Consider the following 90,362-nt stretch of genomic DNA (forward strand, 5'->3'; position numbering starts at 1 on the left):
ATCATCAAGGGCAATACGTACCCCCATGCTCTCCAGTTCACGCAGCGTCGCCAGGGTCTGTGGACCATCCTGCATCAACAGGCTTTCGGTAATTTCCAGCACCAAACTGCTGGCCGGCAGGCCGGTCTCGGCCAGGATCAGAGCCACCCGTTCGGCGAACCCTTGCTCGAGCAATTGGCGGCTGGACAGGTTGACCGAGCAGCGCAGCCCAGGGTATCCGTGGGTCTGCCAGGTTTGCACCTGGGTGCAGGCCTGACGCAGCACCCACTCGCCAACCTTGACGATGTCACCGGTCTCTTCCAGCACAGGAATGAACTCATCCGGCGCCACCAGCACCTCGCCCTGCCACCAGCGCAGCAAGGCTTCTACCCCGATCACCCGCGAACGTCCAGCGGTAACCTTGACGATGGGCTGATAGAACAGTTCGAACTGGCCCCGTCCCAGCGCCTCGCTCAGCGCGGTTTCCAGATTCAAGCGTTGATGCACTTCCTGTTGCAGCGTCTCGTTGAACAGCGCCAGTTGCGACTTGCCGAACGCCTTGGCTCGATACAATGCCAGGTCAGCCTCGCGCAGGGCATCCTGCTGCTGATCCTGGCCTTTGAGCGGAGCCACCCCGATACTGGCGCTGATATTCAGCCGCCGACCACCAGCGATCAGCGGATAATGCAGGCTGCTCATGATCCGCTTGGCCACGTGCTCGGCATCCGCCGCCCGGGCCATGTCATCCAGCAGCACCACAAACTCGTCTCCGCCAAAGCGGCACAGGTGATCACCTGGGCGGATACAGCGCTCGATCCGGTTCGCCACCTGTACCAGCACCTGATCGCCTATCTGGTGCCCCAGGCTGTCATTGATCAGCTTGAAACGGTCCAGGTCAATGAACAGTACGGCGGCATAACGGGCACCGGGCTTGGCCTGGCGCTGCAAAGCCTGCAACAGCAGTTCATTCATGCGCTGCCGATTGGGCAAGCCAGTCAAAGGGTCATGCAAAGTGGCATGGGCCAGTTCCTGCTCAGTGCTCTTACGCAGGGTTATATCCGACTGCGAGCCGGCCAGCAGGCGTTCGCCATGCTGATCCACCGACAGCAACCCGCGGATCAGGACCCAGACTAGGCGGTCCCAGCGATCACGGACCTGACATTCAATATGCAGGAACGGTTGGCGCCCTTCCAGATGCTCGGTCACTGCCGCGGCAAAAGCCTGTCGATGGTTTTCCGGCATGCGCTCGGACCAGGCATGCAGGGTAGCCGGTGCGGTAACGGCATCCAGCCCCAGCATCTGCAGCCAGCGCTCGGATAATTGCAGGCGATCATCATCTACATGCCATTCCCAAAGCCCGTCGTTGGCCCCTCGCACAGCTCGCGCATAACGCGCTTCACTGTCTTCCAGCGCCAGTCGGCTGGCGGCTGCATAGGTATCGACCGCCAGGGTCATGTCGAAGAACACCGCCTTCATCAGCCCACGATACAGTCGCGCAGCCAGCTCAGGCTGATCCGGCCATTGGCCAAACAATGCCCGATGCATAAAGTTCAGATAAAAATGATAGGCGCCCAGATACCACTTGGATTCGACCTGTTCACGCTCATGGGTCAGCCCCACCAGAATGCGCAAACGGGCATACTGCAAGTCATAAGGGCCACGCAACAACTGTCCGGAATAACGCAGTTGATGCTCTTTCAGGCGCACCAGTAGTCCGGGCCTGGCAAACTGCGCAGCTGGCGAATCAAAGCCCTGAAGGTGCTCATGCAGGGCCTCAACACAACGCTGATGCATGGTATCGAGCTCGGCCAGATAAGGGGTCAGTTCGGCCTGATCACCCTCCTCCAGCATCAGCAAACGCATGCGTCGCTGCAGCTCAGCCGCGTTCAACCCGAGGCTGCGCTGCATTTCCTCCAGGCGTTTTTTCAGGTCAGGCACTACCCAGGCTCCCCCCGCCAAGAGCATGCCCCCATGCTCCACTTAACGCTGTCGACTGACGTATTGCAGTCTCGACTTTGGCAAAGGGCTATCACACCCCATTCATATCGACTCCGTCAATCCCCCGTTCTAGGGTCTGGTCGACGAACGCGCTTCTCCAATTCCAGCACCAGCAACACCACAACCCCGGCCAGAGGTGCCAGGACCAATGGCCACAGGCCCAGGCTTTCGGTTGCGAACAGCGCCTGCATCGGCGGGCTATAGGTGAAGGCCAGTTGCAACGCTGTGACCGACAGCACCACAATCCATACCGTCGGCGTGCCGAGCACTCCACGCAGCGTCAGTGCCGGGCTGTCCAGATAACGCACGGCAAACAGATAGAACACCTCCATCGCCACCAGAGTGTTGACCGCCAGCGTGCGCGCCGCATCCTCACCCAAGCCGGCATGCATCGCCCACTGGAAGGTAGCGAAGATCCCGCAAAGAAACAGCAGCGAGACCAGCACGATACGCCAGACCAGGAAACTGTCGAGGAATGCGGCCCTGGCCGAACGCGGCGGCTTGCGCATCACATCCGGTTCGGCGGGCTCAAAGGCCAGGCCCATGGCCAGAACTACCGAACTGACCAGGTTGACCCAGAGAATCTGCAAGGCGGTGATCGGCAACGTCAGGCCAATCAACAGTGCGACCACCAGACTGGCGGCCTCGCCGCCATTGATAGGCAGCAGGAAACTGATGGCCTTTTTCAGGTTGGCGTAGACCGTCCTCCCTTCTCGCACCGCCGCGGCAATGCTGGCGAAATTATCGTCGAGCAGCACGATATCGGATGCCTCTCGGGCCGCTTCCGACCCCTTGACGCCCATAGCGATACCAACATCGGCACGCTTGAGTGCCGGCGCATCGTTGACCCCATCCCCAGTCATAGCCACCACCCCGTGGGCGGACTGCAGGGCCTGAACCAGTCGCAGCTTGTGCTCCGGACTGGTCCGGGCGAACACGTCGACCTCCTGAGCCAAAGCCAGCAACTGCTGATCGTCCAGCGCATCCAGCTCCTGCCCGGTGGCAACCCGCTCGGTATTGCGCAACCCCAGACGCGCGGCAATAGCCCGAGCGGTCAAGGCATGATCGCCAGTGATCATCTTGACCCGAACCCCGGCCTGATGACACTCGGCTATGGCTTCCATGGCTTCCTGGCGCGGCGGATCCATCAACCCAACAATCCCGATCAACTGTACGCCACTGGCCAAATCGTCACTGCTAAGCACTGCCTGACTAGCCGCTACCGGCTTGCGCGCCAATGCCAGCACCCGCAGGCCCTGCTCCGCCAATACCTCAACCTGCTTCAGCCATTGCTCAGGCTGCAGCGGCTGAACGCCGCCCTGTTCATCCAACTGGCTATCACACAACGCCAGCAACCGCTCCGGAGCGCCCTTGAGCAGAATCACGCCATGCCCATGATGGTCATGATGCAAGGTCGCCATATAGCGCAGATCGGCATCAAAAGGTATTTCATCGACCCGGGGCCACTGCCCGGAATAGGCCTTGCCATCCAGACCAGCCTTGGCCGCCAGCACCAGCAAGGCCCCTTCCATCGGATCCCCGAGCACTTGAATCTGGTCGCCCTTATGCTCCAACTGCGCGTCATTGCACAGCAGCGCCGCCTGAGCCAACGGCTCCAGCAATGGCGCCGGCGGTTCAGCGGCAACGTCGCCAATCCGGCCATCAACGATGTAACCGTCACCGCTGACCGGATATTCACGCCCAGCCAGCACCACCGCCGCGACCATCATCTCATTGCGGGTCAATGTGCCGGTCTTGTCCGAGCAGATCACCGAAACCGCGCCCAGGGTTTCAATCACCGGCATGCGCCGCACTACCGCCTGGCGGGTGGCCATGCGTCGTACCCCAATCGCCAGGGTAATGGTCAGGATCGCCGGCAACCCCTCGGGAATGGCTGCCACGGTCAGCGCCACCACCGCCATGAACAGCTCGACCGGCGGCCGGCTACCGAACAACCAGCCAGCGATAAACACCATGGCACCAGCCAGCACAATGACCAGCGACAGGTACTTGGCAAACCGGTTCATCTGCTCAAGCAGTGGGGTCTGCAGCACCGTGAGCGTATCCAGCAACCCGGAAATGCGGCCGATTTCGGTCGTTTCACCGGTGGCCACGACAATCCCCCTGGCCGTACCGGCCCGCACCAAAGTGCCGGAATAGGCCATACCCAGCCGATCCCCCAAGGGCGCATCTTCGGCCTGGGCTTCAACCGTCTTGTCCACCGCTACCGACTCCCCTGTCAGCAGCGCCTCATCGACCTTGAGCCCATGTACCTGATCCAGACGCACATCGGCCGCTACCCGGTCACCGGCCTCAAGCAGCAGTAGATCACCCGGTACCAGCTCGGCAGCATCAATCCGTCGACGCTCCCCTTCACGCCAGACCGTGGCCTTGGGCGCCAGCATGTGGCGAATGGCAGCCAAGGCCTGCTCGGCCCGCCCTTCCTGGATAAACCCGACTACCGCCTGCAACACCACTACAGCCAGAATCACGCTGGTATCCAGCCAGTGCCCGAGCACCGCAGTGACTGTCGCCGCCACCAGCAGAATGTAAATCAGCACATGTTGGAACTGGGCCAGCAAGCGCCGCCATAGTGGCCGTGGCTTGACCCCAGGCAGGCGATTCTCACCATACCGCGCGAGCCGTTCAGCCACCTCTGGCGGACTGAGACCCGACGATGTGCAGTTCAGCGTGTCATAGACCTGCTCAACCGGCTGGGCATGCCAGGGCCGGGGGCTTTGCGGTTGATCCATCATCAGTCTCCATAAGTGCAAGCTAGCCTCAATTGCACCTCGACAGCCTTGTCGACGCATTGGCCCAAGTCAAGATTCCACCCGATTATCCGATCATCAGTTGCGCCAGCTTTTCAGCGATCATCAAGGTTGGCGAGCAGGTATTGCCCGAGGTAATACTCGGCATGATCGACGCATCCGCCACCCGCAGCCCGCTCAAGCCATGTACCCGAAGCTGATGATCGACCACCGCATCGGGACCACTGCCCATGGCACAGGTGCCGACCGGATGAAAAATCGTCGTACCGATCAGCGCGGCCGCCGCCGCCAGCTCCTCATCAGTCTGATAGGCCGGCCCCGGCTTGTACTCCTGTGGCTGGTATGGCTGCAGCGCCGGAGCTGCCACAATACGTCGGGCCAGGCGAATTGCCGCCACCGCAGTACGCAGATCCTCCGGATGACTCAGATAGTTGGGCTGGATCAGCGGTGCCTGGGCCGGGTCGTGACTGGCGATCCGCACATGCCCACGGCTGTGTGGATGCAGATCACACACCGAGGCAGTGAACGCCGGGAACCGGTGCAACGGCTCACCAAAACGCTCCAGCGATAACGGCTGCACATGAAACTCCAGATTGGCCGCCGGCTGCTGCGGATCAGAACGGGCAAAGGCACCTAACTGACTCGGCGCCATGGCCAACGGGCCGCTACGCTTGAAGGCATAACGCAGTGCCATACTCAGCTTGCCATGCCAACTGGCGGCCAATTGATTGAGGGTCAGGGCATTGCTGACCTGATAGATCAGGCGCAATTGCAGGTGATCCTGCAGGTTTTCACCAACGCCCGGCAGGACATGATGCACCGGCACCCCGAGCGACTCAAGCAGCCCCCGAGGGCCAACCCCGGAGCGCTGCAACAGCGCTGGCGAACCTATGGCGCCGGCACAGAGAATGACTTCACCCCGACACTCCAGATCAAGCACCTGATCATGCCAGCGCACACTCAGGCCCTTGACCCGCCGCCCGCTGAAGTTCAGGTAAAGCGCCTCGGCTGCGGTCAGCACGGTCAGGTTGGCGCGTTTGCGGACCGGTTGCAGAAAGGCCTTGGCAGCATTCCAGCGCACGCCACTGCGCTGATTGACCTGAAAATAGCCGCAACCCTCGTTATCGCCGCGGTTGAAGTCGTCTACCGGCGGGATGCCACACTGGGCGGCGGCCCGTTGAAAGTCATCGAGCAAGGTCCAGTGCAGCCGCTGATTTTCCACCCGCCATTCGCCGTCACCGCCATGCACCTCACTGGCCCCAGCAAAATGACTTTCACTGCGTTTGAATAGCGGTAGCACCTCCTGCCAGCTCCAGCCGGGGTTCCCGGCCGCTGCCCAGCTGTCATAGTCACGCGCCTGACCACGCATGTAGATCATGCCATTGATCGACGAGCAGCCACCCAACACCCGACCGCGCGGATAGCCCAGACTACGACCGCCCAACCCCGGCTCAGGCTCGGTCTGATAGCACCAATCGGTGCGAGGGTTGCCGATGCAGTACAGGTAACCAACAGGGATATGAATCCAGGGATAGTCATCGCGGCCGCCAGCTTCCAGCAGCAGCACCCGCTTGTCTGCCTGGGCAGACAGACGGTTGGCCAGCAGGCAACCCGCCGGACCGGCCCCCACAATGATGTAATCGTAACTGCTCGCGCCAGGATTCATGGTTCACCACGCGTATTGTTTTACTTTAAGCGTGGCACACATCCCCGGGGACGCAAATGACTTGGCGGGGTTGGACCGGGGGACCGCTGAAAAACGTAAGCGAGGCAGGCAAGACAAGGCAAAAACGGCCGAAAAAGCGCAATTTACGTGGTGTAAATGAGCATTTTGAGGCCGTTTTTAACGCCGTATTGCCAACGCAGCTAGTTTTTCGGCGGTTCCCTAAAGTGGCTGCAGAAACCTGACTACCAACTGCAAACTCTGACGCCCACGGTACTCGTTGATATCCAGGCTATAGGCCAGACGTACTCGCTGAATGCACGGATTGGGCCAGACTTGAGGGTCGATGTTGAAGGCAATCGCATCCAGCACTTCAGTGCTGCCTGGCGGTTGCAGCACCATTTTCAGGTGGCGCTCGCCAACCAGCCGCTGCTGGATCAATTGAAATTCGCCATGAAAGCCCGGCTCGGGAAAGTGCTGCCCCCAAGGGCCGGCTTCGCGCAGTTGCGCGGCCAGTTCGAGCCGGAATTCGCTGGCCGTCAGTTCGCCGTCAGACAACAGCCGGCCGCTCAGGTCCTCGGCGCTGAGCTGACGCCGGACCTCGACATCGAAGGCTGCCCGAAACGTCTCGAAGTGGGCCCTGGGCAAGGACAGCCCGGCCGCCATGGCATGGCCGCCGAACTTGCTGATCAGGCCGGGGTTGTGCGCCGCTACGGCATCCAGCGCATCACGAATATGCAGCCCGGCCACCGAACGGGCCGAGCCCTTGATTTCATCATTACCGGCATCGGCAAAGGCAATCACCGGACGGTGATAGCGGTCCTTGAGCCGTGAGGCAAGAATGCCGATCACGCCCTGATGCCAGTCTGGATCGAACAGGCACAGCCCAAATGGCAGTTGCTCGGCATCCAGACTCATCGCCTCCAGAGTAGCCAGCGCCTGCTGCTGCATCTCACGCTCGATGCTTTTGCGTTCGCGGTTGAGGCTATCCAGCTCACGGGCCATTTCCTGGGCCTGGTCCTCGGACTCGGTCAACAGGCACTCAATGCCCAGGCTCATGTCGTCCAGACGTCCGGCGGCATTGAGCCGTGGCCCGAGAATGAAACCAAGATCGCTGGAGCTCAGCCGCCCCATCGGTCGCCCGGCCACCTCCAGCAGCGCGCGGATACCCGGCCGACAGCGACCAGCGCGGATCCGCGCCAGCCCCTGATGTACCAGAATCCGGTTATTGGCATCCAGCGGCACCACATCGGCTACTGTGCCCAGTGCCACCAGATCAAGCAACTCGCCCAGATTCGGCTCGGGCCGCTCAGTGAACCAGCCCGATTCGCGCAATGCCGCGCGCAATGCCAGCATCACATAGAAGATCACCCCGACCCCGGCAATTCCCTTGCTGGGGAATTCACAACCTGGCTGATTGGGATTGACGATGGCGTCGGCTGCCGGCAGTTGTTCGGCCGGCAAGTGATGATCAGTGACCAGCACCCGCATTCCGGCGGCCCGTGCCGCCGCTACCCCGTCGATACTGGAGATGCCGTTGTCCACGGTCACCAGCACGTCGGGCTGATATTGCCGGGCCACGGCGACGATTTCCGGGGTCAGGCCATAGCCATACTCGAACCGGTTGGGCACCAGGTAATCGACCCGCGCCGCCCCCAACGCCCGTAGCGCCAGCACCGCTACGCTGCTGGCGGTGGCGCCATCGGCATCGAAATCGCCGACAATCAGCAGCGACTGACGCTGCTCCAGCGCCTGCTGCAACAGCGCCACCGCCGCATCAATGCCCTTGAGCAGGGAATATGGCAACAAGGCTTGCAGACGCCGATCGAGTTCGGCCGCGGAGCAGACACCACGGGCGGCATACAGGCGGGTCAACAACGGCGGCAGCTCACCCAGGTCAGGCAGTTGCTCGGGCAGCGGGCGGGACTCGATACGCATAGAACCTCAGCGCTCGCCCTGCAACCATTCCAGACTCAGTTCATGCTGGGCCTGGGCATCGCTGACATAAATAACGCCGTCACTGATCATCACTCCCCAGTCAATACTGCGTGGCAAGTCAGTAGCCAGCGCCTCCAGCGGCTCCTGCTCAACCACCGCGATACTCAGATTCTTGAGCATGGCCGCCGCCGAACCCACTTTTCCGGCCCACACCCGGGTGTTGCCATAGGCTAGCAATGACACCCTTTCGGCCCGCCGCGAACACCAGGTCAGACGGTCTGCATCCGGCAAACCTACTTCGATCCAGTGCATGACCCGACCATCCAGACTTTTTTCCCACAGGGCCGGCTCATCGGTATCCGACAACCCGCGACCAAAACTCAGCGCTTCGTTGTACCAGAGGGCGTAGGCCAGAATCCGCACCGTCAGCCGCTGCTCGGTCTCGGAAGGATGACGCGCCACGGTCATGCGCAGATTTTCGTAGACCCCGCGATCGGTGTCACTGAGGTTGAGATTAATCTTATAAGGCGTGGCTTGCAGAGCCATGAGATGCATATCCGGAGCTGGGTGGGCGGCCAGTGTAGCGCAAAACCACCCCCGCAGTGAGGGTGGTTGCACGAAGGAAACACTGATTCAATCAGCGTCAGTGCTGGCCCAGGGCTCGCAACTGTTCGGCAATGCTGACCAACTGCGCCACTACCCGGTTGCCGACATCCTCGTCGCTGCCGCCCATGGCCTTGTTGCGCATGAAGTCGGCCTTGATCCTGGCCCAGCGCTCAGCCTGCTCCGAAGTCAGATTACCCCGCAGTTCAGCCAGTTTGAGCAGGTTCTCCTCCGCCCCAGTGGTCAGCAACTGAGCCTCACCCTGATAATGATCGGCAATCAGTTGCAGCAGTTCCTGCTCATTCATCACCGGCGAAATTTTCTCCGCCAGCTTGTTCATGTTGCGGTAACTGCCCTGCAAACGAAACGCCGGCTCGGTACGATAGCGATCATCCTGGGCGGCACTGGCGATGTACTGCTGATTGACCCGGAACACCACATCGCGCACCTGCATCATCCGCTCCAGAGTAGCCACGATCTCATTGATCTCGGCGGTGCTGTAGCTGTGACTCAGCTCATTGCTGGAGAACGGCTTGCCTTCTGCCTTGGCAACAAACCGATAGACATCCTGCATGTCGCGAGTTGCCAGCGGTGCCAGCACCGGGCTGGAGGTCAGGCTGTTCTCGATATAACTGAGCGCGAACACCTCCTGCATGCCGCCCAGGGTGTCGCCAAGGTTGTAGATGTCAGCGCGGTTGGCCAGCATGTCGGGAATCTTGAATACCTCACCGGATTCGGTATAGGGGTTACCGGCCATTACCACACAGAACTTGCGCCCACGCATGTCATAGGTGCGCGTGCGTCCTTTCCATACCCCCTCGATACGCCGAGTACCATCACACAGGGAAATGAATTTCTGCAGAAACTCCGGATGGGTATGCTGGATGTCGTCGACATAGAGCATGACGTTGTTGCCCATTTCCAGCGCCAGGTTGAGTTTGACCAGTTCCTGCGCCGAGGTCGCATCCGGGGCCTGGGCCGGGTCCAGCGAACGCACTTCATGCCCCAGCGACGGTCCATTGATTTTCATGAATACCAGGCCCAGGCGATGGGCCACGTACTCCATCAAGGTGGTCTTGCCATAACCGGGCGGCGAAATCAGCATCAACAAGCCGGTCAAATCCGAGCGCCGGTTCTCTCCGGCGGTACCCATCTGCTTGGCCAGGTTGTCGCCGATTACCCCAAGATAGACATCGTTGATCAGCTTGTTGCGTACAAAGGAGCTGAGCGGTCTGGGCTTGAATTCGGACAGCCGCAAGTCATCGCGCTGCTGCTGGATCACCGCCTGACGCAGGCTCTGGTAGCGGCGCAAACCAGGCAGGAAACGCTCGCGGTGATAGCGCAGCCGAGCAAAGAAGTCGTCCACCGCCAGGTCCATGCAGCCCTGGCTGATACGCGGGTGCTCGCCCAGCAGTTGCTCAACCCGAAACTGCAGGTCAACCTCGGTTATCCGTGCAGTCAGCCCGTCAGCGAGCAGTGCCAGGGCAATGGCCTCCGGAATGTAGGCTGCCAGCCCCGCATACTCGGATGCCTGACAGAGCCCGCGCAACCAGTTGTCCACCAGCCACCAGCGCGCCCCCGGCCGGCCATCCAGACGCGCCAGCGCCTGCTGATAGTCATCCCAGATGGCGGCTTGCTCAAGTCGTTGGCGCAAGCCTTCGAGCAGATGTTCGGCATACTTGCTGAACAGCCATTCGTGCGACTCGCCAGCCAGCACCAACACCAGATACTCGGCCGCCTCGCCGAGCCCTTGCTCGGCTGTCTCCAGCCCCTGCTCCTCGCACCACTGACGCAAGCTCTGGAGCACTTCCTGCTGCAGTTGCCGCAAACCGTCATCAGGGCCGAACAACTGACGGATATGCAATGCGCTGCGAGCACGCTGCGGCCAGTGTGCTGAGGCCTCATCCTGGCTGCACTGGCTCCAGAAGAACACCGCCTGGCCCCGCGCCTGCGGCGAGAAGCGCAGCAAACCAGCGCTATCTCGCAGCGGCAACAACTGCGCCAGAATCAGCGCGGCATCATGATCGTGGATACCTTTCTCATAACCTTCGCGGTAGCGCGGGGTGGCGAAATCGCGCAAGGTCCGGACCAGTTGCTCGGGGTCCAGCAATTGCCCATGCAACAGCTCCAGGCTCAGACCGTGCTCACCCGCTTCGGCAGCCGCCAGCAGCTCACCGGCCAGGTATTCGGCGCGATACAGTTGTGCCGATTCAGACTCCAGCGCTACCTGCCAGAACTCACGCAACTGCTCGAGTTCGGGGTGGACCAACGGCTCCAGAAAGTCAGTGCCGGTCAGATGCAAATGCAGGTGATCGCCGCGCGGCATCAGCGTCAGATCGAGTTCCTGGGTATTGACGCTGAAGCGATGACGCGGCCCCAGGCGAATGATATTGCCGCCGTTCTCGAACAGCTCGCTCTTGTCGCGCAGCCCCCGCACGGCCTGATCCCTGGCTTGCTTGAGCCGGGCTTCGACATCATCAGCCTTAACGTTATCCTGCAGCTCGCGCAAGCGCTCGGTCAGCTCACGCAACTTGAGAATCAGTGGATCGGAGGCAAAGAATGCGTTCAGCTCATCGGCCTGGGTAAAACGCGCGGTACGCCGGCCAAGGCTGTCGATAATCCGCAACGCCGCATCCAGCAAGCCCTGAGCCCGACGCTGGCGTTCATCGACCAGAGCCTGGCGATGGGTCTCGAAGGTTTCCAGCAACTCTTCACGCTTGGCCAGGATATCGCCGAGAAACTCCTCGTGATCACCAAATCGGCTTTCCAGTTCCTCTAGCTGCACCAGCAAGCGCGACAGTTGCTCATCACAGCGCTCCGGGTCACGGGCCTGCCCCAGCGCACTGGTAATGCCCTGACTGAACAGCCGGAACTGGGCCCCGAACTGTGCCACCTGCTCGGCTGAGCCCAGACTGCGACGCTGTTGATCCGCCCGCGCCCGGGCCTGATTGAGCCGGGCATAGACTTCGGAGATCGAGTCGACGATCGCGGTACGCTGGGTGGCATCATCGATCTGCAGAGAGGCCATCAGCCCCGACAGCATGTCGAGATCGGTCGCCATCGTCTCGAATGCCTCGAGATGCTCGCGCAATTGCGCCACGCTGACAGCCTCACGGGCCTGCTGGTCGTGCTCCTGCAACGCCTCGGCATAGGGCTGCAGGGCGGCATCACTGGCAAGAAACGCAGCGGTGGCGGCGGCAACCCGCTCCTGGGATTCGAGCAGTTGCTGTTCCATCTCATCGATGCGGGCGACATCGATATAGCGGTAGTCACGAATCGTCAGCAACTGACCACGCAAGGCATTGATGCCATTGAGCGCAGCGACGTAATCCTGCACCTGCTTCCAGTCATCGCTGCGCAGACTCTCATTGAGGGTCCGGAAACGCGTCTCGGCCTCAGCCATTGCCCGGGCCGACTGCTGACGAATGCTTTCAACCTTCTCAAACTCATCGAGTACCAGTTCACCGGTGGCGGCAATCTCGTGCAGTACCGATGCAAGACCCTGACAGTGTGGGTCATCCAGCCAGTGATAGGCATCGAACAGCCGCCGGGTATTGATACACAGTTGCGTATAGCGCTGAATCGACACCTCAGAACTGTCGATCTCGCGGCTCAGGTTGAGCAGTTCGGAAATTCCGCGAACCAGCTCGGGGTTGCCGATACGGCCGAAGAAACCACTGCGTTGCGGCTGGCGAGCGGCGAACTCGTCGGAGCAGAACGGCGTTTGCCAGATCTGCATCGGATGGATACGGGTCGGCTCATCGCCCTCGGCAGCGAAGATGACCATGCGGCCATCCTCGAGCCGGGCATAGCCATGGCCAAAAATCGGGTTCTGCAGCTCACGACTGATCATGTTGTAGGTGAACAGCGCCGAGCGCCCTTGCTCGGGATGGTAGAAGATGTACTGCACATCCTCACCATTGGGTGAACGCACCGCCCGCTTGAAGCGCATGCCCTGCATCGATTGGTCGAAGGCCTTGTGTTCACCGTTCTGCAGATAGTAGCCGCCGGGAAAGATAATCCCGTGGTCTTCCGGCAGTTGCACACAGGCCAGACCAATGGCGTCGATGCGCTCGACCTGTCGGGTCAGGGTATTGAAGACCAGATAGCGCCACTGCTCTTCGCGGTAGGGCAACACCTTGAGCAGAATCAGGCTGCCGAGCCTGGCGTATTCGATCTCCGCGTCATCCAGCGACTGGGTCTTGTCGAGCACCGCTTCGCGGTAGATGCCCAGACCATCTTCGGTATTATTCTCAACCTTGATGGTCAGGTTGCCGCCGAGAGTTTCGATGAACACGCTATCGAGAATATTGACGTGCGGATGGCGGCCACTGACCACCATCTCACGGTCGGTCTTCTGCCACTCGAAATCGTAGCGTCCGGGCAGAGAAATATCCCGCTCACCACGGTTGTCGATATAGCGTACCTGCTTGCCATCAACCGATATCGACCAGCGGAACACTCGCACGTCGCTGACCCGGTCACCGATCTGGAAGCACGCCAGCAACTTGCCGTCACGCACCAGCAATTGCAGCAGATGAGTGTTCTTGTAATAGGTATAAAGTTCGTTGAAATCGTTGACGAACCCCGGCTCGGCCAGGAAGCTGCCAGCCAGAGCAACCTGCTCGGCCTCATAACCTTCATCCTGCGCACTCAGCCGATAGAGCGAGAAAACGTCCTCGACGCGGGTTTCCTTTTTCAGGCCGAGAAAGACGTTGTAACCGAACAGCAGGCAATCGCCGACCTGTACGATATCGCGGGCAGTGCAGTTGTTTTCGGTACGGATCCTGACCCGCCCGATCACCTCCATGCGGCTGCTGCCGAACTCCTCCTGGCGCTGCTGGTTGAGACTGTCGGCAATCTGCCGTAGCTGGCGCCCCTGCTCCTGCAGGCGTCGCTGCAGTACCTCGTAGGCCCCGCCTTCGGCCACCGCCCTGTCCAATACGTCCTGTGTCTGGCTGATCGCCTGCGCGTCCGACATCCTGTTTTTCCTGGCTCAGAAGTGTATGGGTGACAAGGCCCCGGCGTATGCCGGGGCCAGGAGCGACACGTCCGGGATCAGATATCGCCGGAGTTGCTGGCAGCGGCGTGGCTGCCGTTGGCCACGGGAGTGCCGTTGGCCTGAGTTGTGGCCTTGCCGGCCAGCAATCGCTGCAGTACGTCCTGTACCACCGGACTCTTGCCAACCACACCTTCGATCGCCTTGCCAACCGACAGAGACTTGGCAAACGAGTTGAAGAAGTCGCCTTCGCCGCCAACGATCTCGATTTTCGCCTGACCCAGTGCGGTAGCCAGTACCTCGGCCTGATCCTTGGCAATATCCTTGTTCGCGGCAATGGCGGCCATCGATTCCTCGAAGCCCTTCTCCAGTTGCATGCGGAACTCTTCGTGCTGACGGGCAGTGTCGCTGAGCGCGTCCAGGGCACCGAATTTCTTGCCCAGACCCTCGGCTTCGGCATTGAAGCGCTCAAGCAGCACTTCGGCTTCGGCCAGCCCCTGATCCTTGGTGGCGCGCGCCTTGGCTACACCAAGCTGCTCTTCGCCACGAGCCTGCGCAGTGAGCTTCTCTTCCAACACCTTGGCTTCGGTCAGGCCTTCCTTCTCGCGAGCCTGCGCCTGAGCTTCGGTCACCCGTGCCGCTGCCAGGCCTTTTTCTTCCTCGCCACGAGCCTCGGCGGCCATCTGTTCGGCCAGCACCTTGGCCTCGGCCAGACCTTCCTTCTCCATAGCCGCTGCGGTGATTTCCCGCACCTTGGCAGCAGCCAGGCCAGTGGCAGCCTGCTCGGCCTGAATACCTTCGGCCAGTTTCTTCTTGGCTTCGGCCTGCTTGGCCGCCGCTTCCAGCTCGGCCTGGGCCATGTTGTTGATTTCCACTGCCTTGTGCCGCGAACGAGTCTCGTCGGCTTCGGCCTGCTTGACCTGACGCACCAGCTCCTGCTCGGCTTCGGCCTGGGCGTTGAGCACCACCACCTGCTTGAGGCGCTCGGCCTCGGAGACTTCGCGCACTTCCTTGATCCGCTCTTCTTCCTGGGCTACGGTCTTCTCGACCGCTACCCGCTCGCGGATCACTGCGGCAATCGCCTTGCGCTCTTCCTCCAGGGCCTTTTCCTTCTCGATGCGCTGCAGTTCGACTTCACGCTCACGTGCCACTACTTCCAGAGACCGGGCACGCTCAACCTTTTCAACCTCGATCACGACTGCACGCTGGCGATTCTGCTGAGCAACCTCGACTTCGCGCTGGTGGTTTTCGTTGCGAATATCCAGCTCCTGCTGAGTCTGGATGCGTGCCTGCTCGGCCTTGAGGCGCTCCTCCTCGCGGACCTTGAAGGTCTCTGCCTCTTCGCGGGCGCGAATGGTTTCAATCTCACGCTTCTGCCGCGCCTCGGCATCAGCCTGCTGACGCTCAAGCGACAGTGCCGCTTCGCGGGTCTCAACGTTCTTTTTCTGGATCGCCAGTTCCTCGTTGCGCTCCAGTTCATTAGTGATCACATTCTGGGCTGCCGTCAGTTCGGTAATCTTGCGAATACCCTCGGCGTCGAGAATGTTGTGCGGATCGAGCGAAGCCTTGGGGGTCTGCTCAAGATAGTCGATCGCCACGTCTTCGAGCACATAACCGTTAAGGTCGTTACCGATCACCTCGATAATCCGATCACGGAAGTTCTGCCGCTCCTCGAACAGGCTGACGAAGTCGAACTTCTTGCCCACAGTTTTCAGCGCTTCGGAAAATTTGGCATTGAACAGCTCGTTCACTGCGGCGCGATCAGAGGCACGTTCGACACCAATAGCCTTGGCCACCTTGAGCACATCTTGCTGGGTTTCGTTAACTCGCAGATAGAAGGCCACGGTAATGTCGGCGCGCAGGTTGTCCATACAGATCAGGCCGTCCTTGCCGCGCCGATCGACCTCGAGCGTCAGCAGCGAGATCTTCATGAACTCCTTTTTGTAGATCACCGGATAGACCAAAGCACCGGTGAAATGCACCTTGGGCGTCGACGACATATCGTTGACGATCAGCGCGGTTCCCTGCGGCACCTTGATATAGAAGGCCTGGAACAGTACGAAAAAGCCCACGATCAGCAGGAAGAAAATACCTACGCCAATCAGAAAAGGCATGAACATTGCCAGATTCATTGCAATCAATCTCCTTTGATAAAAGGCCCTGGGCGCACCCTTGCGCCGGGTGCTCAGTGACCGTTGAACTCGTCCTCGGTAATGACTCGATAGGCGTGCTCAGGCTCCAGGTACTCCAGCAGTACCAGACGGTCGCCGCGCTTGTAGCCCAGCGACTCATCAGCCCGAATCCGCAAAATCAGCCCCGCCCCACCATCTTCCAGCAGCGCTTCGCCCTGCATCGCGGTGACCCGCGGGCTGCGCACGACCACGGTCCGCCCCAACAGCGACGACGTGGTATTGGCCAGCAGACGCTGAAACAAGGGACGCAGGGGGTAAATCACGACACGCACCACCGGTGCGGCCAGCATCAGGGCGGCAATCAGAACCACCAGCCCAAGGGGGTAACGCAGGATGCCCAAAGGCAGGAAACGCAGAACCAGCAGTTCGGCGAAGTAGCAGAACAGCCAGGCGAAAAACACCAACAGGGTAATCAGCAATGTGACCGGCACGCCACCCAGCCCAAGCTTGAGCAGCAGCCCGCCAAACCCTTCGGCCTGCAGCCCCCCGTCACTGGCGCTGTCGAGCAGATCGATATCCAGCAGCCCCAGAGCTACAACCAGCCAGTAAAGAATGGCCAGACACAGCACAAAGCTGAGCAATACCACCGGAAAGGTCATTGAGGTCTGAAAAAACAGCTCCATGAGCAACTACATCCCTGTCAGTGTCGGCCAGGCTGGCCAGTTTCTATCCGGTCAGTTACCGGCCTTGCCCTTCAGACGCGCCAATACGCTGTCGGCACTGCCGCTCTCGGCAACGATACCGGCCTCACGCAGTTTCTGGTCCAGCGCCTGATCAACATCGGCCTCGGCAGCCAGTTCGGCTGCGGCTTCCATGCGAGCACCACGTTCGGCCTGCTTGCGCTTGATCCGCTCGAGTGACTCCAGCGCGGTATGCATCTTGGCCTGCGAGCCACCATAGCGCTGCGAGACCGCCAACTGCGCCTTGTGTACGCTTTCAGTCGCCTTGATGGTATCGGCCTGCTGCTTCAGTCGCTTGATATTGCTTTCGGCCTGGCTGACCGCCTTGCGCAACTGCGCCACACTGGCAGCAAAGGCGTCCGCCTGCTCACGCTCGCTATTGAGAGAAACTTCCAGGTTGGCGATCTTTTCTGCCACTTCACGGGCCAGCGCCTCGTTGCCGGCATCCAGGGCCTTGAGCGCATACTGTTCATATTCGGCCACCTTGGCCTGCAGCTTGGCCACCTGCTCGGCAGCCAGCTTCTGCTTGGCCATGATCCCGGCCAAGGCTTCACGCGAGCGATGCAACTCCTGATCAGCATCGCGAATTTCCTGATCGAGGATCCGCAGTGCCTGACTATCGACTACCGCCTCACCGGCCTCATGCACGCCGCCACGTACCGCTGTCAGCAATTTGCTCCAGACATTCATTCGCTTGTCTCCTCAGACACCGGCCTTGAGAAAGCCTTCATAGGCTTCCGTGGCCTTGATCACGTTATCGGCCAGCAACTCAATTTCGAACACCACATCCGAGAGCGTCGAAGCCGAGCTCAGAGCACCGAACATGGTGTAGCACAGGCTGCCGTCAGCCAGAGTTTCCAGACCGATACTCGAAAGCGGGAACAGTTTATGGGTGCGCAGCACCTCTTCGTTGAAGGCCACTGCATTCTCGACATCCGACGCCGGCCAAAGCAGCCCTTCCACCACGATCTGCTCACCGAACACTGCCAGAAACAACGGCAAATCGCCGTATTCATGCATGGTCAGGTGCAAGCTGGGATCACTGCCATCGATCAGCTCAATGCTGGCCTGGCCGCCCGAGAACAGCTCGGTGGCGGACAAGGCTTCGAACAACCCCTGGGCAGTCCATATCTGCTGCATGCTCATTCCTTCCTCCTTCTCCTGCGGAACCAGCTTCGAATCGGGCTGGCGCAATTTCCTTTCAAATGCCAAAAGCTGTGCCGTGTGCTCCGGCAGAATCCAGACTTCCTTCTTGACCAACCCCTGCTCACGCAGGCGCTGGCGGTACAAACGTTGGTAATGGGCGGACGATTTCTTTTCCATGAAGTCACCCTAATTTATTACATGTAACAAATCAACGCATCACATGTAATAAATCAAAAAATAAACGGGCACGAGCCAACGCTCCTACAAGCAGAGGGCTGAGCATCGACATGAACAGGGTGAGAATCACTCGGAGGGAGAAGAATTCCATTTCCTGCTGACGGGCGCATCCAGTGCCGCCCAACTATTAAACAACAGCGCAACCACAAGGCAAAGCCCCAAATCCGCCAACCCGGTCGCACTCTGGCCCAGTGCTATCACCCAGACCAGAATGCATTGCGGTTGCGCGAAGCATCACAGCTCAGTAGTGTCTGACCGTCATCATGCTCACATCACCAGGAGAGCGCATGCCCAGCAAGCCCCTTTCAGGCCTCAAGGTCGTCGAACTCGGCACCCTGATCGCCGGCCCCTTCGCCGCCCGAATCTGCGCCGAGTTCGGCGCCGAGGTGATCAAGGTCGAATCGCCCGATGGCGGCGACCCGCTGCGCAAATGGCGCAAGCTGTACGAGGGCACCTCGCTGTGGTGGTTCGTCCAGGCCCGCAACAAGCGCTCACTGACCCTCAACCTCAAACAGGCCGAAGGCATCGAGATTCTCAAGCGACTGCTGGCCGACGCCGACATCCTGATCGAGAACTTTCGCCCCGGCACCCTGGAAAAGCTCGGGCTGAGCTGGGACGTTCTGCATGCACTGAATCCAGGACTGGTGATGGTCCGGCTGTCCGGCTTCGGCCAGAGCGGCCCGCTGAAAGATCAGCCGGGCTTTGGTGCGGTGGGTGAATCGATGGGCGGACTGCGCTACATCACCGGATTCGAGGATCGCCCGCCGGTACGCACCGGCATCTCCATCGGCGACTCGATTGCCGCCTTGTGGGGCGTGATTGGCGCGCTGATGGCGCTGCGTCACCGTGAAGTCAACGGTGGCCAGGGTCAGGTTGTGGATGTAGCCCTGTATGAGGCGGTGTTCGCGATGATGGAGAGCCTGGTCCCGGAGTTCGACGTACTGGGTTTTATCCGCGAGCGCAGTGGCAATATCATGCCCGGCATCACCCCATCCTCGATCCATACCTGCGCCGACGGCAAGGCGATTCAGATTGGCGCCAACGGCGATGCGATCTTCCAGCGTTTCATGCGCGCCATCGGCCGCAACGACCTGGCCGACGACCCGAGCCTGGCCGACAATGCCGGGCGTGATGCCCGGCGTGACGAGCTCTATGCACTGATTGACACCTGGGCCGCGAGCCTGCCGCAGGATCAGGCGCTCAATCTCTTGAACGCAGCCGAAGTACCGGCCAGCCAGATTTACTCGGTAGCCGACATGTTCAAGGACCCGCAGTTTCTCGCCCGTGACATGTTCATTGATGCCCAACTGCCGGATGGCAAGCCGTTCAAGATGCCCGGTATCGTACCCAAACTGTCGGAGACCCCGGGCTCAAGCGAATGGCGCGGACCAGAGCTGGGCGAGCATACCGAAGAACTGCTCAAGACCCTGGGCTACGACGCCGCAGCCCTGGCCCGACTGCGCGCTGCCGGCGTGGTCTAGAGAGACACTGATTACACCAATGTCGGTGTTAGCCCAATTGTCACTGACCCGTTCTGGACACGCCGTAAACCCGTCCCTGGGGGCTTGACGATGCCCGTCCAGGGCATCGACAGTCCAGAACAGGTCAGTGACAACCGGGCTACTGAGCTTGCGTGCAATTAATCAGTGTTTCCCTAGCACTCCCGGCAAGACTCACTGGCCGAACACGAACTGCTCGCCTTCAACCCCGACCTTGATCAGCGCACCCGGCTCGAAATCACCGGCCAGAATGCGCTGCGCCAGCGGGTTCTCGATCCAGCGCTGAATCGCCCGCTTGAGCGGCCGGGCACCATAGACCGGGTCGTAGCCGACGGCAATCAGCTTGTCCAGCGCCTCACCTGAAAGCTCCAGATTCAGCTCGCGCTCGGCCAGACGCTGACGCAGGCGCTGCAACTGGATCTCGGCAATGCCACCGATCTGCTCCTTGCCGAGCGGATCGAACACCACCACCTCATCAATCCGGTTGATGAATTCAGGACGGAAGTGGCTGCTGACCGCATCCATCACCGCCGCCTTTTGCGCCTCGGGATCACCGGCCAGATCCTGAATCTGGGCCGAGCCCAGGTTAGAGGTCATGACCACCACACTGTTTTTGAAGTCGACAGTACGCCCCTGACTATCGGTCAGGCGACCATCCTCCAGCACCTGCAGCAGCACGTTGAACACATCCGGATGGGCCTTCTCGACCTCATCCATGAGAATCACCGAGTAGGGCTTACGCCGCACCGCCTCGGTCAGATAGCCACCCTCTTCATAGCCGACGTAACCCGGAGGCGCACCGATCAGACGAGCCACCGAGTGCTTCTCCATGAACTCGGACATGTCGATACGCACCATCGCCTCTTCGGTATCGAACAAGAACTCGGCAAGCGCCTTACACAGCTCGGTCTTGCCCACCCCGGTCGGACCAAGGAACAGGAATGAGCCGCTCGGGCGATTCGGGTCGCTCAGGCCTGCACGCGAGCGGCGCACCGCATTGGCCACCGCCACCACTGCCTCGTGCTGACCGACTACCCGTTTGTGCAGAGCGTCTTCCATACGCAGCAGTTTGTCGCGCTCACCTTCGAGCATCTTGCTGACCGGAATACCGGTCCACTTGGACACCACTTCGGCGATTTCCTCGTCGGTGACCTTGCTGCGCAGCAACTGGTTTTCGCTCTTGCCATGGGCATCGACCATCTGCAGGCTGCGCTCCAGGTCCGGGATCACCCCGTACTGCAACTCAGCCATGCGGTTGAGATCTCCCTTGCGCCGGGCCAGCTCCAGCTCGGTCCGGGCCTGTTCAATCTTTTGTTGGATCTGCGCCGAACCCTGCACCTCGGCTTTCTCGGATTTCCAGATATCCTCCAGATCGGCGTACTCGCGCTCGAGCTTGGCGATGTCTTCTTCCAGCTTGGCCAGACGCTTTTTGGTCGCCTCGTCATCTTCCTTCTTCAGCGCTTCGCGCTCGATCTTGAGCTGAATCAGACGCCGATCCAGACGGTCCAGCTCCTCCGGCTTGGAGTCGATTTCCATGCGGATGCGACTGGCCGCTTCGTCGATCAGGTCAATGGCCTTGTCCGGCAGTTGGCGATCGGTGATATAGCGGTGACTGAGCTTGGCTGCGGCAATGATCGCGCCATCAGTGATAGTCACGCCGTGATGCACTTCGTAGCGCTCTTTGAGGCCACGCAGGATGGCGATGGTATCTTCCTCGCTCGGCTCATCGACCAGCACCTTCTGGAACCGGCGCTCCAGCGCGGCATCCTTCTCGATGTACTGGCGGTATTCATCGAGGGTGGTGGCACCCACGCAGTGCAACTCACCCCGGGCCAGCGCTGGTTTAAGCATGTTGCCGGCATCCATGGCACCCTCGGCCTTGCCGGCCCCGACCATGGTGTGCAGCTCGTCAATGAACAGGATGATCCGACCTTCCTGCTTGGACAGCTCGTTGAGCACCGCCTTGAGACGTTCCTCGAACTCGCCACGGAACTTGGCTCCGGCGATCAGCGCGCCCATGTCCAGCGCCAGCAGGCGCTTGTCCTTGAGACCATCGGGCACTTCGCCATTGATGATGCGTTGGGCCAGCCCCTCGACAATCGCGGTCTTGCCCACGCCGGGCTCACCGATCAGCACCGGGTTGTTCTTGGTCCGGCGCTGCAGGACCTGAATGGTGCGGCGGATTTCGTCATCACGACCGATCACCGGATCGAGCTTGCCGTCCTCGGCCCGCTTGGTCATGTCGACGCAGTACTTGTCCAGCGCCTGGCGCGACTCCTCGGCATTCGGGTCGTTGACCGCTTCGCCACCGCGCAGGTTGTTGATGGCGTTTTCCAGGGCCTTTTTCGATACCCCCTGGCCCAGCAGCAGCTTGCCCAGGGCGGTGCTGTCATCCATCGCCGCCAGCAGTACCAGCTCACTGGAAATGAACTGGTCGCCACGTTTTTGCGCCAGGCTATCGGCCTTGTTCAGCAGCCGCGCCAGCTCCTGCGACAGGGTCACATCACCAGTCGGATTGCTCACCGTGGCCAGCTTGTCGAGCGCCTTGCCCAACTCCTGCTTGAGATGATTGATGTCGAAGCCGGTCTGCATCAGCAACGGACGGATCGAGCCGCCCTGCTGGTCGATCAACGCCAGCATCAGATGCAACGGGTCAATTTGATTATGGTCGCGACCGACCGCCAACGACTGGGCGTCGGACAGGGCGACCTGGAGTTTGCTGGTCAAACGGTCAATACGCATGGACTTGTCCTATCTGCATGGCCCCGAGTCGGGCCCGATCAATGTCAATGATCACTAGATAGGGACGATTATTGCTCTTTCAAGCCACACAATGTTGACTGGAGTCAAATGTTTGTCGGCTCGAGCCAAATCAGCGAAGCCATCCGCCCGGTCTGACCATCACGTCGATAGGAATAGAATCGTTGCGCATCGCTGACCGTGCACAGGCCGCCGCCATACAGATGCTGCACCCCCAGGCGCTTGAGCCGCAGGCGGGCAAGCTGATAGATATCCGCCAGGTAGTGGTCTTCGCGCTCGGTCGGCTCGAACGCCTGTACAGCAGACTCATCCGTTGCCGTAAAGGCTTCAAAAACCTCTTCCCCCACCTCGAACACCTGTGGTCCGATTGCCGGCCCCAACCAGGCCATCAGCGATTCTGGTGCACAGCCCATGGCCTGCACCGTAGCTTCCAGCACCCCATCGGCCAGCCCACGCCAACCGGCATGCGCCGCCGCAACCCGGTTGCCGGACTGATCACACAATAGTACCGGCAGGCAGTCGGCGGTCAGCACCGCACAGGCAATGCCCGGCTGGTCGGTCCAGCTGGCATCGGCATCAGCAACAACCGCAGGATCGGCCCTGACCACCCGGGTACTGTGGGTCTGCTCCAGCCACGCCGGCTGACAGCCCAATGCAGCCTGCAAGCGCTGGCGATTGGCGGCCACATGCGCAGGGTCATCCTCCACATGGGTAGCCAGATTAAAGCTGTCCCACGGGGCCAGGCTGTCACCCCCCAGTCGGGTGGTGATACAGGTACGCACCTGCCTTGGTGCCGGCCATTTGGCAGTCAAAATATCCTTGATCATTCGTCGAGTTCACCGTCTTCACGCAGCAGCGTCAGCAATTCAATCATGTCCTGGGGCAATGGAACCTCCCAGCTCATCAATCGACCATCGAGAGGGTGCTCCAGTTCCAGACGCCGGGCATGCAATGCCTGACGCGGAAACTCACGCAGCAGTTTGACCAGCTCAGGACTGGCGCCCGGCGGAATCCGCAGCCGCCCGGCATAGGTCTGATCACCGACCAGCGGAAAATGGATATGACTCATGTGCACACGAATCTGGTGGGTACGACCGGTCTCCAGCTTGACCCGGACATGAGTATGCGCACGAAACCGCCGGATCACCCGATAATGACTGACCGCTGGCTTGCCATCGGCGACCACCGCCATTTTCTGCCGGTTGACGCCATGCCGGGCAATAGGCGCATCGACCTTGCCGCCGGCAGTCATCACCCCGACCACCACACATTCGTATTCTCGGGTTACGGTCCGGGCCTGGAGCTGGGCCACCAGATCGGTCTGTGCCTCGAGCGTCTTGGCCACCACCATCAGGCCGGTGGTGTCCTTGTCCAACCGGTGGACAATCCCGGCCCGGGGTACCGTGGCCAGCTGTGGCGCGTGATGCAGCAGGGCATTGAGCAGCGTGCCATCCTGGTGCCCGGCAGCCGGATGCACCACCAGCCCGGCAGGCTTGTTGATCACCAACAGGCTGTCATCCTCATAGACCACGGCCAACTCGATAGCCTCGGGCTGCCAGTCGCCCTGCACCTCACGCTCGGCATCCAGTTCCAGTTGCTCACCGCCATACAGAGTGTCGCGCGGGCGCAGCGAGCGGCCATCGACGGTCAGGCTGCCATCCTTGATCCAGCCTTGCAGGCGAGAACGCGAGTGATCGGGGAACAACTGGGCGGCAATCTGGTCAAGGCGTTGACCACCTTGTTCGGGTGCCACCTGGGCGGATAGACGAATGCGTTCGGACATGCGGGACTCATTACTGCACGGGGTTTACGGGCTTGTATTCCCTTTTGGTTTCACCACCGCGCTGTGGTTAAATACGGGCTCGGTTCACAGGCCGGTCGAGATCGACCGCCTGGATATGCAAGGGAACCTCTGGAAAACGTAGACGAGGCAGGCAAGACAAGGCAAAAACAGCCGAAAAAGCGCAGTTTACTCGGTGTAAATGAGCATTTTGAGGCTGTTTTTAACGCAGTATTGCCAACGCAGGTAGTTTTTCAGCGATTCCCAAGAAGCGCCAACTATAACAGGACGTTCCCTAGCTTCACAGCTCGGGCCATCCCTCCGGAATCATGCTATGTCGATGAAACATCTTCTGCTGGTCGCTATGTTGTCTCTGCTGGTCGCCTGCTCCTCCAAACGGGGCGTGATTGACGAGTCGCTGAGCGAATCAGAGCTCTACGTGATGGCCCAGCAGGATCTGAATGCCAACAACTACGGCCCGGCAATCGAAAAACTCCGGGCTCTGGAGTCACGCTATCCGTTTGGCCGGTTTGCCGAGCAGGCGCAGCTTGAGCTGATCTACGCTTACTACCAGAACCTGGAGCCGGAAGCCGCTCGCGCCTCGGCCGACCGCTTCATCCGCCTGCACCCGCAGCACCCGGATGTCGACTATGCCTACTATATCCGCGGCCTGGCCTCATTCACCCGTGACCGCGGCATCTTCGAACGCTTCCTGCCGCTGGACATGACCCGGCGCGACCCGGGTGCCGCCCGCGACTCGTTCAACGAATTCGCCCAGCTGGTCAGCCGCTACCCCGACAGCCGCTACGCACCGGACGCCCGTCTGCGCATGATCTATCTGCGCAACCTGCTGGCCGCCTACGATGCCCACGTTGGCCATTACTACCTCAAGCGCGGGGCTAATGTCGCCGCCGCCAACCGTGGTCGCTATATCGTCGAAAACTTCCAGCAGACACCTTCGGTACCCGATGGCCTGGCACTGATGGTCGAAGGCTACCGGCGTCTGGCCATGGACGAGCTGGCCGATACCGCCCTGCAGACCCTGCAGAGCAACTATCCGGATCATCCCAGCCTCAAGTCAGGCGAGTTCCGCCACCATGTCCAGCCAGCCCAACGCGAAGCAGGCTGGGTCGAAACCATGACCCTGGGCTCACTGAACAAGCTGGTCGCCCCACCCAGTCGTCGCAGTGGCCAGACCCAGATGGAACGGGAAATGGAGCGTCAGTATCAGGATGCGGTAACTTCGCTGCCCCGCGAGATCCGTGCCCCACAGCAGCCCAAGCGCTCAATCTGGAGCCGCCTGACCTTCGGTCTGTTCGACGACTGAACCCGCACCCAATAAAAAACCGGCTGATGCCGGTTTTTTATTGCCCTGTTGACTGTCCCCCAGCCGATCAGTCGTCCATCGCCCAACCCGAGGTGATCGGATAGCGCCGGTCACGACCGAAACCACGCTGGGTAATCCTTGCCCCGACCGCCGCCTGACGCCGCTTGTACTCATTCAGGTCAACCAGACGCACCACTCGTTTAACCACATCCTCGTCAAATCCAGCAGCGATGATCGCGCTGGCCGACAGATCGTGTTCGATATACAGACGCAGGATCTCATCCAGCACCGGGTAAGCCGGCAACGAGTCTTCGTCCTTTTGATCAGGAGCCAGTTCGGCCGACGGCGGCCGGTCAATGACCCTCTGAGGAATCACCTGACCCAGCGTGTTGCGGTATTCAGCCAGACGAAACACCAGCGTCTTGGGTACATCCTTGAGGACATCGTAGCCGCCGGCCATGTCGCCATAGAGCGTGGCATAACCAACCGCCATTTCGCTCTTGTTGCCGGTGGTCAGCACCAGCGCGCCGGTCTTGTTCGACAGCGCCATCAGCAGGGTGCCACGACAGCGCGCCTGAAGGTTTTCCTCGGTGGTGTCGCGCGGTAAGCCCTCGAACACCGGTGCCAGGGTCTGCATGAAAGCCTCGACCATCGGCGCAATCGGCAGCACCCGATAGGTGACATGCATGGCCTTGGCCTGAGCCTCGGCATCCTCCAGACTCATACTGGAGGTATAGTGATAGGGCATCATCACTGCCTCGACCCGCTCGGCGCCAAGCGCATCCGCAGCGACCGCCAGGGTCAGCGCTGAGTCAATGCCACCGGACAGGCCCAGCACCACGCCCTTGAAGCCGTTCTTGTTGACATAGTCACGCACGCCACAGACCAGGGCCTGATAGACACTGGCCTCAAGCTCGGGCATCGGCGCCAGAGTGCCCTGACGCAGGCTGACCTGCTCATCGTCATACCGCACATCGACCGGATACAGCCCTTCGGCGAAAGCCGGTGCGCGCAAGGCGATCTGGCCATCGGCAGCCATGGCCACCGAACCACCATCGAAAATCAGCTCGTCCTGAGCCCCCACCTGATTAACATAAAGCACCGGCATCTCGCCCTCGGCGCAGCGCTCAGTCAGGGTTGCCTCACGCTCACCCTGCTTGTCCATGTGAAATGGCGAAGCATTGAGGTTGAGCATCAGCCGCGCCCCGGCCGCCCGAGCCTGGGCCATCGGCTGCGGATGCCAGATGTCCTCACAGATACTCAGGGCCACCGGCAGGCCATCCAGTTCGAGCACACAGGAGCCCGAGCCTTCGCTGAAGTAGCGCTTCTCATCGAACACCCGGTAATTGGGCAGATGCTGCTTGGCGTAGCTGGCCAGCAGATTGCCGTCGGCAATCACGGCCGCCTGGTTATAGCACTGCTCGCCCTCGTACCACGGGTAACCAACCACCAGATAGATGCCCTGGACCCGTTCACACAGGGTCTGCAGGGCCCGCTCGATACGGGCCTGCATACTGGAGCGCAGCAGCAGGTCTTCCGGCGGATAACCGCACAGCGATAGCTCGGGAAACACGATGACCCGGGCCCCTAGCTCATCCCGGGCATGACTTGCGGCCTCGATGATCCGCTCCAGATTGCCGCGAATATCACCTACCCGCAAATTGAGCTGGGCCATCACTACACGCAGACTGTTTGTCATCTGCCTTCTCCTGAATCCTGACTGGCGCTTATTGTCCGGTATAGCTCGGCCCCGCCGCAATCACCAGAGGCATCGAAAGCCATGCCCAGTCGGGGCCGAGTCAGCTAAACTGGACACTCATCAGCAAACAAGGCACCCCATGGGCTTGATCAAACTCATCATTCTGGTCGTACTGATTCTGGCCATCATGGCCTTCTGGCGCCGACTTAAGGCCTGGCAGGCGGCCAACCGCCCTACCAACGCCCAGCCTGAACGCCCGCAACTGATGGTTCGCTGCGCCCATTGCCAGCTCCATCTGCCACAGTCCCAGGCGGTTCGCGCCGGCGACCATTGGTACTGCTGCCCAGAGCACCGTGATGCCGCTGCCCAGCACTGAGCGAATCGACTCGCAGCGACCGCGCATTCTCCGGCTTTACAACCTCTACCGGGTTATTCTGGGCCTGGGGCTGGCGCTGCTGACCAGCAACGCGCTACGTGACGGACTGCTGGAGCTGAACAGCCCGGAGCTCTACGAAACTGTCAGCTGGCTATACCTGATCATCAATCTGGTGATCGCCCTGATCCTGCACCAGGGCCATCGCAACCTGTATCTGTTCGCCCTGGCGGCGCTCGACATTCTGCTGCTGGGCATTCTGTTCTATGCCGCAGGCGGGGCTGGCAGCGGCTTCGGCAACCTTCTGATCATTCCAGTGGCCGTCGGCAACACCCTGCTGCATGGCCGGATCGGTCTATTGCTGGCGGCGTTGGCCAGCCTGTTGCTGATCTATCTGACCTTTTTCCTCAGCCTGTCACATCCGGGCATCGGCCAGAATTACCTGCAAGTCGGCGTACTCGGCTGCATTTTCTTCGCCGTCGCACTGTTCGTTCAGCGCCTGAGCCGGCGCCTGTCGCATTCGGAAAACCTGGCCAAGCAACAGGCCGCCAGCCTGGCCAGCCTGGAGCGGCTCAACCAACTAATCATTCAGCGCATGCGCACTGGCATCGTAGTGGTCGGCGCCGACAGTCAGGTTCTTCAGGCCAACGAAGCCGCTGCGCAAATGCTCGGCAAACCCATCATTCGCGGCATGGCTCTGGAGGGCCTGGCACCACAATTGGCCGAGCGCCTGCGACACTGGCAAGCCAACCCCTCCCGCCGCTCCGGGGGCTTTCGCAACCACAGCGGCGGTGTCGAGATCATGGCCAACTTCAAACCTCTGACCGGCGGTGAAGACAACGCCGTTCTGGTATTTCTTGACGACAATACTCAGGTGGCGCAGCAGGCCCAGCAACTCAAACTGGCATCGCTCGGGCGCCTGACCGCCAGTATCGCCCATGAAATCCGCAACCCGCTGGGCGCGATCAGTCATGCCGCACAACTGCTGCACGAATCGGATCAGATCGTCGAACAGGACCAGCGCCTGACTGAAATCATTCAGCAGCATTCACAACGCATGAACCGGGTGATCGAAACTGTGCTGGAGCTTTCGCGCCGACGCCCCAGTGAGCCGCAACTGGTCAATCTGGCGGATTGGGTCAGGCAGTGCGCCGACGATTTCCGCGACGCCCATCCAGGCACCGACCAGCTTGAATGCCAGATTCAGGATGGCGTTATCCAGACTCGCATGGATCCCAGCCAGCTCAGCCAGGTGCTCGGCAACCTGCTGGATAATGCTTTGCGCTACAGCGGCACACCCGGCACCAAACGAACCGTCTGGCTGCGACTATACTGTCATCCTGAAACCGAATTGCCGGTGCTGGAGGTGATCGACCGCGGCCCAGGCATCGAAGAAGAACACCTGAGTCACATTTTCGAGCCTTTCTACACCACCGAACGTACCGGAACCGGCCTGGGCCTGTATATTTCCCGCGAACTGTGTGAAAGCAATCAGGCACGGCTTGAATATCAGCGCCTGGAGCCCCGGGGAAGCTGCATGCGCATTACCTTCGCCCACCCCAAACGCCTGGTATGAACAACCATCCGACAAGGAGCTTGCAGGTCACCAATGAGTAGTCCGCTGGTACTGATCATCGACGACGAGCCAGATATTCTCGAATTGCTCGACATGACGCTGGGGCGCATGAACGTCAGAACCCGCAGCGCGACCACCCAGGCCGAAGCCCTCGCTCTGCTCGACCAGCAGCAGTTCCAGCTCTGCCTGACCGACATGCGCCTGCCCGACGGTGACGGGCTGAGCATCGTCCGCCATATCCAGCTTCATTGCCCACAGACCCCGGTCGCCATGATCACAGCTTACGGCAGCCTGGATACCGCCATCAGTGCACTCAAGGCCGGCGCCTTCGACTTTCTGACCAAGCCGGTGGACCTGCAACGCCTGCGCGAACTGGTTGGCAGCGCCCTGCGTCTGAGCAACCCGCCGGTTGAAGACGAACACACCGATCTCGACGACCCGCTGCTGGGGATATCTCCACCTATCCAGCAACTGCGCCGGCAAATCGGAAAACTGGCCCGCAGCCAAGCGCCGATCTACATCAGCGGCGAGTCTGGAACCGGCAAGGAACTGGTCGCCCGGCGCATTCACGCCCTTGGCCCACGAGCCGAGCAGCCGTTCGTGCCGGTCAACTGCGGCGCCATTCCTTCGGAACTGATGGAAAGCGAATTCTTCGGCCACCGCAAAGGCAGCTTCAGTGGCGCCGTGGCCGACAAGCCCGGACTGTTCCAGGCCGCTCATGCCGGCACCCTGTTTCTCGACGAAGTTGCCGACCTGCCCATGGCCATGCAGGTCAAGCTGTTGCGGGCCATTCAGGAGAAGGCCGTGCGCCCGGTCGGCACCCAGCAGGAAGAGTCGGTCGATGTGCGTCTGCTCTGCGCCACGCACAAGGATCTGGCCGCCGAAGTAGCCGCCGGGCGCTTTCGTCAGGATCTGTTCTACCGGTTGAACGTCATTGAGCTGCATGTGCCGCCGCTGCGCCAGCGGCGTGAAGATATTCCACTGCTGTGTGACCACATCCTCAGCCGACTGGCCGAACGCAACCAGCGCCCGCAGCCCCGCCTGAGTTCAGCCTGCCTCGAGCGGCTATGCATCTACCGCTTCCCCGGCAACGTCAGGGAGCTGGAAAATGTTCTGGAACGGGCCTTCACCCTGTGCGAGGGCAACGCCCTGCAGGCCGATGACATTCATTTGAGTGGCGGCCCAAGCAGCGGTGACGACCAGCCGGACCTGACCCAGATCGACTCGCTGGAAGACTATCTGGATCAGATCGAGCGCCAAGCTATTACCCAGGCCCTGGAAGAAACCCGCTGGAACAAGACCGCAGCAGCCAAGCGCCTGGGCCTGACTTTCCGCTCACTGCGCTACCGGCTGAAAAAACTCGGGCTGGAAGATTAAGGAAACACTGATTAATTGCACATAAGTTCAGCAGCCCGGTTGTCGCTGACCTGTTCTGGACTGTCGATGCCCTGGATGGGCATCGTCAAGCCCCCAGGGATGGGTTCACGGCGTGTCCAGAACAGGTCAGCGACAATTGGGCCAGCACCGAAACTGATTTAATCAGTGTTTCCTTAACGAACCCGGACAGACTCCAGCCGCCCAGCCGGCGCATAGGGCTGCGGATCGATCACCGGCGCACGCCCTCCCATCAGATCAGCCAGCAACCGGCAGGAAGCCGGCGCCAGCACCAAACCGTTGCGGTAATGCCCGACATTCAGCCATAGCCCGGGCAGGCTCGACAGCTCACCAATGAACGGCACACCATCAGGCGAACCCGGACGCAGACCGGCCCACTGAGCGACAGGAGCCTGATTTTCCAGAGCCGGCAGAAGCCGCTGCGCCGACTCACGCAACGAGGCCAGAGCCTGCTCGGTCGGGGTTTTATCAAACCCGGCATGTTCCAGAGTACTGCCGACCAGCACATGTCCATCACGCCGCGGAATCGCATAACGCCCCCCAAACAGGACAATACTCGGCAACCAGCCTGGCTCGCACTTGTACAGCAGCATCTGCCCCTTCACCGGCTCGACCGGCAAGCTCAGACCCAACGCCGCAGCCCACTCGCCACTCCAGGCGCCAGCCGCCAGAACCACGGCATCGGCCCGCAACTCACCCTTGGCGTGACGTACACCACAGGCGCGGCCCTGTTCAACCAGCAAGGACTGGACCGGCGTGTGTTCCAATAAAGTAAAACCGGGAAACTGCAGCAGCCTGGCCCGCAACGCGGCCATCAGCCGGGGGTTACGCACATTGGCCAGATCAGCCTGCCACAGCGCACTGCGATAACCCGGGGCCAAACCGGGAACCTGGCGATAAATAAAATCGGCGTCGACGCTGAGCAGCGGCTTACCTTCGCGCTGAGCCCAACTCAGAGCATCGGCCTGCTCATCATGATCAAGCCACATCAAGCCACAACTACTGACCTCAGGATCAATGCCGGTGAGCTCAGCCAGCTCGCGCCCAAGCCCGGGATAGAATCCCTGCGACCAGTCAGCCAGAGCACTAATCGGTTGACTATAACGCCAGGGATACAACGGCGAGACGATACCGCCACCGGCCCAGGACGCTTCGCGGCCCAGCTCAGAGCGCTCGACCAGCGTCACCCGGGCACCGGCCTCCAGCAGATTGAGCGCCGACAGGCAGCCCATCACCCCTCCCCCGATCACCACAGCATCACTCATCGTCACACGCTCTCCACTCACTGTTTCCGGGCTGGCAGCTTAAACCATGGCGCGCCAGCCGAACATGACACAGGACAATTTTGAACGCCGCGCTGCATGGCGTAGTAAGCGTGACTTAGACCATCGGCCTAGTCATGAACAGTGTCCCCGAGCTGGATAAACCGGTATCATTGGCCGCAGTTTTACCCCCAGAGGCGACATGTAAATGACAGCAAAAAACGTTGATGTATTGCTGGTCGGCGGTGGCGTCATGAGCGCTACCCTAGGAATGTTGCTCAAACAGCTGGATCCGGCCATGACCATTACCCTGGTCGAACGCCTGGATCACGTTGCTCACGAGAGCACCGATGGCTGGAACAATGCCGGCACAGGTCACGCCGGCTACTGTGAGCTGAATTACACTCCTGAAGGCCCCGATGGCACTATCAGTATTGACCGGGCCCTGTCGATCAACGCGTCCTTTGAAGTGACCTTGCAGTTCTGGTCCTACCTGGTAGAGCAGGACATACTGCCCGGGCCGAAAAGCTTCATCAATCCGACCCCGCACCTCAGCTTTGTCTGGGGCGACAAGGATGTAGCTTTCCTGCGCAAGCGCCATGAGCTGCTCAGCGCCCACCATCTGTTCTCCGAGATGCAGTTCAGCGAATCCGCCGAACAGCTGGCCGAATGGATGCCGCTGGTGATGGAACAGCGCAAGCCCGGCGAAAAGGTTGCCGCCACCCGGGTCGACTTCGGCTCGGACGTCGACTTCGGCTCACTGACCCGCAGCATGATTGCCAATCTCGAACGCCACGAGCAGTTCGAACTGAACCTCAATCATTCGGTCAGCAGCCTGCGCAAGAGCAAACGTGGCTACTGGCGCGTCTTGGTGCGCGATGAAAAGACTGGCGAAGACAAACAGATCAACGCCAACTTTGTCTTCCTCGGTGCCGGCGGCGGCTCGCTGCCCCTGCTGCAGAAATCCAACATCGATGAAAGCCAAGGCTACGGTGGCTTCCCGGTCAGCGGCCAATGGCTGGTCTGCCAGAAGCAAGACATCGTCCAGCGCCACCACTCCAAAGTGTACGGAAAGGCTCCAGTTGGCGCCCCGCCGATGTCGGTCCCACACCTGGATACCCGCATCATCAACGGTCAGCCCGCGCTGCTGTTCGGCCCCTTTGCCGGCTTCACCACCAAGTTCCTGAAAAAGGGCTCGGTGCTGGACCTGTTCTCATCGGTCAAACGCTACAACGTAAAACCGATGATGGCAGTCGGGATCGACAATATGGATCTGACCCGTTACCTGATCGCCGAGTCCTTCCAGTCACACAAGGATCGGGTGGCCTCGCTGCGCAACTTCTTCCCGAATGCCAAGGCCGAAGACTGGGCCCTGCAGAATGCCGGCATGCGCGTGCAGATCATCAAGAAGGACGCCAATGGTCACGGTAAGCTGGAGTTCGGCACCGAGATCGTTGCGGCCAAAGACGGTAGCCTGGCGGCACTGCTGGGCGCCTCTCCCGGCGCCTCAACCGCCGTGCAGGCAATGATCAACGTGCTGGAACGCTGCTTCAAGGAGCGCATGGCCTCGGCAGAATGGCAAGCCAAGATGCGCGAGCTGGTACCGTCCTATGGTCAGTCACTGATCAAGGATGCCGAGCTGCTCAAGAGCGTCCGCCAGCGGACCCTCAGCACCCTGGGGCTGACTCAGTCCTGAGCCTCGGTCTCGAACAGCACCAGCCGTTCACGGGTCGGCGGGTGGGTTGACAGGAAATCAGTCAGCCCGCCCGTCTGCTCCGCAGCCGAACCCGAGCCCTCCAGACGCCGCATGATATTGGCGAAATGGCGCAGTTCCAGTTGCTGTTCACGCATGAATTGCAAAGCAAAGGCATCCGCCTCACGCTCCATCCCCCGCGAATAACTGAGACTGGCCAGAACCGCCGGCAAGCTGGCGGCCATGTCCGACGCTGCCGACAGATCCCCGGTCAGCGCCACCATCATCCAAACCGCCAATGAACTCTGGACAATCCCCCGCAGGCTGTGGCGATGGACCACATGCCCTACCTCGTGCGCCAGAATACTGACCAGTTCGTGGTCATCGCGAGCCAGCTCGACCAGCTCATCGGTAAACACAATGATGCCCGCTGGTAATGCCATGGCGTTGGCACCCAGCCGGTCACCATGGCGAAACAACACTTTCAGACTGTATTGTGGGTACTCTTCGGCCCACCGCTGCAGGTAAGGCTGGAAACTGGCCAGCACCTCTGCCTGGCGCTCCTCGCTCAAACGGCTGGGCTCCAGCCAGCGATCCAGACTATCGAGTGATTGCTGGCCCAGGTAACGCTCCACCTCGACCGGCAGCGCCTCGGCCACTAGCCGCGAAACCCAGGGTATGCCATGGGTGAAGCTGCCGACCAGAAACCCCAGCATCAACACCGTGCCCAACACAATCAGTTTGAAATTGGTCTCCAGACGGCTCAGCCACCAGCCGGATGAACGTCCGCTGGCAGCCTGCCACACGGCCCGCAGAGCAGCCTGATCGCGACTTTCGAACACGCCACCGTCGGCCAGATACAGGCTCCCGGCCGCGCCACTGACCTGGGTCCCCAGGCGTAGGCCATCACGGTTCAGCAACCGCTCACCGGCATCGCTGATCAGCCAAAGCTGCTCTGCACGCCAACCCAGCCGGGCATTGTGACTACGACTGCGCTTGCCGTCGAAAAACTGCCCTTCGACCCACAGCTCAGATGACCGGGATGCCGACATCGAAGGCCTCGCCCAGCTCCTGACCAATGGCGCTGGCGCGCTGGGTTTCAGCAGCGACGAAGCTGTCCAGATCGCCATACACCTGCACCTGAGTACAACTGGCCCGATAGGCGGCCATCCGCACTTTGGCCCAAGGCGTGAACAGCCCCAGCGTCAGCACGATGAACAGGCTGTTGGTCAGATAGATCCAGACCATCCGGCGTTTGCCCAGAGTTGACTCGAAGCCATGCAGCCCCAGCACCGTGGAGTTCATGATCAGATTGGTCAGGCCAGCCAGGAAATAGCCAAACAGCGCCAGATAGCCGATCGCGGCCGTGATGATAGCCAACGCGCCATGCAGAGAACTGACCAGCAGAGACAGCAGTACAAAACCAACCAGCACGCCGATCACTCGGAAAAAGAATACATAATAGTCAGTGCCGCTGGCCTTGAAGCGGAACGGCATGGTGCCGAAGCGCATGTTGTTGACCACAAAGCCGTGCAACTTGAACAGACTGTAGGGCAGCGCCAGCAACAAGCTCAGCACAGCAAGAAGCGGCCAGATATAGATCGCCATGAACGCCTGGCCGTAGCCACCCTGAAAGTCGAACCGGACATTGCGCCAGGCGCTGTTGACCGCATTGAATTTCAGCGCCCGAATGACGATCCAGGGCACCAGCGGTATGAACAGTAACAGCAGAATCAGCGCCCCCATTGCCCAGAAGTTGGAGACCACCATCCAGAGAATCAGTGCCGCCAGAGCCACCAGCCGGCCACGAAAAATCACCCAGGGATCAGCCAGATACTGAAAACTGGCGCCAGCAACCTCGGTATGGCCATAGAAGTACTGGTTGGTACGTACCTTGGCCCAGGGCGCATAGAACCCCAGAGTCAGAACAATAAGCAGGATATTGACGATCCAGATGCCGAAAAACTCACTGCCGATCCCGGTAAACTTTACCGGCTCCAGGCGCCGCGGCAGGCTTGGCTCGGTGGATTGTTCACGACTGGGCTCGCGTGCCTCAAAGCGTACCGAGCCCCCTGCTGGCGCTACGTCTGCAGCAGGCGCCTCGTCCTCAACTTCAAGCTCAACCAGCAGGCCTGCGACTTTCAAACGCGCCCGGTAGATTTCCGCCTGGGTTCTTGGCAGGCCTTTTTTGATCGTTGCCGAGCGACCGCTCAACAAGCTATCGATCTGGCTGTCAGTGAAGCCCAGTTCTTTCAGGTTGGCGCTCAATTGCGCCGGCGAGACCCCCTCGACCAATTGGCCGCTATAGCGTACCCGGTAATGCCTGGTGTCCATACAGGTCCTTCCATTGGATGAATGCAGAGAAAAGTCATACGCGGCATACCGGCAAATCGGCATCCTTGCGTAATAGGCTATTCAAGCAGGCTGTAACATTTTGTGCAACTTGGAGAGTTCGATGCCGCGCCCAGGCTTTTGCCGGACTGCTCCGCTACCCGCGTTACTGACGCTTGAACGCCAGATAACTGCGGTGCGGATTTGGAGTGCGCCAGATAAAACCCTCGACGTAGTAGTGCAGAAATGACAGCGTGAGGATAACGATACCGATCAGAGGCAGTTGCTGGTAATAGGTCAACGCATAGGCAATCAGCCCGGACAACAGCGGCAACAACAGCCAGACCGGCAATCGTGTAACACGGGCCATCCGGTAAATCAGGTTCACCGGTTGCTGGCGATTACGGTTGCTGTCGTGGCTTATGTAAATGATATACGCGGTTACATCATGGATAACGCGCGGAATCAGGATCACGAACAGGGTATAGCCGGCTTCATTGATGACAAAAGCCGACAGCAGCAAGGCGACATTACCCCACAGATACCAGACGCCGATCCGATGCCTGGCCTGCCAGGTCAACTGCCATGCCAGCACCATCACCGCAGCGCACAATGCGGCAGCCATATAGCGCAGCATCAGGTAAATATCCAGCGAACCCAGACTCAGCCGGCCTATATAGGTTGCGCCATAGACATTCATGTAGATGGCAAATCCGGCCAACACCGATAGCCATTTCCAAGCCCTGAATACAGGCGAAGGCGCAATGCCAAGCATCATCAGCGACAATCCCAACTGCTGCGCCAGCACATGGTAGATCGTGTAAAAGGCCAGGAATACGAACAACAACTGATAGCTCAGCGGCTGCGGGCCGACATAACCGAGCGTGGACAGCGCGGCAAAGCCCAGCAACGGCCACAACAGGCGGCGCCGATAGTGCTGCAGGTAATCACGGTCAGCCATGCTGACGAAACTGGCCACAATGTGCGGCAGACCAAATACCAGGGTCCAGAACGGCCAGTGCATGGGGTCATTGGGTAAGGACCGGCGCAGCCACCCGCCACCTGGCAGGCTATCCAGCAGCACTATCAGCAGCACCAGCGGAATCAGGGCATATAACCCCAGCAGCCAGCGGCAATCAACCTCGCGCAGCACCGGCAATGTAGTTGTTGTATCAACGCTCATGCCAGCATTGTTGGCCAGCCATACAGCCCCGGCAATCGCCTGAATGGGTCACCCTAGTGCTACAAGCGGGTCGGATCCAACTCAACACCCTGCGCCTTCAGCTCGTCATAAGCCCGATCCAGATCCTTGCGCAACTGCTCGGCAAACTGGGTCTGGCGCGACAACACCAGACGCATCGGCTGATTGTCCACGGCGATATGCGGCAACTCGTCCAGAGCGAAATCACTCAGCAGCGGCTCCACCTGACTGCGGTATTCCAGCAAATAATCCGCCCGCCCCAACAGCAGCATGCTGATCGCCCCCTGATGCGAAGCACTGCGGTGTATCGTGATATTCAGTCCCGGATCATCCATGATCCGGCGTAGCCGGTCGGTGTAGGTGTAATTGGTGATCAGGATCAGACTGCTACCTTGCAGACTGTCCGGCCATACCGGGGCCGGGGTACCGGGCCGGTGATAAAGGTTGATCCGCACCTGGGTCAGGTCGCGTTCAGTCTCCAGCGTGTAGGGCGCCAGATCAGGCTTGTTGAGCAACCCCGGCCACAGATGCACGGCCCCGTCCTGCAATCCGACAAACACCCTGGCCGCAGGCAAAATCCGTAATTCATAGGGATAACCGGCCTGCTCAAGCAAACGTCGAACCAGGCTGACCGTGCGCCCGACCGGCTGGCCGTCCTGGTCTGGCTCAGCGTGCCCTGGGAATTTCATGAAAGCCACCTGCACCACGGGCTTGGCAGACTCCACAGCCCAGGCAGCCGGCACCACCAACATGAACATGCTAATCAGCAGGACGATGCGCATCCTGTACTCTCTTATTGTTTTGACCACTGCCCAGCTCCTGCCCCACTACCCGCCAGCTCCGCTGGCGCACATCATTGGTAGACCATGGTAGCTTAGCCAAAAAACCAGCGTCAAAACACTCTCACACAACTCTCCAGGGAAATACTGATTAAATCAGCTTCGGCCGAGGACCATAAAAAAACCCCCGCGGGAATGTTCCCAACGGGGGTTGATCGGCAAATTGTGCGATCAGTCGGTATATACCGGCAGACGGGCACAAATCGCCTTGACCTGCTCACGCACACGCTCGATCACTGACTCGTCACCCATGTTGTCGAGGATGTCGCAGATCCAGCCAGCCAGCTCGCGGCAGTCAGCCTCAACAAACCCACGAGTGGTAACCGCCGGGGTACCGATACGCAGGCCCGAGGTAACGAAGGGCGAACGCGGATCGTTCGGCACAGCGTTCTTGTTCACGGTAATGTGAGCGCGACCCAGCGCAGCGTCGGCATCCTTACCGGTGATGTCCTGCTTGATCAGCGACAGCAGGAACAGGTGGTTCTCGGTACCACCGGATACCACGTCAAAACCACGCTCGATGAACACCTGAGCCATAGCCTTGGCATTCTTCACCACCTGCTGCTGGTAGGTCTTGAATTCCGGCTGCAGTGCTTCCTTGAAGCAGATCGCCTTGGCCGCGATCACATGCTCCAGCGGGCCACCCTGGGCACCCGGGAAGACTGCAGAATTGAGCTTCTTCTCGATCTCTTCGTTCTTGCGCGCCAGGATCAGGCCGCCACGCGGACCACGCAGGGTCTTGTGGGTGGTGGTGGTGACCACATCGGCATAGGGTACCGGGTTCGGATAAACGCCGGCAGCAATCAGACCAGCCACGTGCGCCATATCGACGAACAGATAGGCACCGACCTTGTCGGCGATCTCGCGAAAGCGCGGGAAGTCCAGCACCTGAGAGTAAGCCGAGAAACCGGCCACGATCATCTTCGGCTTGTGCTCCAGCGCCAGGCGCTCGACTTCGTCGTAGTCGATCAGGCCATCATCATTGATGCCGTACTGGATGGCGTTGTAGAGCTTGCCGGAAGAGGACACGGAAGCACCGTGGGTCAGGTGACCGCCATGGGCCAGGCTCATGCCCAGGATAGTGTCGCCAGCCGACAGCAGAGCCAGATAAACGGCGGCGTTGGCCTGCGAACCGGCGTGCGGCTGAACGTTGGCATAGTCGGCACCAAACAGTTGCTTGGCCCGGTCAATGGCCAGTTGTTCGGCCACGTCAACATACTCGCAACCACCGTAGTAGCGCTTGCCCGGATAGCCTTCGGCGTACTTGTTGGTCAGTACCGAGCCCTGGGCCTGCATGACTGCCGGACTGGTGTAGTTCTCGGAAGCGATCAGTTCGATGTGCTCTTCCTGACGACGCTCTTCCTGCTGCATGGCAGCCCAGAGTTCGGCATCGAAGCTGGCGATATCGTTGGAACGGCTAAACATGTCACGGCCCCCTGTCAGGCGTTCGGGAATGAAAGGCGCGCATTTTACCCCAAGCCGCGGCCCCTGGCACATGAAAAGCGTTCAGCGGTACAACAAAATCCATTCACGCAGTGCCTGGTCAGCCCAAACAGCCCCTAGCCCCCTTCCTTCGCCTGACACAGGAAGTCGTCGTGCAGTACCTGGGCCGGAACCGGATGCCCGAGCAGATAGCCCTGCACCTCGTCACAACCAAAACCGCGCAGCAGTTGCAATTGCTCGTCGCTCTCCACCCCTTCGGCAACCACTCGCAGATGCAGGCTGCGGGCCATGGCGATGATGGCCTGGGACAAGCGCGCATCGCGACTGTCGGCGGCCATCGCCTGAATGAAACCTCGATCGATCTTCAGGGTATCAATGGGAAACTCCTTGAGGTAACTGAGCGAGGAGTAGCCGGTTCCAAAATCGTCCACCGCAATAGCCACTCCCAGCGCCTTCAAGCCGGCCAGTGCCTGCATGGTATCTTCGACGTCGCGCAACAACACGCTTTCGGTCAACTCCAGCTCAAGCACGGTCGGATCCAGTGCGTAGCGTTCCAGCACCGCCCGTACCTGACCAACCACCTGCCCGCTGGCGAACTGCTGAGCCGAGACATTGACTCCCAGCCGCGGCAAATGCAAACCAGCATCACGCCACTGCGCCCACTGCTGGCAGGCTCGATCCAGCACCCACTCGCCCAGACTACCAACCAGGCCGATTTCCTCGGCAATTGGCACGAAGACACTGGGTGGCACCGCACCCAAGCGCGGGTGCTGCCAGCGCAGCAGCACCTCGGCCCCGCTCAACTGCAAGCTGGCACAGTCGAACTGCGGTTGGAAATGCAGGCTCAGGCTATCCTCCTGCAGTGCTCGGCGCAGCTCAGCCTCCAGACTCAAACGCTCCAGCGCCTGAGAGTTCATCTCGTTCTGGTAGAACTGGAACGTCGCCTTGCCCGTGGATTTGGCGTGATACATGGCAGTATCGGCAAACTTGAGCAAGGCACTGGCCTCCTGAGCATCCTGCGGGCACAAGGCAATACCGATACTGGCGCTGATAAAGAACTCCCGCTCCTGCAGGACAAAGGCCGGAGCCAGACTGGCCAACACCTTCTCGGCCACATGCACACTGGCGGCCATCGCTGAATCCCGGTTCTTGAGACCGACCAGCAACACGGTGAATTCGTCCCCACCCATCCGCGCCACGGTATCGCTGTCGCGCACACAGTCACACAGGCGCCTGGCCACCTCTCTGAGCAAGGCGTCGCCAGCCGCATGCCCGAGGGTGTCATTGATCGGCTTGAACCGATCCAGATCCAGAAACATCACCGCCAACCATTCGTTACGCCGCTGGGCCTGCTGCAATGCATTGCCCAACCGGTCCTGGAACAAGGTACGGTTCGGCAGTCCGGTCAACGCATCGTAATAGGCCAGACTTTCAATCCGGGCTTCATTGGCCTTGCGCTCGCTGATATCGACGAAGAAACACACATAGCTGACCAGATCACCTTCGTGATCATAGACTGCATTGATTCCGGCCCAGGAAGGAAAATCCTCGCCGCTCTTGCGTCGCTGCCACAGCTCACCCTCCCAGCGTCCTTGCTGGCGCAGGGTTCTGAGAATATCCGGGTAGAAGCTTTCACCATGCACCGGCGAGGAGAACAGTTGCGGGGTCTGGTCAATCACTTCATCAGCCAGATAGCCGGTGATCTGGCTGAAGTTCTCGTTGACCTGGACGATATAGCCGACCGGATCGGTAACCACAATCGCCCCAGTAGTGTTCTCGAACACGGTGGCCGCCAGGCGCAGGCGGTTTTCCGTACGGCGCTGTTCGCTGATGTCGCGGGCAATGCCCAGCAACCCAAGAAAACGCCCCTGCTGACTCCACATCAGCGAAACCCGCAACTCCACCGGACATTTGCTACCGTCAAGCTTTAAGCAATCGAAGCTGATCTGGCGCCGGAATCCCTGCTCACGCAGTTGCTGTGCTTGGTCAGCCTGACGCACCAGAGGACGCAACTCGTCGAGCAATGCGTCCATGAACTGGCGAAACTGCGGGCCAACCACAATATCATCGAAACCTCGGCTCAACAGTTCACCAGGGCTGTAGCCCAGCGCCGCGACCACCGACGGACTGATATAGTCCAGATGGAACTCGGCATCGGTGGACCAGATCACGTCGCTGATATTCTCAGCCAGCAGCCGGTAGCGCTGCTCGCTGGTCTGCAAACGCTGATTGGCCAGGGTTTGCTGGGTGATATCCTTGGCCGTGCCGATGACCTGACGCACCCGTCCCTGCGAGTCATGCGCCAGCAACTTGGCCTGCAGCAAAAACCAGCGCCAATCACCGTGCCGATGGCGCCAGCGTACCCGCCACTCCAACATCTGATCGGCACTGAGTACCTGCAACTGATTGCGACAGGCCTGCATGTATTCCAGGTCATCCGGGTGCAACAGGCGATCACGCTGATAGGCCGGCAGGGCCTGTTCCTCTTCGCGGCTGTAACCCAGTTGACGCATCAGAGAGCGATTGGTGAAAACAAAACGGTTGCGCTGAACATCCTTGATGAACACTACATCCGGTACCGACCTGACCACCTGGGCCCAGAACTGCTCGCGTTCAATCATCGAAGCCTCTACCCGGCGCCGGGTGGTGACATCGGTCATGCTCAGAGTTACCGCACGGTAATCCTCGACCTGCTCCGGCAGGCACATCACCACCCACAGCCAGCGCAGCGTACCCCGGCGAGTGCGCAGGGGCGTCTCCAACTCCATCCGGGTCTTGCCCTGAATCACTGCCAGCACCAGTTGATAGCGAGCGCCTCCGACACGCAGACTGTGGTCCTGATGGAACAGCGTATCCAGCTCCTCCACTGTCTGCAGCGCCAGCAGATCCAGGGTGACCTGATTGGCATCCAGTATGCGGATCGTCTCCAGCAGCTCCTGATGACGTTCAGGGTTGGCCTCCAGCCATTGATCAAGAACCTGCTGACTATCAATACGCTGAGCGCGCAAAAACACGCGCAAAGTCGACAAGTCGAGCAGGCAAAGCGCCATCCCGACCCCTTGAAAAATATCGCGGTAACGGCGCTCACTGACTTGCAGATGCTGCAACGAGGCCTTGCTGTCGGCATCGAGCCGGCGGTTGAGTCGCTGCATGCGGGTCAACACCCAAAGCACCAGGATCAAACCCAGTACAAAGGCTGTGAACAACAGCAACTTGTAGGTCACCATGCGGCCTAGTTGCCCACGGTAGTACTCAGGCTCGACCAGCCCCCGCACCTGCCACAACGTACCGGCAACCGGCGCGCTGACCAGCACCTGCTCGCGCTCGATCGACGATAACGGCGCGTTATCGAGAAACACCAGCCGGTCACGCTGCTGGCGGGCCATGACCCGCGCATGCCCGGCATCTTCCAGCAACCAGCTATAGCTGTGTGCCGCCTGGGCCGAGACCAACCGCGACAGCACCCGGTCATCCAGCGTCAACAGCCAGTAACGGCCATGTTCACGACCCGGCACCGCCCAGTACAGCGCGCGCTGGCGTGGATCGGAATCCAGCGCGAAGGCCTGGCCACTCAGGTGCAGGCGCCAGATTAGTTGACTCCAGGACTCGCGTGGCAGCCCCAGGGCGCTGGCCGGCACATCAACCGGCTGGATATGCCGCAGCCCCGGCAATAGCTCGCTCAGGACAGGGTCGTCAGGCTGAGCCCCCAGACTATCCAGAACATGGGCCAGGGCGCGTGATTTGACATCCAGGTTGAGCGCCAGTTGATCAGCGATCAGCCAGACACTTTCCTCCACCTGGGCATGATGTTGCAAACGCAACAACTGGAACCCCTGCCAGGCCTGCCAGCCCATCAGAACAGCCAGAAACAGCCCGGCAACCAGCACCGGTATCGGCCCCAGCCCCTGGCTTCGCCGGCCTTTGGCCCGGCTGGCTTGCGGCGGCCAGTCAGTCGGCCAGCCCGGAGGTGTCTGCATATTATTCAAAACCGTAGTGCACCAACGGATGAGCTAAAGAAACCGACAGTACCATAACAGGAGACATGATTGAGGGGGGTTTGCCCTTGAGCCTCAGTTGGGCTAGCCTTGCCACCACTTTCCAGCCCCGCCTGACACAGGCCAGGGTTTTGTCGAATCCATCCCATTCAACAGGTTCCGCCACCATGGCTCAATACGTATATAGCATGCATCGGGTTAGCAAGGTTGTCCCCCCGAAGCGTGAAATTCTCAAAGACATTTCGCTGTCCTTCTTCCCTGGCGCCAAGATCGGTGTACTCGGCCTCAACGGCGCGGGCAAATCGACCCTGCTGCGGATTATGGCTGGGGTCGACACCGAAATCGACGGCGAAGCCCGGCCCATGCCCGGTATCAAGGTCGGCTACCTGCCCCAGGAGCCACAGCTCGACGCCAGCAAGAGCGTGCGCGAGATCGTTGAAGAAGCTGTGAGCGAGATCAAGAACGCCCAGGCTCGGCTCGATGAAGTCTACGCCGCCTACGCCGAACCGGACGCCGACTTCGACGCCCTGGCCGCCGAGCAGGCCAAACTCGAAGCCATCCTCCAAGCCGCCGACGGCCACAACCTTGAGCGCCAGCTGGAGGTCGCCGCTGACGCCCTGCGCCTGCCGCCGTGGGATGCCAAGATCGAGCACCTGTCCGGTGGTGAGAAACGTCGGGTAGCACTATGCCGCCTGCTGCTGTCGGCTCCTGACATGCTGCTGCTGGACGAACCGACCAACCACCTGGACGCCGACTCGGTGGCCTGGCTGGAGCGGTTCCTCCATGACTTCCCCGGCACCGTGGTGGCCATTACCCACGACCGTTACTTCCTCGACAACGTCGCCGGCTGGATTCTCGAACTCGACCGCGGCCACGGCATTCCGTTCGAAGGCAACTACTCGCAGTGGCTGGAATCCAAGGCCGCGCGCCTGGAGCAGGAAGCCAAGCAAGAGGCCGCCCATGCCAAGGCGATGAAATCCGAGCTGGAGTGGGTACGCCAAGGCGCCAAGGGCCGCCAGGCCAAGTCCAAGGCACGCCTTGCACGCTTTGAAGAGCTGCAATCGCAAGAATTCCAGAAACGCAGTGAAACCAACGAGATTTACATTCCGGCCGGCCCGCGCCTGGGTGACAAGGTCATCGAGTTCAAGAACGTCAGCAAAGGCTTCGGCGACCGGGTACTGATTGACGACCTGTCCTTCAGCATCCCCAAGGGTGCCATCGTCGGGGTGATCGGCGGCAACGGCGCCGGCAAATCGACCCTGCTGCGCATGATCACCGGCAAGCAGCAACCCGATTCCGGCACTATCGAACTTGGCGAGACCGTGCAGATCGCCAGCGTCGACCAGAGCCGCGACAACCTGGACGGCAACAAGACTGTCTGGCAGCAGGTGTCCGACGGCTTCGACATGATCAAAGTCGGCAACTATGAAGTGCCTTCGCGCGGCTATGTTGGCCGTTTCAACTTCAAGGGGGCCGACCAGCAGAAGTTCGTCAAGGATCTGTCCGGCGGGGAACGTGGCCGCCTGCACCTGGCCCTGACCCTGAAACAGGGTGCCAACGTACTGCTGCTTGACGAGCCGTCCAACGATCTTGACGTGGAAACCCTGCGTGCGCTGGAAGAAGCGCTGCTGGACTTCCCTGGCTCAGCCATCGTGATCTCCCACGACCGCTGGTTCCTGGACCGCATCGCCACTCATATCCTGTCCTACGAGGACGATGGCAAGGTGACCTTCTTCGAAGGCAACTACACCGAGTTCGAGGCTGACCGCAAGAAACGCCTGGGCGAAGCCGCCACCCAGCCGCACCGGGTACGCTATAAGAAGCTGGCCTGAGTCATAGCTTTCAGGCCCGAGGCGCACACGCCCCGGGCCTGAAGGTCCATACCGCCCCTCTTTGCCCGCACAAACAAGGTGCAAATTATTGATTTGCACCATTTCTGAGCACACTGCGCTCTGCTAAAGTTGCATCCCTTCGTCTAAAACGTTCATAAAAGAGACTTTGAACATGACCGACACTCTGGATGCCTGCCTGGCTCACCTGAAGCTTCGCGACCCTGATCAACCGGAATTCCATCAGGCTGCCGAAGAGGTGCTCAGCAGTTTGTGGCCATTCCTTGAGGACAACCCCAAATACCTCAACAACGGCATTATCGAGCGGATGCTCGAGCCGGAACGGGTCATCATGTTCCGAGTACCATGGGTGGACGACCACGGCCAGGTCCATGTCAATCGCGGTTTCCGGGTCCAGATGAGCAGCGCTATCGGCCCCTACAAGGGCGGTCTGCGCTTCCACCCGTCGGTCAACCTTGGCGTACTCAAGTTCCTGGCTTTCGAACAGGTCTTCAAGAACGCCCTGACCAGCCTGCCAATGGGCGGCGGCAAGGGCGGCTCGGACTTCGATCCCAAGGGCAAGAGCAACGCCGAAGTAATGCGTTTTTGTCAGTCATTCATGACCGAACTGGCTCGCCACATCGGTGAGGATCTTGACATTCCGGCTGGTGATATCGGGGTGGGTGCCCGGGAAATCGGTTTCATGTATGGCCAGTACAAGCGCCTGCGCAACGAGTTCACCTCGGTATTGACCGGCAAGGGTCTGAGCTATGGCGGCAGTCTGGTACGTCCTGAGGCCACCGGTTTCGGCTGCGTGTACTTCGCCGAACAAATGCTCCGCCAGCAAGGGCGTGGCTTCAGTGGTCAGCGCGTCTGTATCTCCGGTTCCGGCAATGTGGCCCAGTTTGCCGCACTCAAGGTTATGGAACTGGGTGGCCGGGTAATGTCGGTATCCGATTCCGGCGGCACCCTGCATGTCCCTGACGGCATGACCGAACACCAGTGGCAGACGCTGATGAACCTGAAGAACGAACGGCGCGGCCGGCTCGAAGAGCTCGCCAGCGAGGAAGGCGTCGAGTACCTGGCCGGACGCCGGCCCTGGCAACTGCCCTGCGACATCGCCCTGCCCTGCGCCACCCAGAACGAGCTCAATGGTGACGACGCCCGCACCCTGGTCGCCAACGGCTGCCACTGCGTAGCCGAAGGCGCCAACATGCCTTCAACGCTGGAAGCGGTCGACGTGTTCATTGAACAGCGTATTCTGTTCGCCCCGGGCAAGGCCGCCAACGCCGGCGGGGTCGCGGTCAGCGGTCTGGAAATGAGCCAGAACGCCATGCGTCTGCACTGGAGCGCCGGCGAAGTGGACGAGCGTCTGCACAGCATCATGCAGTCGATCCATGCAGCCTGTGAACGCTATGGCAAGGAAGAAGACGGCTACATCAACTATGTCAAAGGTGCCAACATCGCCGGTTTCGTCAAGGTTGCCGACGCAATGCTTGCCCAAGGCGTGGTTTGATGGATAAAAGCGGCTATAGTGAGGGCATGAGCCTCATCCCGGAAGCCAGACCGATGAGCGATGACAGACGGCGTTTCACCCGCATTCCCTTCGATGCCCACACCAGTCTCCAGCAGGACGACTGGTGTGCCAACGTTCAATTGGTCGACATTTCCCTGCGCGGACTGTTGACCCTGCAACCAACCGACTGGCAGATGCAACGCAGCAAGGCTTCGTTCATCGCAATCATCGATCTGTCCGAGGGTAGCCAGATCCGCATGGAAGTGCATCTGGTCCACGCCGAGGAAGGCCTGCTGGGCTTCGAGTGCCTGCACATCGATCTCGACTCGATCAGTCACCTGCGCCGCCTGATCGCACTCAACCTGGGCGATGAAGCACTGCTGGAGCGCGAACTGGCAGCACTTATCTAAGCAGCGGCTGAGCCCCGCTGACTTATTCGAAAATCGCCGACAGGGCCTGATCCAGTCGCGTCACCGCCACTACCGCCATGCCCTTGGGTGCTTCCTTGGGGGCATTGGCGGCCGGGATGATGGCGCGCTTGAAACCATGTTTGGCGGCTTCCTTCAGACGCTCCTGACCACTGGGCACCGGCCGGATTTCACCCGACAGGCCCAACTCGCCGAATACCATCAAGTCCATCGGCAGTGGCCGGCTACGCAGACTCGACATCACCGCCGCCAGCAACGCCAGATCCGAGGCAGTTTCCAGTACCTTGACCCCACCGACAACGTTGACGAACACGTCCTGATCGTAGGTCGCCACTCCACCGTGGCGATGCAAGACCGCTAGCAGCATAGCCAGTCGGTTCTGATCCAGCCCCAGAGTGACGCGGCGTGGATTGCCCAGATGGCTGGTATCGACCAACGCCTGTACCTCCACCAGCATCGGTCGCGAGCCTTCCCAGGTAGACATCACCACACTGCCCGGAATCGGCGCCTCGTAGCGCGACAGAAAGATCGCCGAGGGATTGGCCACTTCCTTCAGACCCTTGTCGGTCATGGCGAACACGCCCAGCTCGTTGACCGCACCAAAACGGTTCTTCACTGCTCGCAACAGCCGCAGCCGACCATCGGACTCGCCCTCGAAGTACAGCACCGTATCGACCATGTGCTCCAGCACTCGCGGCCCGGCCAGCGCACCCTCCTTGGTCACATGGCCGACCAGAAAAATCGCCGTGCCACTCTGCTTGGCATAGCGCACCAGCAGCGCCGCACTCTCACGCACCTGGGCCACGCCGCCGGGAGCCGACTGCAACTGCTCGGTAAAAATGGTCTGGATCGAATCGACCACCATCACCTTCGGCTGCTCGTGCCGAGCGGTGGCGACAATGCTTTCGATGCAGGTCTCGGTCATGACCTTGAGCCGGTCTTCCGGCAGCCCCAGACGCCGCGCGCGCATCGCCACCTGCTGCTGCGACTCTTCGCCAGTGACGTACAAGGCCGGCATATCCTGAGCCAATCGGCACAGCGTCTGCAGCAAAATGGTCGACTTGCCGATTCCGGGATCACCACCAATCAGTACAACCGAGCCAGCCACCAAGCCACCACCTAGCACCCGATCCAGCTCCGAAGAGCCGCTGGGCTGGCGTGGCATTTCCTCAGTTGAGACCTCGGCCAGGGTCTTGACCTGGGCCTGCTGACCAGCCCAGTTGCCGCTACGCGCACCGCCCGAGCCGCCCACCGGCGTAGTATCAACTACGGTCTCAACCAGAGTATTCCAGGCTTGACACTCACCACACTGCCCAGCCCATTTGGAGAAGGTTGCACCGCACTCGGTGCACCCGTAAACACGTTTCTGTTTGGCCATGGATTCCTGCTTGTCGCTAGTTATTTGCCGCAGCCTCGATAGGCGCGCCCGCTGATTCCTTCCAGCTATTTTCCTCTATACTGACCAGCAATGTGCACTGGAAAACACCTTATGACGTCAGAGCTGACAACCGCCAAACCCTGCAAAGCCTGCCAGGATCGCGAACCACTGGGGTTCGAGTTTTCCATGGCCTTTCAGCCAATCATCAACCTGCATGATCAGACGCTGTTCGCCTACGAAGCCCTGGTGCGAGGTACTGACGGTGCTGGAGCAGCCAGCATTCTGTCACAGGTAAACGCCGATAACCGCTACCAGTTCGACCAGTCCTGCAGGGTCAAAGCCGTGGAGCTGGCAGCCCGGCTGAACGTTCCTTGTCACATCAGCATCAATTTTCTGCCCAATGCGGTGTATCAGGCAGCCACCTGTATCCGAGCCACCCTGGAAGCTGCACAACGCTTTAACTTCCCCACCAATAGGTTGATCTTTGAAATCACCGAAAATGAGCACCTGGTCGATAAGCAACACCTCAAGAACATCATTGAGGAATATCGGCGCCAAGGCTTCAAGACGGCAATTGACGACTTTGGTGCCGGCTATTCCGGGCTCAACCTGCTGGCCGAATTTCAGCCGGACATTATCAAACTGGACATGGCCCTGATTCGTGACATCCACAAGGACCGGGTCCGCCAAGCCATTCTCATCGGCATCCTCGGCTTTTGCCGTACGCTCGATATCGAAGTAATTGCCGAAGGTATTGAGACAGCGGAAGAACTCGCGTTCCTCCAGGACCAGGGTATTCAACTCTTTCAGGGCTATCTGTTTGCCCGTCCTGGCTTCGAGCAACTACCCGCGGTTATATGGCCACAATCTGCATGACCAGCAAGGATAAATCGGCACAAAAGCGGCGCAAGGCTGAGCTGGAAAACCTGCGAGAAGAATTGCTCGAAGCCCAGTTCGAGCTGCGCAAGACCAACAAGGGGCCGATTCTGGTCCTGATTACCGGCAACGACTTTGCCGGCAAGGCCGAAGTCATCTACACCTTCTACGAATGGCTTGACCCACGCTTTCTGCACACTCGGGCGTTTGGCCTGCCACAGGGTATCGAGCGGCGTATGCCCTGGCTGTGGCGCTACTGGCGGACTTTACCACCCACCGGCGAGCTGGCGTTCTACCTGGGTAGCTGGTACCACCAACCACTGATGCGTCTGAGCCGGGGGCAGATCAGCCCCACTACCTTCAAGCGCCAGATGCAGGAGGTGACCGCCTTCGAACAATTGCTGATTGACGAAGGCGCCACCCTGATCAAGCTGTGGCTGCAGTTGAGCGACAGCGATACTCGCAAGCGAGCCGACCCAGCCCTGAATCAAACCGTCGCCATGCGCGAATGGGGTGATTTCAGTGCCGCCGACTATGAAAAGGTTCGCAGTGGCGCGCAATACATGGAGGAACTGACCTCCACCACCGAAGCGCCCTGGATCCGCGTACCCAGCCAAGACCCTCAGGAACGCGATCTGCGCATAGGCCAGATCCTGCTCCAGGCGATCCGCCAGCAACTGACCAGCCAACCCAGTCAGCACCCGGCCTACGGCTGGACAGCCAGTCAGAATGAACGCCTGGCGGCGCTGGACTACACGCTCAAACAGGACAAAGACCACTACCAACAGCAACTCAGCACGCTGCAACAGCGTCTGCGGCAACTGGTCCAACACCCAAAATTCGCCCGCCGCAGCCTGCTGCTGGTGTTTGAAGGCACCGATGCTGCCGGCAAGGGCGGCACCATCCGGCGCATTACCCAGTGCCTGGACCCACGCACATTGCGGGTCCATGGTACCCGGGCACCGACCGAAGAGGAGCGCAGGCTGCCTTACCTGTGGCGTTTCTGGCGGCGCATTCCGGCACCAGGTAACGTAGTGGTATTCGATCGCAGCTACTATGGCCGGGTATTGGTCGAACGGGTTGAAGGTTTTTGCACAGAACCCCAGTGGCAGCGGGCCTACCGGGAGATCAACGACTTTGAACGGCAACTGGCCGACAAGGGCACGCTGGTGATCAAATTCTGGCTGGCCATCACTCAGGATGAACAGTTACAGCGCTTCCAGGCCCGCGAAGGCTCGCCGCTCAAACGCTACAAGCTGACCGATGAGGACTGGCGCAACCGCAAGCAATGGCCGGCCTATGTTCAGGCCATAAATGACATGATCGAGCACACCTCGACACAACTGGCCCCCTGGCACCTGATTCCGGCCGAAGACAAGCGCTACGCCCGCATCCAGGCCTTGAATATCGTCTGTGACCAGCTCGAAGCCGCCTTGAAATAATCGGCAACAAATCCTGACAGTAGCGGCTATGCTTGCAGTACGCCACGGTGGCGCTGTAGAGGATGAGTCAGATGAAATTACTGGAAGAATTCAAGGCTTTCGCGATGCGCGGCAATGTCGTCGACATGGCCGTGGGGATCATTATTGGTGCTGCCTTCGGCAAGGTGGTGTCCAGCTTTGTGTCCAACATCATCATGCCGCCGCTGGGACTACTGATCGGCGGCGTCGATTTTGCCGATCTGGCCGTTGTGCTCAAGGAAGCTGAGGGTGAAGTGGCCGCAGTGACCCTGGGTTACGGCGCATTCATCCAGAGTATTGTCGACTTTCTGATTGTCGCCGCGGCTATCTTCGTCGCAATCAAGGTTATGAACAGCCTCAAACGCAAGGAAGAAGAGGCTCCGCCCGCCGCACCACCGGCCCCGAGCAATGAAGAAGTACTGCTCGGCGAAATCCGCGACCTGCTCAAACAGCAAAAGCAGGGCTGAGCACACGGCCTGGAGCGGCCGGCAAGCACACTCAGCGCTACCGCCGTCCGCTCCTCTGCGAACCTGTAACCGGCCCTGTTATACTGCCGGCCCGATTGAGCAGCGACAGCGGCTATGCAGACCTGTGACACCCCATTCGGCGCCCTGAGCCTTGGGCGCTATCCGCCCACCCGCAATCCGACCCTGCAGGCGTTCGATGCTGCCGACCAGTATCTGTTGCAACGTCTGCACGAAGATGGCCTGGGCGAGCAGCCAATACTGGTCATCAACGACGCTTTCGGCGCACTGGCTATAGCGCTGGCTAAAGCCGGTCACCGGATTCACAGCTGGGGCGATTCCTGGCTGGCCCAACGGGCCATGCAGGACAACCTCCAGGCCAATGGCCTTGACGCTGACTGCGTGCAGTTCATCGACAGCCAAAGCCTGCTGCCCGAGCATTACCAGCAGGTGTTGCTGCGCATTCCCAAGAGCCTGAGCCTGCTTGAGTCGCAACTGCGCCACCTGCACAGTCGACTCCAGCCCCAGGCTCTGGTACTGGCTGGCGCCATGATCAAGCACCTGCCGCCCAGCGCCGGTGACTTGCTGGCCCGCTACATCGGCCCCTACCAGGCCTCGCTGGCCTGGAAGAAGGCCCGGCTGCTATGTGTCCGGGCTCAGACCGATCTCAACCCGCCAACCAGCGAACTGAACAGCCATTACCCGTTGCCCGACACAGCGCTACAGTTGCACAACCTGCCTGGAGTGTTTTCCCGCAACCAGCTTGATATCGGCACCCGGGTACTGCTGCCCTGCATTCCCCGGGATCTGGGCAACGCCCGGGTCGTTGACCTGGGTTGCGGCAACGGCGCGCTGGGGCTATTCGCGGCCTGGCACAACCCTGAAATTCAGCCAACCTTCATCGATGAGTCCTACGCCGCTGTAGCCTCGGCCCGGAAAAACTTTCACCAGGGCTTCGCCGGTCGCGAAGCACAGTTTCTAGTCAGCGACGGCCTGACCGAAGTCGCTCCGGCCAGTGCCGAGCTGATCCTGTGCAACCCACCTTTCCACCAACAGCAGGTGATCGGCGATGAAATCGCCCTGCGCCTGTTCAAACAAAGCCGTCAGGTTCTGGCACCGAGTGGCAGTTTGCTGGTGGTCGGCAACCGGCACCTGGGTTATCACATCAAACTCAAGCGCTTTTTCCAACGGGTCGAACAGCTCGGCTCAAGTGCCAAGTTTGTGGCCTGGCGCGCCTGGCGCTGAGTTCAGCCCCTTGCCCCACAGCACTCCTGGGTGCCAACAAGCAGTGCACCGATACGCCTGAGCGCTTTCCACAAAAGCTGTGGATAACTCTGTGCGAAAGGTTGGTACATCTGCTCGCAAGCCTGCAATACAGGGTCACCAGCCTAATCGATCAAAAACCATCCAACCGCCAGACAGCTCAGCCCGGACGGTTACTCCAGGCGCCTTCTCGCTGCACAACCGTGCAAAGCCCACCGGGTCCCGGCCCTGTTTCGGTGCAGAGTGCCGCAGAACCATAAAAGACTAATACTTTCATACTATTAACAAGAAGCTACCGGGGCCGGGTTGCGCTGAGCGGAAACGACAGGAAAAGCCCCCAGTCCGATCCATCACACCGTCAGACGCTTCGCGCAGCAATGCCACCGGCCTTGCGCTCACTGGTCGCACATGCAGGTTATTGACAGCGATCAAAGTGGCTGTTAAGCCAAGCCAGGCATCCACACAATCTGTGGATAACTCTGTGTGAAAGGTTGGGAAAGACCGTGCCGGCCCAGTCCCGGCAAGGGAGCAGGCCGGCTGATCAAAGGCTGATCAAGTCTGACTATCGGGTTTTGCTTCGTCATCCTCTGGCTTGGCTTCCTCCCGATCACGCTCGGCAATTTCGCGCAAGCGCTCGACCACCCGGGCATTGACCGAGTCATCCGGAAAGCTGCCCTCAGAGTCCAGTTCACCAACCGGTTGGCCGGACAGCAGCGCCATGGCCTGATCGACATGGCTGACCGCGTAGATTGCAAACTGGCCTGCCCTGACCGCATCCAGCACGCTCTGGTCGAGCATCAGGTTGGGCACGTTGGAGCGCGGAATGATTGCCCCCTGAGTACCGGTCAGGCCTCGCGCCTGACACAGCCGGAAGAAACCTTCGATCTTCTCGTTGACCCCACCAACCGCCTGCACCTCACCAAACTGGTTGATCGAGCCGGTAATGGCGAAATCCTGTTTCAGCGGCGTACGCGACAAGGCCGAAATCAGCGCACAGACCTCGCCGAGCGAGGCACTGTCACCATCGACATAACCGTACGACTGCTCCAGCGCGATACTGGCCGAGATTTCCAGCGGAAACTGCTGGGCATAGCGACTGCCAAGAAAGCCAGTCAGGATCATCACCCCCTTGGAGTGAATCGGCTGGCCCAGGCTAACCTCACGTTCGATATCGACAATCCCGCTGCTGCCGGGATAGACCGTAGCACTGATCCGGGCTGGCACCCCGAATACCGAGTCACCGACCTCCAGCACAGTCAGCCCATTGCACTTGCCCACCGCCGCACCATCAGTGTCGATCAGAATCACCCCGGACAGCATGTCTTCGCGAATCCGTGCGCTGACGCGGCCGGTTCGGGTTTCCTTGGCTCGCAGCGCCCGCTCGATATGTGCGATGTCGGTAATCGGATCACTGGCCAACTGACGAATGAAATCAGCCTCGGCGACCAATTGAAAAATGTCGCTGATCCGCGCCGACAGACGGTGCTGATGCTCGGCCAGTCGAGCACTATAGGTCAGTACCCGGGCCACGGCAGCAGCGGTCAATGGCGCCAACCCCTCTTCCGAAGTCCGGGTCTTGAGCAACTGCGCCATACCCTCGATGCTATCCGGAGTACGTGGCAGGTCCTCGTCGAAATCGACCAGCACCCGGAACATCTCCTGAAAATCCGGATCCAGATCCTGCAAGGTGTAGTACACCTGGCGCGAACCGATGAGCACCACCTTGACGTTCAGCGGTATCACTTCCGGGGTCAGAGTCACCGTGGTCAGACGACCCAGTTCAGCCCAAGGCGATTCGGTCTTGAGTTCACGCGAATGCAGCGCCCGCTTGAGCGCTTCCCAGACAAAGGGCTCGCTCAACAAGCGTTCGGCTTCCAGGACCAGATAACCGCCATTGGCCCGATGCAAGGCGCCAGGGCGGATATGCCGGTAACTGGTGACCAGCGCACCCTGCTCCGAGCTGTACTCAATCCGCCCGAACAGGTTGTCATAGGAAGGGTGCGGCTCCTGCACCACCGGCGCGCCGCCGGTATTGTGATGACCAACCACCAGGCTCGGGCAATACTGCTCGGTCAGCAGCGCTTTCTTGTAGGCTTCCGGGCGCGGCTCAAGCCCACGCTCCTCGACCAACTGATCGATCACGGTCTTGAGCAGGTTCTGACGCATCGCCTGCAGATAATCGCAGACCGCCTGATTGCCGCAGTAACTCTCCAGCAGCGGTTCAAGCAATGGTTGAATGGCCTCGGTGATGGTCTGCTCGTTGAGCTCACGCAACTGGTTGCTGGACTCACGCTTCCACTGCGGCAGATTGGACAAGCCTTCGTTCAGCACCTCCTCCAGATTGGCGATATCCTCATGGAAACGCTCGCGCTCGGCCTCAGGCAACTGGGCAAAATCAGCCTCATCGAGCGCCTTGCCATCCTTCATCGGGGTAAAGGCAATGTTCTGCGCATCGCGGTAGATGGCGATACTCTTTTCCAACGCCTGGCGCTCGACCGAATCGATCGCCCGGTCATAGCGCTGATTGAAAGCCCGGTCGATGCTGCTCTTCTTCTGTTGATAGGCCGGATGCTCAAACACCGCCGGAAAGGTCGCCATCAGGTTGTCGATCAGCATCTCGATATCGGTGATCAACGTCCCGGCTGTGCCTGGCGACAGGCTCAGAGAGCAAGGCTCGCGTGGCTCATCGAAGTTGTTGACATAGACATAGTCCTGCGGCGTTACCTGACGTTTGGCCTCGGCCTTCAGATAACGCATCACATAGGAAAACCGCCCGGTTCCAGGCTCACCCATGACAAAAACGTTGTATCCAGGGCGGTGCATGGCCACCCCGAACTGCAACGCCTCGACCGCCCGCTCCTGGCCAAGAATGCCGCGAAACGGGTCAAGATCATCAGTGCTGGAAAAACCCAGATTGTCCAAGTCAATGGGGGCGGTCAATTGTTCGGGGGGCAGGCGTAACGCGTCAACGTCGATGGTCATCAAACATCCTTGGCATGAAATCTAGGCACTGATTGGCATTGTTGCCCCAGCGAGGTGGAACTGACAAGCACCAGCAACCTGGCAAAGCCCCAATTCCTACACTAGAGTCAGTGCCGGGGAAAATAACAATACAAGGTTGTAAGCGATGTCATTAACCACCCGGGAGTATCTCAACCACGACGCCACCGCCCTGGCAGAGCGCATCGCCCGCCGCGAAATCAGCGCCAGCGAATTACTCGACCTGACACTGGAACGCTGCCAACGGCTCAATCCACAACTCAACGCCATCTGTCAGCCAATGTTCGAGATTGCCCGCCAGCGCCTGAACGAACCCCTGAGTGGCCCGCTGGCCGGAGTGCCGATCCTGATCAAGGATGCGGTACAAGACTACGCCGGCCTGCCGACCGGCAATGGCAGCAAAGTGTTCAGCCGTATCCCGCAACGCAAACACTCGCATATCGTCCAGCGCCTGCTTGAGGCCGGTGCGGTGATCATTGGCAAGACCAACACCCCCGAACTGGCCTTAAAGGGCGTCACCGACCCAGCCCTGTTCGGCACTACCCACAACCCCTGGAACCCGGCCCACACCCCAGGCGGCTCCAGCGGCGGCTCAGCCGCGGCAGTGGCAGCCGGTCTGGTGCCCATGGCTGGTGCCAACGATGGCGGCGGCTCGATTCGCATTCCTGCGGCCTGCTGCGGACTGTTCGGTCTGCGCCCATCGCGCGGGCTGATCTCGGTCGGCCCGGGAGCAGCGGAAATCTGGGAAGGCGCCTCCAGTGACGGGGTACTGACCCGCAGCGTTCGCGACACGGCACTGGCGCTGGATATCCTCGCCGGCAACAACCCCGGCGACCCGCTGCACACGGCCTTGCCGGAGCACAGCTACCGAAGCCTGACCCAACGGGAGCCCGGCCAACTGCGCATCGGCTTCAGCACCCGTTCACCGCTTGGCACGCCGGTTCATCCCGAAGCAGTCAAGGCCGTTGAGCATGCGGTCAAATTACTGCAGGCGCTGGGTCACGAGGTAGTCGAAGCGGCACCGGACCATGACGGCCAGTTGCTGGCTCGCTGTTATCTGAATCTGTACTTCGGCCAGGTCGCCGCGACTCTGGACGAGGCTCGGGCGATGGGCGCCCGTGACGAGGAGTTTGAACTGCTGACCCGCACGCTGGCGGCCTTTGGCCGGGTCATGAGCAGCGCCGACTATGTACGCAGCCATCGCCAGTGGAACAGCTTCAGCCAGGCCCTGGGGTTGTTCCACCAGCAGCACGACCTGTACCTCACACCAACCCTGGCCCACCCGCCCATTCGCCACGAACAGGGCCAGCTACCGACAGCGCAGGCGCGAATACTGGAGCTGCTGCTGGCCACCGGACTACTGCCAATGCTCGCGCGCTGGGGGGTACTGGAGAACATGGTCAACGATATGGCTCGCAAGAATCTGACCTACGTGCCCTTTACCCAGTTGGCCAATCTGACCGGCACCCCAGCCATGAGCGTACCACTGTACTGGACCGCTGACGGTCTGCCGCTTGGTGTACAGTTCGGCGGGCCACCCGGCAGTGAGCCTCGCTTGCTGCAGCTGGCCCGACAACTGGAGCAGGCTCAGCCGTGGGCCGAGCGCTGGCCAGCGATGGTGCAGCAGGATCTGGGACGCGCTGGCAGCGCCGCGCCACAAGTCCGCAAGGCGGTGCCCTGCAAGGCCTGAATGGTCAGGCCCCGAGCGCCTTGACCAGCTCGCGCACCAGCGGTTTCATGAAGAAGCTCTCCTGCGGCATCAGGTCAACCCGGATGCCGCGCTCGCGTAGCTCGTCGGCCACTACCGGCCCAACAGCCGCCACCGTCAGCCCAGCTAGGGCCGCCAGCAACTCGGACTCACACTGCATCCGCCGGGCAATCTGCAGCAACCGGCGCACCTGCGTGGCGCTGGTGAAGGCGATGGCATCAACGGCCGGCTCAATCAAGGCCCGGACCAGGGCCTCGACCTGGGCATCCTCGACATCATCGGCATAGACATAGGGCGCCACCGTGCTGATCTGGGCACCGGCTTCCTGTAGAAACGTCACCAGCGGCACATTCGGCTCGGTGCCATAGAGCTGCACCGCCACACGCCGGCCCTGGAGATTTTCCGCTCGCAGGGTCTGAATAACCCCCTCGGTGGTCGGCTCCTGCGCCAGCACATCCGGCTTCAGGCCGATCTTGCGCAACGCCGCCCCCGGCTTCGGCCCACGCGTGATCTTGCGTACCTCGCCAAGCTTGACCACAAAGGCCTCACACAGCCCGCCACCGGCACGTTCGGCACTGGCGAGCAGGCGTCTCAGCCCCTCACCGGTCAACAGAATCAGGTCATCTACCGGCTGCTCGATGAAGGCCTGCAGCCAGGCCAGCACTGGAGTCTGGTCCGGAGCATCATGAATCGACACCAGCGGACAACGCAGCACATCGGCCCCGCGCTTGATCAACATATCGGCGAACAGATCGAGTTCGCGGCTTTCCGGCAAGGCTATGCGGCGACCGGTCAGGGGCAGAGTTTCGCTACTCATGGGCTATCACATTCGGCAAAAGGAACATTGTGCGGGCCTGCCGCACGAATGAAAAGCACTCATGGCACAGGGCAATGGAAACACCGGTTAATCACACGTAGCCGCAGGCTCGGTTGGCGCTGACTTGTTCTGGACCATTAGATGCCAGGGATGGCATCTACGAGCCCCCATGGATGGGTTCACGGCGTGTCCAGAACAAGTCAGCGCCCACCGAGCCCAACACTGAACCCGCTTAACCCAGACTGTTTTAGCTCTCCCAACCGCGCCGGTGCAGAATTTCGTCCAGAGTACGGCTGACCGCTGTGCAGTTGCGCACCATCTCGACCCGCTCCCAGGTCGACCGTTCGCCCTCATGGATCAGCCGGTGCATGGCCTCGCGCGAGGGCGGAGCCAGCAGGCGCAACGGGTGATCCCAGCGGTTGCGCAGAAAGATGTTGATATCAGCGGTGTAATCCTGGGCCAGCACACCGTAGGTCAGATGCTGCATCAGATTCAGTACCGGCGACTTGATCCGGATGTGCTCACGACTGAAGCGCAGCATCTCGGCACTGCCCATCTTCCACCAGCGGGCCTGATAGTTGACCAGACTGCGCAACAGGTTGCGCGGCACATCCGGATCAGGCGTGATGGCCAATGCAGCCGGATTGGTCATGCTGGAAATGAAGTGGTTTACCCCATACAAACGCGCCAACCGCTTGGCTGGCAGATCATCGGCAAAGGAGCCGTCGATCCATTTCTCTCCAGGCAGATAGGGCACGGTTTCACCCTTGGCATTGCGACACATCAGGGTTACCGGCGGATAAATACCGTAGATCGCACAGGAAGCCTGAACTGCAGAACGGATCAGCACATTGGGTGAGGTAATGGCGTTGAGCAAACGCGGTGCCTGACGTGGCTCCAGCCCCGTCACGGTGATATTGAGCTTGCGCCCGGTCAGCTCGAAAGCCTCCTGGAAGGTCAGATCGGGAATGATCTTGCCCAGATAGGCAATCAGATTCTCGGCATCCATATTCGGTCGCCCACTGCCCAGCAACGACAGTACCGGCCGAATCGCCCGGGTTTCCTCCACTTCATGGTGCAGGTTGTCCAGACTCAGGCGCTCATGCAGCTCTTCGTCGGTATGAGTACAGGCAGTGGCCGCCAAAATCGAGCCGGCGCTGCTGCCGGAGATGATTTCCGGCAGCAGACCCTGCTCGAATAGCGCCCGCAGCACCCCGGCATGGAAAAACCCCAAGACAGCCCCACCACTGAGCATCAACGCCGAGCGGCCATTGCAGTGACTGGCACGCAGGAAAAAGTCCTGTTTCTCGGCCAGGGGAATGATCTTGTCGTCTACCTGATCCAGGTCATGCAGCGCTCCGCACAACTCATCCAGATAGCGGCGGATCAGTTGCTTGGTCCCCAGCTTGGCCTTGTTGTACAGCGACGGCTTGCCCATCCCGCCGAGATTGCCGTGTACTCCCTCGTTGAGGGTGAACAGCAACTGCGGGTAATCGCGGCGAAACCGCAAGTCACGCAGGATATCCAGGCGCCGACGAATCGCCCGAAAGTCATAACTTTCGCAGGCATCGTCCTGCTTCCAGTCATCCAGCCCACATTCGTGGTCATAGGCCAGGGCCAACTCGACCCAATCCTGGTAGCTCTCTGCCTGTTCCATCTCACGCAGCAACTGCCGCGCGCGGGTACGTTGAAACAATTTCATATCCATCTCCTGCGTACAGAGCAAACCGTTACCGGCTCACCATCAAGCCTTGCTGACCACCAGCGATGCCACCGGACTATCAGCCGGGCGTTGGTCCGGGCCTTCGGCCGCCATCTTCAACCTGCTCGGTGCCGGCTTGCGGGTGCGTGGGCTACGGCGTTTGCCGGCACTGTCGCTTTGAGGCTCCTGCACGGACGGAGCAGACTCCTGAACACACAAGGCTGCCAGGCGTTCACGAAACTCCACGGTCGAAGCCTCCAGACAGGCGATATACACATCCATATCCGGCATCACTTCGCGGTCAGCCAGCACACCCAGATTGAGGCGATCGTAGATGCCGGTGATGCCATGACTGATGGCCATGCCATCGACAATCGGTACCACCGGATAAACCTGGCGAATCAAGGCTCCGGCAAAGTATTGCGGTGTCATCCCGGGAATCCCCGGCACATTGGTAATCAGGGTATTGATCAGTGGAACCCGCCCGGTCAAACGGGCCTTGTTCTGCAGCCAGGCACTCAGAGCCCGGACCGAGGGCGGCAGCATCTCGCCAGCCGAGTTATTGAGTTCGTACAGCACCTCCCGCGCCAGCGGGATTCCTTTGGCAGTGCGCCGCTGAACCGCCGTGAGGCGCTCCACCGGATCCTCGATATCGGTTCCGATGCCGATGAACATGGCTGAGATCAGATTGCCGCAATCCTTTTTCGCTTCTTCCGGGCGCAGCGACACCGGGCACATCGACACCAGCGATTCGCTCGGCAGTGCATGACGCTGCAGCAGATAGCGACGCAGTCCGCCAGCAATGATCGACAACACTACGTCATTGAGGCTGGCGCCCGGGCAGAGCTGACGCAATTGCTTAAGCTCAGGAATGCTCCACTCGAAGCCGCCGTAACTGCGATGCGGAGTGATTTCGGTATTGAACAACGTGCGTGGTACCCGGCGCTGCTCGGGCATCGCATCGCCCCGCAAGCGCTTGATCAGCTCAAAGCTCTTGCGCGAAAACTTCAGACCGGCCTTCATGCTGCGCAATGACTGCCCCATCATCCGGGGAGTGGTGCGGGCCCAGAGTTCCAACCGGCTGGGTGCCCGCTCGGCCACCACTACCCGGTTCTGCCGGCCGTACTCGTGCTGAGCGGTGGTTTCCATCAGCGCCTCACTCAACTCAACCGCAGCCTTGCCATCGACATAGGCATGGTGAAAACGGATCAGCACCGCAAAGCTGCCCGGCGGTACACCTTCGACATTGTTGAGCCCCTCGATGATATAGACCTCCCAGGGTGCCCGGCGCATATCGACACTGCGCGACATGGTCCGCGCGGTGAAAATACACAGTTGCCGCCAGTCACCCGGCTGCGGCAAGCCGACATGCCGCACGTGGTATTCCAGATCGAAATTGGGGTCATCCAGCCAGTACGGATCATCCAGCCCCAGCGGGGTCTGCACCAGACGGCGGCGAAAGTAGGAAGTAGCATTCAGGCGGTCGGCAATGTACTGCAGGATTTCCTTGTGGCGTACCAGCCCACCGGGAGCGGTCTGCTGATCACACAGCCACAGACTGCCGATCATCATCGGCTGGTTGGGTGCCTCGAAATAAAAAAAATGTGAATCCATGGGTGTCAGTTGTTTCATTAGTCTTGTCCTCGTGGAGACAGGGGGCAAAGGCGGCGGAACAGTCCAAAGAATTGACTCACACCAAAATACAGGCATTGACGACAATCAACAAAAGACCTTATTCCATAAGGGTTGGCGACTACCGGAAAGACCACGCCAAGAACACAATGAGACACTTATAGATAATGCAATTTTATGACCAACAAGTCACGCAGTGGCTAAAAACCAGCTGAAAAATGCAGAAAGGGCTCTGCCATTGATATGGGAGCAGCAACGGAATATCTGCCGGAGCCAGGCTCCGACAGCAGATGAGAGGCAAATCAGTGACAACGCACCATCAAGGTGCGCGCAAACTCAGGTACTGGAGCGCTTGACCAGCGCCAGCAGCCCGGCGGCACCGGCAAACAACCCGGCAAAGCTGCGGTTGACCAGACGCTGCTGGCCGGGTGACCGCAGCAGACGCAGCACCTTGGCCGCCAGCCCGGTGTACCCGGCCATCACGACCAGATCGACGCCAACCATGGTCAAGGCCATGACCCCGTACTGCGGCAGTAGCGGCTGGGCCGGGTTGATAAACTGCGGCAGCACCGCCAGCATGAACACCACCGCCTTGGGGTTGCTGACGTTGATCAGCAGGCCACGCAGCACCAGGCTCAACGGTCGCCCCGTTGGGCGGGGCGCCCGCTCATCGAGCACCGGCGCTGACGGGGCTTGCCACTGACGCAGGGCCAGATACAGCAGGTACAATACCCCGAACCACTTGATCAGGGTAAAGGCCAGCGCCGAAGTCGCCAGCACTGCCCCAACCCCAGCTGCAACGATCGCGATCTGAACCAGCAGCCCCAACTGCAGCCCAAGCGCCGTCCAATAGCCGCGTGAAAAGCCGTATTGCAGGCCACTGGCCATGGACGCGATGGCCCCCGCCCCGGGGGAAAGACTGATGATCCAGCAGGCCACAAAGAAGGCCAGCCAGGTTTCCAGAGCCATAATTACCTCTTGAACACACTCGAATGTTTACGCCAGCCTTGAGCCATCAATACCAGCAGAGTCAGTACGGTCAGTGGCAAGGCGTAATAGAGAACTGCGGTTTGCAGATCCTGCCGTGCGGGTGAGTCGCTTGCCGTCAGGATGAGATGCAGGGTGTAGAGCGCATAATAGCCCAGAAACAGCAGCCCTTCCCAACGGTTGATCCGCATGCCGCTGAAAAACACCGGCAGGCAGGCCACAGCCACCGCCAGCATGATCAGCATGTCGAACCTGAGCATCGCCGCCGATACCGCGATCCCACTGGGCGCCAGCAACGAAGCCAGACCCAGTACCGCCAGCAAATTGAACAGGTTGCTGCCAACCACATTGCCTACCGCAATGTCACGATGGCCGCGCACACTGGCGACCACCGAGGTCGCCACTTCCGGCAACGAAGTGCCAGCCGCAATGATGGTCAGACCGATCACTCGCTCCGACACGCCCAGCACCTGGGCCATGGTCACCGCCCCGGCAACCAGCCAGCGTGCACCCAGAACCAGCATGACCAACCCGCCCACAATCATCAGCAGGTTGACCGGTAGCGAGCCGCTTTCCGTCGGCACCTCAAGCTCAGAAGCCTCACCCGCCTGACGCCCGGCACGGCGACTGCTAACCACCAGAAACAGCGTATAGGCGATGATCAGACCGAGCAGCAGAGCTCCTTCACTGCGCCCCAGATGACCATTCATCGCCAGCAACCAGACCAACAGGCTGGCACCGATCATCAGCGGCACATCAAGCCGGATCAGTTGCCGAGACACCAGCAGGGGCGCGATCAGCGCCGACAGACCGAGAATGAACAATACATTGAAGATATTGCTCCCGAGCACATTGGCCAGAGCGATATCCCCCTGCCCTGCTACTGCCGCTCCGGCACTGACTGCCATTTCCGGAGCGCTGGTACCAAAAGCCACCACGGTCAGACCGATAACCAACGGCGAAATCCGAAAGCCAACCGCAAGCCGCGAAGCCCCTTTGACCAAAACCTCGGCACCCAGCACCAACAAACCCAGACCGAGTACGAACAACAGCAACTGCAACCATGACATGATGAAGCCCCTCCTGGGGCACGGGAAACCTGCGAACGCAGGCCTGATCAATCTAGCATGCCGGCCCAGGCGACTGAAGCCCCTCTCTTTTTGCACGCCGCAGGTTTGCGCGCTAAATTATGTATTCATACAGAGGGCCACCCCATGTCCACCCCCGATCCTTGCGCTGTATTGCTGCTCGATAATCAACTGTGCTTCGCCTTGCACTCGACCTCACTGCAAATGACCAAGGTCTACAAACCGCTGCTCAAGTCTCTTGGGCTGACCTATCCACAGTATCTGGCCATGCTGGTACTCTGGGAAAGTGATGGCATTAGTGTTGGCGATCTTAGTCAGCGGCTGCTGACCGACCCCGGCTCAGTGACTCCGGTACTGAAGCGTCTGGAAGCCGAAGGCCTGATCAACCGGGTGCGCAGCAAGAGCGACGAGCGCGTGGTCGAACTGTTCCTGACTGAGCGTGGTCAAACCCTGCGCGAACAGGCCAAGGCTCTGCCCGGCTGCATTCTAAAGGCCAGCGATCAGCCGCTGGACCGCCTGATGGCACTGCGCGATGAACTGCTTGCGTTGCGGGCCAGCCTGATCAAGCAAAGCTGACCCATCCGCCTTACCGCTCGTCGGCAAGTGCGGCTTTGCCTGGCAAATTATCTTGTGCGCAAAACAAATAGACGCTAACTTAATATCGTTAGCGCACAAAATATCATCCATACCCAGGAGGTTTATATGTCGATCCAACAAGTTGCCTACCGCGCCTATGCTGAAGCCACTGGTGGCCGCGATGGCCGAGCCATTTCATCCGACGGGATTCTTGATGTCGCCCTGACCACGCCGAAAGAGCTCGGCGGTGCCGGTGGTGCCGGAACCAACCCGGAACAATTGTTTGCCGCCGGCTATTCGGCCTGCTTTATCGGCGCCATGAAGTTCGTCGCCGCCCAGGAAAAAATCGCCCTGCCGGCAGATGTGTCGATTGAAGGTGTCGTCGGTATTGGTCCGATTCCCAATGGCTTCGGGATTGAAGTCGAATTGCGGATCAACCTGCCAGGCATGGAACGTAGTCAGGCTCAGGCGCTGATTGAAAAGGCTCACCAGGTCTGCCCCTACTCCAACGCGACCCGTGGCAATATCGATGTCACCCTGACTCTGCTCGACTGAGCCCACAGGTTTAGGTAAAACTCTGCCGAGACCTCAGCCCAGTGAGGAGACCGGCCCCAGTCTGGCTTCGGCCAGGCTCTGGCCGGCTCGCTCAATCAAAGTGTCCAGATTGTCATAGGCCGTGGCACTGGCGACACCCGTGCTGACCCTGAGCGGCCAGCCTATAGGAAAATCATGGTTGCGGATCATCAGCAGAATCCGCTCGCCAACCAGATCCGCCTCCTCGATGCCGGCTTCAGTGCAAACCACCAGAAAGCGCTCGGCCTCCCAGCGAAAAACCTTGTCCACATCGCGCAACCCGTCACGCAGCAGTTCGCTAAGCTCAATCAGTACCCGGTTGCCCATCATCGGGCCATGCTCACGACTGATTTTGTCGAAGTCATCAAGATCCAGCAGTATCACCGACAGCGGCCGGCCAAACCGTTGGGCGCGTTTAAGTTCATGGTTGAAGAACCCGATCAGGGCATTGTGGTTGGGCAAACCGGTCAATTCGTCCAGCCCCTGCAAGCTGTGCAAACGGCGTTTAAGCCGGCGCTGGCGCCGCCACCAGAACAGGCTGGTCAGGCCAATCGCCAGCAGAGTCCAGCCAAGCGACGGCAACAGCGGCAAAAATAGTTCAGTCACCAGAAAGCGATAAGTCCCGATCCAGGCCGCAGGCTCCAATGCCAGGGCCTGATCCGAACACAGCAATAGAAATACGCCCAGCCCTATTGGCAGGCGTCGGACCTCAATAGCAGTGATACTGGAATGGACGGGGTTCAAAGTGGCTCATTACCATCATGGGATAACCCAAGAATAGCGTGGTTTTGAGCACAACGTGGGGAGAAGAAAGAGCTTTATCGGCTCATTCCCCGCCCGCAGCCGGTCAAACCGGCAGCGGGCGAGGAGCACCAATCAGAGAGGCTTGCCGCGATTGCCGTGGGCTACCACGAACGCCTGCACCGCTGGCAGTTCGTTGGCCAGTACAGTGCAGCGCTCGGGACGCTCGAACAAATCAGCCAGGTGGGCCGGCAGATGCGGCTCCTCACCAACGGCCGCCTTGCGTACCGCCTCGGGGAACTTGACCGGATGCGCCGTACCCAGCGTAATCATCGGCGTGCTCATGCTGCGCCGGCACTCACGCGCAGCTCGCACACCAATGGCAGTATGCGGGTCGAGCAGCTCGCCACAGTCACGGTACACCTCGGCAATGGTCGCACAGGTACCTTCGTCATCTACCGCCAACGAGTCAAACAGCTTGCGCGCCTCAGTCCAGCGATCATCCTCAACCGACAGCTTGCCGGTTTGCTTGAAGCTGTCCAGCAGCTCGGCTACCAAGGCTCCATTGCGCCCGTGCAGATCGAACAGCAGGCGCTCGAAATTGGACGACACCATGATATCCATCGACGGCGACAGCGACGGATGCAGGGTGTCCTTGTCGTAGCGGTTGCCGCTCATGAAGCGGTGCAGGATATCGTTGCGGTTGGTGGCGACGATCAGTTGGCTGATCGGCAGCCCCATGTTGCGCGCCAGATAGCCGGCAAAGATGTCGCCAAAGTTGCCGGTCGGTACCGAAAACGCCATCGAGCGTGCCGGTCCGCCGAGCTGCAGCGCGGCATGGAAGTAGTAGACGATCTGGGCCATGATCCGCGCCCAATTGATCGAGTTGACCGCCACCAGCCGGGTCCCCTTGAGGAAACCCTGATCAGCGAAGCTGGCCTTGACCATCTCCTGACAGTCATCGAAGTTGCCTTCGATGGCGATGTTGTGGATGTTGTCACCGGCAATGGTGGTCATCTGCCGACGCTGTACCTCGGACACCCGGTTGTGCGGGTGGAGGATGAAGATGTCGACATTTTCACAGCGCCGGCAACCCTCGATGGCCGCTGAACCGGTGTCACCAGAGGTTGCCCCCATGATCACCACGCGCTCACCGCGCTTGATCAGGAAGTGATCGAGCAACCGCCCCAGCAGTTGCAGGGCAAAGTCCTTGAACGCCAGGGTCGGGCCGTGGAACAGCTCCAGCACCCATTCGTTGCTGTCGAGCTGACGCAGAGGTGCTACCGCGCTGTGGGCGAATACGCCGTAGGTATCCTTGAGAATCGCCTTGAAATCGGCGTCACTGATCGAGCCGGTCACAAACGGGCGCATCACGTTGAAGGCCAGTTCGTGATAAGGCAGGCCAGCCCAGGAGGCAATCTCTTCCTGGCTGAAGCGCGGCAGATTCTCAGGCACGTACAAACCGCCATCACTGGCCAGACCGGCCAGCAACACATCTTCAAAATTCAGGGCCGGCGCCTGGCCGCGGGTGCTGATATAACGCATGACAAAACCCTTCAGGTTTTAGTTGAGTTGTTCAACCCGGATCCGGGTTACCGGGCCGGCGATGTCGTCGAGCGCCTCGATGGCAGCAATGGCGTCGTTCATCTGCCGCTCGAGCACTTCGTGGGTCAGCAGGATCATCGGCACCAGGCCGTCATGCTCCTCGGCTTCCATCTGCATGATCGACTCGATGTTGATCCCGCGCTCGGACAGAATGGTCGCCACCTTGGCCAGCACGCCCGGACGATCCTGGGCCTGCACGCGCAGGTAGTAGGCGGTCTCGACCTCTTCGACCGGCAGCACCGGATGATCGGACAGGCTGTCGGCCTGGAACGCCAGATGCGGCACGCGGTTGTTCGGGTCAGTGGTCAGGGTACGGACCACGTCGATGATATCGGCCACCACCGCCGAAGCGGTCGGCTCAGCACCGGCGCCGGCACCGTAATACAGAGTCGAGCCCACTGCATCGCCGTTCACCATCACCGCGTTCATCACACCGTTGACGTTGGCGATCAGGCGATCCTCGGGAATCAGCGTCGGGTGTACCCGCAGCTCGACCCCGGCATCGGTACGGCGGGCTACACCCAGATGCTTGATCCGGTAGCCCAGCGCCTCGGCGTAATTGACGTCGGCAGTGGTCAGCTTGGTGATGCCCTCGGTATAGGCCTTGTCGAACTGCAGCGGGATACCGAATGCGATGGAAGCAAGAATGGTCAACTTGTGCGCAGCATCGATACCTTCGACATCGAAGGTCGGATCGGCCTCGGCATAGCCCAGCGCCTGGGCTTCGGCCAGCACATCCTCGAAGGCCCGGCCCTTGTCGCGCATTTCGGTCAGAATGAAGTTGCCGGTACCATTGATGATGCCGGCCACCCAATTGATCTGGTTGGCCGCCAAACCTTCACGCAGAGCCTTGATGATCGGAATCCCGCCAGCCACGGAGGCTTCGAAGGCAACCATCACGCCCTTGTCTCGGGCAGCCTGGAAAATTTCGTTGCCGTGTACGGCGATCAGCGCCTTGTTGGCAGTGACCACATGCTTGCCGTTGGCAATCGCCTGCATCACCACCTCGCGCGCCACACCATAACCGCCGATCAGCTCGACGACGATGTCGATCTCGGGGTTGTTGACCACGGCAAATACGTCATCAGTCACCGGGGTTGAACCCAGGTCGCAGTTAGGGTTGAGCTGACGGGCGGCAATCTGGCCGACCTCAATGCCCCGACCTGCCCGGCGGGCAATTTCAGCGGCGTTGCGCTGCAAGACATTGAATGTACCACCACCAACGGTGCCCAACCCACAGATACCTACTTTGACCGGTTTCAAACTATGGTCCCCACGTATTCGTTGTGTCTGATTATATGAAAGTTCACTGACGCCCTACTCCGAAGGCGCACATTATTGAGCCATACGGCTGGCGTCAATGACCCCAGCGACGACTGGCTCACTGATTGGCCAGTGCTTCCTCGGCCAGCATTCCGGCCGGCTTGTAGCCCGGCACCAGGGTGCCATTGGCCAGGAAGATCGCCGGCGTTCCCTGCACCCCCACCTGCGCGCCCAGAGCGAACTGCGCTTCGACCGGGTTGTCACAACTGGCCTGCGGCACCGACTGGCCAGCCTTGGCCCGGGTCATGGCCGCCTGTTTGTCCGCCGCGCACCAGATCGATTGCATGGTCACAGCGGTCGGAGTGTTCATGCCCGAACGCGGGAACGCGGCGTAACGCACTTCGATCCCCAGCGCATTGAGCTCTTCGACCTCGGTGTGCAGCTTGCGGCAGTATCCACAATCCACATCGGTGAACACCGTGATATGGGTCTTGGGCTGTTCCGGCGAGAAAATCACCAGGTCTTCACGCGGCAGGCTGTTGATCAGGTCACCAATGACCTTGGACTCAGCAGCAGCGGTCAGGTTGCGCGGTTGCTCGCCATCAACCTGGAACAGCGCGCCCTGAAGCATGTAGCGGCCATCGGCACTGGCGTACAGTACCCGGCCATTTTCGAGCTGGACCTGATACAGACCGCTGATAGGGGTTTCACTGATGCTTTTGACCGGTATGCTGATGTTCAGCCGGCCGAGGGTATCGCGGATGGCCTGATCATCAGCCAGTGCTTGACCGGCCAGCAGCGCCAGAGCCACGCCGGCAAGGTATTTCAGTCGCATGCATTATTCCTCTTGAAGACGTACAAGCTTACCACGAAACCCGCCCATCACCCACGGGGATGATGGCGCGCGTGCAGTTCCTGCAAGCGCTGCCGGGCCACATGGGTGTAGATTTGGGTAGTCGACAGGTCGCTGTGCCCCAACAGCATTTGCACCACGCGCAGATCGGCGCCGTGATTGAGCAGGTGCGTGGCAAAGGCGTGGCGCAGGGTATGCGGTGACAAGCTGCCACGCACCCCCGCCACCTGGGCATGCAGCTTGATTCGATGCCAGAAGGTCTGACGGGTCATCTCCCGGGCCTGGCGGCTGGGGAACAGCACATCACTGGGCGTCCCGCCAAGCAGCGCCGGCCGTGCTTCCTGCATGTAGCGCTGAATCCAGACCAGCGCTTCTTCGCCCATCGGCACCAGCCGCTCCTTGCTACCCTTGCCGGTCACCCGAATCACCCCCTGGCGCAGATTGACCTGATCCAGACGCAGACCGACCAGTTCGCTGACCCGCAGCCCACAGGCATACAGCACCTCAAGCATGCAGCGGTCACGCAGCCCCAGACTGTCGGACACATCCGGCGCCGCCAGCAAGGCTTCAACATCAGCTTCGCTCAGACTCTTGGGCAGAGGCCGACCCAGCTTGGGCATGGCCACATCCAGACTCGGGTCTTCGCCAAGCAACCCCTGACGCACTGCATAGCGGTAAAACCCACGCACACAGGACAGCAAACGTGCGGTCGAGCGGGCCTGGTATCCCTCACCGATCCGCCAGGCCAGATAATCCATCAACTCGCCCCGGCCAACAGCCAGCAACCCGCCACGCCGAGCCATTAACCAGCGCGCCAACTGCTCCAGATCACGCCGATAGGCATCCAGGCTATGCTGCGACAGGCCGCGCTCAAGCCACAGGCTGTCGATATAGCGGGCAATCAGTTGCTGTTCGGTATCAGAAAGCGCGGTCATGCGCAGGAGTTTGCAGCGCCAGCCGATAAGCTGCAAGCGGCCCGGCGCTCAGACCTGGGAAAGACTGGAAGCACAAACAAAAAAAGCAGCCCGAAGGCTGCTTTTCTGGGAACCACCGTCCAATCAGGACAGCTTCTCCTTGATACGTGCGGCTTTGCCGGACAGCTCGCGCAGGTAGTACAGCTTGGCCTTGCGAACGTCACCACGACGCTTGACGCTGATGCTGTCGATCAGTGGGGAGTAGGTCTGGAAGGTACGCTCAACACCCACACCGCTGGAGATCTTACGCACGGTGAAGGCAGAGTTCAGACCACGGTTACGCTTACCGATAACCACGCCTTCGAAGGCCTGCAGGCGCTGACGATCACCTTCCTTTACTTTTACCTGAACGATGACGGTATCACCCGGAGCGAACTCGGGGATTTCCTTGTTCATCTGTTCTGCTTCAAGCTGAGCAATAATGTTGGACATTTCAAACTCCTGCGCAAGCCGCCGGACTTGCATTACTGGTTATCGGTTGCCTGTTCGCGAAGAAACTCCGCCAACAGCTGTTGCTGTTCATCGCTCAATGCCAGATCCTTGAGCAACTCCGGTCGGCGTTGCCAGGTTCTGCCCAAAGACTGTTTGAGTCTCCAGCGCCGGATCAGAGCATGGTTACCACTGAGCAGCACCTCCGGTACGCGCCGCCCGGCGAATTCTTCCGGACGGGTGTAGTGCGGACAATCCAGCCACCCTTCCGTAAAGGAATCCTCCACCGCCGAATCCGCATGCCCAAGCACGCCAGGAATCAGTCGGGTTACCGCATCCAGGAGCACCATGGCCCCCAGTTCGCCACCGGACAACACATAGTCACCGATGGAAATCTCTTCATCGACGCACATCTCAATGATGCGCTCGTCGATTCCCTCATAACGCCCGCAGACCAGTACCAGACTGTCCAGCGCCGCCAACTCGGTGACTCGCTGTTGAGTCAGCGGCCGACCCTGGGGCGACAGATAAATCACCCGTGGCGGTGAGGGTGCCTGCTGGCGGATCGCCTGAATGGCTTCCAGCAGCGGCTCAACCTTCATCAGCATGCCCGGACCACCACCAAAGGGCCGGTCATCAACCGTACGGTGACGGTCATGGGCATGGTCACGCGGGTTACTGAAGGCTACCTCCAGTTGACCGCGCTTGACTGCGCGACCACTCACCCCGTGCTCGGTCAAGGCCGAAAACATCTCCGGGAACAGGGTTACTACACCGGCCCACACCGGTCAGAACTCCGGATCCCAGTCGACCTGCATGACACCAGCATTCAAGTCGATATCCAGCACGTACTGCCCGGGCAAATAGGGCAACAAGCGCTCGCGCTTGTCCAGGCTGCCGTCACAGGGTTTAACCACCATGACATCGTTGGAGCCGGTTTCCAGCAGGTGGTCGACACGCCCCAACAACTGGCCATCAACGGTTATCACCTGCAAGCCTTCGAGCTGGTGCCAGTAATACTCACCTTCTTCAAGGTTCGGCAGGGCCGATCGCGGCACGCAGATCTCGAAGTCGACCATCTCCAGTGCCTGGTCACGGTCACTGACACCCTTGAGCGTCGCAACCACAACCCGCCCCTGAAGACGGCCCGAGGTGACGGACACCGTGCGCAACTCCGAACCACGCCGCAGCGTCCAGGTCCGGTAATCCAGCACGTTATCCAGCGGGTCGGTGTGGGAATACACCTTGACCGCCCCGCGAATGCCATGAACCGATACGATTTTACCGAGGACCACCAGCGGTGATTCGGCCGATTCAGGCACGGCTGTCATCTCAGGCAGAGGCCTGGGCTTCCTTCAGCAGAGCAGCAACGCGGTCAGACGGCTGTGCACCTTGACCCAGCCAGTAGCTGACGCGCTCCTGGTTGACCGACAGACGCACTTCACCACCGGTAGCGACCGGGTTGAAGAACCCTACGCGCTCGACGAAACGGCCGTCACGGGCGTTGCGGCTGTTGGCGACGGTCAGATGATAGAAGGGGCGCTTCTTGGAGCCACCACGAGCAAGACGAATGGTTACCATGTCGACATCGTTTCCTGTGTTTGAGTAACGCTGCAATAATTCTTACAACAAAAGTTCAGCACGAGCCTATAGCCCGAAAGGTCGCGTATTCTACGGAATATCACGACCAAAGAAAACTCTTTTTTGATCAAGGGCTGTACAGCACTCAGAAGCGCGGCATACCACCACCCGGCGGCAGCATACCTCCGCCGCCCATACCGCCCATACCGCCCATTCCACCCATGCCGCGCATGAGCTTGGCCATGCCACCTTTGCCGGCGACCTTTTTCATCATCTTCTGCATCTGCTTGTGCTGCTTGATCAGCCGGCCAATATCCTGAATCTGGGTACCGGAACCGGCCGCGATCCGGCGCTTGCGCGAGCCGCTGATGATGTCAGGGTTACGCCGCTCAGCCGGCGTCATCGAATTGATGATCGCCTCCATCTGACGGAACTGCTTCTCGGCCTGGGTCTGGGCCGTTTCCATCTGACTGGCGTTGATCTTGCCGCCCATCATCGGCAGCTTGTCCATCATCGAACCCAGACCGCCCATGCTGCGCATCTGCTGCAACTGGTCGCGAAAGTCCTCGAGATCGAAACCCTTGCCCTTCTTGAGCTTCTTGGCCAGTTTGTCGGCCTTGTCCTTGTCGAGCTTCTGCTCGGCCTGCTCGATCAGGCTGAGCACATCACCCATGCCCAGAATCCGCGAGGCGACCCGATCCGGATGGAACGGCTCCAGCGCATCGGTTTTCTCGCCTACCCCAAGGAACTTGATCGGCTTGCCGGTGATATGCCGCACCGACAGCGCCGCACCACCACGGGCATCACCATCGACCTTGGTCAGAATTACCCCGGTCAGCGGCAACGCCTCATTGAAGGCCTGGGCCGTATTGGCCGCATCCTGACCGGTCATGGCATCGACCACGAACAGGGTTTCGGCTGGCTTGGCGGCAGCATGGACCAGCTTGATCTCGTCCATCATCTCGGCATCGACATGCAGACGACCGGCGGTATCGACGATCAGCACATCCATGAACCGACTCTTCGCCTCGCGCAGAGCCGCCTCAACAATAGCTACCGGCTTCTGGCTCAGGTCCGAGGGGAAGAAATTCACCCCCACCTCGCCAGCCAGGGTCTCCAACTGCTTGATCGCGGCCGGACGGTAAACGTCGGCGCTGACCACCATGACCTTTTTCTTCTGCCGCTCGCTCAGGGTCTTGGCCAGCTTGGCCACGCTGGTGGTCTTACCCGCCCCCTGCAAACCGGCCATCAGGATCACTGCCGGCGGCGTAACCGCCAGATTCAGGCCCTCGGCCTGGCCCATGACCGCTTCGAGTTCCGCCTTGATGATCTTGACGAACACCTGACCCGGCGACAGGCTGCGGCTGACCTCCTGGCCTACCGCACGGTCACGCACCTGATCGACAAAGCTCTTGACCACCGGCAAGGCCACGTCGGCCTCGAGCAGCGCCATGCGCACTTCGCGCAGGGTATCCTTGATATTCTCTTCGGTGAGCTTGGCCCGGCCGGTCACACCCGCCAGGCTGCGTGACAAGCGTTCGGTAAGATTTTCAAACATCGGCGAATTCTCCTCGGCCACGCCCTGAAATCAGGCGGCGCCACAATCAAGCGGCAAAGTATAACCCGCCACCGCCCATGTTAATAGCAAGGCGCTTTATCCGCGCCGCGGCTTGTGCCACACTTCGGGTTTGTTGATAACCACTCTCAAGGATGTATGACAGCGCTGACTTCCAGCCTGCTTGCCGCCAGCCTCTACCTGGGCGGTACGCTCTATCAAATGCACTGCCTGGGCAAACGCCTGGCAGTCAACGCCAACCTGCTGCGCGGCATCGGTGTGTTTGCGCTATTGGCGCACGCAGTCAGCCTGTACCTGCAACTGATCACCGACCAGGGGTTGTCGCTGGGCTTTTTCAACGCCGCCTCGCTGATCGCCTGGCTGATCATTGCCCTGACGCTGTTGTCGAGCCTGCGCGCACCGGTCACCAGCCTGCTACTGGGACTCTACCCGCTGGCCCTGATCACCGGCGTACTGGCCTGGCTGTTTCCCAATCACGGCACCACCCTGGTAGCCGGACAAAGTGGCCTGCTGGTGCATGTGCTGCTGTCGATCCTGGCCTACGGCATTCTGACCATCGCCGCGTTCCAGGCAATTCTGCTGGCCATTCAGGAATATCAGCTCAAGCACAAGCACCCCACCCGCTTTATCCGCACCTTCCCGCCACTGCAAACCATGGAGCGGCTGCTGTTCCAGTTTCTGCTGTGCGGCGAAATCCTGCTGACCCTGGCTCTGTTGTCGGGCTTCATGTTCCTCGACAACATGCTGGCACAGGGCATAGCGCACAAGACCCTGCTGTCATGCCTGGCCTGGGTGGTGTTCGGTATTCTGCTATGGGGCCGGCATTTCCGCGGCTGGCGTGGCAGCTATGCGATCCGCTGGACCCTGGCCGGGTTCCTGCTGTTGATGCTGGCCTACTTCGGCAGCAAACTGGTACGCGAATTCCTGCTACCGCTGTGATCACACTGTCCGAGGCCCGACCTTGAACGATACCCACACAGGCACACTGCTGATTCTGCTGGGCCTGCTGATCATCCTCTCGGCGTTCTTTTCCAGCTCCGAGACCAGCATGATGAGCCTCAACCGCTACCGGTTGAAGCACCTGAGCAAGGAAGGCAATAAAGCGGCCCGGCGCGCCTCCCGGCTGCTGGAGCGCCCGGACCGACTGCTGGGCACCATTCTGGTTGGCAACAACATCGTCAACATCCTGGCCGCCTCGATCGCCACCGTGGTCGCAGTGCAGATCTGGGGCGAGGCCGGAATCGCGATTGCCACCTTTGGCCTGACCATCGTCATTCTGATCTTCGGCGAGATTACCCCCAAGACCCTGGCCGCCCTGCGCCCCGAGCTGATCGCCTTTCCGGTCAGCATCATTCTGGCCGTGCTACAGAAGGTGCTGTATCCCATCGTCTGGGTCTGCAACGCCATCAGCAATCAGTTACTGCGCCTGCTCGGGGTCAACCCTAACGCCGCCGACGGCGACCAGCTCAGCACCGAAGAACTGCGCACCGTAGTGCGTGAGGCCGGACTGGGCATCACCCGCAGCCGCCAGAACATGCTGCTGGGCATCCTCGATCTGGAAAAGATGACGGTCAACGACATCATGGTGCCGCGCAACGAAGCCGTGGGCATCGATATGGAAGACGACATCGACACAATCATCAACCAGTTGCGCAACTGTCATCACACCCGGCTGCCGGTCTACCAGGGCGACATCAACCACGTCACTGGCATAGTCCACATGCGCTCGATCGCCCGTCTGCTCAGCCGCGGAGAGCTGACCAAGGACGCTTTGGTCGGCGCCTGCAAGGACCCCTATTTCATTCCTGAAAGCACGCCACTGCACACCCAACTGTTCAACTTCCAGAAACAGAAGCGCCGGATCGCCATCGTGGTCGACGAATACGGAGACGTGATTGGTCTGGTCACCCTGGAAGATATTCTTGAAGAGATCGTCGGCGAATTCACCACCGATATGCTGCTGCCCAGCCAGGATATCCACCCGCAGTCCGACGGCAGCTACGTGATCGACGCCGCCAGCTCGATCCGCGACATCAACCGCCACCTACAGTGGAAATTGCCGGCCGACGGCCCCAAGACCCTCAATGGCCTGATTACCGAGCAGCTGGAAAGTATTCCAGAAACCAGCGTGTGCCTGAGTATCGGCCCCTACCGGATGGAAATCCTGCAAACCAAGGACAATATGGTCAAAAGCGTGCGAGTCTGGCAGCGAACCCTGGATCCCCAGGTCAACACCGCCGCAACAGGCAATCAGGACTCAAGCGCCAGCCATTGACGCACTATTGAGCCCGCCCACAGGCGATAGCCTTCGGCGGACGGGTGATAGCCATCACGGGCCAGGTAATGTGCCTGAAAGGGGATATCCAGCGTGCAGTAAGCCGCTCCGCTATGCGCCACCAACCGGCGCAGATCAGCATCCAGCAGGCCAGCACGCAAGCCGAACCAGGCCCGCAGCGGCTGCGGCAAAGCCCGGAACTGCCCGAGGGGAGGCACCGCGCTGACCAGCACCTGAGCACCGCTGGCACCCAAGGCAGTGATCAGCGCGGACACTTCAGTCCGCCAGCGCCAGCGCGGGGTCAAATGCGTGGTGTCGTTGACGCCCAGCACCAGCACCACCAGATCCCAGCGCTGACCACTCACAGCCGGCAGCAACTCACTGCGACACTCTGCAGCCCGCACACCGTTACGGCCACAGGCCCGCCACTCGACGGCACGCCCGGTAGCCTGCGCCAACTGCCGGGCCAATTGACCGGCCAGAGCTTCAGCCTGTGAATCCACACCAACCCCGGCCACGGTCGACTCACCGACCAGCAACAAGCGCAGCGGCTCAACATTCCAGACGCCTTCCGGCTGCTCGCAACCCTGCCAGGGCTGCGCCGCATCCGGCAGGCGCAAGGCCGTGCGTTTGACCCACAAGGCCTGCGGCAGCAGCAGCGGTAGTGCCGGTGCAGCCAGATACCACCAGCGGCTCAGAGCTTGACCTCGACAGCATTGGCCGCGCGCAGCGCCTTGGCCCGTGCCGTTTCAATATCCGCATCCAGCGCCAGCGCCACCCCCATGCGCCGCTGCCCATCGACCTCAGGCTTGCCGAACAGACGCAACTGGGTATCCGCCTCACTCAATGCCCGTTCCAGATTGCCAAAACGCACATCCTGCGACTGGCCATTGACCAGAATCACCGCCGAGGCGGCCGGGCCGAACTGACGAATCGCCGGTACTGGCAAGCCGAGGATCGCCCGGGCATGCAGGGCAAACTCGGACAGATCCTGGGAAATCAGCGTGACCAGCCCGGTATCGTGCGGGCGCGGCGACACCTCGCTGAACCAGACCTGATCACCCTTGATGAACAGCTCGACTCCAAACACCCCGCGCCCACCCAGAGCATCAGTCACCGCCCGGGCCACCCGTTGCGACTCGGCCAGAGCAGCCTCGCTCATGGCCTGCGGCTGCCAGGACTCCTGGTAGTCGCCGGCTTCCTGACGATGACCAATAGGCGCGCAGAAACTGGTGCCACCGGCATGGCGCACGGTCAGCAGTGTGATCTCGTAATCAAAATCGACAAAGCCCTCGACGATCACCCGCCCCTGGCCGGCCCGGCCACCCGCCTGGGCATAATCCCAGGCTGGCTCCACCTGATCGGTCGTGCGCACCAGACTCTGGCCCTTGCCCGACGAACTCATCACCGGCTTGACCACACACGGCAAACCAATCTCGCGGATCGCCCGTTGATAGTCTTCCAGGCTGTCGGCAAACCGGTATGGCGAGGTCGGCAACCCCAGCTCCTCGGCGGCCAGACGGCGGATACCTTCCCGGTCCATGGTCAACCAGGCCGCCTTGGCGGTCGGGATCACGGTATAACCTTCCTGTTCCAGCTCCAGCAGCACCGGCGTGGCAATGGCCTCGATCTCCGGCACGATATAGTCGGGCTGCTCAGACTCGATCACCTCACGCAACAGGCGGCCATCGAGCATATTGATCACATGATGGCGGTGGGCGACCTGCATAGCCGGTGCATTGGCGTAGCGATCCACCGCGATCACCTCGCAGCCCAGGCGTTGCAGCTCGATCACCACTTCCTTGCCCAGCTCGCCCGAGCCCAGCAGCAATACCCGAGTGGCCCCGGCGGCCAGCGGCGTTCCAATTTGCGTCATACCGATGTTCCTTGTTGTGAAGCAGGCTCGAACAGCAGCCCCTGATCCCGAGCGCGCTGCTCGCAACGCGCCAGCACCGCGCGCCGCTCGGCGTCACTCATCCGCCCCCATTGAATGATTTCCTGACCGCTGCGCTGGCAGCCGGTGCAGATATCTTGCTCATCAAGCATACAGACAGAGACACAGGGCGAAGGGACGGGCGTTGTCATGACTCAGTCGACCTGCACCTTGAGCTCATCACGGAAACGCCGGGCATTCATGACGTAATGCGCCGCACTGGCTTCCAGCATCTTCTTCTGCGCCTCGCTCAACTGCTTGACCACCTTGCCCGGCGAGCCCATCACCAGCGAACCATCAGGAATTTCCTTGCCCTCCGGGATCAGGCTGTTGGCGCCGATGATGCAATGCTTGCCGATCTTGGCGCCGTTGAGCACCACCGCGTTGATGCCGATCAGGCTGTAGTCGCCGACATCGCAACCGTGCAGCATGGCATTGTGGCCAACGGTAATGCCCTTACCCAACACCAACGGGATGCCGTGATCGGCATGCAGCACAGCGCCATCCTGCACATTGCTGTGCTCACCGATCACGATCCGCTCGACATCGCCACGTACCACCGCGCCAAACCAGACGTTGGCACCGGCGGCCAGCGAAACCTTGCCAATCACGGCGGCAGTCTCAGCGATCCAGGCGTCCTCGGCCATTTCGACCCGATCATTACCCAGGCTGTATTTCATCACGGCTCCTCAATCAGCGTTCTTTATCATAGGGGGTATGCAAAGGGATCCGCGCATCGAAGGCCACGTTCATCAACTCGACCAGCATCAGCGCAGTCAGCCCCCAGATCTTGTGCCCCTGGAAGCGATAGCTGGGCACATACCAGCTCCGCCCTTCGTAATCGATGCGATGGGTCATTTCGCGCTGATCCTCAAGAAAGAACTCGACCGGTACCCGGAACACTTCCTCGATTTCACCGCTGTTGGGCGCCAGGTCGAACACATCCGGCACGATCCCGACATAGGGAGTGACCTTGATTCCGTAGCGCGACACCAGGCTGCCCATAGGGCCGACAACGTCGACCAGCTCCGGCAGCAGGCCGATTTCCTCGTGCGCTTCGCGCAGGGCGGTGTAGCACAGATCGACATCCCCCGGGTCCCGACGGCCGCCAGGAAAAGCCACCTCACCGGAGTGGGTAGACAGACGCTGGGAGCGTACAGTCAGAATGATTTCCGGTTGTTCGTGCACACAAGTGACAGGTATCAGGACCCCGGCCTCGGGGAGACCGACCGCATCGATCTGCCGGGGTTGGTAGCCGAGCACTCGACTGCGCATCAGGTCCAGCATGCAAACCACCTCAAAGCATTTTCCCCAATGATGGCATGATCCCCCGGCGGGAACCAGTTGCCCAACCGGCAAATGGGCCGCAAGATAGGACAAAACAACGAGCGTGATATCGTCAGGGTCTGTTCACTTATCATGAGATTTTGCAGCCAATGCGGCCAACCCGTCAGCCAGCGCATCCCGGAAGGCGATGACCGGCTGCGCTACGTCTGCGACACCTGCGCGACGGTGCATTACCAGAACCCGCGCATCGTCGCCGGTTGCCTGGCGGTATACCAGCAACAGGTACTGCTGTGCCGGCGCGCCATCGAACCGCGCCGGGGCTTCTGGACCTTGCCGGCCGGCTTCATGGAGAATGGTGAAACCACGATTGAGGCGGCCCTGCGCGAAACCTGGGAAGAGGCTCGCGCCCGGGTCCATGCCGAACAGCTCTACATGCTGTTCAACCTGCCACATATCAATCAGGTCTACATGTTCTTTCGTGCCGAGCTGAGCGATCTGGACTTCGCCGCCGGCGAAGAAAGCCTGGAAGTCAAACTGTTCGATGAGTCGGAGATCCCCTGGGAGCAGTTGGCCTTCCCTACCGTAGGCAAAACCCTGCGCCAGTTCTTTATCGACCGGCAGCAGCATAACTTCCCGGTCCACGTTCAGGACATTCGCTACAACCCCGGAAAAAGGTCGTAACAATGCCCCGTCTGCTCCTTACCCTGCTGCTGTCACTGGTCTGCCTGAGCACCCAGGCCGACGCTCTTCCGATAGACAAGATCCTGATCCTCAAGTCCGAGCGCCGGCTGGAAGTGATCAGCCAGGGCGAGACCATTCGCCAGTACCGGGTCTCACTCGGCCGCTACCCGGTCGGGCACAAGCAGCAAAAGGGCGATCAGCGCACACCCGAGGGTGTCTATACCATCGACTGGCGGCATGAAAGCCCGCAGTTCAACCTGAGCATGCACGTCGACTACCCCAACCTCAAGGACCGCATGGCCGCCTGGGATCGCGGCGTCGACCCCGGCGGCATGATCATGATTCACGGCACGCCAATCAACGACGAGTTCCCCGAGTGGTTCTACAAGGGTCTGGACTGGACAGATGGCTGCATCGCCCTGCAAAACAGCGACATGAAAGAGCTCTGGGATCTGGTTCCTGACGGCACTCTGGTCGATATCCGCCCCTGAGCCACCAACCCACATTGATATGAGTCAAAACCCTCATTTACCCGACAGGTGACACTAAAGGCATAAAAAGTCATGCCTTGTGCAGCATGCGCCAACCTGTCCGGATGAGGAGTTACCTGATGAATATCAAGCTAGTGAGCACACTGCTGGCCACTACCCTGGCCATGCCTGCGCTGGCCGACCGCCTATCGACCGAGCCGGTGCAGCCGATCGAACCTGCGGTCATCACCGAACCTGAAAAGGTCGAGCTGGGCAAGAAATTGTTCTTCGACCCACGGCTATCGCGTTCGGGCTTCATTTCCTGCAACTCGTGCCACAACCTGAGCATGGGCGGCAGCGACAACCTGCCGACCTCCATTGGCCACAACTGGCAGGAAGGCCCGATCAACTCGCCAACCGTCCTCAACTCCAACCTTAACGTCGCCCAGTTCTGGGATGGCCGCGCCGCCACCTTGCAGGAACAGGCCGCCGGCCCGATCGCCAACCCGATGGAAATGGCCTCCAACCACGTTCTGGCGCTGGACGTACTGCGCTCGATTCCGCAATACCGGGCCGAGTTCGCCAGCATCTATGGCGACGAGGACATCACCCTGGAGCGGGTCACCGACGCCATCGCCGTCTTCGAGGAAACCCTGGTCACTCCCAACTCACGCTTCGACCTGTGGCTCAAGGGTGACGACAGCGCCCTGACCCAGCAGGAGCTGGCCGGCTACAACACCTTCAAGGAAATCGGCTGCACCGCCTGTCACAATGGTCCGGGCCTGGGCGGCACCTCGTTCCAGCGCATGGGAATCGTCCAGCCCTACATTACCGACAACCCTTCCGAGGGCCGGGTTGCGGTAACCGGCAACGATGCCGACCGCTTCTCGTTCAAGGTCCCCACCCTGCGCAACGTCGAGCTGACCTACCCCTACTTCCACGACGGTGCCTACTGGAAGCTGGAGGAAGCCGTTGACCTGATGGCCAAACTGCAACTCGGCCGCGAGCTGGCACTGGAAGACATCGACAACATGACCGCATTTCTCAAGACCCTGACCGGCGAGCAGCCCAGCTTCACCATCCCGCTGCTGCCCCCATCAAACAACGACACCCCGCAACCGGTGCCGTTCGAGAAATAACGTCCTGCCATCACGAGCGACGCAGCCGCGTGGTGATCCATGCACACGCATGGATCACCACGTCGCTGCGCTCCTCGCCATGACCTTGAGAGCCTTACGGCAACGCCTGCAGATCACTCAAACGCCACACATCATAGGCAGGTTCTTCATAGGGATGCGCCTGCCTCAGCGCAGCCACCACCGCCCTGATCAGCTCATCGGCGCAGACCAGCTCAACCCGCCACTCCTCAACCTGCTCAACGTCACCCTGGCGGCCCAGAAACGGATTGCTGCCGGCCAGCGGCCGGAACTGCCCCAACCCCCTGACCTGCCAGCAGCACTGATCGTAGTCGCCGATACGTCCACCACCGGCGGCGAACACCGCCTGCTTGACCGCCTCCAGATGGGAATCAGGTACATAGAAACAGAGTTTGAACATAAAAAAGGCTCCGGACCGCAAACTGGAATAACCAGTCTTGCAGCCCGGAGCCTGGAGCACAACGCGAGGTATGCGGTTTAGAAGCTGTAGCGAACGCCCAGCGTCATATTCCGCCCCGGCAGCAGCACTTCATCCTTGATAAAGGAGCTGTGCTGACGAGCCTTTTCGTTCAGCAGGTTGTTACCACGGACAAACAGCAGGTAGCTGGAGCCCTGGTTGACCTGCCCCCGGTAGCTCAGCCCGGCGTTGAGCATGGTGTAGCCCGAGGTATCGGTTTCATACTCGGCGGTCCGGTTCTGGCGCTGGACCCGGTAGCTTTCAAGCTGACCGGACAGGCTTGAAGTAAAGGCCTGATCCAGGCGCAGACCGTAGCGATCAGCCGGAATCCGCGGCAGATCACCGCCCGACTTCAGCTTGCCACGCACATGGTCACCGAACAGGGTCAGCCCCAGACTGTTGGTGGCCTGCCAACGCACGCTACCTTCCACACCGCGCAGTACGGCATCGGCCTGACGGTATTCCACCTCACGGTAGCCGGCACCCGGCTCATGACCGGTATCGGCAGCGTAGATGTAGTCTGACACCTGATTGCGATACGCACTGACATCAAAGGTCCAGGGGCCGGTCAGGCGACGCAAACCCAGCTCGGCGTTGTAGGCAGTCTCCTTGTCCAGATCCGGGTTGCCCAGCTCGATAGTGCGGGTGGCCGCATGCGGACCATTGGCATACAGCTCCTCAGCGGTCGGCAGACGCTGCGAACGCGACAGCGAGCCATACAGCGCATAATCGGGCTGGAACTGCCAGGTCGCCCCGGCCGACAATGAATTGCCGCGATGCCGGGCATCCTCACTGCTGCGCTTGACGTCCACTTCCTGCCACTCATGGCGCAGGCCAAGTTCATAGCGCCAGTCGTTCCACTGATACTCTTCAAGCAGGAACAGCGCCCGGTTGTGGGTCAGGGTCGGCGGCACATAGGCCTCTTCACCTACCGCAGCAAAATCACGCCGCGACAACTGGCCACCTACCACCCCGCGCCAGCCGGCCAGCGGTGCATGGGTCAGCTCGACGCGAGCCTCGCTCCCCCGATTGTCGAACCGGGTACCCACTTCGTGCCCTTCCAGCTCCTTGTGCTTGTAGTCGGTATGCGCCATGCGCACCCGCAGGCGCTCAAACCCGGCAAAGGGATCACGGTAGTCAGCGCGCAGGTCCCAGCGCCGTTGCTGCATGTCGATCCGCGCCTTGCCATGATCGTGGTCGTGGTCGTGGTCGTGGTCGTGGTCGTGGTCGTGGTCGTCATGATCATCGTGGTCGTCATGATCATCATGGTCGTCGTGATGGTCATGATCATGGCCGCCGCAATGCCAGTCACGCGGGCCATGGGTATGGCAGTCGGCATGCTCATGGGCCAACAGACCGTACTCACGGTTCTGGCGGCTGTAAGCCAGGCCAACGTAGCCGCGATCAGTCACCCAGCTCAGCCCCAACGAGGCCGAGTCGGTATCATTGAACGAGCCATCCTGACGCGAATGGTGGCCAGGGATACGGTAAGGATCAGCCTTGCTCTTGCTGGCCTCGATCCGCCCGGCAAATTGCCCGGCGCCCATGGTCAGGCCCACAGCGCCCGCCCGCTCATCCGCCACCGTGTTGCCACGCAGTTCCAGATCACCTTCAATGCCGGCCTCCGGCACATAGGTCGGCACCCGGCGGTCAATCAGGTTGACCACCCCGCCAATCGCCCCACCACCGTACAGCAAAGTGGCCGGCCCCTTGAGCACCTCAACCCGCTCCAGCAGCAGGGTATCGGCGGTCACCGCGTGATCCGGGCTGGTGGTCGAAGCGTCCAGCACATCCACCCCATCGCTCAGGACCCGCACCCGGGCACCATCCAGGCCACGGATCACCGGGCGGCTGACCCCGGCACCAAATCCGCTGGCGCGCACACCAGGCACGCTTTCCAGACTGTCACCCAGATTGGTTTCGCGCAGCCGGAACCACTCATCACCCTGCAAAACGGCCGCTGGCGTAGTCATATCCACCGCCCGACTGTTCAGTGCACTGGCACTGACGGTCGTATCCGGCAGGCTCAGAGCCGAGGTATTGGCAGCCAGCGCCACAGGGCTGGCCAAAGTAGCCAGGGCAACCGCCCAGGCCAAAGGTGTCTTGTTCATCTACATGCTCCCCACATGTCATCCGGTTACTGACGGAACCTGGTGCACGGCACCGGGGCAGCATAATAATTGTTATAACGTAACAAATAAACCCGAAAATACCCTTGCGGCTTAAAGAGAACAGCTAAAGCCTACAGCTCAGCAAACGACGGCAACGGCTCGGAAAAAATCGACAGCACCTGCATAAAGCTCGCCTCAGGGGCTGCGTGCAGTTCCAGTTGCTGACTCGTGTGCGGGTGGCGAAAACACATCCCGATAGCAGCCAGCATCAGCCGACTGCCACCAAAGCGCTCGGCAAAATAGTGATTGTGGCGGGTCCGGCCATAGTTGGTATCGCCGATGATCGGATGGCTGATGTGCTGCATGTGGCGGCGCAGTTGATGCTTGCGCCCGGTCTGCGGATAAAGCGCGACCAGACTATAGCGGCTGGCCGGATAACGCTCGATCGTCACCGGAATTTCTGTCGTTGCCAGGCGCCGGTAACGGGTAAAGGCTTCACGCAGTGGCTGCGGCTCATCCTTGCAGCGCCGGTCGGTGGCCTGTTCACGCAGCGGGTGATCGATCTCCCCCGCCTCCGGTGTCCAGCCGCGCACCAGTGCCAGATAGGTCTTGCTCACCTCTCCGGCCATCAGCGCCTTGCCCAGGATGCTGGCGGTCTCTGGGTCGCGGGCAAAGACCAGCAGCCCCGAGGTTGGCCGATCCAGCCGATGTACCGGATAAACATGCTCGCCGCCGTTCAAAGCCCGTGCGTACTGCAACGCGAACTCGGTTTCATGGCGGTCGATAGGGCTGCGATGCAGCAACAGGCCCGCCGGCTTATGCACTACCAGCAACCACTGGTCGCGATAGATCTCGCGCAGGGGATTGGCTGCACAAACAATGCTGGCGGTATTGGAATCAGACAGTGGCACGACAACTCCAGGCAGTCTCGGCAGCAACAGCCGGCTGAGTATCAGAGGTCGGCCATGGTAGCAGATGAAGGTGCAGGCACTGTGCGCAAAAAATCTTCCAGGGCGGCAGCAGCTTCGGCCGGCGCCACCTGCAGCAGGCAATGCGGCGCCTGTATCCCAACCACCTGCAAGGCCGGCTGAATACGCGTCAGTCGTTGGCTGACACGGCCCGGCACCAAGCGGTCATGATCACCACGCAAATACAATATTGGCACGTCTACCTGAGCCAGCTCCTGGTCAACATTGACCCTCAGAATCGCCTCAGCCCGCGCCCGCAGCACCCGCTCATGGACCGGTTCAAGCGCCTGGGCAAGAGCCTGCCGCAAGGCCGGGTTGGCAAAGCGCCCCAACAACAGGGCAGACAGCAGCCACGCAGGTAACGCCTTGAACGGCAGTAGCGGCAACAGCCAGCGCAGAGCCCACAACCCTGGCCGGGGATTGCGGGTAAAACTGACGCACAACACCAAAGCGCACAATCCCGGTGGTTGCTGCGCCGCCAGCGAGATTGCCAGCGGCCCAGAGAACGACTCACCCAGCAGTACAAAAGCGCGCCCCTCAGGCAGATGCGCTCGCACCCACTGCGTCAACGCTGCATAACCCAGGGGCTGGTCCGGCGGATAGCGCATAACCAAAAGCTCACACTGATCGCCCAATACCGCTGTCAGCGGCGCAAACAAGTCCCCGCTGCCATCCATACCCGGTAACAGCACCAGCACCGGCGGCTCGGCGCAGGTCGTCATCAAGCCAGTTCCAGACGGCTGTCATGCACCCGGCACAAACCGTCATGCAGGCGGCGCACCTGCTCGGCCCGTGGCGTCACCTGGCGGCTGCCCATTTCGGTGACGAAGCGACAGGCAGCATAGGCCAGTGCCTGGCGCTCATAAGCGGCCACCCAGGCACGACGCGCGGCCAGGCGTTCAGGCTTAACCGGCCAACTGCCAGTGACCGTCATCCGCTCGACCCCGATACGCCACGGCTTGGGGCTGACGCGAGCGCGGAAACATTGCTGATTACGGCACATCCGGGCATAAACCGGATCAGATCCAAGCTCAGCCAGCAGCGCCTGCGCCTTGTCACTGGCAGGCGCATAAGTGGCATTCATCGCCAGTACCCGCAACCCCAGGGGCGTGCGGTAAATGCGCAGATTAAGCTCCGGATGCCGCTGTACCACCGCCGCAATTCGGGCCAACGCCAGCGCCTCCACCCCGCCCCGCAAACGGACCCAGAGCGCCCGCAAGCGGCGTGCAACAAGCCTGCCACCCAACAACGCCACGACAGTTCCCAACGCCAACAACCAGCCCATTCCCGTGAGCATGGCCAGCAACAGCGACACCCCGAGCACAGCAGCAAACACCGTCAGACTCAGGCCTCGCCCAGGCCGCGAGTCGAAATCGACATCGGCAAACAGCACATCGGGAGTGTTCAGACACAGCGCCCCGTAACTGTTGCGCGAGATCACCACGTCACCGTGCTGCTCCACCACCTCCTCACGAATCGGCAGGCCCTCGGCACCGTTATAGGCAATCTTGTGATCTACCCGGCGCACATCCCCTTCAGCCTGCAATGTACTCAGAGCCGCCTGAACCCGCTCCAGAGCATGCGCCTGCGCCGCCTGCTCACTGACATCCGACCAGCCAAATCGCTTGAGCGTGAACGAACGCCCGGCGTGTCGTGTGTGCTGGGTTGCCTCGGACCAGTAACGGGGAACGATCATCTCAACCTCATTTGGCAACAGGCTAGTGAACCGGCCCGACCGGGGTCCGCGCCGCACCCGCAGCCTTTTGCAGCGTCGCCTGCAATGGCACCTCATGCTCGACGAACGTCAGATGAGCGCCCCAACCATCCAGACAGGTACGATAGACGCCCGGCTGGCAGTGCCGGGAAAAACGGCGCTTCAATGCAAAAACCCGCTGCGGAGCAATCCCGGCTCGCTCGTAGGCACTGAAGTCGGTAGCGGAATCGCCATAGGCGTAACTCAAGGTCCAGCCAGCTTGTTGGTAACCCTGCAGGATCGCCGCCTTGAACCCGACCGGATCACGACGTTCGGCAGAGTTCTGCGCCACATGCACAGGCCCCGGCGCGAAACCATGCTTGTGCAGCCAGGCCGTCAAACCAGACTGAAACAACGGAACGCGGGTGCTCACATAGATCACCTGATAACCCCGCGCGGCATAGCTATTAACCACCTCGGCCGCTCCCGGTCTGGCCTCATGCACAAACAGATTGTGCGGCGTCAGCGTCCCGTCGATATCGAACACCACCACCGCACTGTGTGGCAATGGCGCCTGCTCAATTGGCGTTGGCGGCAGACTTGCGGCGGCTGTAAGACTGGCAGTGGTCGCAGCAAACAGCAGCGCACAGGTGAGTTTTTTCAACATGATTGGCACTCTCGACTTCCCTGATCTCGTAACTTGATTCCCATGGGCATGCCCACAGGGCAGACCGGCTCAACACATCCGGTAGACCACCCGCAACGGGCAGCCCAGCAAGGCCTCCAACTGCGTCAGCAGTGCCGGCTCCAGCAAACCGCCAGGCGCCTGAGCGATCACGGCAAACCGGCTGAACGCCTGAGGCCAGGCATAGTCCAGCTCATTGACTGTTGCCACTGCGGCGCAGCAGGGCAGAGTCTGCGACGCCAGCGCAAAACCACCGCTTTGCTCACAATAATCGGCATCCATCAGGGCATGCCAGGCGGCAATATCCAGCTCGGCGCCACAGTGCGGGCAACCAACGCGCTCGAAATTCTCACCGCAATCGCGATAGACAACCTGCTCTGCCACCTCACAGTCAATCTCGCCAACCTGCGGCCAAAGCTCACGCAACAACGCCACAACCGCCTGCTGCGCCGCCAAGCCGGGGATGAAATGCGCATCAACGGGTACTAGCTGCACGTAATGCTCAGACATGGCGACTTCTGTCATGAAGTAGAAAGACAACCGCCAGCAACACGCGAATAATCATGCCCGCTCCTTAGCCGCGATTAACCGGACAGCTCAGCCTTCGCTTTATTGATGTAATCCTTGTACAGCTCATTGAAGTGCCTGCCAGACCTCTTCGACTTCTCAATGACCTCTGAGAACAAGGCCTTAGCCCTGGCGGTTTCACCCTGGCCTTTGAGAAACAGCGCAAAATGGAACATGGCCTGTGGCCCGGTGAAATAGGTATAAAGCGTCTCATACTCGTGCTGAGCAGCAGCCCTGTCACCCAGCCCTTCCAGCGCCCTGGCGTACAACAGATGAGCATCTTGATTCTTGTAGCCAGGATTCTCCGCAATCAGCCGGTCCAGCGTTTGCCTGGTAGCCGCGAAATCATTCAGCCCAAACTCCGCACTCGCCAAGCCAAACATCAAATCGGGATCGTTGGCATAAGGCCCTTTCAGACATTTCTGATATAAGCTTTTTGCCTCCTGGAACATATTCCGATTCAGGCACTGCCTGGCCAGCTCCATAGAATTTTGCACGGTGTCGGCTGCGGAATAGTCACTAGCCGCCCGGTTGATATCCCTGTCTGGATTTATGATGTCCTGAACCTTTCTCGCCGCCTTTTTCCCAGTACGGCTATTGGAAGCCCCAGGAAGAACCTCAAGAATCAAATAAGCGATAGCCCCGGCCAGTGGCAGCATCACGATTATCCATATCCATGTTGTATTGCGACCCGTTTTCACAACATGAATAACAAGCGCCACCTGCATCAGCACTGAGAGAATAAAAAAAGGCATTGAACTCCCCACCTCCGTGTGTCAAAAAAATACCCGCGACTCAGGCGGGCAGCATACGGCCAGTCCAGCACCGCAGCACGATGCGCTGGAGATTACTAAATACCCCAACCGCCCTCAACCCTGAGCGGCTCTGGTTGTGAGGCGGGTATTCACTTTAGCGGGGAGGTTCACGACCCCAGTTGAAGCCATTGCCAGGCTAAAATTTACGCGCCTGGTAATGAATGCCCGCCCCACCTTCACAGTATTGCTTAAGGCTCAACAGAAAAATCGCCCAATTATAATTACAGAACCGGTAAAACTCGGTGACTTCACGCCAGTCTGTATGCCGCAGGGTGACAGCTGTCTTGTTGCCCATATCATTTAGCTCGAAACTGACGTTAGTCCCAATCCACTCAGGGTCTGAATCGACACAATGCCAGGTCATTCTGGTATCGGGTATCAGCGCTGTAATTTTCATCTTCGTCGGACGCTCGTCGCCGAACCGAAACTCATTAACCGCATCAATTTCAGCAGAGAACTGTAAATCCTGGGTCCAGACCTCAGCCAAGCCGCGCGCCGTCGTCAACGCTTGGTAAACGAGTGCAGGGGGAACATTCACATACTGGACATGCTCAATATTTGCCATAAATTTAACTCCTTGTATGCGGCAGCCTGGATTTTGGTGCGACAGCGTAAAACCGGTCCGGTTGACCGCTGGTTAAATGCCGTACTCACGCTCGACCTTGGCCACTCGAACCCGAAAACTTGAGTACCATTGCTGATAGCCAAGCCGCTGAGCTTCTCGATGCTCAGCATTCTTCTTCCAGTTAGTGATTGCCTCAAGGCTCGCCCAGTACGACACCGTGATACCAACGCCCTCTCTAGCAGACTCAATGCCCAGAAAACCGGGTTGCTCTGACGCCAGTTCCACCATCCGTTCAGCCATTTCAGAGTACCCGTCATCACCCTCCGTACGCTGACTGCTGAAAATCACCGCGAAGTATGGAGGTTCAGGAGTTTTGGCGATCTCTGGCATGGTTCCCTCTAGGTATTAACGCCGTGCACACCGGCGCGAACTTGCGAGCGTCCGGCAGCCGGAAGCTGCGTAGTGCTGCGCCTGGTTATGAGTTGATGCTGCCACCGCCCTGGCTCGACAGATTGAGCTGCCAGGATACGCCATACCTATCATTCAACCATCCAAATCTTTCGCTGAAACCGTAGTTATCCAAAGGCATTAGCTCTGAGCCACCTTCGGCGAGGGCCCGAAACGCCTTCTCTATTTCGCTCATAGATTCACACTCAACGTACAATGACATGGATGGTGTAAAGGCAAACTGGTGGTCAAGATGGCTGTCCAGCGCCATAAATTCGGTGCCATTTATCGTAAACCTAGCCATTTTGGTAGAACCTTCTGGCTCATGCTCGCCAGCTTCGTAGCGCTGAAGATCAATGATCTCTGAACCAGGGAACAAAGAGGTATAAAACTTGATTGCCTCCTCGGCTTTTCCAGCCTGTTCCCCGACAAACATGAGCGAGGCCTTAATGGATTTCATCTGCTCCTCCGTTCTAGTTTGCACACATAACGTGGAAGTAACCGCCCTGCGCAGATTTTCGCGCAGGTCCGGTGTCACCTCCCCGTAAAATCG

At 60.2% G+C, this 90,362-nt stretch carries 74 protein-coding genes and 1 pseudogene; 21 read left to right on the forward strand and 54 right to left on the reverse strand.

Features of this window, described 5'->3' with window-relative positions; genetic code table 11:
- The 10 genes and pseudogenes from C2846_RS16415 to bacA all read right to left on the reverse strand — a co-directional run.
- A partial coding sequence (locus tag C2846_RS16415; protein WP_165443847.1) for a putative bifunctional diguanylate cyclase/phosphodiesterase occupies positions 1-1,917 on the reverse strand: 1,917 nt, incomplete at its 3' end.
- A gap of 116 nt (positions 1,918-2,033) precedes the next feature.
- Positions 2,034-4,733: a cation-translocating P-type ATPase gene (locus C2846_RS16420; protein WP_205890257.1), complete on the reverse strand. Its 2,700-nt coding sequence runs from the start codon at positions 4,731-4,733 to the stop codon at positions 2,034-2,036.
- Between the two features lie 82 nt (positions 4,734-4,815).
- The gene (locus tag C2846_RS16425; RefSeq protein ID WP_080048190.1) at positions 4,816-6,414 is read right to left on the reverse strand and encodes a GMC family oxidoreductase; all 1,599 of its coding nucleotides are present in this window, start codon (positions 6,412-6,414) and stop codon (positions 4,816-4,818) included.
- A 219-nt stretch (positions 6,415-6,633) separates the two neighbouring features.
- Positions 6,634-8,349: a single-stranded-DNA-specific exonuclease RecJ gene (gene recJ / locus C2846_RS16435; RefSeq protein ID WP_119701972.1), complete on the reverse strand. Its 1,716-nt coding sequence runs from the start codon at positions 8,347-8,349 to the stop codon at positions 6,634-6,636.
- 6 nt (positions 8,350-8,355) lie between these two features.
- Positions 8,356-8,895, reverse strand: a complete 540-nt coding sequence (locus C2846_RS16440) for a YaeQ family protein (RefSeq protein ID WP_119701973.1) — start codon at positions 8,893-8,895, stop codon at positions 8,356-8,358.
- Between the two features lie 103 nt (positions 8,896-8,998).
- A pseudogene (locus C2846_RS16445) lies at positions 8,999-13,933 on the reverse strand (DNA repair ATPase); the annotation flags it as partial.
- Positions 13,934-14,010: 77 nt separating this feature from the next.
- Complete coding sequence (locus C2846_RS16450; protein ID WP_240638223.1) at positions 14,011-16,083, reverse strand: flotillin family protein; 2,073 nt, start codon at positions 16,081-16,083, stop codon at positions 14,011-14,013.
- A gap of 53 nt (positions 16,084-16,136) precedes the next feature.
- Positions 16,137-16,766 carry a hypothetical protein gene (locus C2846_RS16455; RefSeq protein WP_119701975.1) on the reverse strand — a complete coding sequence of 210 codons (630 nt, stop codon included), beginning with the start codon at positions 16,764-16,766 and terminating at the stop codon, positions 16,137-16,139.
- A 51-nt stretch (positions 16,767-16,817) separates the two neighbouring features.
- A complete protein-coding gene (locus C2846_RS16460; RefSeq protein ID WP_119701976.1) occupies positions 16,818-17,513 on the reverse strand; it encodes a PspA/IM30 family protein in 696 nt (231 codons plus the stop codon).
- Positions 17,514-17,525: 12 nt separating this feature from the next.
- Positions 17,526-18,146: a biofilm formation regulator BacA gene (bacA, locus tag C2846_RS16465; RefSeq protein ID WP_080048197.1), complete on the reverse strand. Its 621-nt coding sequence runs from the start codon at positions 18,144-18,146 to the stop codon at positions 17,526-17,528.
- A 323-nt stretch (positions 18,147-18,469) separates the two neighbouring features.
- Here bacA and C2846_RS16470 point away from each other — a divergent pair, with 323 nt between their 5' ends.
- Entirely contained in the window at positions 18,470-19,687 is a 1,218-nt protein-coding gene (locus C2846_RS16470; protein ID WP_165443848.1) for a CaiB/BaiF CoA transferase family protein, read from the forward strand.
- Positions 19,688-19,879: 192 nt separating this feature from the next.
- Here the strand turns inward: C2846_RS16470 and clpB are convergent, their stop codons facing one another.
- The 3 genes from clpB to rluD all read right to left on the reverse strand — a co-directional run bounded on the left by clpB (position 19,880) and on the right by rluD (position 24,248).
- Positions 19,880-22,447 carry an ATP-dependent chaperone ClpB gene (gene clpB / locus C2846_RS16475; protein ID WP_119701978.1) on the reverse strand — a complete coding sequence of 856 codons (2,568 nt, stop codon included), beginning with the start codon at positions 22,445-22,447 and terminating at the stop codon, positions 19,880-19,882.
- 104 nt (positions 22,448-22,551) lie between these two features.
- Positions 22,552-23,292: a peptidoglycan editing factor PgeF gene (gene pgeF, locus C2846_RS16480; RefSeq protein WP_119701979.1), complete on the reverse strand. Its 741-nt coding sequence runs from the start codon at positions 23,290-23,292 to the stop codon at positions 22,552-22,554.
- Positions 23,289-24,248, reverse strand: a complete 960-nt coding sequence (rluD, locus tag C2846_RS16485; protein ID WP_095624017.1) for a 23S rRNA pseudouridine(1911/1915/1917) synthase RluD — start codon at positions 24,246-24,248, stop codon at positions 23,289-23,291. Before rluD ends, pgeF begins: the two co-directional genes overlap by 4 nt.
- Before the next feature lie 331 nt (positions 24,249-24,579).
- Between rluD and C2846_RS16495 the strand changes: the two genes are divergently transcribed.
- A complete protein-coding gene (locus C2846_RS16495) occupies positions 24,580-25,572 on the forward strand; it encodes an outer membrane protein assembly factor BamD (protein WP_119701980.1) in 993 nt (330 codons plus the stop codon).
- A 67-nt stretch (positions 25,573-25,639) separates the two neighbouring features.
- On the opposite strand, the gene C2846_RS16500 is transcribed toward C2846_RS16495, so the two are convergent.
- On the reverse strand, positions 25,640-27,271 hold the full coding sequence (locus tag C2846_RS16500; protein ID WP_119701981.1) for an NAD+ synthase: 1,632 nt from the start codon (positions 27,269-27,271) through the stop codon (positions 25,640-25,642).
- Positions 27,272-27,410: 139 nt separating this feature from the next.
- On the opposite strand from C2846_RS16500, the gene C2846_RS16505 reads away from it, so the two are divergent.
- Genes C2846_RS16505 through C2846_RS16515 form a run of 3 tightly spaced genes read left to right on the forward strand, consistent with a single transcriptional unit; the run spans position 27,411 to position 30,597 of the window.
- The gene (locus C2846_RS16505; RefSeq protein WP_119701982.1) at positions 27,411-27,647 is read left to right on the forward strand and encodes a PP0621 family protein; all 237 of its coding nucleotides are present in this window, start codon (positions 27,411-27,413) and stop codon (positions 27,645-27,647) included.
- Positions 27,628-29,220, forward strand: coding sequence for a sensor histidine kinase (locus tag C2846_RS16510; RefSeq protein WP_119701983.1), 1,593 nt, complete (start codon positions 27,628-27,630; stop codon positions 29,218-29,220). Before C2846_RS16505 ends, C2846_RS16510 begins: the two co-directional genes overlap by 20 nt.
- A gap of 33 nt (positions 29,221-29,253) precedes the next feature.
- The gene (locus C2846_RS16515) at positions 29,254-30,597 is read left to right on the forward strand and encodes a sigma-54-dependent transcriptional regulator (protein WP_119701984.1); all 1,344 of its coding nucleotides are present in this window, start codon (positions 29,254-29,256) and stop codon (positions 30,595-30,597) included.
- Between the two features lie 173 nt (positions 30,598-30,770).
- On the opposite strand, the gene thiO is transcribed toward C2846_RS16515, so the two are convergent.
- Positions 30,771-31,880: a glycine oxidase ThiO gene (gene thiO / locus C2846_RS16520; protein ID WP_119701985.1), complete on the reverse strand. Its 1,110-nt coding sequence runs from the start codon at positions 31,878-31,880 to the stop codon at positions 30,771-30,773.
- Positions 31,881-32,085: 205 nt separating this feature from the next.
- Between thiO and mqo the strand changes: the two genes are divergently transcribed.
- Positions 32,086-33,573, forward strand: a complete 1,488-nt coding sequence (gene mqo / locus C2846_RS16525; RefSeq protein WP_119701986.1) for a malate dehydrogenase (quinone) — start codon at positions 32,086-32,088, stop codon at positions 33,571-33,573.
- On the opposite strand, the gene C2846_RS16530 is transcribed toward mqo, so the two are convergent.
- The 6 genes from C2846_RS16530 to C2846_RS16555 form a co-directional block, all read right to left on the reverse strand.
- Positions 33,564-34,622 (reverse strand): M48 family metallopeptidase, encoded by a 1,059-nt coding sequence (locus C2846_RS16530; protein ID WP_165443849.1) that lies wholly within the window; start codon positions 34,620-34,622, stop codon positions 33,564-33,566. The two genes, mqo and C2846_RS16530, sit on opposite strands and share 10 nt — an antisense overlap.
- On the reverse strand, positions 34,600-35,904 hold the full coding sequence (locus tag C2846_RS16535; RefSeq protein ID WP_080048216.1) for a YjgN family protein: 1,305 nt from the start codon (positions 35,902-35,904) through the stop codon (positions 34,600-34,602). The genes C2846_RS16530 and C2846_RS16535 overlap by 23 nt, the downstream gene beginning before the upstream one ends.
- A gap of 163 nt (positions 35,905-36,067) precedes the next feature.
- The gene (locus C2846_RS16540; protein ID WP_131038234.1) at positions 36,068-37,084 is read right to left on the reverse strand and encodes a hypothetical protein; all 1,017 of its coding nucleotides are present in this window, start codon (positions 37,082-37,084) and stop codon (positions 36,068-36,070) included.
- Positions 37,085-37,143: 59 nt separating this feature from the next.
- On the reverse strand, positions 37,144-37,884 hold the full coding sequence (locus tag C2846_RS16545; RefSeq protein ID WP_119701989.1) for a substrate-binding periplasmic protein: 741 nt from the start codon (positions 37,882-37,884) through the stop codon (positions 37,144-37,146).
- A gap of 228 nt (positions 37,885-38,112) precedes the next feature.
- On the reverse strand, positions 38,113-39,366 hold the full coding sequence (gene glyA / locus C2846_RS16550; RefSeq protein ID WP_080048221.1) for a serine hydroxymethyltransferase: 1,254 nt from the start codon (positions 39,364-39,366) through the stop codon (positions 38,113-38,115).
- A 134-nt stretch (positions 39,367-39,500) separates the two neighbouring features.
- Entirely contained in the window at positions 39,501-43,361 is a 3,861-nt protein-coding gene (locus C2846_RS16555) for a bifunctional diguanylate cyclase/phosphodiesterase (RefSeq protein WP_119701990.1), read from the reverse strand.
- Between the two features lie 185 nt (positions 43,362-43,546).
- Here C2846_RS16555 and ettA point away from each other — a divergent pair, with 185 nt between their 5' ends.
- The 3 genes from ettA to C2846_RS16575 all read left to right on the forward strand — a co-directional run bounded on the left by ettA (position 43,547) and on the right by C2846_RS16575 (position 47,134).
- Positions 43,547-45,211, forward strand: a complete 1,665-nt coding sequence (ettA, locus tag C2846_RS16565) for an energy-dependent translational throttle protein EttA (protein ID WP_080048224.1) — start codon at positions 43,547-43,549, stop codon at positions 45,209-45,211.
- 172 nt (positions 45,212-45,383) lie between these two features.
- Entirely contained in the window at positions 45,384-46,724 is a 1,341-nt protein-coding gene (gene gdhA / locus C2846_RS16570; protein WP_119701991.1) for an NADP-specific glutamate dehydrogenase, read from the forward strand.
- A 53-nt stretch (positions 46,725-46,777) separates the two neighbouring features.
- Entirely contained in the window at positions 46,778-47,134 is a 357-nt protein-coding gene (locus C2846_RS16575) for a PilZ domain-containing protein (protein WP_119702016.1), read from the forward strand.
- A 22-nt stretch (positions 47,135-47,156) separates the two neighbouring features.
- On the opposite strand, the gene radA is transcribed toward C2846_RS16575, so the two are convergent.
- Entirely contained in the window at positions 47,157-48,530 is a 1,374-nt protein-coding gene (gene radA / locus C2846_RS16580; protein ID WP_080048226.1) for a DNA repair protein RadA, read from the reverse strand.
- Positions 48,531-48,641: 111 nt separating this feature from the next.
- Between radA and C2846_RS16585 the strand changes: the two genes are divergently transcribed.
- From C2846_RS16585 to C2846_RS16600, 4 genes are all read left to right on the forward strand, one after another.
- Positions 48,642-49,406 (forward strand): EAL domain-containing protein, encoded by a 765-nt coding sequence (locus tag C2846_RS16585; protein WP_080048227.1) that lies wholly within the window; start codon positions 48,642-48,644, stop codon positions 49,404-49,406.
- A complete protein-coding gene (gene pap / locus C2846_RS16590; protein WP_165443850.1) occupies positions 49,403-50,848 on the forward strand; it encodes a polyphosphate:AMP phosphotransferase in 1,446 nt (481 codons plus the stop codon). Before C2846_RS16585 ends, pap begins: the two co-directional genes overlap by 4 nt.
- A gap of 71 nt (positions 50,849-50,919) precedes the next feature.
- The gene (gene mscL / locus C2846_RS16595; RefSeq protein ID WP_080048229.1) at positions 50,920-51,333 is read left to right on the forward strand and encodes a large-conductance mechanosensitive channel protein MscL; all 414 of its coding nucleotides are present in this window, start codon (positions 50,920-50,922) and stop codon (positions 51,331-51,333) included.
- 114 nt (positions 51,334-51,447) lie between these two features.
- Positions 51,448-52,575, forward strand: coding sequence for a methyltransferase (locus tag C2846_RS16600; protein WP_119701993.1), 1,128 nt, complete (start codon positions 51,448-51,450; stop codon positions 52,573-52,575).
- Between the two features lie 570 nt (positions 52,576-53,145).
- Here C2846_RS16600 and C2846_RS16605 read toward each other — a convergent pair.
- On the reverse strand, positions 53,146-55,575 hold the full coding sequence (locus tag C2846_RS16605) for a Lon protease family protein (protein WP_119701994.1): 2,430 nt from the start codon (positions 55,573-55,575) through the stop codon (positions 53,146-53,148).
- Positions 55,576-55,720: 145 nt separating this feature from the next.
- On the opposite strand from C2846_RS16605, the gene C2846_RS16610 reads away from it, so the two are divergent.
- A complete protein-coding gene (locus tag C2846_RS16610; protein ID WP_119701995.1) occupies positions 55,721-57,283 on the forward strand; it encodes an amidase in 1,563 nt (520 codons plus the stop codon).
- A 4-nt stretch (positions 57,284-57,287) separates the two neighbouring features.
- Here the strand turns inward: C2846_RS16610 and C2846_RS16615 are convergent, their stop codons facing one another.
- The 5 genes from C2846_RS16615 to C2846_RS16635 all read right to left on the reverse strand — a co-directional run bounded on the left by C2846_RS16615 (position 57,288) and on the right by C2846_RS16635 (position 63,509).
- Positions 57,288-58,118: a uroporphyrinogen-III synthase gene (locus C2846_RS16615; protein WP_119701996.1), complete on the reverse strand. Its 831-nt coding sequence runs from the start codon at positions 58,116-58,118 to the stop codon at positions 57,288-57,290.
- Between the two features lie 247 nt (positions 58,119-58,365).
- Entirely contained in the window at positions 58,366-59,820 is a 1,455-nt protein-coding gene (locus C2846_RS16620; RefSeq protein ID WP_165443851.1) for a DUF3336 domain-containing protein, read from the reverse strand.
- A gap of 42 nt (positions 59,821-59,862) precedes the next feature.
- Positions 59,863-61,452, reverse strand: a complete 1,590-nt coding sequence (locus tag C2846_RS16625) for a wax ester/triacylglycerol synthase family O-acyltransferase (protein ID WP_165443852.1) — start codon at positions 61,450-61,452, stop codon at positions 59,863-59,865.
- A gap of 336 nt (positions 61,453-61,788) precedes the next feature.
- Positions 61,789-62,421, reverse strand: a complete 633-nt coding sequence (locus tag C2846_RS16630) for a LysE family transporter (protein WP_119701999.1) — start codon at positions 62,419-62,421, stop codon at positions 61,789-61,791.
- Positions 62,422-62,423: 2 nt separating this feature from the next.
- Positions 62,424-63,509, reverse strand: a complete 1,086-nt coding sequence (locus C2846_RS16635; RefSeq protein WP_119702000.1) for a calcium/sodium antiporter — start codon at positions 63,507-63,509, stop codon at positions 62,424-62,426.
- A 144-nt stretch (positions 63,510-63,653) separates the two neighbouring features.
- On the opposite strand from C2846_RS16635, the gene C2846_RS16640 reads away from it, so the two are divergent.
- Both C2846_RS16640 and C2846_RS16645 read left to right on the forward strand, forming a co-directional pair.
- Positions 63,654-64,103: a MarR family winged helix-turn-helix transcriptional regulator gene (locus tag C2846_RS16640; protein ID WP_119702001.1), complete on the forward strand. Its 450-nt coding sequence runs from the start codon at positions 63,654-63,656 to the stop codon at positions 64,101-64,103.
- A gap of 126 nt (positions 64,104-64,229) precedes the next feature.
- A complete protein-coding gene (locus C2846_RS16645; RefSeq protein WP_080048239.1) occupies positions 64,230-64,658 on the forward strand; it encodes an organic hydroperoxide resistance protein in 429 nt (142 codons plus the stop codon).
- 33 nt (positions 64,659-64,691) lie between these two features.
- Here C2846_RS16645 and C2846_RS16650 read toward each other — a convergent pair whose 3' ends face one another.
- From C2846_RS16650 to ffh, 10 genes are all read right to left on the reverse strand, one after another.
- Complete coding sequence (locus C2846_RS16650) at positions 64,692-65,282, reverse strand: GGDEF domain-containing protein (protein WP_165443853.1); 591 nt, start codon at positions 65,280-65,282, stop codon at positions 64,692-64,694.
- Between the two features lie 270 nt (positions 65,283-65,552).
- A complete protein-coding gene (gene thrC / locus C2846_RS16655) occupies positions 65,553-66,962 on the reverse strand; it encodes a threonine synthase (protein ID WP_119702003.1) in 1,410 nt (469 codons plus the stop codon).
- Positions 66,963-66,980: 18 nt separating this feature from the next.
- Entirely contained in the window at positions 66,981-68,285 is a 1,305-nt protein-coding gene (locus C2846_RS16660) for a homoserine dehydrogenase (RefSeq protein WP_080048242.1), read from the reverse strand.
- 118 nt (positions 68,286-68,403) lie between these two features.
- Positions 68,404-69,120 carry a bifunctional protein-disulfide isomerase/oxidoreductase DsbC gene (dsbC, locus tag C2846_RS16665; RefSeq protein ID WP_080048243.1) on the reverse strand — a complete coding sequence of 239 codons (717 nt, stop codon included), beginning with the start codon at positions 69,118-69,120 and terminating at the stop codon, positions 68,404-68,406.
- Positions 69,121-69,167: 47 nt separating this feature from the next.
- Positions 69,168-70,073, reverse strand: a complete 906-nt coding sequence (gene xerD, locus C2846_RS16670; protein ID WP_080051572.1) for a site-specific tyrosine recombinase XerD — start codon at positions 70,071-70,073, stop codon at positions 69,168-69,170.
- A 123-nt stretch (positions 70,074-70,196) separates the two neighbouring features.
- Positions 70,197-70,544, reverse strand: coding sequence for a 50S ribosomal protein L19 (rplS, locus tag C2846_RS16675; protein ID WP_080048244.1), 348 nt, complete (start codon positions 70,542-70,544; stop codon positions 70,197-70,199).
- Between the two features lie 32 nt (positions 70,545-70,576).
- Entirely contained in the window at positions 70,577-71,326 is a 750-nt protein-coding gene (gene trmD, locus C2846_RS16680) for a tRNA (guanosine(37)-N1)-methyltransferase TrmD (protein ID WP_080048245.1), read from the reverse strand.
- Between the two features lie 3 nt (positions 71,327-71,329).
- Entirely contained in the window at positions 71,330-71,872 is a 543-nt protein-coding gene (gene rimM, locus C2846_RS16685) for a ribosome maturation factor RimM (RefSeq protein ID WP_119702004.1), read from the reverse strand.
- Position 71,873: 1 nt separating this feature from the next.
- On the reverse strand, positions 71,874-72,122 hold the full coding sequence (gene rpsP / locus C2846_RS16690; RefSeq protein ID WP_080048247.1) for a 30S ribosomal protein S16: 249 nt from the start codon (positions 72,120-72,122) through the stop codon (positions 71,874-71,876).
- Positions 72,123-72,267: 145 nt separating this feature from the next.
- Positions 72,268-73,680 carry a signal recognition particle protein gene (gene ffh, locus C2846_RS16695; protein WP_080048248.1) on the reverse strand — a complete coding sequence of 471 codons (1,413 nt, stop codon included), beginning with the start codon at positions 73,678-73,680 and terminating at the stop codon, positions 72,268-72,270.
- A gap of 156 nt (positions 73,681-73,836) precedes the next feature.
- On the opposite strand from ffh, the gene C2846_RS16700 reads away from it, so the two are divergent.
- Both C2846_RS16700 and C2846_RS16705 read left to right on the forward strand, forming a co-directional pair.
- A complete protein-coding gene (locus C2846_RS16700; RefSeq protein ID WP_080048249.1) occupies positions 73,837-74,637 on the forward strand; it encodes a cytochrome C assembly family protein in 801 nt (266 codons plus the stop codon).
- Between the two features lie 22 nt (positions 74,638-74,659).
- Positions 74,660-75,973 (forward strand): HlyC/CorC family transporter, encoded by a 1,314-nt coding sequence (locus C2846_RS16705; protein WP_080048250.1) that lies wholly within the window; start codon positions 74,660-74,662, stop codon positions 75,971-75,973.
- Here the strand turns inward: C2846_RS16705 and C2846_RS16710 are convergent.
- Genes C2846_RS16710 through C2846_RS16730 form a run of 5 tightly spaced genes read right to left on the reverse strand, consistent with a single transcriptional unit; the run spans position 75,949 to position 79,193 of the window.
- Positions 75,949-76,614 carry an SGNH/GDSL hydrolase family protein gene (locus tag C2846_RS16710; RefSeq protein WP_231705552.1) on the reverse strand — a complete coding sequence of 222 codons (666 nt, stop codon included), beginning with the start codon at positions 76,612-76,614 and terminating at the stop codon, positions 75,949-75,951. The two genes, C2846_RS16705 and C2846_RS16710, sit on opposite strands and share 25 nt — an antisense overlap.
- A gap of 53 nt (positions 76,615-76,667) precedes the next feature.
- Positions 76,668-77,849 (reverse strand): formate-dependent phosphoribosylglycinamide formyltransferase, encoded by a 1,182-nt coding sequence (gene purT, locus C2846_RS16715; RefSeq protein ID WP_119702005.1) that lies wholly within the window; start codon positions 77,847-77,849, stop codon positions 76,668-76,670.
- Positions 77,846-78,058: a DUF1289 domain-containing protein gene (locus C2846_RS16720; RefSeq protein ID WP_080048253.1), complete on the reverse strand. Its 213-nt coding sequence runs from the start codon at positions 78,056-78,058 to the stop codon at positions 77,846-77,848. The genes purT and C2846_RS16720 overlap by 4 nt, the downstream gene beginning before the upstream one ends.
- Positions 78,059-78,061: 3 nt before the next feature.
- Positions 78,062-78,586 carry a gamma carbonic anhydrase family protein gene (locus tag C2846_RS16725; protein WP_080048254.1) on the reverse strand — a complete coding sequence of 175 codons (525 nt, stop codon included), beginning with the start codon at positions 78,584-78,586 and terminating at the stop codon, positions 78,062-78,064.
- 13 nt (positions 78,587-78,599) lie between these two features.
- Positions 78,600-79,193, reverse strand: coding sequence for an NUDIX hydrolase (locus C2846_RS16730; protein ID WP_119702006.1), 594 nt, complete (start codon positions 79,191-79,193; stop codon positions 78,600-78,602).
- 132 nt (positions 79,194-79,325) lie between these two features.
- Between C2846_RS16730 and C2846_RS16735 the strand changes: the two genes are divergently transcribed.
- From C2846_RS16735 to C2846_RS16745, 3 genes are all read left to right on the forward strand, one after another.
- Positions 79,326-79,874, forward strand: coding sequence for an NUDIX hydrolase (locus tag C2846_RS16735; protein ID WP_119702017.1), 549 nt, complete (start codon positions 79,326-79,328; stop codon positions 79,872-79,874).
- A 2-nt stretch (positions 79,875-79,876) separates the two neighbouring features.
- Complete coding sequence (locus C2846_RS16740; RefSeq protein WP_119702007.1) at positions 79,877-80,365, forward strand: L,D-transpeptidase family protein; 489 nt, start codon at positions 79,877-79,879, stop codon at positions 80,363-80,365.
- Positions 80,366-80,529: 164 nt separating this feature from the next.
- Complete coding sequence (locus tag C2846_RS16745; protein ID WP_205890260.1) at positions 80,530-81,483, forward strand: cytochrome-c peroxidase; 954 nt, start codon at positions 80,530-80,532, stop codon at positions 81,481-81,483.
- 94 nt (positions 81,484-81,577) lie between these two features.
- Here C2846_RS16745 and C2846_RS16750 read toward each other — a convergent pair whose 3' ends face one another.
- From C2846_RS16750 to C2846_RS16800, 11 genes are all read right to left on the reverse strand, one after another.
- On the reverse strand, positions 81,578-81,901 hold the full coding sequence (locus tag C2846_RS16750; RefSeq protein ID WP_080048258.1) for a YqfO family protein: 324 nt from the start codon (positions 81,899-81,901) through the stop codon (positions 81,578-81,580).
- A 77-nt stretch (positions 81,902-81,978) separates the two neighbouring features.
- Positions 81,979-84,069 (reverse strand): TonB-dependent receptor, encoded by a 2,091-nt coding sequence (locus tag C2846_RS16755; RefSeq protein WP_119702008.1) that lies wholly within the window; start codon positions 84,067-84,069, stop codon positions 81,979-81,981.
- A 131-nt stretch (positions 84,070-84,200) separates the two neighbouring features.
- Positions 84,201-84,980 carry a pseudouridine synthase gene (locus C2846_RS16760; protein WP_205890259.1) on the reverse strand — a complete coding sequence of 260 codons (780 nt, stop codon included), beginning with the start codon at positions 84,978-84,980 and terminating at the stop codon, positions 84,201-84,203.
- A 41-nt stretch (positions 84,981-85,021) separates the two neighbouring features.
- Positions 85,022-85,759 (reverse strand): alpha/beta fold hydrolase, encoded by a 738-nt coding sequence (locus C2846_RS16765; RefSeq protein ID WP_119702009.1) that lies wholly within the window; start codon positions 85,757-85,759, stop codon positions 85,022-85,024.
- A complete protein-coding gene (locus C2846_RS16770) occupies positions 85,759-86,733 on the reverse strand; it encodes a hypothetical protein (RefSeq protein WP_119702010.1) in 975 nt (324 codons plus the stop codon). Before C2846_RS16770 ends, C2846_RS16765 begins: the two co-directional genes overlap by 1 nt.
- 22 nt (positions 86,734-86,755) lie before the next feature.
- Positions 86,756-87,397, reverse strand: a complete 642-nt coding sequence (locus C2846_RS16775) for an LNS2 domain-containing protein (protein WP_119702011.1) — start codon at positions 87,395-87,397, stop codon at positions 86,756-86,758.
- Positions 87,398-87,466: 69 nt separating this feature from the next.
- Complete coding sequence (locus tag C2846_RS16780) at positions 87,467-87,925, reverse strand: hypothetical protein (protein WP_131038235.1); 459 nt, start codon at positions 87,923-87,925, stop codon at positions 87,467-87,469.
- Positions 87,926-87,999: 74 nt separating this feature from the next.
- A complete protein-coding gene (locus C2846_RS16785; protein ID WP_080048264.1) occupies positions 88,000-88,737 on the reverse strand; it encodes a tetratricopeptide repeat protein in 738 nt (245 codons plus the stop codon).
- A 196-nt stretch (positions 88,738-88,933) separates the two neighbouring features.
- Entirely contained in the window at positions 88,934-89,362 is a 429-nt protein-coding gene (locus tag C2846_RS16790) for an SRPBCC family protein (RefSeq protein ID WP_119702013.1), read from the reverse strand.
- A gap of 72 nt (positions 89,363-89,434) precedes the next feature.
- A complete protein-coding gene (locus C2846_RS16795; protein WP_119702014.1) occupies positions 89,435-89,752 on the reverse strand; it encodes an antibiotic biosynthesis monooxygenase family protein in 318 nt (105 codons plus the stop codon).
- An 85-nt stretch (positions 89,753-89,837) separates the two neighbouring features.
- Positions 89,838-90,269: a VOC family protein gene (locus tag C2846_RS16800; RefSeq protein WP_119702015.1), complete on the reverse strand. Its 432-nt coding sequence runs from the start codon at positions 90,267-90,269 to the stop codon at positions 89,838-89,840.
- Positions 90,270-90,362: the final 93 nt, after the last annotated feature.

The organism is Pseudomonas jilinensis, from assembly GCF_003586265.1.
In the GTDB taxonomy this organism is placed as follows: Bacteria; Pseudomonadota; Gammaproteobacteria; order Pseudomonadales; family Pseudomonadaceae; genus Halopseudomonas; species Halopseudomonas phragmitis.

What these genes read in the sequence shown, in the direction of transcription:
- C2846_RS16420 (WP_205890257.1), bottom strand. Translation starts at nt 4,733, where the DNA reads ATGATGGATCAACCGCAAAGCCCCCGGCCCTGGCATGCCCAGCCGGTT.
- C2846_RS16425 (WP_080048190.1), bottom strand. Translation starts at nt 6,414, where the DNA reads ATGAATCCTGGCGCGAGCAGTTACGATTACATCATTGTGGGGGCCGGT.
- recJ (WP_119701972.1), bottom strand. Translation starts at nt 8,349, where the DNA reads ATGCGTATCGAGTCCCGCCCGCTGCCCGAGCAACTGCCTGACCTGGGT.
- C2846_RS16440 (WP_119701973.1), bottom strand. Translation starts at nt 8,895, where the DNA reads ATGGCTCTGCAAGCCACGCCTTATAAGATTAATCTCAACCTCAGTGAC.
- C2846_RS16450 (WP_240638223.1), bottom strand. Translation starts at nt 16,083, where the DNA reads ATGAATCTGGCAATGTTCATGCCTTTTCTGATTGGCGTAGGTATTTTC.
- C2846_RS16455 (WP_119701975.1), bottom strand. Translation starts at nt 16,766, where the DNA reads ATGGAGCTGTTTTTTCAGACCTCAATGACCTTTCCGGTGGTATTGCTC.
- C2846_RS16460 (WP_119701976.1), bottom strand. Translation starts at nt 17,513, where the DNA reads ATGAATGTCTGGAGCAAATTGCTGACAGCGGTACGTGGCGGCGTGCAT.
- bacA (WP_080048197.1), bottom strand. Translation starts at nt 18,146, where the DNA reads ATGGAAAAGAAATCGTCCGCCCATTACCAACGTTTGTACCGCCAGCGC.
- C2846_RS16470 (WP_165443848.1), top strand. Translation starts at nt 18,470, where the DNA reads ATGCTCACATCACCAGGAGAGCGCATGCCCAGCAAGCCCCTTTCAGGC.
- clpB (WP_119701978.1), bottom strand. Translation starts at nt 22,447, where the DNA reads ATGCGTATTGACCGTTTGACCAGCAAACTCCAGGTCGCCCTGTCCGAC.
- pgeF (WP_119701979.1), bottom strand. Translation starts at nt 23,292, where the DNA reads ATGATCAAGGATATTTTGACTGCCAAATGGCCGGCACCAAGGCAGGTG.
- rluD (WP_095624017.1), bottom strand. Translation starts at nt 24,248, where the DNA reads ATGTCCGAACGCATTCGTCTATCCGCCCAGGTGGCACCCGAACAAGGT.
- C2846_RS16495 (WP_119701980.1), top strand. Translation starts at nt 24,580, where the DNA reads ATGTCGATGAAACATCTTCTGCTGGTCGCTATGTTGTCTCTGCTGGTC.
- C2846_RS16500 (WP_119701981.1), bottom strand. Translation starts at nt 27,271, where the DNA reads ATGACAAACAGTCTGCGTGTAGTGATGGCCCAGCTCAATTTGCGGGTA.
- C2846_RS16505 (WP_119701982.1), top strand. Translation starts at nt 27,411, where the DNA reads ATGGGCTTGATCAAACTCATCATTCTGGTCGTACTGATTCTGGCCATC.
- C2846_RS16510 (WP_119701983.1), top strand. Translation starts at nt 27,628, where the DNA reads ATGCCGCTGCCCAGCACTGAGCGAATCGACTCGCAGCGACCGCGCATT.
- C2846_RS16515 (WP_119701984.1), top strand. Translation starts at nt 29,254, where the DNA reads ATGAGTAGTCCGCTGGTACTGATCATCGACGACGAGCCAGATATTCTC.
- thiO (WP_119701985.1), bottom strand. Translation starts at nt 31,880, where the DNA reads ATGAGTGATGCTGTGGTGATCGGGGGAGGGGTGATGGGCTGCCTGTCG.
- mqo (WP_119701986.1), top strand. Translation starts at nt 32,086, where the DNA reads ATGACAGCAAAAAACGTTGATGTATTGCTGGTCGGCGGTGGCGTCATG.
- C2846_RS16530 (WP_165443849.1), bottom strand. Translation starts at nt 34,622, where the DNA reads ATGTCGGCATCCCGGTCATCTGAGCTGTGGGTCGAAGGGCAGTTTTTC.
- C2846_RS16535 (WP_080048216.1), bottom strand. Translation starts at nt 35,904, where the DNA reads ATGGACACCAGGCATTACCGGGTACGCTATAGCGGCCAATTGGTCGAG.
- C2846_RS16540 (WP_131038234.1), bottom strand. Translation starts at nt 37,084, where the DNA reads ATGAGCGTTGATACAACAACTACATTGCCGGTGCTGCGCGAGGTTGAT.
- C2846_RS16545 (WP_119701989.1), bottom strand. Translation starts at nt 37,884, where the DNA reads ATGCGCATCGTCCTGCTGATTAGCATGTTCATGTTGGTGGTGCCGGCT.
- glyA (WP_080048221.1), bottom strand. Translation starts at nt 39,366, where the DNA reads ATGTTTAGCCGTTCCAACGATATCGCCAGCTTCGATGCCGAACTCTGG.
- C2846_RS16555 (WP_119701990.1), bottom strand. Translation starts at nt 43,361, where the DNA reads ATGCAGACACCTCCGGGCTGGCCGACTGACTGGCCGCCGCAAGCCAGC.
- ettA (WP_080048224.1), top strand. Translation starts at nt 43,547, where the DNA reads ATGGCTCAATACGTATATAGCATGCATCGGGTTAGCAAGGTTGTCCCC.
- gdhA (WP_119701991.1), top strand. Translation starts at nt 45,384, where the DNA reads ATGACCGACACTCTGGATGCCTGCCTGGCTCACCTGAAGCTTCGCGAC.
- C2846_RS16575 (WP_119702016.1), top strand. Translation starts at nt 46,778, where the DNA reads ATGAGCGATGACAGACGGCGTTTCACCCGCATTCCCTTCGATGCCCAC.
- radA (WP_080048226.1), bottom strand. Translation starts at nt 48,530, where the DNA reads ATGGCCAAACAGAAACGTGTTTACGGGTGCACCGAGTGCGGTGCAACC.
- C2846_RS16585 (WP_080048227.1), top strand. Translation starts at nt 48,642, where the DNA reads ATGACGTCAGAGCTGACAACCGCCAAACCCTGCAAAGCCTGCCAGGAT.
- pap (WP_165443850.1), top strand. Translation starts at nt 49,403, where the DNA reads ATGACCAGCAAGGATAAATCGGCACAAAAGCGGCGCAAGGCTGAGCTG.
- mscL (WP_080048229.1), top strand. Translation starts at nt 50,920, where the DNA reads ATGAAATTACTGGAAGAATTCAAGGCTTTCGCGATGCGCGGCAATGTC.
- C2846_RS16600 (WP_119701993.1), top strand. Translation starts at nt 51,448, where the DNA reads ATGCAGACCTGTGACACCCCATTCGGCGCCCTGAGCCTTGGGCGCTAT.
- C2846_RS16605 (WP_119701994.1), bottom strand. Translation starts at nt 55,575, where the DNA reads ATGACCATCGACGTTGACGCGTTACGCCTGCCCCCCGAACAATTGACC.
- C2846_RS16610 (WP_119701995.1), top strand. Translation starts at nt 55,721, where the DNA reads ATGTCATTAACCACCCGGGAGTATCTCAACCACGACGCCACCGCCCTG.
- C2846_RS16615 (WP_119701996.1), bottom strand. Translation starts at nt 58,118, where the DNA reads ATGAGTAGCGAAACTCTGCCCCTGACCGGTCGCCGCATAGCCTTGCCG.
- C2846_RS16620 (WP_165443851.1), bottom strand. Translation starts at nt 59,820, where the DNA reads ATGAAATTGTTTCAACGTACCCGCGCGCGGCAGTTGCTGCGTGAGATG.
- C2846_RS16625 (WP_165443852.1), bottom strand. Translation starts at nt 61,452, where the DNA reads ATGAAACAACTGACACCCATGGATTCACATTTTTTTTATTTCGAGGCA.
- C2846_RS16630 (WP_119701999.1), bottom strand. Translation starts at nt 62,421, where the DNA reads ATGGCTCTGGAAACCTGGCTGGCCTTCTTTGTGGCCTGCTGGATCATC.
- C2846_RS16635 (WP_119702000.1), bottom strand. Translation starts at nt 63,509, where the DNA reads ATGTCATGGTTGCAGTTGCTGTTGTTCGTACTCGGTCTGGGTTTGTTG.
- C2846_RS16640 (WP_119702001.1), top strand. Translation starts at nt 63,654, where the DNA reads ATGTCCACCCCCGATCCTTGCGCTGTATTGCTGCTCGATAATCAACTG.
- C2846_RS16645 (WP_080048239.1), top strand. Translation starts at nt 64,230, where the DNA reads ATGTCGATCCAACAAGTTGCCTACCGCGCCTATGCTGAAGCCACTGGT.
- thrC (WP_119702003.1), bottom strand. Translation starts at nt 66,962, where the DNA reads ATGCGTTATATCAGCACCCGCGGCCAGGCGCCGGCCCTGAATTTTGAA.
- dsbC (WP_080048243.1), bottom strand. Translation starts at nt 69,120, where the DNA reads ATGCGACTGAAATACCTTGCCGGCGTGGCTCTGGCGCTGCTGGCCGGT.
- xerD (WP_080051572.1), bottom strand. Translation starts at nt 70,073, where the DNA reads ATGACCGCGCTTTCTGATACCGAACAGCAACTGATTGCCCGCTATATC.
- rplS (WP_080048244.1), bottom strand. Translation starts at nt 70,544, where the DNA reads ATGTCCAACATTATTGCTCAGCTTGAAGCAGAACAGATGAACAAGGAA.
- rimM (WP_119702004.1), bottom strand. Translation starts at nt 71,872, where the DNA reads ATGACAGCCGTGCCTGAATCGGCCGAATCACCGCTGGTGGTCCTCGGT.
- rpsP (WP_080048247.1), bottom strand. Translation starts at nt 72,122, where the DNA reads ATGGTAACCATTCGTCTTGCTCGTGGTGGCTCCAAGAAGCGCCCCTTC.
- ffh (WP_080048248.1), bottom strand. Translation starts at nt 73,680, where the DNA reads ATGTTTGAAAATCTTACCGAACGCTTGTCACGCAGCCTGGCGGGTGTG.
- C2846_RS16700 (WP_080048249.1), top strand. Translation starts at nt 73,837, where the DNA reads ATGACAGCGCTGACTTCCAGCCTGCTTGCCGCCAGCCTCTACCTGGGC.
- purT (WP_119702005.1), bottom strand. Translation starts at nt 77,849, where the DNA reads ATGACGCAAATTGGAACGCCGCTGGCCGCCGGGGCCACTCGGGTATTG.
- C2846_RS16720 (WP_080048253.1), bottom strand. Translation starts at nt 78,058, where the DNA reads ATGACAACGCCCGTCCCTTCGCCCTGTGTCTCTGTCTGTATGCTTGAT.
- C2846_RS16725 (WP_080048254.1), bottom strand. Translation starts at nt 78,586, where the DNA reads ATGAAATACAGCCTGGGTAATGATCGGGTCGAAATGGCCGAGGACGCC.
- C2846_RS16730 (WP_119702006.1), bottom strand. Translation starts at nt 79,193, where the DNA reads ATGCTGGACCTGATGCGCAGTCGAGTGCTCGGCTACCAACCCCGGCAG.
- C2846_RS16735 (WP_119702017.1), top strand. Translation starts at nt 79,326, where the DNA reads ATGAGATTTTGCAGCCAATGCGGCCAACCCGTCAGCCAGCGCATCCCG.
- C2846_RS16740 (WP_119702007.1), top strand. Translation starts at nt 79,877, where the DNA reads ATGCCCCGTCTGCTCCTTACCCTGCTGCTGTCACTGGTCTGCCTGAGC.
- C2846_RS16745 (WP_205890260.1), top strand. Translation starts at nt 80,530, where the DNA reads ATGCCTGCGCTGGCCGACCGCCTATCGACCGAGCCGGTGCAGCCGATC.
- C2846_RS16750 (WP_080048258.1), bottom strand. Translation starts at nt 81,901, where the DNA reads ATGTTCAAACTCTGTTTCTATGTACCTGATTCCCATCTGGAGGCGGTC.
- C2846_RS16755 (WP_119702008.1), bottom strand. Translation starts at nt 84,069, where the DNA reads ATGAACAAGACACCTTTGGCCTGGGCGGTTGCCCTGGCTACTTTGGCC.
- C2846_RS16765 (WP_119702009.1), bottom strand. Translation starts at nt 85,759, where the DNA reads ATGACGACCTGCGCCGAGCCGCCGGTGCTGGTGCTGTTACCGGGTATG.
- C2846_RS16770 (WP_119702010.1), bottom strand. Translation starts at nt 86,733, where the DNA reads ATGATCGTTCCCCGTTACTGGTCCGAGGCAACCCAGCACACACGACAC.
- C2846_RS16775 (WP_119702011.1), bottom strand. Translation starts at nt 87,397, where the DNA reads ATGTTGAAAAAACTCACCTGTGCGCTGCTGTTTGCTGCGACCACTGCC.
- C2846_RS16780 (WP_131038235.1), bottom strand. Translation starts at nt 87,925, where the DNA reads ATGTCTGAGCATTACGTGCAGCTAGTACCCGTTGATGCGCATTTCATC.
- C2846_RS16785 (WP_080048264.1), bottom strand. Translation starts at nt 88,737, where the DNA reads ATGCCTTTTTTTATTCTCTCAGTGCTGATGCAGGTGGCGCTTGTTATT.
- C2846_RS16790 (WP_119702013.1), bottom strand. Translation starts at nt 89,362, where the DNA reads ATGGCAAATATTGAGCATGTCCAGTATGTGAATGTTCCCCCTGCACTC.
- C2846_RS16795 (WP_119702014.1), bottom strand. Translation starts at nt 89,752, where the DNA reads ATGCCAGAGATCGCCAAAACTCCTGAACCTCCATACTTCGCGGTGATT.
- C2846_RS16800 (WP_119702015.1), bottom strand. Translation starts at nt 90,269, where the DNA reads ATGAAATCCATTAAGGCCTCGCTCATGTTTGTCGGGGAACAGGCTGGA.